A 115,343-nucleotide genomic window follows, 5' to 3' on the forward strand; every position below is an offset into this window, starting at 1 on the left:
GGGTCTGGGAGGCGGCGAGCAGGGAGACCGGAAGGTCTGCGTCGAGCAGTGCCGCCGGGCTGCACTCCTGGAACGGACGGAAGAGGTTGTTCTGATCCTGCTGGGCGGGGGTGGCCTGCGGGGAGATCTCAGGACTGAGCTGCGGGGAGAGCTGCGGATTGATCTGCGGGTTGACCTGCGGGGCGTCCTGCGGGGCGGCCTGCTGCGGATACGCATACGAGCCGGAAGCGGACGAAGTTGCCTGCGAACCGCTCCAGGCGCTGGCCTGGGGGTCCTGCTGCGGAACGGGGGGCGGGGCGGCACCGTACCCGACGGGAGTGGCGGAGCTGACGCCGGAACCGATGGTGGACAGACCGCCGGCCGCTGCGACGACGAGCGCGACCTGCTGAAGCTTGCGCATGGAACCCTCGGCCCTTCATTACCTGTGCATGGAAATCTGAATTACTTATTGGAGTCTTGTTCGCGCTAACAGTGGTAATCCTGGGGTTTCACGCTCTGCGTACCCCGTGTCGGATCGCAATGGAAGCCTCCGCAGCCCCGCGACGCCACCCGGCATCACAAGGAGCATCGGAGTATTTCCTCGGCAGCACCTGACGAGCCCATTCACTGTTCTCTCCCAGTGGGTAAAACGAGAATTCCCCTGGTCCGGTCACGGGAGCCGGAGCGCGGTCACCCGTTTGCCCGTCGGCGCACATCATCTGGGGTGGGCGTTCTCGTTCTTGTAGGAGCAGCGGTGTGGCGTGGATGCGAGGGGCAGCTGTGGGAGGTGCTCAAAGCGCCTTGATCTTCGTGCAGTTGAGGCTGGTGGCCTCTCGGCGCTTGACAGCACCCATGAGTGTGGGGCCCGATGACTGACGGGCCCCACACTCATATATGACGGAGTGACAGCCCCGGACAGCCGCCGCTCTCCGCGGTCAGTTGCGGGCGGAGGCGCGGCGGCCCCGGCGGTAGAGCAGGAAGCCGCCGAGCATCAGCCCGGCGCTGGCCGGAATCGCCAGGCCGATCTTTTCCGCACCCGTCTTGGCGAGCTCGGGGGTGTCATGGTGCTCGATCGCGCGCTTGGTCTCCGGGGGCGCCGACGGGCGATGGTCCGGAGTATCCGCTGTGTGGTGGTGCGGCGACGGCTTGTGATCGCGCACCTCCGTCTTGGGATCCGCTGAGTCGTCGTGGTGCGGCCGCTTGACGTTGGCGCAGTCGTTGCCGAACGCGACGTTGAGCGCGCCGATCACATTGCCCGAGTTGCCACATGCATTCACGGGTACGTGCACCGGGAGCTGTCCGAGGTTCCCGGACAGAATCCCCGCGGACCCCTTGGCTGCGCCCTTGGCGCCGCCCTTGTCGTCGTCGCCACCCTTTCCGTGGCTGTGAGAATCTACGTTGATACAGGTGTTGTCGAGCGTGGGGTTGAGCAGTCCGGGGACGTTGACTGTGTTGCCGCAGAAGTTGGCCGGGATGTGGATCGGCACCTGAAGCAGGTTGCCGGACAGAACGCCGGGCGAGCCGGCGGCCTTTCCCTTGGCGCCGGTGTCGGCGACGGTCGTGCCCGCGCTCGCGAGCAGCAGGCCGCCGGCGGCAGCCGAAGCGGCGATGACCTTTGTGATCACGTTTCTCCTTCGTGGCAGTGCGGTCACGACCGCGGACCGCATGAGGCTCAACGAGAACCATGCGGGCAGGCCACGAATTCAGCACTGTGCTCACTCTTTCAGCCCGGCGAATGCACTCGTTCGGCCCCAGAATTAAAACCAATTCCTATTTAATGAAGGGATGTTGTCTGTCTGGTCACTTCCAACTGAGGGTGGGGAAGGCATAGCTCTGGTGCGGCGGTCCGGCCGCTGGTACGCGGCCGACGCGACAGCCGACGACCACTCTGGCGGCTACTCACTCACGGCACGGAAACGACTCGCCGGAACATCCGATGCCCTGCCATGAAGTGGTGAACTGGTGCTGTAAATAGGCAGTTCAGTCCTGTGTGGTCATGGGTAAACCGTCCGGCAGCCCGGCGGGCTGCCGGACGGTGGTGACCGTGGGCTGCAATCGGACGGTCAGCCGCGGCCGAGCAGCGGCAGTTCACCGAGGTGGAACGGGCCGATCTCGGAGGTGGCCTTCAGGGGTACGCCCAGGAGGCCGATGGCGCCGCCCGGCGCGGGCTGTTCGGCGTGGGCGGGGAGCGAGAGGGCCCCGGTGAGAGCGAAGGCTCCCAAAAGGGTGGCGAGTGTACGGCGCATAGCGACTCCTGCTTCATCTCGTTTTGCTGGCATGCTGGTTGCGCGGGCCACCCTTCCACCCGTGGGAAGCAGGTCCCGAAGCCCACGCCAAGTGATCGCCTGATCGCACTAGTGGGAGAAACACGCAGGAGGCGCCGGCTTGCCGCCGGCACGAATGCGTCAGGCAAACTGCCGTGTTCTCGCGGGTGCTGGGGCCGCGGGCCCGTCGCGCCTTTGCCGTCAGATCTCCACCAACTCCCCGGAAGATTTACGCCAGTCGGCAAACGGGTGACGGCGCCTCGGCTCCCGTGACCGGACCTGGTGAAATCTCGTTCCCTGCTGGGAGAGAACAGCGAATGGGCCTTGGAGAACAGTGATTGAGCCCGTGGCGACCACGCCGGCAGTGTTGTCCGACGCGAATCAGAGGAGAGGTGATGGGATCCGCCGTCGGCTTCGATGGGCGTTGGAGGGCGGCACGCAGCGGGTGCCGCCGCGGGCCGGCGAGAGGCCTCCACCGTGGTCCGACACGGGGGTACGCAGAGTGTGAAACCCCAGGATTACCACTGTTAGCGCGAACAAGACTCCGATAAGTAATTCAGATTTCCATGCACAGGTAATGAAGGGCCGAGGGTTCCATGCGCAAGCTTCACCAGGCCATGCTCGTCGTCGCAGCGGCCGGTGGTTTCTCTGCCATCGGTGTCGGCGTCAGTCATGCCGACGCCCCCGTCGGGTACAGCGGTGCCGCTCCGGCTCCTGCTCCGCAGCAGTACGCTCCGCCGGCTCCCCCTCCGCAGTACGCTCCGCCGGCTCCCCCTCCGCAGTACGCTCCGCCGGCTCCCCCTCCGCAGTACGCTCCGCCGGCTCCGGCTCCTGCTCCCCGGCAGTACGCCCCGCGGCAGTACGCCCCGCGGCAGTACGCTCCGCAGCAGTACGCTCCGCCGGCTCCCGCACCGGCCCCCGTTCAGCGGCGGCAGCCTGCTCCACGGCCGCCTGCTCCGCGGCAGTACGCCCCGCCGGCTCCCGCACCGGCCCCCGTTCAGCAGCGGCGGCCGGCCCCGCGGCCGCCTGCTCCGGCCCCCGCTCCGCGGCAGTACGCTGCACCGGCTCCTGTTCAGCACTCCGCTCCGCACCGGCCCACCCATCATCACGCCACCGCATCGGCCACTTCGCTCGGTGAGTCGCTGGCTACCGCCTCGCACCATGCTCCGCACCACCAGGCCCCGCAGCAGTCGGCGTCGCCGATCGTTCCGCAGGTGAAGCCGGAGTCCAACCCGCAGGTCGCCCCGCAGGTTCGCCCGCAGGTCGATGTCCCGGAGGTCTTCCGTCCGCGCAACCTCCCGAACGCCGCCCCGCAGGTGAACCCGCAGATCAACCCGCAGGTCAACCCGCTGGTCAGGCCGCTGCTGTCGCCGGGCATCCCGCAGGTCAACCCGATGGGGCTCGGGCGGCTCGCGGCGCCTCCGGTGGGGGATGTCGAGCTTCCCCGGCTTGCCTGACCGTTCAAGGGCGGTTCGGAAGGGGCCCCGTCCCCGGAACTGATCGCTCGTCATCCCCGCGGCAGGGGGCGCCATCCGGCCCCGGCCGGGGGGTGTCCCGCTCGTTTCGGTCTGGTGACGCCGTGCGAGCGGTGCGGGGCATGTCCCGTCGACCTCCCGTCACTGTAAGAAGTCGATCTGCTGCAGATCGCACCCGCTCAATCTCAACGGAGAAGAAATGCGCAAGCTTCAGAAGGCTGCCTTCGTGGGCGCCGTCCTCGGCAGCGTCGGCTCCCTCGGCGCCGGTACGGCTCTTGCCCACGGCGAGGCGGGTGCCCACGACACCGACATCGGTCAGAGCACCCACTGCAGGACGCACGACATGAACATCGACATCCTCGGGGCGGTCGGGGCGCTCAACGGCACGCTGGGCAACGCGGCCAACGGCGAGGGCTCCCCGGGTGCGCAGCCCGCCAACATGGGCTCCAAGATGAGCTGTGACAACAACGCTCACTGAGCGCTGGTAGGCGGAAGGCCCGGTGACGAGCCTCAGGTTCGGCGCCGGGCCGTTTTGTTGACTCTCCCTCAGTTCCGCATGGGCAGGGCCGCCGGTGGATGCCGGCGGCCCCTACGCATGGTGCCCGTTGTCGGTCAGCGTTCCATCGGTCAGCGTTCCATGAGGGCGAACAGGCCCTCCCAGCGGGCGACGATCTCCTCGGTGGAGAACCGCTGGATGTTCTCGCGAGCGGCCTCGCCCATCGTGTCCCGAAGGTCCTTGTCGGAGATCAGGGTTTCCAGGTGCCGGGCGAACTCGGTGGTGTTGCCCGGGGGCGCCAGAAGGCCGTCCACGCCGTCCGTGATGATCTCGCGGACGCCCGGCGCCACATCGAAGGCCACGCAGGGAACGGCAGTCGCCATCGCCTCCATAGGGGCCAGCGGGAAACCTTCGCCGCGTGAACTCAGCGCGAAGACCGAGCCGTCCCGCAGTGCGCCGGTCACATCGCCGGTGCGCCCCATCCACTCGACGCTCGTGGCGACCCCCAGCTCGGCGGCCTGCTTGCGCAGCGCCTCCGCTTCCTCGCCGGAGCCGTAGATCCGCAGCGTCCAGTCCGGGTGCCGCGGCGCGACCTGCGCCCAGGACTCCAGGAGCAGGTCCACGCCCTTCTCCTCGTGCAGCCGGCCGATGCTGACCACGCACTGGCGGGACCGGTCGGAGGGCACGTCGGGGAAGAACGGCAGCGGGTTCGGCATGAAACCGACGTTGTCGAGCCGTTGGCGGATCCATTGGTCGGCGTCCTCACGGGTGAGCGGCAGCATCCGGTCGACGTCCGCGTAGAACCGCTTCACCCGCTGGAAGCGGGACGACTTGCGGCAGGTCGCGAAGGACTCATGGCTCATGCCGACGACCTTCAGCCCGGCGGTGTCGGCCAGCGCGACCCACTCCATGGCCCACACCTGGGTGACGATCACCACCCCGCCCGGACGGGCCGCCCGGAACAGCGTGCTCATCTTGGCGGCCTGTTCGCGCATCCCGGCCTCACGGGCGGTGCGGCGGCGCTGCTCGACGATGTTGAGCCGGTCCTTGAGGCCGCGCACGGGGCTGACGTTCGGCGGATGTTCGTCGTAGAGGGTGGTGGTCTTGTAGGGCAGGTTTTCGGCCAGCTCGTGGACCCGGCCTTCGGGAGGCGGGACCACGCCGATGACATGCACCCGGTGGCCGCGCTCGCAGAACAGGCGGGCCATCTGGTGCGACCAACTGGTGATGCCCCCCAGCTCGTTGACGCTGTTGGAGACGAAGAAGATGTCCCGCGGCTGGGCGGCGTTCGGCTTGCTCATCAACGGCTCCACTGTGCGAAGAACTGATCGACGATGCTCTGTGCGGCGTCGCCCCGGTCGTATTCTCCGAACTTGGCGACGAATTCCTTGCGGGCCGTCGCGTATTCCAGGGCCTGGGTTTCGAAGGACTTGATGGTCTCGTGGAATTCCTCTTCGGTACGGACCACCGGGCCGGGCGCGTCTTCCAGCAGGTCGAAGTAGGTGCCCCGGCCCTCGTGGACGTATGCGTCGTAGTCGTAGGTGAAGAACACCAACGGCCGGTCGAGCAGGGCGTAGTCGAACATCACGGAGGAGTAGTCCGTGATGAGGCCGTCGGCCAGCTCCAGCACGGGTGTGATGTCGTGGTGGGCCGATACGTCGATCACCCGGCCCTGTACGGTCGGCGGCAGCACCACGTGATTGAGGTAGTGCGACCGTACGAGCAGGACATAGCGGTCACCGAACTGGTCGGCGAAGCGCTCCACGTCGAAAGGCAGCTCGAAGCGGCCGTGCCGGCCGCCCACCTTGCGGAATGTCGGCGCGTACAGCAGCACGGTCTTGTCGTCGGGAATTCCCAGCTCCGCGGCGAGCGGCCCGCGTTCCCTGCGGCCCCGCTCCGCTTCCCGCCGGCGGCATTGGACCAGTGCGTCATTGCGCGGGTAGCCCACCCGCAGCAGGGTCTTCTCCTTGAGCCGGAATGCCTTGGCCAGAGTGTGCACATCGTGCTCGGAGCGGACCAGGAAACGGTCGAAGCGGTCGAGGGAACGCTGCTGCGCCGACTGCTCCTGCCGGGTGGTGGCCTTGAGCGAGGGCTGGTCGAAGCCCATCTTCTTGAGGGCCGAACCGTGCCACGTCTGGATGTAGGTGGTCTCCGGACGCTTGGTCAGCTTGAGCGGATAACTCTGGTTGTCCACCCAGAACTCGGCCTGCGCGAGGGCCTTGAGATACGGCATGGACCACCGCCGCACGAGGGTGACGCCCTTCGGGAAGTCCTTCGGAGAGCCGCTGTAGGACCAGATCGCCTCGAAGTCCAGGCCCTGTCGGCGCATTTCCTCGTAGATGGCGCGCGGGCTGTCGCTGAACTGCTTGCCCAGATGGCTTTCGAAGACGACCGTGCGCTTCTTGATGGGCAGCCGGCTGAACACCTCGTGATACACGCGGAGTTTGTTGTCCCCGGAGGCCAGGGTCTTCCGCAGTGTCCTCGCTTTGCGATAGCCCGCCTTGGCGAGCGTCCCCGGCTTTCCCCGTACACCGCGGGCGATCAGTTCCTGGACGCGCTCGCTGCCGCGGCCCTCGCTCACCAGGCGGAAGGCGAGGTGGCCCCTGACGGAGATATGCGGCTCGATGTGATCGGCGACCATGCGGGTCAGCCGCGGCCGGACCGGCAGCGGCCCCCCGGTCAGCTCGGTGTCGGCGACGGTGAGCCGGGTCGTGGTGCGCGCCCCGTCGACGTCCAGGGCCAGGCGGACGTCCCAGATGGTGTCGACGATGCCCAGGGGGCGCAGCCGTGCGGTGAGGTCCGCCGTGGTCTCCCAGTGGATGGTGTCGCCTTCGTGGCGCAGTACGCGGACCGGGAAGGTGAAGGATTGCAGGCTGCGCCGGCGGGCGCTGAATTCCAGAGTGCCGGTCAGTTCCGCGTCCGCGGGGATGACGCCGAGCGGATTGGTGATCCGGCCGGCCAGCGACGCCGTCCCGCCGACCTCGGAGAAGGCGGTGAGCTGGTTGCGCAGGAACAGCTTGTTCACCGGCTTCTCGTGGTAGCCGCTGTCGGTGACGTCGAGGACGCGGCGTCCGAACACGTCGTCGAAATGGCCGTCGCACCAGTAGATCCGGCCGTCGTGCTCGGCGAGCGGCGACGAGACCTTGTCGCGGTTGGTGAGCGTGTCCACCGCCGGGATCAGATTCTCCCAGTCACCCTGTTGCAGCAGATACGCACAGATGGCCTGAATGGGCTGGACGCGTTCATACGCCTCGGGGTCGATGCTGCCGAGGTATTCCCGGGAGAGCTCGGCGAACTCCCGGCGGTACGACTCGCTGCGGAAGGGCAGATCCCGCAGATGCAGTACCAGGTCGTGCTTGAGGAACTTGACGTCCTTCGCGAGCTTCATCTCGGTCAGCCCGCGCTCGGCCAGCAGCGCGTCGATACGCCGGTGGATCTCCAGCCGGTGGGCGTAGTTGGTCATCTCGTGCCGCCGGTTCGTCACCGACTTCACGGCGGCCTTCTCGTAGACGTGCCAGAAGTAGACCTGATTGGGGATCAGGGTGATCCGCTTCGCCGCGAGATAGGCATCGGCAATAAACATCAGGTCTTCGTAGAACATCCCCTTGGGGAACCGGAGATTGTTCTCGATCAGGAAATCACGGCGATAGCACTTGTTGGTGGACAAGGTGTCCCATACGAACAGGTCCGGCAATTCCGTGACGGACTCCAGCGTACGGGTCGCGGAATAAAGCCACGCATACCACTCGTCGCGCTTCTGGTTCCGGGTGTCCTTGTGCAGCCGCACACACAGACCGGAAACAATGTCCGAGCCGGTTTCCTCGGCCGCCTCCAGCAGATTCCGGCACGCATTGTGTTCCAGGACGTCATCGCTGTCCAGGAACATGACGTACTGGCCTGTCGTGTGCTGGATGCCGACGTTGCGGGGCTCGCCTCCCGCGCCGCTGTTCTCCGGCAACTGGAAGGCCCTTACCCGCCCTGAATGAGCGGCGGCGAGGTGCTGCGCCACTTCGAAGGAACGGTCGGTGCTGCAATCGTCGACGATCACCACTTCGACGTCCCGGAGCGTTTGATCCAGTACGGACTGGACAGCGGTCGGCAACCGGTCGGCGTCGTTGTAGACGATGACGACTACTGAGACGTCAGGCACAGGCACCTCTACCCTCTTATCGCTGCTGTTTGCCGCCAGAATAGACCCATCTGCACCCCCGGTCGTCGGCTTTCCGTGCCCCGACCATTACGGGTGGTGACCGGCATGCGCGGTACGAATCGGTGCCCGGCCGACCGGATCATGACGTCGGGTCATCGGCGCGACATCGCCGCGGATCCACAGGGCAGGGCAGGTTCCGGCTACCTGACAAGACGCTGCCTTCCGCGTTCCGGTTGCCTGCCGGGCGCCCTACTGGTTGCCTGCCCGGCGCCCTACTATGGGCCCCTTATCCGATTCGATATGCGGAATAAGGCGTTCGGGCACCTCCGGGGCCTCCCGTACGTCCTCCTCCTGGCGGAGGCATCGGACGGCGTTCTGGGGGAAGATCCTGCTCAGGAACTAGGGACGTGCCTTTGCCAAGCCATTACGCTTATGCGTCAAGGCCGCGCTGGGCGGCCATGGAGGAGTGAGATGAGGAGCAGTAACCCGGTCTTCTCGCGGCGGCAGTTCAGCCGCGGCACCGGCTACGCGGGCTTCAACGCAGCGCCGCAGGCCGGGGCCCCCGCCGCGAACCCCTACGCCGGAGCGAACCCGTACGCGCAGGGCGGCAACCCCTACGCGCCGCAGGACGCCACCAACCCGTACGCCCAGGGCCAACAGGGCCTCACCCAGGCACCGCCGCAGCACACGCCGCAGACCCGCCCGATGACGATGGACGATGTCGTCGCGCGCACCGGCATGACGCTCGGCACGGTGATCGCGGGTGCGACCGTCGGCTGGCTCTTCCTGACCGAGAGCCTCGGCTTCGCGATCGGCGCCGGTCTCGTCGCGATGGTGCTGGCGTTCGTCCAGTCCTTCAAGCGCAAGCCCTCGCCCGCGCTGATCCTGTCGTACGCGGCGCTGGAGGGCCTGTTCCTCGGTGCGCTCAGCGGCTTCATCAACGACCTGCCCAAGCTGGACGGCGCCCCGATGCAGGCGGTGCTGGGCACGATGGCGGTGTTCGTCGCCATGCTGGTCGCCTACAAGACCCGGATCATCCGGGTCACGGCCCGTTTCACCCGCTTTGTGATGATCGCGGCCCTGGGCTTTGTCCTGCTGTCGATGGTCAACCTGCTGTTCATGGTCTTCGCCGGGGGTGAGGGTCTCGGCTTCCGCAGTGGCCCCCTGGGCATCATCTTCGGCGTCGTGGGCGTGGTCCTCGGCGCGCTGTTCCTGGCCCTGGACTTCAAGCAGGTCGAGGACGGCATCGCCTACGGCGCTCCGCGCGAGGAGTCCTGGCTGGCGGCGTTCGGCCTGACGCTGACGCTGGTGTGGATCTACATGGAGATGCTGCGCCTGATCTCGATCCTGCGCGGCGACTGACGCCGGGCGCGGTGCCGGGGCCCCGGCACCGCGGCGCGTACGAAGGGCCCGTGGGCAGCTGCCCACGGGCCCTTCGGCGTTGAGGTGCACTACGGCGCCGGATGAAGCTGGCATCCGGTATCAGCGCTTGCGGGCGGCGCGCCTGAGGTCGTATTCATGGACAATCGCCTTGGCGTGTCCGTAGGCGAGGTCGTGCTCGCCACGGAGCCAGCTGACCTTTTCGTCGAAACGGAAGAGGGACGGTCCTTCTTCAACGGTGCGGAGCCATTCGGAGATATCCCGGCCGGTGCAGTGAGGGATGCGCGCGAGCATGTTCCGGTGGGTCTCTTCAGAAAAGAGTTGAGACATCGGCGCCTCCGGACGCGGTCGATGCTGGTTCTTCAGCACACCGTGCCTGAGCGTTGGGCCGTTGGCAACCACCCGGGAGTGGCGCTTAGGCTCATGACGTGCTTGACGTGACCCCTTTGCAGAGCGCCGTGGACGCCTTCGCCGACCGCCTCAGGTCGCTTCCGCGGAGCACCCTCGCCCGCGGCGCGGCCGCCGAAGGGCTCGCGCTGGCCCGGGAATTGGCGCTGCGAGCGCAACGGATCGAGCGCCCCGGGGAGGAGCCGTACGACCTGCCGGACGCCGGGATGTTCGCGGTCGGCGACCAGCTGGCGGTGGCCGGCCACGATCTTGTCGAGGCGCTGCGGCGGGCGGCGGCAGCTCCGGCGGATGACGTGAAAGTGGCCCCCGCCGAGGATCTGGCGGAGGCCGTACGGCTGGTCCGGGACGCGGCGGGCCGCTGCTAGCCGCCGTCCGTCAATGTCGTCAGAGCGAGGCGATCACGCGGTCGGCCAGGATGTAGACGCTCTCCTGGTGGCGCTCGCCCCAGGCGAAGGTCAGGGCGTACGCGCCGGAGATGCCGGAGCCGCCCAGCAGCACCGGGCGCCGGCCCGCTTGCAGCGCGTCGGCGACGCTCTCCGCGGTCTCACGGTGCCCCGGGGTCAGGCAGAGCGTGGTGCCGTCGGTGAAGACATAGACGTCCAGGGTGCCCAGCGGGCCGGGGCGCACGTCCGCGAGCGGGGTGCCCAGCCGGGCCAGCTCCTCCAGGCGTGCGACGGTGCGCTCGTGATCGCCGATGACCGGGGTGGGGGAGAAGTCCGGGTGCGAGGGGTGGCGCCGGCGGGCGGCGGCCAGCTCGGCGGACTCGGTCTCCTCGGCGGGCTCGAACTCCGGCGAGTCCAGGACCTCCAGCGCTTCGAGCGCCTCCACGGACTCCAGTGTGTCCATCGGCTCCGGGGCGTCCGGTCCCAGCAGCGGCTCCAGACCGGCCAGATCCGCCTGGCGGGGCACGAACGGCTGGCCGTCGAACCGGTCCAGGTCGAGCCGCTCGCGCTGGTCCGCGCGGGCGTCCAGCGGGCCCTCCTCGCCCAGGCCGGCCAGCCCGCCCAGCAGGGACGGGGCGTCGGCGGCGTCCCTGGCCTCCTGGGCGGCCCAGAACGCACGGGCCTCCGCCAGCTCCCGCTCCCGCTCCTCGGCCAGCGCGTCCGCGACGGCGGCACGTATGTCCGCCAGCGGGGTCTCCTCGGCCGGGGTCGTACGGGCGGCCGGGACGGTCGCGGCGGTCGCCGTACGGGCGGCGACGAGCTCGGCGTGCAGCTCGGTGATCTGGCGACGCAGTCCCCGCACGGTGTGCAGCGCCGCGGCACCCAGCACCACGGCCACGGCCGCAGCTGTCGGCAGGACCAGGTTCGTGACGGTCATGCACCCTCCGCACTTCGCTCGGCGGCCCCGTATTCCCGGGGCGCGCGCCTGTTCATGGACTTCCCTCGGCCTCCGGCCGGCGGGACGCCCTTGATGCGCTCGCTCATCGGCGTGCTCCGATAACAGAACGTCCCCCGACTTCCTACCTCAGCCTGCCGGGGGTCGGCGACCGTTCCCAGGGTGCTATGCCCCGGAATGTGCGGTCTCTTGGGCCCGATACGTTCCGGTGCACCCCCGCTGACCTGCAAAAAAGCTTCTCCCCCAGGGCGTTGGTCACAATCCTGGGGGAGATTGGGTCGCGATCTCATCACTGGGTGATGCGGGTCACGCGGTGTCGCTGTGCGTGTCCGGACGGCGGCGAAGGGTGCGCGCGGGGCGGGAGTTGGCGGACGGGCCGGAGGGCAGGTGCCGGGCACTCGTATCTCGCACCCGACCCCTACCCTCCGCTGCAGCTCAGCTCAGCCGCTCGATGACCATCGCCATGCCCTGGCCGCCGCCCACGCACATCGTCTCCAGGCCGAGCTGCTTGTCGTGCCACTGGAGGGAGTTGATCAGGGTGGTGGTGATGCGGGCGCCGGTCATGCCGAAGGGGTGGCCGACGGCGATGGCTCCGCCGTTCACATTCAGCCGGTCCAGGTCGATGCCCAGGTCGCGGTAGGAGGGGATCACCTGGGCGGCGAACGCCTCGTTGATCTCGACCAGGTCGATGTCGGAGATCGAGAGGCCGGCGCGCCGGAGGGCCTGCTTGCTGGCCTCCACCGGGCCGTAGCCCATGATCTCGGGGGAGAGGGCGGAGACGCCGGTGGAGACGATCCGGGCCAGCGGGGTCAGGCCCAGCTCGCGCGCCTTGGTGTCGGACATGATGACCAGCGCCGCCGCGCCGTCGTTCAGCGGGCAGCAGTTGCCTGCCGTCACCAGGCCGTCGGGGCGGAAGACCGGCTTGAGGCCGGCGACGCCCTCCATCGTCACCCCGGCTCGCGGGCCGTCGTCCTTGGCGACCACGGTGCCGTCGGGGAGCGTGACGGGCGTGATCTCCCGCTCCCAGAAGCCGCCCTTGATCGCCTTCTCGGCGAGGTTCTGGGACCGTACGCCGAACTCGTCCATGTCCTGGCGGGTGATGCCCTTGAGGCGGGCGAGGTTCTCCGCGGTCTGGCCCATCGCGATATACGCGTCCGGGACCAGACCGTCCTCGCGCGGGTCGTGCCAGTCGGTGCCCTCCTGCTCGGCGCGGGTGGCGGTGCGCGCCTCCGCGTCGGCGAACAGCGGGTTGTGGGTGTCGGGCAGGCCGTCGGAGGTGCCCTTGACGGACCGTGAGACGGTCTCGACGCCCGCCGAGACGAAGACATCGCCCTCGCCGGCCTTGATGGCGTGCAGCGCCATACGGGTCGTCTGCAGCGACGAGGAACAGTAACGGGTGAGGGTGCAGCCGGGGAGGTGGTCCATCCCCATCTGGACGGCCACGATCCGGCCGAGGTTGTGGCCCTGCTCACCGCCGGGGAGGCCGCAGCCGAGCATCAGGTCGTCGATGTCCCTGGGGTCCAGCTCGGGGATCTTGGCGAGGGCGGTCTCGATGATCCTCGCGGTCAGGTCGTCCGGGCGCAGATCCTTGAGCGAGCCCTTGAAGGCGCGGCCGATCGGGGAGCGGGCGGCTGAGACGATCACGGCTTCGGGCATCACACGGCTCCAAGAGAGGAAAGGCTCCGGCGCGCAGCGCCTCGTTGAGGTGTGGCGGTTGGGCGACGGGTGGGCGGATTGGCGGACTGTGAGGGAAGTTACCCGCACGTACTGCTGAGGTCACGGCATGAACGCTGTGATGCGGACCTCTTTTCTAAGCGGGCGCTTATGTGTCGTGGCGAGCGCTTGTGCGTCAGGTGGCGATCGGCGGCACCTCCGGCGCGTCCGTCGCCTCCGGCTCGGGCAGCTGGCGGCGCCTGCGGTGCTTGAGCAGGGCCCAGGGGGCCCGACGGGAGGCGGTGACCTCCGTACCGCCCTCGGACGCGGCCTGCGCCGCGGCCTGCTCGACGGGCAGGATGCCCTCACGGCGGGCGGCCTCCGGCCGCTCCTCCTCCGGCCACAGGCCGAGCGCGGCACACAGCGTCGGCAGTACGGCCATCGCGGCGGTGGCATAGCCCTCCGCCGACGGGTGGTAGTTGTCCGGGCCGAACAGCTCCCGCGGCCGTGCCTCGAACTCGGGGCCCAGCAGATCGCCGAGCGAGACCGTACGGCCGCCGCTCTCGACGACCCCGATGGTCTGCGCCGCCGCCAGCTGGCGGGACAGCCGGCGGGCCACCCAGCGCAGCGGCTGGTACACCGGCTCGATGGTGCCCAGGTCGGGGCAGGTGCCGACGACGACCTCACAGCCCAGGTCGGACAGCCGACGCACCGCGTCGGCCAGATGGCGCACGGACTCCGCGAACGGCATCCGGTGGGTGACGTCGTTCGCGCCGATCATGATGACGCAGACGTCCGGGGGCTCCCCGTCCGCCAGCAGCAGCTCCACCTGGCGCGCCAGATCGTCGGACTGGGCGCCGGGCAGGGCCACATTGCGGAAGTCGACGGGCAGTTCGGAGAGCGCGGCCAGGCCGGAGGCGAGCAGCGCGCCCGGGGTCTGGCCGGCGCGGTGGACGCCCTGGCCGGCGGCTGTGGAATCGCCCAGGAACCCGAGCCGCAGGGGCGGCCGGTCCGTGCGGTGGCCGAACGCGGCGCCGTAGCGGCCGTCGGCGCACGGTGGGATGTCGCTGGAGCCGCCGACCGTACGCCGGGCCAGCCGGACCTCGGTCAGCAGCAGGCCGACGGTGGCGACGCCGAGCAGACCGATCCCGCCGCCACCGAACGCGGCGGCGGTCGCGATCCGCCTCGCCACCCTTGCCCTGGACATCGTCACCGTCGTCGCCATCGGCCGGGCACCTCCCCGTGCAGCGCGTGCGCGCCCGCTGGCCCGAGGGCCGGACGGGCTCCCTGAATCGTCAACAAACTCCTACAACGGTTTGTGCCCCGTCGCGCACGGAACGCAACGCGGCGGACCGCCGACGGGGACGGGCAATAGGCTGACTGCACGGGCGCAGGACAGCGTGCCCCCGACCGCGGAGACCACCGTGCAGTTTTACGATTCGATGATTGAGCTAGTCGGCAATACCCCGCTCGTGCGGCTCAACAACGTCACCCGAGGGATCCAGGCCACCGTCCTGGTGAAGGTCGAGTACTTCAACCCCGGCGGTTCGGTCAAGGACCGGATCGCGGTGCGGATGATCGAGGCCGCCGAGGAATCGGGTGAGTTGCAGCCCGGCGGCACCATCGTCGAGCCGACGTCCGGGAACACCGGCGTGGGCCTGGCGATCGTGGCCCAGCAGAAGGGCTACAAGTGCATCTTCGTCTGCCCCGACAAGGTGTCGACGGACAAGATCAATGTACTGCGGGCGTACGGGGCCGAGGTGGTGGTCTGCCCGACCGCGGTGGACCCGGACCACCCGGACTCGTACTACAACGTCTCGGACCGCCTGGTGCGCGAGACGCCCGGGGCGTGGAAGCCCGACCAGTACAGCAACCCCAACAACCCGCGCTCGCATTACGAGACGACCGGTCCCGAGCTGTGGGCGCAGACGGACGGGCGGATCACCCACTTCGTGGCGGGCGTCGGTACCGGCGGCACGATCAGCGGGACCGGCCGCTATCTGAAGGACGCCAGCGAGGGCCGGGTCGAGGTCGTCGGCGCCGACCCGGAGGGCTCGGTCTACAGCGGCGGCTCCGGGCGCCCGTATCTGATCGAGGGCGTGGGCGAGGACTTCTGGCCGGAGGCGTATGACCGTACCGTCGCGGACGAGATCGTCGCGGTCTCGGACAAGGACGCCTTCCAGATGACCCGGCGGCTGGCCAAGGAGGAGGGCCTGCTCGTCGGCGGCTCCTGCGGTATGGCGGTGGTGGCCGGACTGCGGGTCGCGGAGCGGCTCGGGCCGGACGAGGTCGTGGTGATCCTGCTGCCGGACAGCGGCCGCGGCTATCTCTCCAAGATCTTCAACGACGAGTGGATGGCGGACTACGGCTTCCTGGAGGAGAGCGGCACCTCGGCGCGGGTCGGCGAGGTCCTCCAGCACAAGGAGGGCGCGCTGCCCTCGCTGGTGCACATGCACCCGGAGGAGACCGTCGGCGAGGCGATCGACGTCCTGCGGGAGTACGGCGTCTCCCAGATGCCGATCGTCAAGCCGGGCGCCGGGCACCCCGACGTCATGGCCGCCGAGGTCATCGGCTCGGTCGTCGAACGCGAACTGCTCGACGCGCTGTTCGCCAAGCGCGCGTCGCTCAGCGACCCGCTGGAGAAGCACATGTCCCCGCCGCTGCCGCAGGTCGGCTCGGGCGAGCCGGTCGCCGACCTGATGGCGGTCCTGGAGAACGCCGATGCGGCGATCGTCCTCGTCGAGGGCAAGCCGACGGGTGTGGTGAGCCGGCAGGATCTGCTGGCCTATCTGGCACGCGGGGTCGCCAAGTAGCCGCCGGTAGGGACCGGTACCGGTCCTGCGGAGTGCGACGACACCCTGGCGGCGGCCGCCCGTTGGCCCGTTCCGCAATCGTCACAGCGTCAAGTGGACGTCAGGAAACGGGCTGTCGCCGCAAGGTGTACGTATGCGTCACGTGTCGGCAGCACGGGCTTAACACTCGTACGGCACATTGAGACGCATGGCGATACGGAACCTCCGGAGCGGCTCCCGGACCTCCATCGCCGAGGACGCGACGACCGGACATGCACCCGGACCGCGTCCCTTGCGGGGACCGCCGTCGTCCCGCCCCCGGCTTCGGCCGGGGGTGGCGGTCCCCGCAATACCCTCTCCCAGCCAGGGATCCCCAGCCTGAGTCGTGGGAGTTACTCCCGGTCTCCGTCGCGGCGGGGCTCGCGGGTGGGTATCAGAGAGCGGAACCCCGGGCTGTGTACGGCGTTGACGGCGACGATGCCGGCCCAGCAGACCGCCAGACCGATCAGCCCGGCGTTCACCGCGGCGATCACGGACAGCGGTACCGCCAGCACCAGCGAGACCGTGGCGAAACCGAACCGGTCGGCGAAGCCGTTGCCCGCACCGCCGTCCTCGCTCGCGCCACGGCGCGGCGGGTGCACACCCCGCGCCACCTGCATCTGCTGTTCGGCCAACTGCCGCCGGACCCGCCGGTCGACATTCTTGTCCAGCTTGTCGAGGAAGGCTTCCACCAGCTCCGACTCGTACTCCGACCCCAGCTCCTTGCGCGTCTGGAGGGTCGCGTCGAGTTCTTTCCTCAGCTCGGGGTCGTGTGTTGCCATGCTCCCGAGAGTACGGACGAAGGGGCGGGGCGCGGTAGGGCTAACCCCCCGATCCGACCGTGGTCCGTGCCCCTGTGTGCCTGCTCCCTTCTCCCTCTTCTCCCTGCTTCCTCTGTTGTTTCCCGGGGTGGTCAGACCGTCGAGTGCTCCCCCGGGTGGTCAGGCCGGCCGGGGCGTCCAGCGGCCGCAGCTCATCCGCGTACGAGACCGAGACCCGGCGCATCAGCCCGTCCTCGGTGATGTCGTACTGGCCGAGGCGCCACAGCGGCGGCGAATAGGCATGCACCGAGATCGCGTCGTCCGTGGCGCCGGTGAGGCGGTGGATATGGTCCGGGCCGAAGCAGAAGGAGCTGCCCGCGCCGACGGCGGTGGCCGGATGCTCGCCGCCGATCCGGGGATTGGACTCGGTCAGTACGCCCTGGACGACGCGGACGGCACCCGAGGAGATGTCGTGATCGTGCCAGCCGGTGTCGTTCCGCCGGGTCCAGCACAGCAGCCAGACATCGACGTGCTCATCGCGGTGCAGGGACGCGTAGTGGCGCTCGGTGTCGGAGAACGCGACGTCCTCGCGCCACAGGCAGGGGCGGGCGGCCAGCTCGTCGACCAGGGCCTGGAGCTCGCGCTTGTCGAGATTGCGCTCGGGCAGGGCGCGGAACGGATCGGCGGGTGCGGGGGCGGCGGCATCCGTGGCTGCGAGGACACCCGTGGCGGCGCGGGCGCCGGCGGTGACGTCGGTCAACTCGGCGAAAGGCTGAGCGCGTTCGCTCATGATCCGGCTCCTTTCATCGGGCCCAGCAGACGGGCCGGGTTGGCGGTACGCAGGGCGTGGACGGCGGCATCCGCGCCGAGGTCGGGGATCGCAGGGGCCGCGTAGGGCCGGTCGCTTCCGGTGACGACGACATCGATGCCGACGGCCCGTACGAGGGCGTCCACCGCGCGGGTCCCGTAGGAGGACGTCTCGTAGAACGCGTCGCAGTCGACCCGGCCGCGGTCCCGGCCGCCGCCGCGGGCCATCAGCCGCTCACCGTGCAGCGGCGCGAGACCGGCGAGCGCGGCGAAACAGACCCGCTGGCCCGGGTGACGCGGCCGGCCGAACGCGCGGAAAGCGAACCAGGAGGCATGCAGCTGCTGCACATACGGCACCAGCGCGGGCCACCAGACGGGCGCGCCCCCGGAGGCCGACGGGGCGGCCCCCGGATGCACGAACAGCGGCCGGTCCATCCGCGCGGCGACATCCAGGAGTGGTGCGCAGTGGGCCCGGCCTTCTGCGTCGAGCAGGGCGGTGGCCGGGAGTTGCAGCCCCACGCAGCCGCGCGTCAGCTCGCGCCGCAGCGCTTCGGGGTCCGGCTCGGGCGCGGAGAGGCAGGGGGAGGCCCAGACGCGGAAGGGGGCGGGCAGGGCGAGTACGCCGTCATGAAAGGCGGTGAGCAGGGGCGCTGCCTCCTCGGGCGGCAGATATTCGATCCCGAGGGGACTGGAGAGCGAGACCAGGGCCAGATCGAGCCCGTCGGCGCGGGCGAGTCGGACACGGGACGCGATGTCGTGGTCGGCGGGGTCGACGTCGTACGGGGGCTCGCCGGGCAGGTGCAGCGTCCAGCCGGCCAGCCGCGGTGGGGTGGCACGGGCCCGCAGCAGTGCGATGAACCCGGGCGGCCAGAGGTGCTGGTGGACGTCGGTGGGCACGGGGCGGCGCCTCCTCGACCGTATTCGCCGGTTCCAGGGACCGTGGTCAACTCCTTGGTTAACCGCTTAACTGATGCGGTTAAGTGAAGCGGTTAACGGGGTGAGATGTCAAGGCTGTCGGGGGTGTGCGCCGCATCGGAGCGCGGAGGCCCCCGCGCTCCTTGGGTAGGCTTTCGGCATGGCCAGGCCAGAGAAGCGCACCACCCTCCGCGAAGTGGCCGAGGCCACCGGACTCTCCACCGCGGCCGTCTCCTACGCGCTGCGCGGCAAGCAGGTCTCCAAAGAGACCGAGGAGCGGGTGCGCAAGGCCGCCGCCGACCTCGGTTACGAAGCCGACCCGATCGCCCGCGCCCTGGCCAGTGGCCGTACCAGCATGATCGGTGTGCTGGCCGGTGATCTGCAGGATCTGTGGCAGCAGCACCTGATGGCCGCGATAGGGCGCGAACTGCTGGCCGGTGACCGCTACGCCCTGATCCTCGACGCGGGCGGCGACCCGGCCCGCGAGCTGGCCCTCGCCAAACAGCTCCGCGACCAGCGCGTGGACGGCCTCCTGGTCTCGCCCGTCGATCCATCCGCGGAGGGCTGGTCGAAGATCGCCGACACGGTTCCCGTGGTGTCCATCGGGGACGCGCTGAGCCGGGCCCGTACGGCGGGCGAGGTGCTCTTCGACAACCGCGCCGGGATCGACGCCGTCCTCGACTACCTCCGTGGCCTGGGTCACCGCCGGGTCACGGTCCTCACTCCCACCGGGCCCTCCACCCCCGACCGCCCCGCCGACGTCTATGTGCGCGAGGCCGCCGACCGCCTGGGTATCGAGGTCGAAGTTCTGCCCTGCGCCCAGGAGTTGGGTGAGGCGACGGCGGTCGCCAGGCGGGTCCTGGCGGCTGGGGGAGGGGGTGCGGCCGGTGGCGACAGGGGTGCGGTCGGCGACGGGGGCCTGGCCGGCGGCGATGGGAGTGTGGCCGGTGGCGGCAGGCCGAACGCCGTCTTCTGCTTCTCCGACTCCATCGCCTACGGCGTCTACGCGGCCGCCGCCGAGGCTTCGCTGACCATCGGCCGCGATATCTCCGTCGTCGGCTTCGACGACCACCCGGTCTCCCGGGTCCTCACCCCGCCCCTCACCACCGTCGACTGGGGCCTCACCGACATCGCCAAGGAAGCCGCGCGCCTGGCGGTGGCTGCCATCGAGGGCCGCCGGGTCCGCCGCAAACGCATCCTGTGTGCGCCGCGACTGTCGGAGCGGGGGTCTGCGCTGCGGGTGCCGGAGTAGGGATCGCGCTGCGGTTGCCGGAGTGGGATGCGCGTTGCGTGTGCCGTTATAGGGGTGCGCGTTGCGGGTGCCGTTATAGGGGTGTGCTGCGGGTGCAGTAGTACGGGCGTGGCGGTGTTGACCGCTTGCCGCGGACCGTCACGAATTGTTACGGAGTCGGCCGCTTGCCGCCGTGCTTCCCCTGCGTGCCGCCCGCATCCGCGTTTCCGACCGGACGGGCGTCCTCCCAGAGCGCGGTGACGTGCGAGGCGAACCGGTCGTACAACCCGTCTTCGCCGAGCCGGCGGAGATGGAACATGGGGGACTCGTCGCCCAGCAGTCCGGCGATATGCGGTGTCACGAGCATCTGATCATCGAATATGAAGACACTCAAGGCGATATGCGCGTCGCTGAAACGCGCCTCGATGTGCGGTGTGCTCTCGATCTTCGAGAGTGCGTCAAGAGTGATACGGATGCGGGTACTGACGGTGAGCGGGACGTCTTCGACTTCCTCCCGTCGAGCCGTGACCGCTGAATCGGGGTCGCCCACCAGGAACCGGACGTGCGCGCCGGCGTCGGCCTTTGCCTTGAGGCGCGCGCCCAGCCGGGGGTGGTTCTGCCACAGGAAGTAGTTCGTGTAACCGGCGAGGGTCAGATCCTGTGAGGCGCTGTCAATGAGGCTGGCCCACAGGGACGTCGGTGCGGCGCTGCGATAGGGATACGCCGCGACGATCTCGCGGGCGTGCCCTGTCTTGACGGCGGATCGCACCGCCCTGGGCCACAGAGTCACTGCGTCCACTCCTAGCACGCGGGCCGTATCCTCCTGCGCCGCCGGATGAGGGGCGCGCAGTGGATTACCCAGCCACCGTTCCACGGTCTTTGCCGATACCCCGACCATACGGGCTAGCTGGCCGGGCTTCACGCCCGCGTCGGCCATAGCGTCTCTGAGCGCCGTGTTCAAGAGTCCTCCCGGGGACGTTTGGGCCGCTTCGGACCCTAGGCTCAACTTGGCCCAACAGTTACCGGGATGGGAGTAAATCCGCCCTCCTGAGCGACCGATATTCAGGGCATGGACAGCAACTCGGTGAACGTGCACCGGCCTTTAGCGTTGGACAGCCGCCCGGGGACGGTCGGCGAGATCATGGGGGAGGACGACGGTGACCCTCATCCGTCACCGGAACACCGGCAGGAGCCGCCGCTCCGGCCGTCCTCGTCCGGCGCCGTGGTGTTCATTCCCGCGGGCCGGGCGGTGCCTCCGTGCCGTACGGCCTGCGGGCTGTGCCAGGCGGCGGGGAGGCAGGGATGATGCGGGTCTTCCGGCTGTGCGCCTGGCATGGAGGGCTGGCCGAGGCGCCCGTGCTCATCCGCACGATGGTGGGCTTCAGCGGGGCGGTGCGTGCCATGTATGCCTGCTCGCGGTGTGTCGATGCCTACCAGCTGAAGGTGCCGGGGGATGAGGAGCGGTTCCCTCGGGTGAGGTCGTCGGTGGGGGTGCCCTCGGCGGGGATGCCTTCGGCTCGGGTGGCGTCGACGGGGAGGTCCTCGGGGTGGAGGCCGTCGGGGTGGAGGTCCTCGGCACGGGGTGCGTCGGCAGGGGGCGCTGAGCCGTAGGGCGGTGGATACGGGCTGAGCCGTAGTGCGGTGAGTCGTCGGGCGGGGGATACGGGGCGCTGGTCCGCCCCGTTCCCTGGGACGCTCGTTCGCTCGGCCCGTCCTGCCCTCGTCCACGCGGCTCTTCCTTCTCCCGTCCGCTCGGCCGCGCGTCCGCTCGGCCCGTTCTCCCCGGTCCGCTCATCCTGCGAACCCCCGCCGGGAGGAGCAGACTGGTGGCCGGCACTCCGGTAGCGTCTGCACGTGAATGCCGACGGCCGGCGGAATACGCGATGTAACAGCAGCGCGCAGCGCTTCCACTCGGGGCGGTGGCGGGCGACGGGCGGGCGGTCGGCGAACGGGTGGTCGGCGAACGGGCGGGTGCTTGATGAAGCGGTCTTCGGTGGTGGGTGACGTCGGCGTCGGGGTCGAGGACGGCGGTCGACGGGACGCGCAGCAGGGCGAGTTGGCAGACCTGCTCGAAGCGCATCGTACGGAGCTGACCGGCTACTGCTATCGCATGCTCGGGTCCGCGTTCGAGGCCGAGGACGCCGTGCAGGAGACGATGGTGCGGGCCTGGCGGAGTCACGGCCGCTTCGAGGGGCGGGCGTCGTTGCGGTCGTGGCTGTACCGGATCGCGACGAACGTGTGCCTGGATCTGCTCAAGGGCAGCCGGCGCCGGGCCCGGCCGATGGACCTCGCGTCCCCGTCGAGTGTCGAGACACCGGTGGGGACGGGGCTGCCCGAGGCGGCATGGATCGGACCGGTGCCGGACGGGCGGGTGCTGGCGGATTCCGGGGATCCGGCGGAGACGGCCGTCGCACGCGAGTCGGTCCGGCTCGCGTTCATCGCCGCGCTGCAGCGGCTGGCGCCCCGGCAGCGGGCGGTGCTGATCCTGCGGGAGGTGCTCAGCTGGTCGGCGAACGAGGTCGCGGAGCTGCTCGGGAGTTCGGTGGCCGCGGTCAACAGTGCGCTGCAGCGAGCGCGGGCCACGCTCGCCGAGAGCGGTGAAGCGGCGGAGCCGGAACCGGCTCCGCCGCTGGACCATGAGCAGAAGGCACTGCTCAAGCGGTATGTGGACGCGTTCGAGCGGTTCGACATGGACGCGCTGACGGCCCTGCTGCACGAGGATTCGACGCTGTCGATGCCGCCGTACGAGCTCTGGCTGCGCGGGCCCGAGGACATCGTGAAGTGGATGCTCGGACCGGGCATCGGCTGCCGTGGGTCGCATCTGGTGCCGGTGGTGGCGAACGGGCGGCCGGCGTTCGGGCAGTACCGCGCGGGCGGTGAGCCGTGGGCGATCCAGGTGATCGAGACGGCGGGGGGACGGATCACCGGGCTGAATCAGTTCCTGGACACCGAGCGGCTGTTTCCGTTGTTCGGGCTTCCGCTTCGGTATGACGGGCGGTAGGCGGTCGGGGGGGCGGCCGCTTGGGGTCCTCGTGGGAGCCGGACCGCTGGTCGTACTCGACGGCAGCGGGCTGGGCAGCGCCGATGTCGCCGCCCTCGCGGAGCGCACCGCTCGCCCCGCAGCCCCCGACCCCAAGGCCCTCGCCCGCGCCGAGGAGTCCTGGCGCACCGCCCGCCGCCTCGCCGCCACCGGCCGCGTCTACGGGCGCAGCACCGGGGTCGGCGCCAACCGTACGGAAGACGTCGTGGCCGCCGACGCCGAACACGGCCTGCGCCTGCTGCGCAGCCACGCCGGTGGGATCGGCGACCCGCTGCCGTCCCGCGAGGTCAGCGCCATGCTCGTCGTCCGAGCCAACCAGCTGCTCGCGGGCGGCGCCGGACTCAACCCGGCCGTCATCGCCTCCCTCCTCGCCGCGCTGGACGCCGGCGCCCATCCCGTCGTCCACGAATTCGGCGCCGTCGGCACCGGCGACCTCACCGCTCTCGCCCAAACCGGCCTGGCACTCGCCGGCGAACACTCCTGGCACCTCGAACCGGGCGCCCGGGCACCCGCCCCCATCCCCCTCGACAGCAATGACGCTCTGGCCCTGATCAGCAGCAATGCCCTCACCCTGGGCCAGTCCGCGCTCGCGCTGGACGAACTGCGCCGCCTCCTGGCCGCATCGCTCCCCGTCGCCGCACTGTCCCTCCTCGCGGTCGGCGGCTCGTACGAACCGTTCGCCGAACCCGTCATGCGCGCCCGGCCGCACCCCGGGTGCGCGGCCGCCGCGGCACGTATCCGCACCCTCTCCGGCGTCCCCGACCGCCCCTCGCCGCCCCTGGGCCGCATCCAGGACCCGTACGGATTCCGCTGCATCCCGCAGATCCACGGCCCGGCCCTGGACGCCGCCGACACACTCGAAACGGTCCTCGGGGTAGAGCTGAACGCCGCCGCCGAGAACCCGCTGATCGGCGCCGAGGACCAGGCCGCCTACCACCACGGGAACTTCTACGCCGCGCACACCGCACTCGCCCTGGACACCTTCCGACTGGCCGTCCTGCAGACCGCCCAGCTGTCCACCGCCCGCCTCTCCGCCCTCTCCGAACCCGACTTCACCCGACTGCGGCCGTTCCTCGGCGACGCGGCACCGGCCAGCTCCGGCGTGATGATCCTCGAATACGCGGCGGGCGCGGCGCTCGGCGAAATGCGCGCGGTCTCGCACCCGGCCTCGCTCGGGCACGCCGTCCTCTCCCGCGGCGTCGAGGAACAGGCCAGCTTCGCCTCCCTCGGCGCCCGCCAGACGCTCCGCGCCTGCACCCACTACCGTCACGTCCTCGCCTGCGAACTCGTCGCCTCCGTACGGGCGTTGCGGCTGCGCTCCCGCGCACCCGAACCGGGCCTCCCGCTCGCCACCGCCTACACCCTCGCCGCCGAGGCACTCGACCCGAGGATGGAGGACCGTCCGCTGACGGACGATGTCGCGGTGGCGGCGGGGGTGCTGGATGGGCTGGCGGGGTGTGAGGGGAGCGGGAGATGACGGGTGGGGAGGAAAGGTGGGGATGAGGAATTCCGTACTGTCGTCGATACCGACGGACGGGCCCACTGGATTTCGGCGTACGACGTGATGTTCGACGTAACGGCGTGATCTCGGCGTACGGCGTGAGGTCGATGCACGGCGTGACGTCGATGTACGGCGTGAGGTCGATGTACCACTGACGTCGATGGGCCGATGGGCGTTGGCACACCATAAGGCCCCACAAGGACAAGGCCCCCGACCGGGCCGGGAAGAAGAGGCGATGAGCGGGGACGGGGACAACGGCGGCAACGGCGCGGCCGGCGGGACACAGACGGGAACGGCCGGCCAGAGGGCCGGGAAGGCGGCAGCGACCACGGACACCGGCACCGCCGCCCGCCTCCAGAAGCTCTTCGAAGGCCACCGGCTGACGCCCACCCAGCGCCGGATCGCACACTGCATGGTGCGCCGCGCCGCCGACGCGCCCTTCCTCTCCAGCGTCGAACTGGCCGAACTGGCCGGCGTCAGCCAGCCCTCCGTCACCCGCTTCGCGGTCGCCCTGGGCTTCGACGGTTACCCGGCGCTCCGCCGCCATCTGCGCGAGGTCACGCCCGCCGAGAAACCCGCCGGCGCTGCCTCGTACAACGAGTACCAGCAGGCCGTCCAGGCCGAGATCGACAACCTCCGACACCTGGCCGCGGCGCTCGCCGATCCGTCCTCCGTCATCGAGGCCGGCCGCCTCCTCGCGGCCTCCCGCCCGCTGCCGGTCCTCGGCCTGCGCGCCGCCACCGCCCAGGCCGCCGGCTTCGCGTACTTCGCCCGCAAGGTCCACCCCGACGTCCGGCTGCTGGCCGAGGGCGGCACCATGCTCACCGACCGCATCGACGCCGCCGTACGGGCCGGCGCCACCGCCCTGCTCTGCTTCGCCCTGCCCCGCCACCCGCGCGAGGTCGTCGACGCCCTGGAGTACGCCCGCGCGGCCGGTCTCACCGTCGCCACCGTCGCCGACAGCGCCTTCGCCCCCGTGGCCCACCACACCGACCTGCTCCTCCCGGCCCCCGTAGGCACCGGCCTGGCCTTCGACACGGCCTGTGCCCCCATGCTCCTGGGCCGCGTCCTCCTGGAGGCGATGTGCGACGACCTCCCGGACGCCCAGGCCCGGCTGGAGGAGTTCGACGCGAGGGCGGCGGAGCGGGGACTGTTTGTGGAGTGACGGGGTGTTCGTGGAGTGAGGGGGTGTTCGTGGAGTGGCAGGGGCTGCTTCGGTCTTTGCTCTCGTTGCTCGCTCCCCGTTCTTGCCCCCGCCCCTTATCCCCGCCGTCGTCCCCCGTCCTCGCCCCCCGTTCTCGTCCCCCGTTCCCGTTCCCGTTCCTCGATCCCTGGTGTCGTCTCTCCCGCGCCATCTCCGTCTCTCCCGCGCCATCCATCTCCGTCTCTTCCGCGCCATCTCAGGGAATCCTCATCCAGGCTCGCTACGATCCGCCGCCGAAAAAGCCGATACAGGAGTGACGGCGGGACCGGGTGACGTGGTGACATGGTCGCCCGGTGTGCGGTCGTCTCGGTGTGAGGAGGTCTGTCGTGGAGCGCGGGGCGTATGCGCTGGCGCGAGTGGCTGTGGTGGTGCGGGCGCCGGCCGGGTGGCTGTGGTGGCCCGGTTTGCTGGCTGCGGCCATCGGTGCGCTGGTGCCGGGGCTGACCGGCCGGACGATCGGGGTGCTCGCGGGCGCGGCGCTGTTCGTGATCGCGGCGTTCACGGTGTTCGCGGTGCGGCGCGGGCGGTACACGGCACTGGCCGGCGGGGCACCCCGCGCGGGGAAGGCCGTCATCCTGCAGGACCGGGCGGTCACCATCCGCGTCTGGCGGCGTGCACACCGCTGGTGGCTGCTGCTCGCCTTCCTGGCCGCGGTCGCCTGGTCGTTCGTACTGCCCACGACCGGTGGACTCCTGATGGCCGGGGCCGCGGTCGGACTGTGGGCCAAGGCGCTGTGGCTGGGCCACTGGGAGCGGGAGCACAACGCGCTGCTGTGGGTCCGTACGGAGTCGGCGGCGCGGGGCGGCGCCGCGGGCAAGGACGTCCGTGGCTACCTGACGACAGGGGAAGCGGCCGGGGACGCGGCTCCGGGCGGAGGGCGCATCAGGACCGGTGCACGCGCGTCGTCGGGTGGCGGCGGGGGACGATGATGGGGCGGCGCCGGGATTCCGGAGCGGGTCGGTGACCCGGCGGCATGCGCCGTATGGCCCTGCCCGAGTTCCCGTCTTCCCGAGTGCGCGCCTATCCGAGTCCCTGCAGCGCGTCCACATGTGCCGAGCCGCTCTCCGTGGTCAGTTCCTCCAGGGTCTGCGGGGTGCGGACGGTCGCGAAGCGGACAGTGCCGTCGGGGGCGGCCGCATAGCCGTAAATCCCGGGGCGGGGGAGGGAGTTGTAGGCGAAGTGGGTGGAGAAATAGTAGGCGCCGGTGTCCAGAAGGGCGGCGTGGTCGCCGGACTGCAGCAGCGGTAGCCGACGGTTCTCGGCGACCAGGTCACCGGCGAAGCAGCACGGTCCGGCGATGTCCTGGGCGACCGGAGAACCGGTCTTGGGGCGCCCCTGGGAATCGTACGCCGCGACCCGGACCGGCCAGAAGTCCGGGACGAAGACCGTACGGGTGGCGACCTGCGCGCCGGCGTGAGTGATCGCGATGGGCCGGCCGCCGGCCGATTTCGCGTACTCGACGCGGGCGAGGATCGTGCCGTGCTTGGCCAGCAGTGACCGGCCGAACTCGGTGACCAGCCCATAGCGCCCCGAGAACAGGCCGGGGACGGCCGACCGGAGCGCCTCGGCGTACGCGCGGAAGGTCGGGCTGATCGCGTCCGAGGCGAAGTTGACGGGCAGTCCGCCGCCGATGTCGAGGGTGTCGATCTGGCGTCGGCCTGCCTTCTCGTTGATCTCCTCGGCGAGGCCGAACAGCGACCGTACTCCCTCGGCCATCAGCTCCAGCGGCATGCCCTGGGAGCCGACATGGGCATGCAGCCGCGTCAGCCACGGCCGTTCGAGACAGGACCGTACGATCCAGTCGCGGGCGCCCTCGTCCCGCAGCGCGATGCCGAACTTGGAGGTGTCGGTGGCGGTGCTCATCGCCCCGATGGCGCCGCCGCCGATCTGCGGATTGACCCGCAGGCCGACGGGGGCGGTGGTCGGCGCGGAGGCCATCAGGCCGTCGATACGGACCAGTTCCTCGGGGTTGTCGGCGTTGACGGCGATGCCGAGGGCCAGCGCCTCCCGCAGTTCGGCGGGGGTCTTGGCGGGGGAGTCCAGGACCGTACGGGCGGCCGGGACGCCGGCGGCACGGGCCAGCGCCAGCTCGCCGGGACTGGCCACCTCGCAGCCCAGCCCCTCCTGAGCGAGCAGTCGCAGCACGGGTACGAGCGAGGACGCCTTGACCGCGAAGGCGTGCAGCACCGGGGTGCCGGGTGCGGCGAACTCCTCGAAGACGGTGTGGAGTTCGCCCGCCGACCGCCGGATGCCGATGACGTCGAGCAGCCCGACGACGGGCGCACCCGGGCCGACCAGCCCGTCCGCGACCGCTGCCGCTACCGCCCGGTCACGGTCGGTGCGGGCCTCGAAGCCAGCGGTGGGGTCGTTGGCCGTACTGCCGGCGGGCTCGGGGGCGGGTCTGCTGGTGGGGTGGGTGGCGGGGGTATGGGCTGAGTTGCCGGCGGGGCCGGTGGTGGGGGCGTTGGCTGCTTTGTTGCTGGGGCCAGTCGTGGGGCCATTCATGGGGCAACTTCATCACTGGGTGGGGCGTGGCGCCATCGGGATACGGGGCGTTCCCGCCGTTCTCCCCCTGCCCTCTACGCGGGCATCGCCCCGTTCAGTGCCGCCTTGCGGTGGCGTGCCGTCAGTCGGGAGCCGGACTCGCGGCGGGCGGCACGGCGCAGGAGGGGTATCGCGAGGAGGAACCCGAGGACGGCCCAGGCGGTCAGTACCAGGGCGACCATCGGCAGCTCCCAGGACCCGGTCGGTTCGGCGGCTCGCGCGGCGTCCGGCAGCAGCGCCGAGCGCAGGCCCTGCGCCATCCACTTGAGGGGGAAGACCGATGCCATCTGCTGGACCAGCACGGGCAGTGCGGTGATCGGGAACACCGCTCCGGAGGTGGTCAGCAGACCCATCGTGGGCACCATGATCAACGCTAGCGCCTCGCGCGGGTTGGGCAGCACGGCGCCTATGGCCGCGCCCAGCGGTACGACGGCTAGCAGCCCGAGCGTGGTCACCCACAGCAGGGTCAGCCAGCCGCCCGGCCCCTGCGGCAGCGGCCCGTCCACCAGCAGCGCCGCGGCTCCCAGGAGCAGGGCCAGGGCGCCGACCGCCATCACGACCACCAGCAGGCACTTGGCGACGAGATAGGCCGGTATGCCGCCGGGGGTGGCGCGCAGCCGCAGCAGGGCGCCTTCTTCCCGTTCGGTCACGAGCCTCTGTGGGAGGTTGATCAAGCCGACCTGAAACAGCAGATAAGCGGCGAAGCCCGCGACCACCAGATGGGCCATCGGGATGTGGGTGCCGGGTACGTTCTTGCTGACGTAACCGGCGATCAGCAGCGCGACGACCACATTGATCAGGTGGCCGGACATCTCCCGGGGATTACGGAGGAGATGGCGCAGCTCGATGCCACCGCGCAGGAAGCCGGCGCGCCAGTAGTGGCGCCTGGGGTGACCGGACCGGGCCTGTTCGGTACGCCTCGTGCGGCGGCCGTCTTCGCCCCGTCCGCCGCTCCCGCCGTGTCTGCCGTGCCCGCTGCGTCCGCCGCACCCGCCATGTCTGCCGTGCTCGCCACGGGCGTCTCGCCCGCGACGTCTGCCGGGTCCGCTGCCCCTGCCGCGTCCGCCGTATGGACGTGCCACGCCACGTCGGCCTTACCCGTCCCACCGGCCTTGCCGGTCTGGTCCGTGTGCTCCGTCTGCTCTGTGTGCTGCGTGTGCTCTGTCAGGCGGCCGGACAGCAGGACGGTCCCGCCGGTCACCACCATCCCCGCGACGAACGTGGCGAAGGACCCCCAGTTGTAGCGCGACCGGTGCAGCCGCACCTGGCTCCTGCGGCTGTAGATCACGGCCAGCGTGCCCAGCAGCGCGACGTAGGCGGCGACCATCAGCCAGACGCCCCACTGCCCGGCGGGCAGGTCGGGGAGGCGTCGACGTCGGCGGGTTGGCGTGGATGTGATGTCGATTGGCTGGAAAGTGGTGTCTCGCACCCCGTGCCCCTCCGCGCCCTGTTGACTAGACGTATTCAGGGACTTCAAGATGTGAATAGCTCGATCCACTCGATGGCTGATCCATTCGACGTCAGGGAGGCACGGCCCATGTCGGGACCGCGACCCGTGAGGGCACCGCGCGGTACGGAGCTGAGTGCTCGGGGATGGCAGCAGGAAGCCGCGCTGCGCATGCTGCAGAACAACCTCGACCCGGAGGTGGCCGAGCATCCGGATCAGCTCGTCGTCTACGGCGGCACGGGCAAGGCCGCCCGTGACTGGCGCTCCTTCGACGCGATGGTGCGCACGCTCACCACGCTCAAGCAGGACGAGACGATGCTCGTCCAGTCCGGCAAGCCGGTCGGCGTGATGCAGACGCACGAATGGGCGCCGCGCGTCCTCATCGCCAACTCCAACCTGGTCGGCGACTGGGCCAACTGGGAGGAGTTCCGCCGCCTGGAGGCCCTCGGGCTGACCATGTACGGGCAGATGACCGCCGGTTCATGGATCTACATCGGGACACAGGGCATCCTCCAGGGGACGTACGAGACGTTCGCGGCCGTCGCGGCGAAACGGTTCGGCGGCACGCTGGCCGGGACGATCACGCTCACCGCCGGGCTCGGCGGCATGGGCGGCGCCCAGCCGCTCGCCGTCACGATGAATGACGGCGTCGCCCTCTGCATCGACTGCGACCCCCGGGCCATCGAGCGGCGGATCGAGCACCGCTATCTGGATGTGCGGGCGGACAGCCTTCAGCACGCGCTGCGGCTCGCCGTCGAGGCCCGCGACCAGCGCAAACCGCTCTCCATCGGGCTGCTCGGCAACGCCGCGGAGCTGCTGCCGCGGATGCTCGCCGAGGGCGCGCCGATCGACATCGTCACCGACCAGACCAGCGCCCACGACCCGCTGGCCTACCTCCCGATCGGTGTCGACTTCGACGACATGGCCGCCTACGCGGCGGAGAAACCCGCCGACTTCACCCAGCGGGCGCGGGAGTCGATGGCCCAGCACGTCGAGGCCATGGTCGGTTTCATGGACGCCGGCGCCGAGGTGTTCGACTACGGCAACTCGATTCGCGGCGAGGCCCAACTCGCCGGGTATCAGCGGGCGTTCGCCTTCCCCGGCTTCGTCCCCGCCTACATCCGGCCGCTGTTCGCCGAGGGCAAGGGCCCGTTCCGCTGGGCGGCGCTGTCCGGTGACGCACGGGACATCGCCGCCACCGACAAGGCGATCCTGGACCTCTTCCCGAAGAACGCGTCGCTGGCCCGCTGGATCAAGATGGCCGGCGAACGGGTCCACTTCCAGGGCCTGCCCGCCCGGATCTGCTGGCTCGGCTACGGCGAGCGCGACAAGGCCGGCGAGCGGTTCAACGACATGGTCGCCGACGGGACGCTGCGGGCACCGCTCGCCATCGGGCGCGACCACCTCGACTGCGGCTCGGTCGCTTCGCCCTATCGGGAGACCGAGGCCATGAAGGACGGCTCGGACGCCATCGCCGACTGGCCACTGCTCAACGCCATGGTCAATGTCGCCTCCGGTGCCTCCTGGGTCTCACTGCACCACGGCGGCGGCGTCGGCATGGGCCGCTCCCTCCACGCGGGTCAGGTCACCGTCGCCGACGGCACCCCGCCGGCCGGCGAGAAGATCCGCCGGGTGCTCACCAACGACCCGGGCATGGGCGTCATCCGGCATGTCGACGCGGGCTACGAGCGCGCCGAAGAGGTGGCCGCCGAGCGCGGCGTCCGCATCCCGATGCGCGAAGGCGAGGGCGCGTGACCTCCTCGTTCCACGAGATGTGGGAGGAGCTGCGGCCCATCGGCCGCGACTCCTCCTCCGGGGGCTACCGCCGCTTCGCCTGGACCGGCGCGGACACCGACTGCCGTGCGTGGTTCCGGGCGCAGGCCGAGGCCCGCGGACTCGCCTACGAGCCGGACCGCAACGGCAACCAATGGGCCTGGCTCGGCGCGGCGACCTACCAGGACGTGGCCGCGGGCGACGCCGTCGTCACCGGCTCGCACCTGGACTCCGTACCGGACGGCGGCGCCTTCGACGGGCCGCTGGGTGTCGTCTCCTCCTTCGCCGCGCTCGACGAACTCCGGCGGAGGGGGGCGGAGTTCGACAAGCCCCTGGCGATCGTCAACTTCGGCGACGAGGAGGGCGCCCGCTTCGGCCTCGCCTGCGTCGGCTCCCGGCTGGCCGCCGGGGCGCTCACCGCCGAAGCGGCGCGGCAGCTGCGGGACGCGGACGGCATCACCCTGCCGCAGGCCATGGAGCGCGCCGGATACGACTCCGGGGGCATCGGTCCGGACCCCGAACGGCTCGCCAAGGTGGGAGCGTTCGTGGAACTCCACGTCGAGCAGGGGCGCGCCCTGGCGCTGTGCGACAGCGGTTCCGCTGCGGGTTCCGGCGCCCCGGTCGGCATCGCCTCCGCCATCTGGCCGCACGGCCGCTGGCGGTTCGACTTCCACGGCGAGGCCAACCACGCCGGCACCACCCGCCTGGAGGACCGCCGCGACCCGATGCTCAGCTACGCCGCGACCGTGCTCGCCGCCCGTGAGCAGGCCCGGCTGGCCGGGGCCCTGGCCACCTTCGGGAAGATCAGCGTGGAGCCGAACGGCGTCAACGCGATCCCCTCGCTGGTGCGCGGCTGGCTGGACTCCCGCGCCGCCGACCAGGACACCCTGGACACCGTCATCACGGAGATCGAGCGGGCGGCCGCCGAGCGCGCCGCGCACGACGGCGTGGACCTGACCGTCGTCCGTGAATCCTTCACCCCCGTCGTGGAGTTCCAGCACGCTCTGCGGGACGAGCTGGGCGCGATCCTCGGCAAGGCCGGGCACGGGACGGTGCCCGTCCTCGGCACCGGGGCCGGACACGACGCCGGTATTCTGTCCGGAACCGTCCCCACCGCCATGCTGTTCGTACGCAATCCCACCGGCGTCTCGCACTCGCCCGCCGAAACGGCGGCCGAGGACGACTGCGTCGCCGGTGTCACCGCACTTGCCGACGTACTGGAGGGGCTGGCGTGCCGCTGACGCCGCAGGCAACACCGACGCGGGCCACATCCACGACGTACTGGCTCGAACACGCCTGGCTCGGCACGCACGTCGAGCCGGGCGTGGCCCTGGACGTGGCAAACGGGCGGATCGCGGCCGTGCGCACGGGGGTGCCCGCACCGCCGCCCGGTGCCGTGGCCTTGCGCGGCTTGACCATTCCGGGCATGTGCAATACGCACAGTCATGCCTTCCATCGCGCGCTGCGAGGCGTCGCGCAGGTCGGCTCCGGGACCTTCTGGACTTGGCGCGACGTCATGTACAGCGTCGCCGACAAACTCACCCCCGAGAGTTACTTCCAGCTCGCCCGTGCCGTCTACGCCGAGATGGCACTGGCCGGCATCACCTGCGTCGGCGAATTCCACTACCTCCACCACGCGCCCGGCGGCACCCGCTACGACGACCCCAACGCGATGGGCGAGGCCCTCATCGCGGCCGCCGCCGACGCCGGTATCCGCATCACCCTCCTCGACACCGCCTACCTCTCCGCCGGCTTCGGCGACCCGCCCAACCGGCACCAGCTGCGCTTCTCCGACGGCACCGCCGCCGCCTGGGTCCGCCGCGCCGACGCCCTCAAGGACGGCCGCGAGCACGCCCGCATCGGCGCCGCCGTCCACTCCGTACGCGCCGTCCCCGCCGGCCAGCTGAGCACCGTCGCCGACTGGGCCCGCGAGCGGCGGGCCCCGCTGCACGTCCACCTCTCCGAGCAGACCGCCGAGAACGACGCGTGCCGCGACGCCCACGGCCGCACCCCCACCCAGCTGCTCGCCGACCACGGCGCGCTGGGCCCGCGCACCACCGCCGTGCACGCCACCCATCTCACCCCCGAGGACATCGGCCTGCTCGGCGGCACCCGCACCGGCGTCTGCATGTGCCCGACCACCGAACGCGACCTCGCCGACGGTATCGGCCCCGCCGTCCAACTCCAGGCCCACGGCAGCCCGTTGTCCCTCGGCAGCGACAGCCACGCCGTCATCGACCTGCTCGAAGAGGCCCGCGCCATGGAGCTCGACGAACGGCTGCGCTCCCGCACCCGCGGACACTGGACCGCCGCCGCCCTGCTGCACGCCGCCACCGCCGACGGTCACGCCGCCCTGGGCTGGGACGACGCGGGCGCCCTCCGGGCCGGTGCGCTCGCCGATCTCACCACCCTCGCGCTGGACTCCGTACGCACCGCCGGAGCGCCGCCCCGACTGGGCGCCGAGATGGCCGTATTCGCCGCCTCCGCGGCGGATGTGCGGCACACGGTCGTCGGCGGTCGGCACATCGTCCGCGACGGCCGGCACACGCTGCTCGCGGACGTCCCCACCGCCCTCGCCGAGTCCATCGCCGCCGTACGCGGCTGACGAGCCCGACGTCCGCCACGCCCCCCACGCGTCCGACGCCGCCGAAGGAGAACACCCCCGCGATGACGACGACCTCCGCGCCGACCACCGCCATCACCCACATCACCCAGCTCGTCACCAACGACCCCTCCCTCGGCGCAGGCCCCCTCGGTCTGATCCAGGACGCGACCGTCGTCATCGACGGCGACCGCATCGCCTGGGTCGGTGAGACAAGCAAAGCACCCGCCACTGACAACGCCGTCGACGCGGCCGGCCGCGCGGGCCTCCCCGGCTTCGTCGACTCCCACTCCCACCTCGTCTTCAGCGGTGACCGCACCGCGGAGTTCAACGCCCGGATGTCCGGCCGTCCTTACTCCGCAGGCGGCATCCGCACCACCGTCGCCGCCACCCGCGCCGCCACCGACGAGGCCCTGCACACCAACGTCGCCCGCTACCTCGCGGAGGCCCTGCGCCAGGGCACCACCACCCAGGAGACCAAGTCCGGCTACGGCCTCACCGTCGAGGACGAGGCCCGCGCGCTGCGCATCGCCGCCGCGCACACCGACGAAGTCACCTTCCTCGGCGCCCACATCGTCTCGCCCGACTACGCCGACGATCCCGACGGCTACGTCGACCTGGTCACCGGCCCGATGCTGGACGCCTGCGCCCCGCACGCCCGCTGGGTCGACGTCTTCTGCGAAAGGGGCGCCTTCGACGGCGACCAGGCGCGCGCCGTCCTCACCGCGGGCAAGGCCAAGGGCCTGACGCCGCGCGTCCACGCCAACCAGCTCGGCCACGGCCCCGGCGTCCAGCTCGCCGTCGAACTCGACGCCGCGTCCGCCGACCACTGCACCCACCTCACCCCCGAGGACATCGACGCCCTCGCCCACTCCCGGACCGTCGCGACGCTCCTCCCGGGCGCCGAGTTCTCCACCCGGGCGGAGTGGCCCGACGCGCGCCGCCTCCTCGACGCGGGCGCCACCGTCGCCCTGTCCACCGACTGCAACCCCGGCTCGTCCTTCACCAGTTCCATGCCGTTCTGCATCGCGCTGGCCGTCCGCGACATGGGGATGACGCCCGACGAGGCGGTCTGGTCGGCGACCGAAGGCGGCGCCCGCGCTCTGCGCCGTACGGACGTCGGCCGGATCACCCCCGGCGCCCGCGCCGACCTCGCACTGCTGGACGCGCCGTCTCACGTCCACCTCGCCTACCGGCCGGGCGTCCCGCTCGTAACGGATGTGTGGCGCCAGGGTGTTCGCGTCGGAGTGCGCGGCTGAGAAGTCCGAGTGCACGACTGAGAGGTCGGAGTGCACGGCTGAGAAGTCGGGCCGGCCGCCCGTAGGCGGGCCGCGCCGAGCAGCGCGGCGCGGCTGATCCGACGCACCGGACCACTTCCGGTCACGGCACCGGACCACCTCCGGCCACGGCAGACCGGCCCCACCCAGCAGAGGAGGGCCCGTCCCGAGTCACCTCGGGGCAGGCCCTCCTCTGCGCGGGCGGCTGGCGGCCAACGGGCCGGCAGTGACCGCGGTCACCTCACTCCTCGATCATCAGCCCCTTGCGGAGCCTGACGAGCGTGCGGGAGAGCAGACGGGAGACATGCATCTGAGAGATGTTCAGCTCCTCGCCGATCTCGGACTGCGTCATATTGGCGACGAAGCGCAGCGAGAGGATCTTGCGGTCGCGCGGCGGGAGTTCGGCGATCAGCGGCTTGAGCGATTCGACGTACTCAATGCCTTCGAGACCGTTGTCCTCATAGCCGATGCGGTCCGCCAGCGCGCCTTCGGTGTCGTCCTCTTCGGGCTGTGCGTCCAGCGAGCTCGCGGTGTACGCGTTGCTCGCCGCCATCCCTTCGACGACCTCGTCGTTGGTGATGCCGAGACGGTCGGCGAGTTCCTTCACCGTGGGTGCGCGGTCCAGCTTCTGCGCCAGTTCGTCGCCGGCCTTGGCCAGATCCAGACGCAGCTCCTGCAGGCGCCTCGGTACCCGCACCGACCAGCTGGTGTCGCGGAAGAAGCGCTTGATCTCGCCGACGATGGTCGGCATCGCGAACGTCGGGAACTCGACGCCACGGCTGAGCTCGAAGCGGTCGATCGCCTTGATCAGGCCAATGGTGCCGACCTGGACGATGTCCTCCATGGGCTCACTGCGGGAGCGGAAGCGGGAGGCCGCGAACTTCACCAGGGCGAGATTGAGTTCGACCAGCGTGTTGCGGACGTACGCGAATTCGTGGGTGCCTTCCTCCAGCGTTTCCAGACGCTCGAAGAGGGTTTTGGACAAAGCCCTCGCGTCCACCGGACCCACCTCGTCGAACGGCGGGATGTCGGGCAGACCCTCGATCTCGGGCATTCCCACGAAATCGGATTCGGCGGGGATGATCTGGGAAGGGATGTGTCCGGTCGGGTCGGACGGGGGTGTCGACGATGCGTGCTGCCGGAAGTGTTCGGTGCGCAATTCGTCGAGCCGGGGTGACATGGTCTCCTCCATCGTTCTCGGCATATGGCTGCCGATGCCTCTACGCGAAGCTACGGTGTGCGGCGCCTCCGAAGCCGGCCGTTTCGAATGTGTCCTTCTACGCCTACCTGGGTTTGCCGGAAGATGGCAAGTGCGGGTTGTCCGTATTTCGTGCAATATACGGATTGTTCAGCTACCCGTGAGCGTCATGAAGGCGTAGGGTTTACCGAGCGCAGTCGTAAGCAAATCAGTCGCCGAGACAGCAAGAGGGGTGCGCGCGCATGGGCCGCGGGACGGTCGGCAGTGCAAGCCAGGGCCGGCTACACGTCGCGATCCGGCATCACGGCGCCAGTGCGATCGTGACCGCCGCGGGTGAGCTCGATCACCACACCGCCGATTTGTTGCGTGAATCACTTGAGGGGTGCGTGGACGAGGGGTATGCACGCCTCGTAGTGGATTGCTCACCCCTTGAGTTCATGGACTCCACCGGACTGAATGTGCTGCTCGGCGCACGCCTGAAAGCGGAGGCCGCGGGGGGCGGAGTCCATCTGGCCGGGATGCAGCCGGTGGTTGCCCGGGTCTTCGAGATCACTGGCGCGGAGGCGGTTTTCACGGTGCACGACTCGCTCACAGAGGCACTCGCCGACTGACGTGACAGCAGTATCCGGAAGTGTTCATTCCGGGCACGTAGTACGTGTCACAACTTCCGTACCCAAGAAGTGGGTGTTCTCACGGTCCGCTCGGGCAGGAGACACCTGAATCCGTTTGAATCAGTCAGTAATCCGTTTCCGTGAGCAGGTATCTGTCTCCGTGAACAGGCGAATCGGTGAGGTGAAGCGCTGATGAGCACCACCCGGCCGTACCCGCCGGGCGACCTCGGCCCGGACCCGGGCAACGCCGGTGCTTCCGCCGCCGCTCCGGCCACCGCCCCGTTGGGGCAGGTCCGCCGGCTGCGCCTGGCAGGCACCCGAGGCGCCGTCGCGCGCGCCCGCGACTTCGCCCGGCAGGCCCTGCACGACTGGGGCTGGCTGCCGGCCGTCGGCGGCGACCAGCGCGCCGCGGCCGAGGATGTGCTGCTCGTCGTCTCCGAACTGGTCACCAACGCCTGCCTGCACGCCGAAGGGCCGGAGGAACTGCGGCTGCGCTGTACCGCCAAGGTGCTGCGGCTGGAGGTCGGCGACCTCGGCGCGGGGGCGCCGGCGCCGCGCAGCCCGCACCGCCCCGGGCGTCCCGGCGGCCACGGCATGTTCATCGTTCAGCGCCTCTGCCTGGACTGGGGCGTCGTGCGCAACCCGGACGGCGCGGGGAAGACCGTCTGGGCGGAGCTCGCCGCACCGTCCTGAAGGGCGGGGAGCCGGCGGAACTCCGGCGCGGGCCTCCGGGCCCGCGCTGTGTCGTGCGCGCGCCCTGCCGTGTCGTCGTATGCGCGCCCTGCGGTCACAGCAGACCGGCCCCACCCACTGCCGTGTTGTCGTGTGCGCGCCCTGCCGTGCGCCGGCCGGTCTGGACATCGGGGCTGTTCTTTGCCTTCCCTCGGCAAGGCCCCGGGCGTACCTTGAGCGCCCAATCTGATGTGCCGTCAGCAACATCCGGCGGTGCGTCCCGGGAGAAGGAGAACTCAAGGTGGCCCGCTTCTGCGAACAGTACGGCAGGCGCGCGCGCCGGGCGGCCGGCCTGGCCGCCGCCGTGGCGATGACGGCGGGGTCCGCGGTGATGCTCACCGCACCGGCCGCGCACGCCGAGGTCGTCGACGTCGACTACCAGTGCAAGACGCCGATCGGCAGCAAGGGCGCGATATCGCCCATCGACATCAAGGGCACCCCCAGCGGGGGTGCGTACAAACTCGTCATGTCCTTCCAAAAGGGTGTCTCCTCCAGCCCTGTGGAACTGGGGAAAGGTGCGATGAAGCCCACCGCGCTGATCCGGCTGGGCGGCGCGGAGAACGGTACGGTGCCGGTCGCCGGGCCCGCCAACGACAAGGCGATACCGGCCAACACCCCCATCAAAATCAGCGACTTGAGCGGTACGTACACACCCAAGGCCAGCGGCAAGGTCACCTTCACGGCCGCCACGCTCACCATCAAGGCCCTGGGGACGACCACCACCTGCACCCCTCGCAACAACCCCAAACCCTCGCTCACCCTGGACGTCAAGGGATCCGGCAGCACGGGCGGTGCGGCCACGGGCGGCTCCTCCGGCGGACAGCTGCCGCAGACCGGACCCGCCGACTCCGCCATCGCGCTGGGCACGCTCGGTGGCACGGTGCTGCTGGCCGGTACGGCGGGCGTGCTCTGGCTGACCCGCCGCACCGGGCAGCAGCGGGCCTGACGCGGGGACGCCCCCAAGGAGCCGCCGATGCCGTTCCGTACGCGTGCAACGGTCCTGGGCACGGTCCTCGCGACCGCCGCGGTGCTGCTGTGCCCCGCCGCGGCCGTGGCCCTGGCCCGCCCCGACGCCGCTCCGGCCACCGCGTCGGCACCGGACTGGTCCCTCGCGCCCGCCCCAGGCGACGGGGCCCGGCCGGGGCCGCAGGACCGCCCGTACTTCTATCTGGAGGGCGCGCCCGGCACCGTCATGAACGACCGGCTGACCCTCAGCAATCCCTCCGGGCGGTCCGTCACCGTACGGCTGCGCGGCACGGACGCCGGTTCGTGGATCGTGCTCGCGGCGCAGCAGGTCAAGGTGCCCCCGCGGACGCGCGCGAGTGTGCCGTTCTCGGTGACCGTTCCGGGGGACGCGGTTCCCGGTGACCACCCCGGGGAGATCACCGCGACCGGTGAGAGCGGAGACGGCGGGCGGAACGGGCGGTCCCGGGTGCGGGTTCATCTGCGGGTGACCGGGCCGAAGCTGTCCGCGCTGACGGTCGAGCAGGTGACGGTGAGCGGGCGGGGGAGTGCAGCGGTGATCCGGTACGCGCTGGTCAACCGGGGCAACACGGTGCTCAGACCGCGCCTCGCGGTGCGCGCCGACGGCCTGTTCGGCCCGGTGCTGCGCCGTGCCGCCCGCACCCTGCCAGTCGAACTGCGGCCCGGGGAGCGCGTCGACCGCACCGAGACCTGGCCCGATCCGCCGGGGCTGGACGCGGTGGAGGTACGGCTCACGGCTACGGCGGAGGGCGGGGCGCAGGGAGCGGCCACGGCCAGCTACACCCCGGTTCCGTGGGGCGGGGTCGCGGGGATGGGGGTTGTTCTGGTGGTGGGCGGGGGTGGCTGGGTTGTCGTACGGCGGCGGGGGAGGGCAGGGGCCGCGGATGCGGTGGGGGCGGTCCCGGACGCGGTGGGTGCGGAGGCTGAGGACAGGGGCGGTGTCGGCGGGGGAGGCGACAGCGGGGGCAGTCGGCCCGTCGGCGGTGACATGGCCAATGGCGTACGGGAACTGGCGAACGCGAGGACGGGAACCGGGACAGGCACCAGGACGGGAACGGGGACAGGCGCCAGGGCCGGAACCAGGACAAGCGCCAGGACGGGAACCAAGAAGGGAACCAAGAAGGGAACCAAGAAGGGAACCAAGGCGGGGTCAGGGGGCGATCGTGAGCGGTGAGATGGATCTGTCGACGGTCCTCATCGGAGCCGCGGTCGCGGTGCTCCGCTGCAGGCGACGCGTCATGGCCGGGCTCGCCCTGTGCGCGGCCGTTGTGCTGGCCTTGGTGCCGGGGACAAGCGCGTCGGCAACCAACGTTTCCATGGCCGACGTCGCCGCAGCCAAGGTCTCCGTGACCGACGTCTCCGCGGCCGACGGGCCCTCCGTACACGTCTCCAAGAAGGAGGCGGGCAAGGGCGGCACCGTCACCGTGACCGGGCGCGGCTGGCGGCCCCGGACGCTGCTCACCCTGCTGATCTGCGGGCAGAACATGATCGGCGGCACCAACGCCTGCGCCAACGGTGACGGACGGGCCGTCACCACCGACGCGCACGGCGCCTTCCGCAAGAGCCTCCCGGTGGCCGAGCCGCCGAAGCCCTGTCCGTGTGTGGTGCATGTGGCGACCGTGACCGGCGCGCCCGACGCCGCGGACGCCGTGTTCAAGGTGGCGGGCCACCCCGTCGCGCCGCTGCCCAAGGAGCGCACCGGCGGACGGCTGGCGGTGGTCGCCCCACCGCGGCTTGAGGGCAGCAGCGGCCTGCTGACCTGGTTCGGCGCCCCGCCGCAGCGCGAGCTGGCGGTCATGGTCGGCAATCCCGGCCCGGCGCCGGCCAAGGACCCGGTCTTCCAGGTGGGCACCTCGCACGGTGTGTTCGCGCCCGAGTGGGAGGAGCAGCAGTGGCGGGGGACCGTACCCGCCGGGAAGAAGGCCGAGGTCAGGCTGCCGGTGGAGCTGGCGGCCGGTGCGCACGGGGACTATCTGGTCTCCCTCAAGTACGGCGGCAAGGTCCTGGTGGAGCAGCCGTGGGGGGTCGGCATGCCGTGGGGCGTGACGCTCTTCTGGCTGCTGCTGTGTGTGGTCGTTCCGACGGCGGTGTTCCGCATCGGGATGGCGCTCGTGAACCGCGTACGTCCACGTCGTACGACGGCCACCGCCCACAGCCGTACGAGGACCACCGGTGAGCCCGCCGTGCTGCCCTGGTTCACCCCGGACACCGCACCGTCCACCACCACATCAACCGAGCGACCGACGTCGAAAGGTTCTGCGTGATGACGCTGATGAGACTGATGAGGCTGATGAAGCCGATGACGTTGATGGGACAACGGAAGAGCGCGGGTCCGGCCTCGGTGGCCGCGCTCGCGCTCGCGGGTGCGGGCGTCATCGCCGTGGCGGGGCCCGCCCAGGCGGCGGAAACGGCGTACCGGACGGAGTGTCTGCCGCCGCCGATCTCGGGGCTGCCGCCGGTCCAGGGCACCACGAAGGTGGAGGTCAGCGCGCCCGCGACGGCGAAGGTCGGCGAGGAGATCGAGGTGGTGTGGAAGACCGTCGAGGCGGCCTCGAAGAACCCCGACATCCTCGACCTGGCGGAGGACACCGTCCAGCCGACCGGCACGATCAAGGTGGCCGGGGCGCAGGCCGGGGAGCTGGCGATGCGGGGAGCGCGGGAGAATCCGCCGATTCCGAAGAACAGCCCGATGAAACTGTCCGATATGAAGGGGAAGTTGAAGCTGGAGGAGCCGGGTGAGGTCACTCTGACGCCCGGCTTCTACAACATCAACGTCAACAAGCCGATCTCCACGGACACCAAGTGCTCGCCCAAGGAGGAGGTGCGGCCCGCGGTCACCATCACGGTGACCGACGGTGGCGGGGACACGGGCGGGTCGACCGGCGGCACCGACGGAGGCGCGACCTCCGGGGGCGGCACCACCGGAGGCCCGACAGGAGGCACCACCGGAGGCACCGACGGCGGCTCGACAACCGCCGGAACCGGTGGCTCCGGTGGTGACCCCGACGGCACCTCGTACCAGGGCAAGGAGGTGAAGGTCCCCTACGCCTGCAAGACCCCCATCGGCGACAAGAAGGCGACCTCGCCGGTCCGGATCAAAGCGGTGAAGAAGGGCGGCGGTTACGACCTGACGGTGAGGTTCGGCAAGTCCGTCATGGACAGCCCGGCGGACATCCCCGAGGACTCGGTCAAGCCGTCGATGGATGTCGAGGTGGGCGGCGCGGACAAGGGGACGGTCAAGGTCGAGGGACCGACGAACCCCGAGCCCATCAAGTCGGGCGATCCGATCGAGATCCCCGACCTCAAGGGCACGTACAAGCCAGGCGCCGACGGCAGGACGACGCTGACCCCGGGCGTGCTCACCGTCGACGCCCTCGGGACGACCACGACCTGCACTCCGGAGAAGGACCCGGGCGTCTCGCTCGCGCTGGACACCTCGGCCCAGCCGGGCGGCACGTCCGGCGGCACATCGGGCGGTTCGCCGGGCGGCGCGGCCTCCGGCGGCAGCGCGGCGGGACCGGCCAGCGCCTCGGGCGGCAGCGGCGGCGGCCTGGCCGAGACCGGGGCAACCGGCCACGGCGACCTGATCGCGCTCGGCCTGGTCGGCGGCACCGTCATCCTGCTCGGCGGCGCAGTCGTCACGTTCACCCCGTGGCGGAGGCTGCGCGGCTAGGACCGGCAAGGGCGCGGAGTACGAGCAAGGGCCCGCCACAAGCAGGGCCGGCACAAGCAAGGGCCCGGCACGCGCAACGTGCCGGGCCCTTCCGTGGAGACGGACGGTGCTCGCGTCAGCGGACGTCGCCCATAAGCGCGACGATCTTCTTGCGGGACAGGTAGATCGCGAAACCGGCCAGCACCGCCATCCCGGCCTCGGCGGCCAGCACCGGGGGACCGCTCAGGTCCGCGCCGGCGGTGGAGAGCAGGCTGGTGATGCAGTCGCCCGCGGTGACGGCCAGGAACCACACGCCCATCATCTGGCCGGCGTACTTCTGCGGCGCCATCTTGGTGGTCACCGACAGGCCGACCGGGGACAGGCACAGCTCGCCGATGGTCTGGATCAGATAGATGGACAGCAGCCACATCGGGCTGACCTTCGAACCGTCCTCGGCCATCATCATCGGGATGATGAAGACGAAGAACGAGACGCCGATGAAGAACATCGCCATCGAGAACTTCACCGTGGTGCTCGGCTCGCGGTCGCGGTCGCGGCGCGCCAGCCACAGCCACACCCAGGCGAACACCGGGGCGAGGGCCATGACCCACAGCGGGTTGACCGACTGGAACCACGAGGACGGGAAGCTCAGCCCGAAGACCTGGCCGTCCGTCTTCGTCTCGGCGAAGACGGACATCGTCGAGCCCGCCTGGTCGAAGATCATCCAGAACACCGCGGCGGCCACGAAGAACCAGATGTAGCCGCTGACCTTGGTCTGCTCGGTGTCGCTCAGCTCCCGGTCGCGCTTGATGCGTGCCAGGACCGTGATCGGAATGATCAGGCCGAGCAGGGCGAGCGGGATCAGCGCCCAGTTCAGGGTGAAGTGACCGGAGAAGCCGACGATGCCGTAGAACACCGCGGCGATGGCGGCCCAGATCAGGCCCTTGCGCAGCCACGAGGCGCGCTCCTCCGCCCGCAGCGGGGTCGGCACGACGCTGGACTGCGGGCTGAGGTGGCGGGTGCCGATCAGGAACTGCGTCAGGCCCAGCGCCATGCCGAGCGCCGCCAGCGCGAAGCCCAGGTGCCAGTTGACGCTCTGGCCGACGGTGCCGATGACCAGCGGCGCGGCGAAGGCACCGATGTTGATGCCCATGTAGAAGATGGTGAAGCCGCCGTCCCGGCGCGGGTCCTGGGGACCGTCGTAGAGGTGGCCGACCATCGTCGACATGTTGGACTTCAGCAGGCCCGAGCCCATCGCGACCAGCGCCAGACCCGCGAAGAACCCGGCCTGACCCGGTACGGCCAGCAACAGGTGGCCGGACATGATGACACCCGCCGAGATGGCGACGCTCTTCCGCGGTCCCCAGATGCGGTCGCCGATCCAGCCGCCGGGCATGGCCAGCAGGTAGACCATCGCCACATAGACGGAGTAGATGGCCGCGGCGGTGCCCTTGTCCATCGCCAGGCCGCCGCCCTGGGCGGCCTTGTCGGCGTCCGGGCCGCCGGAGATCAGATAGAGCACGAGCAGGGCGCGCATGCCGTAATAGCTGAAGCGCTCCCACATCTCGGTCATGAAGAGAGTGGCCAGTCCGCGTGGGTGGCCGAAGAAGGTTTTGCCGCCGTCTGCAGGGGTTCCCTGCTGGGCGGAGCCCTTCGTCAGGCTGGACGCCATGGAAGATTCCTTGGTCTGCTGGGGGCGCGTGCGCAAGGCGCGCCCGTGTGGGGGTGACCGGCACCGGTGTAGTCATGCCCGCCCCCCCACGTCCGGGGGTTCGGCACCACGCGAAGGCGGCGCCGGGCAGGGCGGTCGTACACAGGGATCCACGCCCCCCGTGCTGCGCGCGCGGCGGACCCGGTCGTCAGGTCAATCACTGTGCTCAGGCCCGGTGGTGCCGGCCCTGCACACAACAGGGACCGATGACGCCAGTTAAGAGTCACGGTCCCGGAGTTGTGCGGCGGACGTCGGGACACCATACGTCCCGTTAACGCGGCACAGGAACCGATGAGACAACGGTCACATTACGAGGGGGAACCGTTCGGCCACCCCGGCGCGGCACCCTTCGATACCGCCCGCCACACGGACCACAGAGGGACCGCAGCTCACGGCCGTGATCACGCCGAAACGGTCCGTCGTGCCCCATCCGCGCAGCGCCGCCCCTTGGGCCTGATACATCGGTCTACCATCGGGCCATGACCCGTGTACTGCTCGCCGAGGATGACGCGTCCATCTCGGAGCCGCTCGCCCGCGCTCTGCGCCGCGAGGGTTACGAGGTCGAGGTGCGCGAGGACGGCCCCGCGGCGCTCGGCGCCGGTCTCCAGGGCAATATCGACCTGCTCGTGCTCGACCTGGGCCTGCCCGATATGGACGGCCTGGAGGTCGCCCGCCGGCTGCGCAACGAAGGCCACTCCTTCCCCATCCTGGTGCTGACCGCCCGCGCCGACGAGGTGGACACCGTCGTCGGCCTGGACGCCGGAGCCGACGACTACGTCACCAAACCCTTCCGCCTCGCCGAACTCCTCGCCCGCGTACGGGCGCTGCTGCGCCGCGGTGCCGGTGCCGAGCCCCAGCAGCCGCCCGCCACCCACGGCGTACGGATCGACGTGGAGTCGCACCGCGCGTGGATGGGGGACGAGGAACTCCAGCTCACGGCAAAGGAGTTCGACCTGCTGCGGGTCCTGGTGCGGGACGCCGGCCGGGTCGTCACCCGGGACCAGCTGATGCGTGAGGTCTGGGACACCACCTGGTGGTCGTCCACGAAGACGCTGGACATGCACATCTCCTGGCTTCGCAAGAAGCTCGGCGACGATGCCGCCAACCCCCGCTTCATCGCCACCGTCCGCGGTGTCGGCTTCCGATTCGAGAAAAGCTGAAAGAGCCTGCAGCCTGTGCGCCGTCGCCTGATCAATTCCACCCTCGCCGTGGTGCTTGTGGTGATCGCCGTCTTCGGCCTCTCGCTGGTCGTCGTCGAGACCCGCACGATCCAGTCGGGCGCGCAGGAGAGTGTGGCGTCCGAGGCGGTCCGACTGGTGGGGACCGTGGAGAGCCGGCTGAGCAGCGGCGAGAAGATCACTCCGGACGTCCTCTCCGAGCAGATCACCGCGAACCGCTATGCCGAGATCAAGGTGCCGGGCAAGCCGCCGATCGAGATCGGGGAACGGCCGTCGGACGAGGTCATCGAGTCGCATGCCGACGGCGAGCGCGGCGAGTCGGTCACCGTCCAGGAGTCCCGCTCCACGGTCAGCGCGGAGATCGGCCGGACGCTGCTGGTCATCCTGGCCGTCGCACTGCTGGCGGTCGCCGCCGCGGTCATTCTGGCCGTCCGCCAGGCCCGCCGGCTGACCGCGCCGCTCACCGACCTCGCCGAGACCGCCGAGCGGCTGGGCTCCGGCGATCCCCGCCCGCGCCACCGCCGCTACGGCGTACAGGAGCTGGACCGGGTCGCGGATGTGCTGGACGCCAGCGCCGAGCGGATCGCCAGGATGCTGACGGCCGAGCGCCGGCTGGCCGCCGACGCCTCGCACCAGCTGCGGACGCCACTGACCGCGCTGTCCATGCGGCTGGAGGAGATCACCGTCACCCACGACCCGGAGACGGTCAAGGAGGAGGCGACGATCGCGCTGGGCCAGGTGGACCGGCTCAGCGATGTCGTCCAGCGGCTGCTCACCAACTCCCGCGACCCCCGTACCGGCTCGGCGGTGGCCTTCGACCTCGACGAGATCGTCAAGCAGCAGATCGAGGAGTGGCGTCCGGCCTACCGCAGCGCGGGGCGGGCCGTCGTCCGCTCCGGGACGGAGGATCTGCGGGCGGTCGGCACGCCCGGCGCGGTCGCCCAGGTGCTGGCCACCCTGATCGAGAACTCGCTGATGCACGGCGCCGGCACGGTCGCGCTGCGCACCCGCGTCACGGGAAATCAGGCGGTCGTCGAGGTCAGCGACGCCGGCCCCGGGGTGCCGCCGGACCTCGGCTCGCGGGTCTTCGAGCGGACGGTCTCCGGACGTAACTCCACGGGGCTGGGGCTCGCCGTCGCCCGCGATCTGGCGGAGGCGGACGGCGGGCGGCTGGAGCTGCTCCAGCAGTATCCGCCGGTCTTCGCGCTGTTCCTGGCCAGGGAGGCCGAACACAGCGAGGGCTGAACCGCGAACGCAGCGAGGGAGGGCTGAGCCGAACACAGTGGGCGCTGAGGCGCGTACGGCTCCCCGCGCAGCGGAACCGTGCCCCTACCACCGGGAGGTGCTGCGCGACCGCTCGGAGTCGTCGGCGAGGAAGGACTCGGCGCTCACCACGGCCTCCCGCGCGGGCAGCGTACGGAAGACCCAGGTGCGGTAGGACCAGAAGCGGAACAGCGTGGCGACGCCGATGCCGAGGAACTTGAAGAAATTGCTCTGCAGCGGGCTGTCCCAGTCGAACCCGTAGGTCGCCGTGTAGAGGATGCCGTTCTCGATGACCAGGCCGACCACGCTGAACAGCAGGAAGAGGGAGAGTTCCCGGGTGCGGCCCCGCTTGTCGCGCTCGCGGTAGGTGAAGTAGCGGTAGCCGAGGTAGTTGGTGCCGGTCGCGATGACCGTCGCGATGATGCTGGCCCGGACGACGGGGATCTCGGTCAGGTGCCGTACGAGGTTGAACACCACGAAGTTCACGACGACCCCGGCGCCGCCGACCGCACCGAACTTCACCACTTCCCGTGTGAGCGCCTCCAGCCTGGACCGCAGCGCGCTCCGTTCACTCATGGTGATGGTTCAGCTCCCCGACGTGGGCGAATTCGCGGCCGTCAACGCTGGTCCGCTCCCTCATGCTAACCAGCGGCGGAAGGCGCCGCCCGCCACCCGATGACTCCGGCCGGACGCCGCCCCGCAGGCCCTTCCGCGGCCCGGACCGGGGCCGGGTCAACGGACCGTGACGCGGAAGTTGAGGCTCTGCGCGCCGGCTTCCTCGGCGGCTCCGGCGGCGCACCGGCGGCAGCGCACCAGCCGCAGATCCGTACGCCCGGCGTGCACCGCCCGGAAGTCGAGATAGCGGGAGCCGCCCGATCCGGAGGGCGGCGGCTCGTCCGGGTCGGCACGCTGGCCGGCGGCCTTCAGGACGGCCGGGTCGGGGCGGGGGGCGGCGATGATCCAGCGGTAGCCGTCGGCGGAGTCGCCCGCGACCTGTACGGTGAAGCGGTCGCCGGCCTCGACGGAGATCTCGGTGTCGTCCGCGTCATAGACCTCCGGCCCGGACAGCTGACTGATCACCGAGTGCGCCGCGATCAGGAGTGTGGCGATCGCCACGGCGATCACCAGCAGCCTGGTGTTGATCCTCGGTATGCCGCTGCCACCCATGGGGCCTCCCCGCCCTTCGCCGAGCCCCCGCCGACCCTGACCCTAGCCACCCTTGCCGATCTTCAGCGGAAGGATGGGTGAACATCGGCACTTGGAGGTTCGTCCAAGTGCGAGGGTCGGGGCAGTTCCTCCGTGCGGCTACCCTGGGGGCGTGACGTTCCCGGTAGTCGGCATGGTCGGCGGCGGCCAGCTCGCCCGTATGACCCACGAGGCGGGTATCCCCCTCGGCATCAAGTTCAAGCTCCTCAGCGACACCCCGCAGGACTCGGCGGCCCAGGTGGTCAGCGACGTCGTCATCGGCGACTACCGCGACCTGGACACGCTGCGCGCCTTCGCCCGTGGCTGCGATGTGCTCACCTTCGATCATGAGCATGTGCCCACGGAACACCTGCGTGCGCTGGAGGCGGACGGGATTCCCATCCGCCCCGGCCCCGACGCGCTGGTGCACGCCCAGGACAAGGGGGTGATGCGGGCCAGGCTCGATGCGATCGGCGCTCCCTGCCCGCGGCACCGCATCGTCTCCGACCCGGAGGACGTCGAGCGCTTCGCGGCCGAGGGGGACGGCTTTCCGGTGGTCCTCAAGACCGTCCGCGGGGGCTATGACGGCAAGGGTGTATGGCTCGTGCGATCCTCCAAGGAGGCCGCGGAGCCGTTCCTCGCGGGAGTGCCCGTTCTCGCCGAGGAGAAGGTCTCCTTCGTCCGGGAACTGGCCGCCAATGTCGTCCGCTCGCCGCACGGCCAGGCCGTCGCGTATCCGGTCGTCGAGTCGATCCAGGTCAACGGCGTCTGCGACACGGTGATCGCCCCGGCGCCCGGACTGGCCCCGCGGCTGTCCGCCGAGGCGCAGCGGCTCGCCCTGCGGATCGCGGACGAGCTGGAGGTCGTCGGGCATCTCGCCGTCGAGCTGTTCGAGATCCGCGACGCGGACGGCGAGCCCGCGGTCCTCGTCAACGAGCTCGCCATGCGCCCGCACAACTCAGGCCACTGGACCCAGGACGGCGCGATCACCTCGCAGTTCGCCAACCACGTCCGCGCCGTCCTCGACCTCCCGCTCGGTGATCCGCGCCCGCGCGTCACCTGGACCGTGATGGCCAATGTGCTCGGCGGCGACTATCCGGACATGTATGCCGCGTACCTGCATTGCATGGCACGCGATCCGCAGTTGAAGATTCACATGTACGGCAAGGACGTGAAGCCGGGCCGCAAGGTCGGACACGTCAACACCTACGGCGACGACCTGGACGACGTGCGCGAGCGCGCCGCGCACGCCGCCGGCTATCTGCGAGGAACGATCACCGAATGACTTCCCCCGCGAACCCCGTCGTCGGCGTCGTCATGGGCTCCGACTCCGACTGGCCCGTCATGGAAGCCGCCGCCAAGGCCCTCGACGAGTTCGAGATCCCCTACGAGGTCGATGTCGTCTCCGCGCACCGCATGCCGCGCGAGATGATCACCTACGGCGAGGACGCCGCCGGCCGCGGCCTGAAGGCGATCATCGCGGGCGCCGGCGGAGCCGCCCACCTCCCCGGGATGCTCGCCTCCGTCACCCCGCTGCCGGTGATCGGCGTCCCCGTCCCGCTGAAGTACCTGGACGGTATGGACTCGCTGCTGTCCATCGTGCAGATGCCGGCCGGAGTGCCGGTCGCCACCGTCTCCGTCGCCGGGGCCCGTAACGCCGGGCTGCTCGCCGCCCGCATCCTCGCCGCCCATGACCCCGAACTCCTCGGCCGGATGCGGGAATTCCAGCAGGAGCTCAACGACCAGGCCACCGAGAAGGGCAAGCGGCTGCGCAACAAGGTCGCCACCCCCAACGGCTTCGGCTTCGGCGGCGGCAAGTGAATGCCTTCGAGGCGGCCGCGCGGGAGCTGCTCGCCCAGTGGCCCGTCGTCGACGGCCACAACGATCTGCCGTGGGCGCTGCGCGAACAGGTCCGCTACGACCTCGACCGCCGTGACATCGCCACCGACCAGTCCGCGCATCTGCACACCGACCTGCCCCGGCTGCGGGCCGGTGGCGTCGGCGCCCAGTTCTGGTCGGTGTACGTACGGTCCGACTTCGCGGGCGACACGGCGGTCAGTGCCACCCTCGAACAGATCGACGCGGTAGGGGAGTTGGTGGCCCGCTACCCCGACCAGCTGCGTCTCGCGCTCACCGCCGACGCCATGGAGGCGGCCCGCGCCGAGGGCCGGATCGCCTCCCTCATGGGCGCCGAGGGCGGCCACTCCATCAACAACTCACTGGCCACCCTGCGGACCCTGCACCGGCTCGGCGTCCGCTATCTGACGCTCACCCACAACGACACCATCGACTGGGCGGACTCCGCCACCGACGAGCCGCGCCACCAGGGCCTGACCGCCTTCGGCGAGGAGGTCGTCAGGGAGATGAACCGCTGCGGGATGCTGGTCGACCTCTCGCACACCTCGGCCGACACCATGCGCGACGCACTGGGCGTCAGCACCGCGCCGGTGATCTTCTCGCACTCCTCCGCCCGCGCCGTCTGCGACCATCCGCGCAATGTCCCCGACGACGTCCTGGAGCGGCTGGCCGCCAACGGCGGGCTCGCGATGGCCACGTTCGTGCCGAAGTTCGTGCTGCCCGAAGCGGTCGCGTGGACGCTGCGCGCGGACGAGAACATGCGCGCCCACGGCCTGCAACCCCTCGACACGACCGAGGCCGGCAGGAGGGTCCAGCGGGCCTTCGAGGCCGCCAACCCGCGGCCCAAGGCCACCGCGGCCACCGTCGCCGACCACCTCGACCATATGCGTGAGGTCGCCGGCGTCGACCACATCGGCATCGGCGGCGACTTCGACGGCACCGCCTTCACCCCGGACGGCCTGGCCGATGTCGCGGGCTACCCGAACCTGATCGCCGAATTGCAAGGCCGCAACTGGTCGACGGCCGATCTCGCCAAACTCACCTGGCAGAACGCGGTCCGTACGCTGCGCGACGCCGAGGACGTGGCCCGTGCGGAGCAGCGCCGGCGCGGCCCGTCGCACGCCACGATCGAGCAGCTGGACGGCTGATCCCGCGGCCCGATGGCGCACCGGCGGACCGCCGTAGCGAGCCGCCGCGGCGGGGGCGGTCCGCCACGCCGGGATACGAACACATGCGCTAACCCGGACGGATCGCTCACCGCGAACCGTGCGGACACCCGTGCCACGGTGGGCCGTACCACTGTCCCACCAGGGAGAGCACATGGCCGATCTCGTGCCCGAGCAGCAGGAAGAGGACAGCCCGGCTGCCCCCGGTGACAACGCGGCGGGCCGCCGGATACCGAGGCCCCCGCTGCTGCTCAACCAGCGCGGACCGCTGGCCCGCGCCCACGCCCTGCTCGCCGCCCACCCCGTCGTCGACGGCTGCAACGGCCTGCCCTGGGCACTGCGGCAGCGCACCGGCGAGGACCCGGCGCCCGGTGCGCCGCCGCGGCGCATCGGCGATGACCGGGGCGCCGGCCGCCCTGTCGACCTCGACCACGGCGACACCTCCGTCCGCACCGACATCCCCCGGCTGCGGGCCGGCCGCGTCGGCGGCCAGTTCTGGTCCCTCCAGGTGCCGTCCGACCTGCCCGGCGAACAGGCCGTCGGTGCCACGCTGGAGCAGATCGACCTCGTCCACACACTGGTCCGCACCCACCCCCGGGCGCTGCGCCTCGCGCTCACCGCCGACGACCTCACCGAGGCCCGCAACCACGGTCGGATCGCCTCACTGCTCGGCTCCGCCGGCGGTCACGCCATCGACAGCTCGCTGAGCGTGTTGCGCGCCTTCCACCGGCTCGGCGTACGGGCTCTGGCGCTCACCGCGGACCGCAACACCCCCTGGGCGGACTCCGCGACCGATCGGCCCAAGGCGGGCGGGCTGACGCCGTTCGGCGAGGAGGTGGTCCGCGAGATGAACCGCCTCGGCATGCTCATCGACCTCTCCGGCGCCTCCGCCGACACCATGCGGCACACCCTCGCGATCACCAAGTCCCCGGTGTTCCTGTGCTGTTCGGCGGCCCGCGCGGTCACCGGCCACGCCCGCAACGTCCCCGACGACGTGCTCTCGCAGCTGCCCCGCAACGGCGGGATCTGCATGGTCACCTTCACCCCCGAGCACATCGCCCGCGACGGCGGCCCGGCCTCCGTACAGGACGTCGCCGACCATCTGGACCATGCCCGGACGGTGGCCGGCCCGGACCATGTCGGCATCGGCGCCGGCTTCGACACGGACACGGCCACAGAAACAGCCACAGCCACAGACACGGACGCGGCCCCGGACATGGACGCAGACGCCGCGTACCGCGGCCCGCTGTCGGATGTCGCCGGCTATCCCCAGCTGATCGCCGAACTCATCGACCGGGGCTGGTCGTTCCGTGATCTGTCCGGCCTGACCTGGGGAAACGCGCTGCGGGCGGTACGCGGCGCGGAGTGCGCCGCCCGCGCGGTCCGGTGCCGCCGGGTCCCGTCGACGGCGACGATCGGGCGGCTGGACGGGGCCCGGGGCTGACCGCCCCGCACCCGCTGAGGCGGACTCAGCCGCCACCCATGCCCAGCCGTCCCCCACGCTCGGCAGCCACCCGTGCTCAGCCGTCACCCGTGCCCGCAGCCACCGGTGCTCGGCCGTCACACAGGCACAGACAGAAGGGGTGGCCCGCCGGATCGAGATAGACCCGGAAGTCCCGCCCGTCCGCATCGCTCTGGACGAGCTTCGCGCCCAGCCCGAGGACCTTGCGCTCGGCCTCGTCGATGTCCGCGCGCCGTACGTCGAAGTCGAGGTGGAGCTGCTGCGGGTGCTCCTGGCCGGGCCACCGCGGCGGCCGGTACTCGCCGTCCACCTGCTGGAAGGCGAGGGCCCGGCCGCCGGGGGTGGTGACCTCGTACCAGTCGTCCTCCCCCTCGGCCTGCCGGCCGAGCACCCCGGCGTAGAAATCGGCGAGGGCCCGGGGGTCGGGACAGTCCAGCACCGTGACGCCGAGCTCGACAAGAGCCATGGCGTTACCTCCTTAGAGCATCAACCGGTAACTTCATTTACTGCATCATGGCCCCTTGCCGGTAACGTGGCAAGGGTGGCAGACCGATCGGCTCCGGACGCCCTGCTCCTGGTGCAGGACCTGGTGAACACCCTCGACATCGAGACGGGCGAGGACGCGCTGACCGCCGACGGTGGCCTGGGCGCCTTCCTCCGCGACCACAGCCTGCCGGAAACCCCCTCAGGGCACAGCCGGTTGACGGCGCTGCGGGAACTCTGCGAACTCCGCGAGGCACTCCGCGCCGTCTGCCTCGCCCACACGGTCCGCGCCGCACTCCCCGAGGACGCCGCCCGGACGCTGGACCGGCTGCTGGCCCGCGCCCCCCTCGTTCTGGCCATCGGCCCCGAAGGCGACGCGGTGCTGCGCCCGGCCCCCGGCCTCCAGGGCGCGGACCGGCTCACTGCCCGTATCGCGGCCGGAATCGCCACGGCCGTCGCCGACGGCACCTGGACCCGGCTGAAGGCATGCGAGGCCCACGACTGCCGGTGGGCCTTCTACGACAAGAGCCCGGCCGGCCGCAGCCGCTGGTGCACCATGGCGGTCTGCGGCAGCCGGGCGAAGATGCGGACCTACCGCGCGCGACGCGCGGAGTCCGACCGGTAGGTCGGCAGGCCGTACGGGCTGCCTACAGGTTGTACGGGCACCCACAGGCTGTACGGGTTACGCGCGCGGGCGGCCCAGCGCCCGGTACGTCCAGCCGGCCTTCCGCCACAGCTCCGGGGCGAGGGCGTTACGGCCGTCCAGGATGCGGCGCTCGGCGACGGCATCGCCGATCGTGGCCGGGTCCAGCTCGCGGAACTCGCGCCACTCCGTGAGGTGCAGTACGGCATGCGCGCCGCGCACCGCCTCCAGCGCGCTGTCCGCGTACCCCAGGGTCGGGAACAGCCGCCGGGCGTTCTCCATCCCCTTCGGGTCGTACACCGTGACCTGGCCGCCCTGGAGGTGGATCTGGCCGGCGACATTGAGCGCGGGGGAGTCGCGCACGTCGTCCGAGTCGGGCTTGAACGTCGCGCCCAGGACGGCGACCCGCTTGCCGAGGAATCCGCCGCCGACGGCGTCCCGCGCCATCTCGACCATATGGCCGCGGCGCCGCATATTGATCGAGTCGATCTCGCGCAGGAACGTCAGCGCCTGGTCGGCGCCCAGCTCACCGGCGCGCGCCATGAAGGCCCGCAGGTCCTTGGGCAGACAGCCGCCGCCGAAGCCGATCCCGGCCCGCAGGAACTTCTTGCCGATCCGGTCGTCGTGCCCGATCGCCTCGGCCAGCTTCACCACATCGCCGTCGGCCGCCTCGCACACCTCCGCCATCGCGTTGATGAAGGAGATCTTGGTCGCCAGGAAGGAATTGGCGGAGGCCTTCACCAGCTCGGACGTCGGATAGTCCGTGACGATGAACGGCGAGCCCTCGGCGATCGGCGACGCGTACACCTCGCGCAGCAGCTCCTCGGCCTGCTCGCTGGTGACCCCGACGACGATCCGGTCCGGGTGCAGGGTGTCCTCGACGGCGAAGCCCTCCCGCAGGAACTCCGGGTTCCAGGCCAGCTCGGCGGCCTCGCCCGCCGGGGCCTGCGCCGCCAGCTGCCCGGCGAGCCGGGCCGCGCTGCCCACCGGAACCGTCGACTTGCCGACGACCAGCGTGGGCCGGGTCAGATGCGGTGCCAGCGAGGCGAAGGCGCTGTCCACGTACGACATGTCGCACGCGTACTCCCCGTGCTTCTGCGGTGTGTTCACGCACACGAAGTGCACATCGCCGAACGCGCCGGCCTCCTCGTAGGAGGTGGTGAAGCGGAGCCGCCCGGTGGAGCCCTCGATCCCGGCGACATGGCGGCGCAGCAGCTCCTCCAGCCCCGGCTCGTACATCGGGACCCCGCCCCGCTGCAGCATCTCGATCTTCTCAGGAACCACGTCCAGGCCCAGCACCTCGAAACCCAGCTCGGCCATGGCGGCGGCATGGGTCGCGCCGAGGTAGCCGGTGCCGATCACGGTGATCTTGAGGGCCATGGATGCTCCAGACGCTTACAGGGAAAAGACCAGACGTTTCCCGGGAACGGACGCTTCCCGGGAAAAGGCGCTGACCGAGCATAGTCGCGCGCGGAACGGAACACTCAGCCGCTCGACCGCCCTCCTCGTACCTTGTTCTCCTACCCTGTCCCCGTCCCCATACCTTGTCGGCCTGGCTTGTCGGCAACCTCACGTACCCGGAACCCGGCCCGACGCCTAGAATCACGAGATGTAACGGGTTACTTAACGGTAGTTAGCACTTCAGTACAGCTCTCAGGGAGTGAGAAACGTTGGCGGGAACCGCTGATTTCGACCTGTACCGGCCGTCGGAGGAGCACGACATGCTCCGAGAGTCGGTGCGCTCGCTCGCCGAGGCGAAGATCGCGCCGTTCGCCGCCGCCGTCGACGAGGAGGCGCGTTTCCCGCAGGAGGCGCTGGAGGCACTGGTCGCCAACGACCTGCACGCCGTCCACGTACCGGAGTCCTACGGCGGCGCCGGCGCCGACGCGCTGGCCACCGTCATCGTGATCGAGGAAGTGGCCCGCGTCTGCTGTTCCTCCTCCCTCATCCCGGCGGTCAACAAGCTCGGCTCGCTGCCGGTGATCCTCTCCGGCTCCGAGGAGCTGAAGAAGAAGTACCTGGGCCCGCTGGCCAAGGGCGACGCGATGTTCTCGTACTGCCTGAGCGAGCCGGACGCAGGCTCCGACGCGGTCGGGATGAAGACCAAGGCCGTCCGCGACGGCGACCACTGGGTGCTGAACGGCGTCAAGCGCTGGATCACCAACGCCGGTGTCTCCGAGTACTACACGGTCATGGCCGTCACCGACCCCGAGAAGCGCTCGAAGGGCATCTCCGCCTTCGTCGTCGAGAAGTCCGACGAAGGCGTCTCCTTCGGCGCCCCGGAGAAGAAGCTCGGCATCAAGGGCTCCCCGACCCGCGAGGTCTACCTCGACAACGTCCGCATCCCCGCCGACCGCATGATCGGCGCCGAGGGCAGCGGCTTCGCCACCGCCATGAAGACCCTGGACCACACCCGCATCACCATCGCGGCCCAGGCGCTCGGCGTCGCCCAGGGCGCCCTGGACTACGCCAAGGGCTACGTCCAGGAGCGCAAGCAGTTCGGCAAGCCGATCGGTGACTTCCAGGGCGTCCAGTTCATGCTCGCCGACATGGCCATGAAGCTGGAGGCGGCCCGTCAGCTCACCTACGCCGCGGCCGCCAAGTCCGAACGCATCGCGGCCGGCGGCAAGGCCGAGGACCTGACCTTCTTCGGCGCCGCCGCCAAGTGCTACGCCTCGGACGCCGCCATGGAGATCACCACGGACGCGGTCCAGCTGCTCGGCGGCTATGGCTACACCCGCGACTACCCGCTGGAGCGGATGATGCGGGACGCCAAGATCACCCAGATTTATGAAGGTACGAATCAGGTGCAGCGCATCGTCATGGCGAGGAACCTGCCGCAGTAGGGTTTCCGCAGGTCAGCGGGCCATTTTCGGTGGCTCGCGGACGGTGATCGGCTTCCGGTCCGTTCGTGTCCGTTTCGGGCCGATCATGGGCGTCATGCTGGGGGGATCGACCCGCGAACGGGCAGAAGGTGGCGCAACGGACGCAACGCGTCAGGCGGCACCGTTGCGGCACTGCCGATCGACACCTCAGGGGCGTCACCGAAACCTTCGCGAAACTTTCGGTGACGCCCCTGGACGGCCCATCCAGATACTCCGCGAGACCGATCGCATCCACATAGCCGACCGGTTGCGAGAGAAGGCCACGGTGGATCCTGCCGGAAGCTATGGCCGTTTACGTGGAACGGACCGCAGAGCAGACGCTGAGGGGCGCGGCCTGCCTGGCCGCCTCCGAGCGCTCCGAGGCCGTCACACAAGAGATGCTGTCGGCCGCGTTCTCGCCCGTCCGCCGCTCCGTCCAGGATGCCGTTCGAGTCAGCAAGGGGGCGACGCCCCCAAGGTGAAGCGCCATCCGCTCAGCCTCGCGGAGAAGGTCCGCGCCCGCATCGACATGCACGGCGTTGGGCCACCTCTTCCCAGGTCCTCCCGTACGTCGGAGCGACCGCAGCGGAGGTCAAGTCACTGCCGGAGATCACGGTCACAGTGGAACGGTCAGGGAAGACCGGCCGACCAGCCACCGTTTTTACGCTCCGGGGTGACGATCCCGAAAGCGCAGAGCCGAGGGAAACCGTCACGGAGCCGATGCCGGCCGAACCCGAGCGTCACGTGAACCGGGCCACGGTCGTGCAGATGGACGCCTACCGCCCAGCGCCCACGCAGACTCCCGAGCCCGCGCCCCAACCGAAGCGCCCGGAACCGCTCGCGGACAACCCCTTCCGCGCGTTGCTCCGACCACTCGAAGGAACCAAAGAAACGCCCCTGCCCAGAAGGCAGGGGCGTTTCTTTGCTGGACGACTCATACGAGGCTGATTCCGGCCTGACCTTTGATCACGTCCACGGCATCACTGGTGAGCCACCTGAGCGGTACGACGGTCCAGCGATCACTGCCGGGCTTGCGCATCACGACGGCCTTACCGTCCTGTACCAGCTCGCAGCGCATGAACCCGTGATCCCGTTTGAGATCGTCCGCCAGGTGCTCGCCGTGGATCATCCCTGCCTACTCCCCTTCACGCTCCGCGTCGTCCGCCATGGACGTGTGCACGTCGCCGTTCTGAGAGACGCCGGTATCGGGATCTGTCGCCTGCCCTTGGTTGCCCTGCGCGTCCCAGGGTTCACCTGCGTTCTCGAAGTCCTTCCTACCCATTCTTGCGCTCCTTCCGGTACGGCGCTGTGGCGGCACAAGGACCGTCCCCGTGCCGTCGTGCAACCCCGTCCCCGACCGCTAGCCCTTCCTGTCGCTGAGCGATCGGGGGCGGGGGTTGGGGTGCCTCGGCTCCCCTGGGTCCGAAGCGGTTGCCCTCACTGCCCAGGGCAGCACCCCAGTTAAGGGGCGGACCAGGGCGAGAGTCTGAGCACGTCAACTCAGACGGGACACGACCTGTCCCTACCCTTGGCTTGTCCGGTCGGGGGACTTCCGGCTGTCCGCCACGGGGCAGCGGGCACGCCGGAGCTTGGGAAGGTCAGAAACTCTCAGCGGGGAGCCTGGGGCCATCGTCGGCTTTCTCCGGGCTGACTCGCGCCGGCGGCAGAGCTTCGAGGAGTTTGGCAGCCGCGCCGACTCGCAAGGCGCCCACGTCCACGAACGCGCGCCCGTTGCCAGTTACCCGGCCGCGCACTTGCGATACGTCATCCTCAGAGAGCCCGGCACGGATGAGGGCGGCCCGGACGAGCGCCGCAATGTGGTCCACCTCAGCACGTGCGCTCTTGTACTGCGCCATGGGGATCACGAGCACCGCCGCTTCACGAGCACCGCCGCTTCTTGTGAGGGTGACTCCGGATCTCTACGTTCACGTCCGAGACCTTGGACATGTCGCCGTTGGCCTGTGCCTCACTACGTTCCTCGCTCAACGCCATGCACACATCGCAGCCCGGTACCGGGGGCGGGTCGCTGTCGAGCCTCAGCGGCAGCTCAACGGGCGGAGCGGGATACGTCGTTGGGTTGGTCATGGGTGGACCCCTCGCGTCGTCCTGATGCCGACCACGCTAGGGAGAGCGGAACCTCAACTCATAGGCGATTGCATGAGGTTGCACGCCAATCACCCGAGGGCATCCAAGGCCGATGTGATCAGCGCGCGAGCGGGAGCCCCGTAGACCGCCAGTGCTGCCAGTTCCGCGAACGTCTCGGCGTACAGGGCTATCTCGCTTGGCTGCGTGATCGTGAGGTATCCAGAGATCAACTCGACGTTGACCTGCGCCGCGTCATAGATCCAGAACCCCTCGGCCGGCCAGCGCTCCCGATCCGGCGTCATGGGCACAACTCCCAAGCTGACATTGGGAAGTGAGGCAATCGAGACCAGGTGGCCAAGTTGTCCGGCCATGATCTCAGCGCCGCCGATCCCGGCTCGCAACACCGACTCCTCAACGAGGAACGCGAACTGCCGGTCACCCTCGTACAGGACCCGCTGACGCTCCATCCGGGCGGCGACCGCTTCGGCTACGTCGTCCACCAGGCCGCGCCGCTGCTGGATCGCTTGCAAAGCTGCCGTCGTGTACGGCTGCGTCTGGATCATGCCCGGCACGAGCCAGGAGGAGTAGGAGCGGAAACGGCGGGTCCGCTGGTACAGCGGCAGGCGGGCCTCCTGGGCCTGCTTGAGCCCTGCCCGCTCCATGCGTCGCCAGCCAACCCACATGCCCTCGGCCGTCCGAAGCATCGCAATCAGGTCTTCGGCCTGGCCCTCGGCCCCGCACGCTCGGCACCACGCCCGAATGTCGTCGGCGGACGGGGGTGTACGGCCGTTCATGATCCGGGACGACTTGGACCGGCTCCACTCGCAGCGATCAGCAAGTTCGGCCCCGGTCAGCCCGGCATCCCGGCAAAGCTCCCCGAGTCGATCCGCGAGAGCCTGCCGGGCCTCCTGGGCACTGGAAGAAGCAGAGACGGCCATGGTGTGCGATCAGCTCGGCCGGTACTCCGCGTGAGGAATCGCGCGCTCCCACGCCGCCTCGTACGCCGTGACGTACTGCGCGGCCAACGCCGGTTCGTGCAGAACCTCCATGCGCGGGCCGGTCCACTGACCCTCGCCGCTGAAGTGGTGCAGGATCACGGTTTCCTCGTCCATGACCCACCCGTCCAGCGCGGGGAGCAGCAGATCACGCGCCCGCGAGCGAGGCAGCCAACGCACGTCCTCACCTGCTGCGACGTTCGTAAACGTGCCGTCGTACTCGTACCGCACGTAGTCACTCAGTGGCTCGGAGACCACGCGCAGCCGCCGCATGACCACACCCCGGCCGGTCGTCTCGGCCACCACGTCCAGCCACGAGCGCCACCACGATTCACGGTCGGCCGGGTCGTACCGGTGCCCCTCCTGCCAGCGGATGAACTCGGGGTCATCCCGCATGTAGCTGTCCCGCATCTCAAGGTGCATCGCTGAGCGCTGCGCCTTCGCGAGAGCCTCACGAACCGCTGTTGCCACCGTTGTCCTCACTGTCCGGGCGGGGGATGAACTGGAGCATGTTTGCGGGCAGCCGGATCACGGTCTCGTGGTCCGGAACGTCCGTGGAGTGACCGGGCACCGAGCCGACTTCCTGCGCCTGCCGGACGGTCTCCTCGTCCGCCTTCCATGACTGGATGATCAGGTCGCCAGTTGTGTCTTCCAGCCAGATCGTGGGCGAGCCGTCATCGGGGGTGTTGGGCCAAATCCCCAAGAACTTTAGGGCCATTGGGCACTCCTCTACCGAGTCAGTTGCACGGATGTGCACGAGCCTCACTCTTCCGGCTGAGCAGCGTCAAGGGGGGCAGGCAGAGGGCCTTAGCCGCGAAAGATTCCATGCACGATCCTGAGCAGGGGGAACGCGGTGGCGATCCTGGGGGAATCCTGGGGGACCCCTTCAGGAGGGGGATCCATGCAGATCAGAGCCGTATGGCCTGTAAAGCACCCAGATTTATGAGGGAACGAACCAGGTGCAGCGGATCGTGATGGCGCGGAACCTGCCGTAAGTCAGCGAGCCGTATCCGGCGAGCGGACATCGCACAGGACGAGGGCCCTGTACCGCAACTGCGGTACAGGGCCCTGTGTCCTGGGCGCCCGCAGGCCATGCGTCAGTCGCCCGACACCGTGACCTTCTCGTCGTTCTTCAGCTGGCTGACCAGCTGCTGGAGCTTGTTCTTGTCCCAGACGAGGTTGCCGCCGTTGCTGCCGGAGACCGGCATGTTCATGGACTTGCCCTCGCCGCCCGTGACGCCCTTCATCGCGAAGAACATCTGGCCCAGGTCCCACAGGCTCATGTCCTTGTCGACGATGAGGGTCTCCAGGCCGGCGCCCATCGTCGGGTAGAGCTTGAACGGGTTGAGGATGGTGCCCGGCGTCGCGGCCTGGCTCGCCAGCGCGGCCAGGAACTTCTGCTGGTTCTTGGTGCGCTCCAGGTCCTGCGACGCGAAGGCGTGCCGGGTCCGGACGAAGGCGAGGGCCTGCTGGCCGTCGAGCGTCTGCTTGCCGGCCTGGAAGTCGGCGCCGGAGTCCTTGTCCTTGAACGCCTTGGGGATGTTCATCTCGACACCCCCGATGGCGTCGACGATGTTGGCGAAGCCGGCGAAGCCGATCTCGACGTAGTGGTCGATATGCAGCTTGGTGTTGTACTCGACGGTGCGCACCAGCAGCTCCGGGCCGTCCTCCGAGTAGGCCGCGTTGAGCTTGGTGTGCCGGCCGGTGCCCGGGTACTTCTTGCCGGAGTCGGAGCCGACGAAGGACGGAATCTCGACGTCCGAGTCGCGGGGCAGCGAGATCAGCGTCGGGCCGTTGCTGCCGTCGTGCAGGATCATCATCGAGTCGGTGCGCTTGCCCTCGGCGGAGCCGGTGTGCAGCTTCTTCTTCTCCTCGGCGGACATGCCCTCGCGGCTGTCGGAGCCGACGATCAGGTAGTTCGTGCCGTCGCCCGTCTCCGGACGGTCGATGACCTTGCTCAGGTCCACCTCGCGGCGCATCTTGCCGTCCGCCCAGAAGTAGGTGGCCACCGAGGTGATGAGGAGGAGTGCGACCAGCGTCAGCACGGTCAGCTTGATGCGGCGGCCCCAGCGGGGGCGCGGCCGGGCGCCATAGCCGTCGCCGGGATTGCGGTAGCCGTCCCCGCCACCGCCGCGGCCTCCGCCGCCGTAGACCTGGCCGGTGTTGTAGCCGCTGTCGTAGTCGTCGTAGCCCTGGGACTGCGGCGGCACGGTGCCCCGGCGCGGGGACATCCGCGGGGGCAGCGGCGGTTCGCTGCGCGGGTAGCCGGGGCCGGCGTCGCGCCGCACCGTCGGCATGGCGCGCGCGGCCTCCGGGTCGGCGCCGCTGCCGCGTCCGTACCGGTTGCCACTCTGCTCGCTGGGCCACTCGTTCATACGGGGAAGTGTGCATGCCACGGGCCTGCTCCAATAGGTCGGGTGCCGGATCGGGCCAGGGCTGTTGCAGAGCTGATGCAAAGCGACGGCGCTGTTCCGCCGCATATCGCGAAGGGCTGTGACCATCCCGACGCGGACGATGAGCCGTGACCATTCCGACGCGGACGATGAAGCATCCATTCCGGATGGTTTCCGGCGTGGCCGGTGCGACCGATGTCACGGGGCGGCGGCCCATGGGCGCGTCGGCGGCGAGAGGTACGTGACGGGCGGCTCATGGGCGCGCGAGCGGCGAGAGGTACGTCACGGGCGGCGGCCCATGGGAGCGTGGGCGGCGAGAGCTACGTCACGGGCGGTGTGGAGCGGGGCCGTCACAGCCCCCGCTTAGGCTGGCCGCATGACCGAACTCGTCACCAACAGCCCGGACGGCGAGCCGGCCGGCAAGCCGACCTCCGTCTCGCGCACCACGCTGTCGCACATCATGACCGCCGCCGACACCAACCTCCTCGGCACGGTGCACGGTGGCGTGATCATGAAACTGGTCGATGATGCGGCGGGCGCGGTCGCCGGACGGCACTCCGGCGGGCCCGCGGTGACCGCGTCCATGGACGAGATGGCGTTCCTGGAGCCGGTGCGGGTCGGCGACCTGGTGCATGTGAAGGCCCAGGTGAACTGGACCGGCCGGTCCTCGATGGAGGTCGGCGTCCGGGTCCTGGCCGAGCGCTGGAACGAATCCAGCCCGCCGCAGCAGGTCGGCTCGGCCTATCTCGTCTTCGCCGCCGTCGACGAGCAGGGCAAACCGCGCCGGGTACCGCCGGTGCTCCCCGAGACCGAGCGGGACAAACGCCGCTACCAGGAGGCGCAGATCCGCCGTACGCATCGCCTCGCCCGGCGGCGCGCGATCATGGAGCTGCGCGAACGACGGGCCGCGGAAGGGCTCGACGACACATGAGCGAGCGCAGCATGGGGGTCTCCCCGGCCGGAGGCTGGGGGAGGATCATGGAAAGGTGCGCGGCTCGCGGGTGCGAGGCCGAGCGGAGCGAGGCTTCGGCATGAGCGTCACCACCAGCTGAGCCAGCGCGGCGAGCGCCGCGCCGAGGGCGGTGCCGGCCGCCGCGCACAGCACATCGTCGATATCGGCGATCCGCCCGGCCCGCATCACCAGCTGTGCCGCCTCGATCACCACACACAGGCCCACACCCAGCAGGAACGCCGCGGCGGCCGGCCAGCGCGGCGCCGCGAATCGCAGCAACAGCGGCACCGGCAGGAACAGCGCGGCATTGGCGATCTGCTGCCGTACCAGCATCGCCAGCTCCGCGGGCTGCAGCTGGGCGCCCGGGTCGAACAGCCCCTCACCGGGCCGCCACCACACCGTCGCGTCCCCGGAGCCGATCGGCTGGCTGGGGGCGAGCGTCGCCACCAGGAGGAGCAGCAGCCAGCCGCCCAGCAGCGCCACGGCCGTGGCGCGCGGCGCGCTGCTGCCCGGGGCGCGGGCGGCCCACAGGGCGAGCGCCAGCGCCAGGGCCAGCGAGAGGGCGAGGAAGAGCGTCACCGTGGTGGGGGTGATGCCCAGTACGACCTGCCACACGATGCGCTCCTTGAGGGATCCGAGCCTGTCTTCCGTGCCCTGAACTGCTCATCCGCAGTTCCTTTTCGTGACGAGATTGCTCATCCGCAGCTCCATTTCGTGACGAACACCGTCTTGCCGTGCTTCATGACGCCCCGGATGCATTCGTCGGGGAGCATCTGGACACGGCCGCTCAGGCCCACGGCGCCGCGCAGCGTGCGCCGGCTGCCGAACCAGCCGGGAAATGCGGTGATCTTGGCGTTCTTGCGCTGATAGCCCAGCCGTACGGTGATCTCGTCGCGGACGCCGTCCCGCCGGTACGTCGCGGTGTACGTCCCGTCCGCTCCCACCGGGCCGCGCAGACACAGCCGACCGTGCACCAGAGTGCCGCAGCCGGTCGGGTCGGCGGGGGCCGGCGGCGCCGCGGCCGCGGTCGCCGCTACCAGGAGGAGTGCCGCGATGGCGACCCCGGACCGCCGCACACAGCGGCGCGCGTCCGGGCGGCGGTCCACGGGCGGCCGGAACCTGGATCGGGGAGACCGGAACTTGGAACGGGGCGAGGGGACGGTCATGCGCACACCGCCTCGTCACCCGTGATCGCCGAGAACCCGTCCCCCTGCTGTGGCGGTTCCTGCGCCCGCACCGGCCGCACCGCTGTGAAGTCCCGGCCGACCGTCACCCGCATCACCGGGCCCTGCCCCGCCACCGGGCGCAGCTCCGCGCCGGGCAGCGCGGTCGCCAGCGAACGGGCCGAGCGGTTCCAGCGCGGGTCGTGGGCGATGACGGTGCGTGGGGTGTCCATGGGGGAGGGGGAGGCCGAGGCCGGCGGGACGGTGGCGGTATCGGCGGCGGCATGGCCCGGCACACCGGCGGCATGTCCGGGCACTCCGGTGATGGTGAAGCCGGTGGCGCGCAGCTGCTCCGCGACCGTGGTGTCCAGGCCGGGCTTCGGCGTGCCGTTGTCGACCTGCACCTGGATCCGGGCCGGCGGCACCTCCACGAGCGTGGCCGGCTTCTTCTTCTTGGCCGGGTGTACGGCCAGCGCCTCGTCCCGGCGGATGGCGTCGAAGAGCTGCCGCGACCGCACCGGGTCCCAGCGCACGGTCGAGCCGACGCCCGGCACCGTGACGGCTCCCTTGAGCAGCGGTACGGAGGTGAATTCCGAGGAGGACGGGGTGAAGTCGCGCATCGCCTGTCCGAGGTCGGCCATGTCATTGGCGTCGAAGCCGCCGTCGGCCCGTACGGACTCCAGGATCGTGTCGGTGACGTCCTTGAAACGGATGGGGTTCATCAGCACTCCGGAGGAGGTGATCTTGTCGATGAGGGCGGCCAGGAAGCGCTGCTGACGCTGCATCCGGCCGAGGTCGGCGGAGCCGTCGAGATGGCGTGCGCGCACGTACTGCAGCGCCTGGCCGCCGTTGAGCACGGTCTTGCCGGCGGGCAGGTCCAGGCCCGAATAGCTGTCCTTCAGCGGCCGTACGGTACAGATCTCCACTCCGCCGACCGCGTCCACGCTCCGCATGAAGCTGGTGAAGTCGACCTCCAGATAGTGGTCGATATGCACCCCCGTCATGTGCTCCACGGTCCGCACGGTGAGGCTGGGGCCGCCCTCCGCGTACGCCGCGTTCAGCTTGACGGGGTGTTTGGGACGTGGTGTGCCGGTGGCGTCGTCGGTATGGGCGGGGACCTCGGCGTACGAGTCGCGCGGCAGGCTGACGACGCTGGCGCGGTCCCGGTCGGCGGAGAGGTGCACCAGCATCAGGGTGTCGGCGCAGTGACAGGGATCGCCGCCCAGGTGGTAGCGGTCCTTCTCCTCCTTGGAGAGCTTGTCGCGGCGGTCCGTGCCGACGATCAGGAAGTTCAGGCCGCTGCCGCCCCCGGGCCGGTCGTTCATGCCCTTGAAGGCGTCCACCCGGCCGATGCCGCTCTCGACGCCGGTGAACATGGCGTGGCCGACGCCGCTCGCGGCCAGTACGAGCACGGACGCGGCCGCGTACGTCCGCAGCCGCCAGCGCTTCCGCGGCGGTTGCCGGCGCCCGGCCGGGCTGCCCGGCACCGGGCGGTGGCGTGGGGAGCGGAACGGCGCGGTCACGGGGGGACACCTCCGCGGCGGACGGATGTGAGCGGTGGCCGGGCCCGGTCATGGAGGCCCCCGCGTGAGCCGGGAGGGGGAGCGGCCGGGACGGGGGGAGGGGCGGACGAATACGGTCAGCCCACCGTAGTCCCATAAGATCGGCTGCAAAGCGTCACACGCCGGGCGCCGGCCGCCCGGCCACCCGGCTGCCGTCCGTCCCCGTCCCCCGTTCGCGGTAACGTGAACCGCGATACCGCAGTCTCCCGGCGAGCGCTGCCGTCGATGGCGGCCGCCGCGGGCCGTACCCCCGAGGAACCATGCCCCAGCAGCAGCCCCCGGCCGTCTCCGTGATCATGCCGGTGCTCAATGAGGAACGTCATCTGCGCAACGCGGTCCGGCACATCCTGGAGCAGGAGTACGCCGGTGAGATGGAGGTGGTGATCGCCCTCGGCCCGTCCACGGACCGTACGGACGAGATCGCCGCCGAACTCGTCGCCGAGACCGCGTCGAACCCCCGGGCCCGGGTGCGGACCGTGCCCAACCCGACCGGACGCACCCCCGCCGCGCTGAACGCCGCGATCAAGGCGTCGCGCCACCCGATCGTGGTACGCGTCGACGGCCACGGCATGCTCTCGCCGGACTACATCGCCACCGCGGTACGCCTCCTGGAGGAGACCGGTGCGCAGAACGTCGGCGGCATCATGCACGCCGAGGGCGAGAACGCCTGGGAGGACGCGGTCGCCGCCGCGATGACGTCGAAGATCGGCGTGGGCAACGCGGCCTTCCACACCGGCGGCGCGGCGGGCCCCGCCGAGACCGTCTACCTGGGTGTCTTCCGGCGGGAGGCGCTGGAGCAGCAGGGCGGCTACAACGAGGAGTTCATCCGCGCCCAGGACTGGGAGCTGAACTTCCGCATCCGTGAGGCCGGTGGCCGGATCTGGTTCTCACCGGAGCTGAAGGTCCGGTACCGGCCCCGCCCGAGCATCAGGGCGCTGGCCAAGCAGTACAAGGACTACGGCAAGTGGCGGCACGTCGTCGCCCGTTACCACGCCGGCTCGATCAACCTCCGGTATCTGGCGCCGCCGACCGCGGTGTGCGCGATCGCGGCGGGCGTGGTCGTCGGCGCGGCCCTGACGCCGTGGGGGTTCGTCGTCCCGGCCGGCTATCTCGCGGCCATCACGGCGGGTTCGGTGCCGGCCGGCAAGGGGCTGTCCCTGAAGGCGCGCGCCCAGATCCCGGTGGCGCTGGCCACCATGCACATGTCGTGGGGTGTGGGCTTCCTGACCAGCCCGCGCTCCCTCGCCAGGAAGGTCATCGCCAGCCGCCGGCCGGCGGTGGTCGCCTCGTCGTCGGGTGCGGAGTAGGGGGTGCCTTCGGCCCCCCACCCCCCTGGAACGTGTACTGCGAATTCACCTTCATACACGCCTTGTCGTCCTCGCCGTTGAGCGCGTCCGCGCTGTCCGGGGCCTTGTCCGCCGGCTTGTCGTCACCCGCCTTCTTCGGGTACTCCGTCCCGGAGCGCCAGTCGTTGCCCACCACCAGCCGGAGCTCGGTGGCCGTACTGGACTCCCGTACCGCGCTCTTGGGCAGACCGAGGGCCTTGGCGAGCGCGAGCGCGTCGCCCCGCCGCTCCTTGCCCTTGTAGGTGAGCGTGGTGTCCGCCTGCCTGGTGAGACCGGTGTCGGTGCCGGCCGCCGTGTAGCCGAGGCCGGCCAGTCGCTGCTGGATGACGCCCGCACGGCCCGAGACCGGTCCCGAGAGGCTGCTGTTGGTGCCGTTCTGCACGACAACCTTCAGCTCGCTCTTGGGAGTTGACGGCTTGGGATCGGGCGACGGCTTCTTCTCGGCGTCCTTGCCGTCCAGCGCGATGTCGTTGCGCAGCAGCGCGAAGGTCTGCTCCGCCTCGCCGGGCTTGGGGATGACGTACTGCTCGCCGGCGCTGTACTGCCACGGCATGGTGGCCATCGTGATGCGCTTGGTCGGCACCCGCTGGAGGTCACCGCCCAGGTCGTAGAGTTTCTTGACGGTGTCGAGCTCTTCGTCGACGGTCAGCGCCTTGGTCGCGGCCTCCGCCAGATCGCGCAGCTCTCCGGGGTTGGTGAGCTTGGCGTCCTTCTTCAGCTGGCGGACCATCGAATTCATGTACATGTGCTGGGCCTTGGCCCGGCCGATGTCGGTGTTGTCCTCGAACCCGTAGCGGGTGCGCAGCCATTGGAGGGCCTGGACGCCCTTGACGGCGTGGGTGCCCTTCGTCAGCCGCAGTCCGCTGCCATGGCCCTTGCTGTCGTGCGAGTAGATATTGCGGTCGACGCACACCGGGACGCCGCCGATGGCGTCCGCCATGTCCACCACACCGGCGAAGTCGACCATCATGAAGTGGTCGATGTAAATGCCGGTCAGTTCCTGCCAGGTGGCCAGCGTGCAGCCCGGACCGCCGTGCTGGAGCGACTGGTTGATGGCACCGGTGGTCTGCGGATAGACCGTTCCGTCCTTGGGGTCGGTGCACTGGGGTATCCGTACACGGGTGTCCCGCGGGATGGACATCACCGACATGTTGCTGCGGTCGGCGGAGACATGCAGCAGCATCTGGACGTCGGCCAGCGGCTTGCGGTCGGCGTCCTGCCGGGCGCCGCCGAGCTCGATGTTCTCCTTCTTGTCCCGGCCGTCGGAACCCAGCAGCAGGATGTTGAGCGGGGTCTGCCCGAACGCGTTGGGGTCCGGCTTCTTCAGGCCGCCGCCGCCCAGGTTTCTCGGAGCCTTGCGCAGGTTGGAGTTGAGGTGCTCGTAGTAGAGATAACCGGCGGCCGCCCCGCAGACCAGCAGCAGGCAGAGACCCAGGGCCGTCCAGCGCAGCACTTTGCGGCCCTTGCCACGGCGCTCCCGCCGCGCTCTGCGGCGGCCGCCCCCGCCGGACGGGCCGTCACCCGCGTCGGCCGGTACGGCACCCTCCTCGGGCGGCTCCCAGCCCGGCGCGTCCGGTGGCAGGCCGCCGTCTTCGTAGGGACTGTCGTCCCAGCCCAGCGCCTGGGCACCCCCCGGGCCCCGACTCCCGTCACCACGCACACTGCTCTGCCGCATTCGGCCCTCTCCCCGTTGTCAGTTCTGTGGTGCGCTCGGCGCCCCTGGGAGGCGGCCGGTTCTCACTCTGTTCACTTGTGACGCAGATGTTCTTGTCTTCGTTCACTTGGCGCAGATGTTCTTGTCACCCGCGTTGACGTTCTGCACATCGTCAGGTGTTTCGGTAGGCGCCTCGATCGGCGTGCCCGGTGTCGTGAAGTCCTTGCCGAGAATGAGCTTCATCGGTACGCGGTCGCCGGCGTCCTGCGACGACTTCTTCAGCGCGCTCTTCGGCAGCCCCATCCACTCGGCGAGCGTGGCGGCCTGGTCGGCCTGGTTCGGGGCGTATTCGAGACGGGTGGTGGCCGCCTTCGACGGGGCGTTGCCGGCGTTGGTGGAGAGCTTGGCCGCCTTGACGTTCTGCAGCCAGTCCACGGTCTCCTGTGCCGCGCCGATCTGCCCGCTGCCGTTGCTGACATCGACCCGGACGAGCTCCGGCGGGGCCTTCTTGACCGGCGCGCCCTTCTTCTTGCCCTTGGACTTCTTGCCCTTGACCAGGGGGTGGTCCGCCTGCACCATCCGGAACAGCGGCTCCGCGCTGGCTTTGTTCAGTATGACGGTGGCCGGGTCCCTGGGGTTGTCCAGCACCGGCACCGTCGCGAAGGTGATCTTGTCGATGTCGACCTTCTTGAGGTCGTTGCCGAAGGCCAGCAGCTTCTTCGCGCTGCCGATACCGGTGTCGACGGTGAGTGCCTTGGTCGCCGCCTGGCTGACGCTGAGAAGCTTGCTGGGGCTGGAGAACGCGTCGGACTTCAGCTTGCGGATCAGCGAGCCGAGGAACTGTTGCTGCATCTTGATCCGGTCCAGGTCGCTGCCGAATCCGACGGCGTGCCGGGTACGGACGAACGCCAGCGCCTGCTCGCCCTTGACGATGTGCCGGCCGGCCGACAACTTCAGATGTGACTTGGGGTCGTTGATGGGTTTGGCCGTGCACACCTCGACGCCGTCGACCGCCTCGGACAGCTCCTTGACCGCGTTGAAATCGGCCATCATGAAGTGATTGATCTTCAGGCCGGTCAGCTTTTCGACGGTGCGCCAGGTGCAGCCCGGATCGCGGCCCTCCTGGCCGAGGCTGGTGTTGAAGCGCGCTCCCTGCTGGCCCGGGATGGTCTTCTCCGAGCCGTCCGCCTGCTTCGTCGGACAGTCCGGGATGTCGGTGATCAAGTCGCGCGGGATGCTCAACGCCGTCGCGTTGGACCGGTCTTCGGAGACATGCATCAGGATCGTGGTGTCCGCGTGCCCGACGCTGCCGGCATCGCCGTAGCCCTGGTTGCCCTTACCGGAGCGGGCGTCCGTGCCGATGATGAGGAGATTGACCGGGCCGTCGGTGACCGCGGGGTGCTCCTCGCCGACGTCGACCTTGCTGATATTGCCGTTCAGCTCCTGGTACAGGTAGAACACGCCGCCGCCGGCGGCGACGAGGACGAACCCCAGCGTCCCGGCCGTCCAGTACAGCGCCTTCTTCTTCCCGGACTTCTTCGGCTTGCGCTTACGGCGGCTCACCGGGCCCGCCGCTGATCCCATCGCCGCGCGCTCGGCGGCCCGTCGCGACGCCCGGCCGCCGGTGGGACGCTCGCCCGCCCCCTCTGCGACGGCCTCGCGACGGCGGCCGCGCTGGGTCGGCAGCGGGCGGGTGTCGGTGTCCCCGCCCGAGGAGGCCGAGGCCGTGCTCGTCGTGCGGCCGGTCGGCTGCGCCTGGGCACGTCTGGAGCGGGACCCGGTGCGGGGGGAGGGCCGAGCCACCGCCTGACCGGCAGGGTCAAGTCGCAGCTCGTAGTTCCCGGTGTCCGGATCGAACACCCACTGATCGGCGGGATCGACATTGTCGCCCGCACGCCCACGGCCTTGCGCGTCCACGGTGCCTTGAGTCCTCCGTCGGCGCCATCCCCTCAAGGCGCTCGGTCGGTCGATTGTGCGCTACACGGTTAACACGGTCACAGGTAACGGTCCGCCGAGTCCGGCAGACCGGAGCGCTCACACTATCCGCCCAGTTCAGCGTCGAGCGACGTCCGTGACAAATTCCACGTCCCTACAACTGGGCAATCCGCCCATTCCAATCGAGTCGTTGAGCGTACCTTTGCGTCGTCTTTATTCGCAGATCCCGCGTTCTGCGGTGGTTCCCGGAAAGGTCGGATCGGGACTTCCGGAGGGCGGGCGTGTTCCGGTGGCTTCGCCGTCCGGGGACGTGACTTCCCGGTCCTCCGCCGACCCCACCTTCACCGGAAGGTCCCTGCGCAGCTGCTCGAAGAGCTGCCCCGCGGCCGGCTGCACCAGCTCATCACGGCCGGGGTCGTAGCGGTAGGCCGTACGCGGCACGGTCAGGAACTGGATCCGTCCGGTGGGAATGCCACGCATGCTGCGGACCAATTCGTACAGCCCGGTGAGCGAAGCCAGATCCTCGTCCGTGGTGAGCGAACTCGTCGCGGCATCCAACAGCGGATACATCCGCGTCGGATTGAGGAGCACACCATTACTCTTCACTTTCTTCACGAGAGCGCCAAGGAACTCCTGTTGCCGTTCCATACGCTGGGTGTCGCTTCCGTTGCCCAAGCTCTTTCTGGCCCGGACATAGCCCAGTGCCGCCTCCCCGCGCAGTGTCTGGCGTCCCGCGGGCAGTACGAGATGTGCTTCCGGGTCGTTGATGGGCCGCGGCAGGCAGACCTCGACGCCGTCGATCGCGTCCACCATCTTCTTGAAACCGACGAAGTCGATGATCATGTGGTGGGTGATCCGGATACCGCTCATCTTCTCGACGGTACGGATCGTGCACGCGGCGCCCGCGAACTGGAAAGTCCAGTTGAACTGCACCGTTTGAGCGTCGACCTCCTTGCCGTCGGAGCGCCTGCAGTGCGGCGCCCGCACCATCAGGTCACGCGGGATGCTCACCGCGGTGGCGCTCTTCCGGTCCGCCGCGAGGTGCAGCAGGATCGTGGTGTCCGAGCGCTGGGTGCCGTTGTCCGTGCCGTACTCCCCGTTGCCGTCACCGCGCGTGTCGGAGCCGATCAGCAGGATGTTCTCGGCGTTCGGCGGGCCCGGGTCGGGCCGCTCCGCCTCGTACTTCTCCAGCTCGTTCTGGGTGTCGCGGTCGCTGCGGATATTGCCGTTGAGCTTGGTGAAGAGCGCCCAGCCGGTACCGGCCGCGAGCAGTACCAGCGCGGCGAAGCCGAGCGCGGTCCAGCGCATCCAGCCACGGCGGGAGCGCAGGGCAGGCGGCGGGGGGCCGTCGGACCCCCGCCGCCCCCCGGGGCGCTCGGGCCAGCCGCCGAATCTGGTCACGTGTGCGTCCCTCCCTCACGGAGTCGGCGGCGCGCCCGTATGCGGGGCCCGGTACTACAGGAGACGGGCGGACCCCGCGCAAGGTTGTACGCACTTGGGTGGTGGCACGTGCTCCAGGTTTGCCCTGTGCAGGGCTTTCCCCGCACAGGGTTTTCCCCGTGCTCACGGTTTTCCCGCACTCAAGGTTTTCCCGTATTCAAGGGTTTCCCGTACGCACGAGCATGGACCGAAAACGGCGGACCGGCCGGCCTTCGAGGGGCTCCGGTCCGCCGGACGGGGGAGCGACGGCCCCGGGTGGGCACCTCGTGTACCTCCCCACGCCCGAACGACGGCGCGGGGAACCCCCGCCGCTATGACCGGGAAGGCCCCGGAGCCTTGAACGTGATCTTCTCGCTGGTCTCGCGGGCTGCCGCCCCGTCAGCGTCCAGCAGCTCCGCATGGCGGCACAGCACCACCGAGCCGCCCGCCGCCAGCGGTGCGTACAGCCCGTACGACAGTCCCTGCCAGCTGTCGTACGGCAGCGCCGACAACACCCGCGGCGCCTGCGGCATCCCGGCCGCGGCGGCGTCGGCCAGGGCACGCGCCCCGATCCCGGCGCCGGTCAGCTCCGCCCCGTCGACGACCAGCGCCGGCGCGCCCGGGGCCACCGGAGCGAACGGGGCGAACCGGTCGCCCTGCGACGGCACCTCGACGGCGTAGTCCGCGAAGCCCGCCACGGGCTGCGGGAAGCGGCCGCCCAGTGGGCGCAGTGCCAGCGCCACCCGTTCACCTGAACAGGCGCGCGCCGCGTCGAGCGTGTCCGGGCCGCTGACGACGAGGTCCGCCGCGGCCGGATCGCCGCCGACGTCCGCGACCACGCCGACCGAGGAGCAGGCCAGCAGCCAGACGGCGGTCTGCCAGTGGGCGGGCAGCAGAAGCGCGAGCCGGTCGCCGGGCTCGGCGGCCAGATCACCCTGGAGAAGGTTGGCCGTCTTCGCCACCCAGTTGGCGAAGGTGGCGACGGACAGTTCCACGCGCTCACCGGTGGCGTCGTCGTAGAAGGTCACCAGGGGGCGGGCCGGGTCCGCGGCGAGGGCGGAATGCAGGAGGTCGGCAGGGGTGGGGTTGGCGTTCATCGCGCCTAGCGTACGCGGCGCTTGGTCCGGGCCGGCTGAGTGCTCCGCTGGGCTTTGCCTGGGCCGACGCTTTGGCTGTCCCGCCGTTGCGCCTGCGGCGGGCGTGGGTTTTTCGGGTGCGGTGACGGGCCTCCGGACTCCGTCCTGCGGCCCTCCCCCATAGCCTGAAGGGCAGGGGAGGTGCCCCCATCCTCCCGACGGTGGGTGGTAGGGGCCGGTGGGACACATGTCGTCTGTCGGGTGCCTGTGATCGCGACCACGGGGGGCACATGACCGACGACGTGTACCCCCACCGGTCTTCTTCCCACTCCCTCGGGAGGTGCTGGACCGCGGGACGGAGTCCGGAGGTCCGGCGCCGCTGCCGAACAGCCCCGCGCAGCGGCAACAGCCCACCGCAGGTGCAACGGCGGGACAGCCGAGGACGTCGGCTCGGGCACAGCGCAGCGGACGCCCACCGCAGGTGCAACGGCGGGACAGCCAAGAACGTGGGGCCAGGCACAGCGCAGCGGAAGCCCAGGCACAGCGCAGTGGACGGCGTCTGCCTAAACTGGTCCGCCGACCGACCGACCCCCGCAGGAAGCAGAGACGACAAGGTGACAGAAGCGATCCTCCTGGTCGGCGGCAAGGGCACCAGACTGCGCCCGCTGACGGTGCATACGCCCAAACCGATGGTCCCGGCGGCCGGAGTGCCGTTCCTCACCCACCAGTTGGCGCGTGCCCGTGCCGCGGGCATCGAGCACATCGTTCTCGCCACCTCGTACCTCGCCGAGGTCTTCGAGCCGTACTTCGGCGACGGGGCGGCCCTAGGGCTGCACTTGGAGTACGTGACCGAGAAGGAGCCGCTGGGCACCGGCGGCGCCATCCGCAATGTCGCCTCGCGGCTGCACTCCGCCCCCGGCGACCCGGTGCTGATCTTCAACGGCGACATCCTCACCGGCCTGGACATCCCGGCCCTGGTCGACACCCACCGCACCACGGGCGCGGATGTCTCCCTGCACCTCACCCGGGTCGAGGACCCGCGCGCCTTCGGTCTGGTACCTACCGACGACACCGGCCGGGTCACCGCCTTCCTGGAGAAGCCGCAGACGCCCGAGGAGATCGTCACCGACCAGGTCAACGCGGGCGCCTATGTCTTCAACCGGTCGGTCATCGACACCATCCCGGCCGGCCGCCCGGTCTCCGTCGAACGGGAGACCTTCCCGGGCCTGCTGGCCGACGGCGCCCACCTCCAGGGCATGGTCGACTCCACCTACTGGCTCGACCTCGGCACCCCGCAGGCGTTCGTCCGCGGCTCCGCCGACCTGGTCCTGGGCCGTGCCCCGTCCCCGGCGGTGCCCGGCGGCCGCGGCGACCGGCTGATTCTGGAGACCGCCGAGGTCGCCCCGGACGCGAAGCTCAGCGGCGGTACGGTCGTCGGCCGTGGCGCCACCGTCGGCGCCGGCGCGCGGATCGACGGCAGCGCCGTCCTCGACGGCGCGGTGATCGAACCGGGTGCGCAGATCCGCGACTCGCTGATCGGCGCCGGGGTGCGCATCGGGGCCCGTACGGTCCTGGACGGTGCGGTGATCGGCGACGGCGCACGGATCGGCGCCGACAACGAGCTGCGCGACGGCATCCGCGTCTGGTGTGGTGCCGGCATCCCGGACGGCGCGGTGCGCTTCTCATCCGACCAGTAGCCGCTCCGGCCGGTAGGCCGCTCAGACCAGTCGGCAGCAGAGAAGGCCGCCCGACCGGCAGGCGGATCTGCACGGGCCGGAACCGCCGTATCCCGCCCCGCCCCGCCGCGTCCCGAGTCATCCACAGCCCGAGTTGTCCACAGGCGGGCATCGCCCCGCACCCCATCGCTTAACCTGGCCGCATGCCCGCCCGCACCTGGGTGCCGCCCGGCCCCCTCGACCTGCACCGCACCCTGGGCGTGCTGCAACGCGGCCCCGGCGACCCCGCCTTCGCGGTGTGCGGTGACGCGGTGTGGCGGGCCTGCCGTACGCCCGAGGGCCCCGGCACGGTGTGTGTCACGGCCCGCCCGGCCGTCGGCCGCGTCGAGGCCGAGGCGTGGGGTCCCGGCGCCGACTGGCTGCTGGAGCGGCTGCCCGATCTGCTGGGGGAGTCCGACGACCCGGCGGCGCTGACCGCCCGGCACCGCATCGTGCACGAGGCGCGCCGCCGCCACCCCGGCGTCCGGCTCGCCAGGACCGGCCTGGTCCTGGAATCGCTGATCCCGTCGGTCCTGGAGCAGAAGGTCACCAGCGACGAGGCATACCGCGCCTGGCGGCTGCTGCTGCAGCGGCACGGTGCGCCCGCCCCCGGGCCGTGGCCGCGGATGCGGGTGATGCCGGACGCCCGCGGCTGGGCCCTGATCCCGTCCTGGGAGTGGCACCGCGCGGGCGTCGACGCCAAACGCTCCGCCGCGACCCTGCGCGCCGTACGCGTCGCCCACCGCATGGAAGAGGCCGCGCGGATGGACCTCGCCGACGCCACCCGCCGGCTGACGGCCATACCGGGCATCGGCCCGTGGACCGCCGCCGAGACCCTCCAGCGCGCCCTCGGCGCCCCGGACGCGATCACCGTCGGCGATCTGCATCTGCCGAAGATCATCGGCTATGCGCTCACCGGCCGCCGCGGCACCACCGACGAGCAGATGCTCGAACTCCTCGCCCCCTACGAGGGCCAGCGGCACCGCGCGGCCCGGCTGATCCTGCTCTCCGGACACACCCCACCGCGCCGCGCCCCCCGCTTCCCGGTCGGCGACATCGCCCGGCTGTGACCCCCTGTACCGGGAGGTGGGCCCGTGCGCCCCGGTGGGATCCCGTTCGTACGTCCGTCGGTGGGTCAGGGCATCGCGCTCCTGTGGACGTCCTGTGGGCGTCCGGCCGCGGGTCAGCGCATCACGACGAAGTCCGCACCGTCCCGGTCCGGCCGTTCCCGCGGCGGCGCCGCCGGGTGCCCGACGGCCACCGCGCCCATCGGATCCCACTCCGCGGGCAGCTCCAGGACCTCACGCACGACGTCCCGGCAGAACATCGTCGACGACACCCACGCCGAGCCCAGCCGCTCACCGGCCAGCGCCACCAGGAAGTTCTGGATCCCCGCTCCGCCCGCGACCACGAACATCTCCCGCTCGGCGGCGTTGCGCCGCGCGTCCGGGTAGGTGTGCGCGCCGTCCATGACCAGACACGGGACCACGAGATACGGCGCCTTCCGCAGCACATCGCCGCGCCGTATCCGCTTGGCGATGGACTCCTCGCGGAAACCGTCGCCCCGCAGATCCGCGATCCAGGCGTCCCGCATCGCGTCCAGCAGCCGGGTGCGCGACTCCCCGGACTCCAGCAGCACAAACCGCCACGGCGTGGTGTGGTGCGGGGCCGGCGCGGTCACCGCCGCCGCCACGGCCCGGCGCACCGCGCCACCGTCCACCGGGGCATCCGTGAACTCCCGGACGGTGCGCCGCAGCGTCACCGCCTGCCGTAGGGCCTCCGAGGTCCCCAGCCGGAACATATCGTTCGCCGCATCGCGCACCAGCGCCCGTGCCCCGTCGGCGTCGACGCCGTCCGCGACGACCTGGGGGAGCCCGCGCAGCACCGCGACCGGCAGCCCGGCGGCCTTGCCCTTCACCAGGTCGCCGGCGGCGGCCAGTTCATCGGCGGTGGCCACCACCGTGGCGCTGAGCGGATTGCCGTACGCGTCCACACCGCCCCGCAGATCGTCCAGTACCCGCACGCCGGCCGCCCCGATGGCGACATCGGTGAGCCCGGCGCGCCACGGCCGCCCGAAGGTGTCGCTGATGACCACGCCGACATCGACGCCGAGCGCCTCGCGCAGGCCCGCCCGGAGCGCGCGGGCCGAGGCGTCCGGGTCCTCCGGCAGCAACAGCACGGTTCCCGAAGGGGTGTTGGAGGCATCGACACCGGCCGCGGCCATCACCAGGCCCTGCCGGTTCTGCACGATCCGCAGCCCGCCGCGGCGCGCCACGACCCGTACCGTCTCCTGGTCGATGGCCGCCTCGCGGTCGCCGGCCTCGATCACCCGGCCCTCCGCCTTGCTGACGATCTTCGAGGTCACCAACAGGACGTCACCGTCGGCGAGTCCGGGCAGCCCGTCCCCGGCCGCCGCCGCGGCGATCAGCTTCACGAGGTCGTCGCCGGGCCGCACTTCCGGGATGCCCGGCAGCGCCCACACCCGGTAGCCGGGCACCTGCTTCACGCCGAAACCTCACTTCGCCCGGCCCCGCCTCCACAAGGCGCGCACCTTTTCCCGGATTCTCCGCTGCGGTCCATGGCCCTCCCTCTGGGGGCACCCCCACCCAGCGGTAGCTGGGGGACTCCGGCCGGGGGGACCCCCGTGCTCGGCTCACTCACGCCCGTACCTCCTCGGCCAGCGCCAGCGCCTCGCGCGCCATCGCGGCGGTGGCGTCCACATCCGTCATCATCAGCGGGACGGCACGGCAGCGGATCCCGGCCGCCTCGACCTCGGCCACCGCGGCCCGGTCCACGGAGTCGACCAGCCAGCCGTCCAGCAGCCCCGACCCGTAGTGCTGCGCCACCGCGGTGGCCGTGGCCTCGACGCCGACCGCCGCCAGTACCTTGTCGGCCATCCCGCGCACCGGGGCGTCCCCGACGATCGGCGACAGGCCGACCACCGGGACCCCGGCGTCCGCGATCGCCTCGCGGATGCCCGGCACCGCCAGGATCGTGCCGATGCTCACCACGGGGTTGGACGGCGGAAACAGCACCACATCCGCCTCGGCGATGGCGTCCAGCACGCCGGGGGCGGGCTTGGCCTGGTCGGCGCCGACCGGCACCACGGCGTGCGCGGGCAACGAGGCACGCAGCCGCACCCAGTACTCCTGGAAGTGGATCGCCTTGCGCTCGCCGTCCTCGTCGACGGCCACATGGGTCTCGATCCGGTCGTCGGACATCGGCAGCAGCCGTACGCCGGGCTTCCAGCGCGCGCACAGCGCCTCGGTGACGTCGCTCAGCGGATAGCCGGCGCTCAGCATCTGGGTCCGCACGATGTGCGTCGCGAAGTCCCGGTCGCCGAGCCCGAACCACTCGGGGCCGACACCGTAGGCCGCCAACTCCTCCTTCACCCGGAAGGTTTCGCCGCTACGGCCCCAGCCCTGTTCCTCGTTGATGCCGCCGCCGAGCGTATACATCACGGTGTCGAGGTCGGGACACACCTTCAGCCCGAACAGATGGATGTCGTCACCGGTGTTGCCGATCACGGTGATGTCCGCGTCCGGAGCCGCTGCCTTCAGTCCCCGCAGGAAGCGGGCGCCGCCGATACCGCCGGCCAGAACCACAATGCGCATGGAGGCAGTCTGTCAGGCGCATGAGGCAGTGGGGCAGTCGAAGGGCGACTCGGTGAGGCGGTCCGGCACCGGGGGACTTCAGCGCGTGGCGAGCTCCTCGGCCGACATCGCGTACCGGCCGCGGTAGATCGGCATCTCGGTCAGGCCGGGGAAGTAGATGTGCAGGCTGACGGCGGGCGTCAGGGCGTCATTGACGATCTCGTGGACGTAGCCCGGCGCGAAGACCTGTTCGGAGCCGGCCCGCAGTGTCCGGGGCCCGTCGGCGGTGTGCTCGGTCAACTCGCCTTCCAGGACGGTCAGTAGGCCGGAGGAGGGTCCGTGGTCGTGGCGGCCGGTGCCCTGGCCGGGGACCCAGCTCAGCAGCCAGACCTCGTAGCCGATCGGGGTCTCCCCTGCTCGGGCGGAGCCGAGAGCTTGGGGGACGGTGCGCAGCCGGTGGTACCAGCGGGTGGTGGCGTCGTAGCGGACGAGGGGGGCCCAGGAGTCGCGGTCCGCCGCGATCCGGCGTGCCAGGCCCGCGAAGCCGGCGACGGTGGCCGGGTGGGCGGGGACGGGCGGCAGCAGATGGGGGATGGCGAGCGGGTCGCCGGCGATCTGGACGTCGCTGTTCATGTGCTTCGGGTTCCTCGGCGGAAGAGCTGGGTGACGCGAGCGGGGCGGGCGGCGCGGCGCGGGCTCGTCCCGGTAGGGGGCGCGCGCTCAGGTCGCGGAGCGGGGGCGCTGCGGGGTGGTGCGAGCGGAAAAGCTGGAGCTCAGTGGCTTCGACAGCTGGAACAGCGACAGCGGGACTGCGCAGCGCAGAGCGACCCGTAGGCACGGGTCAGGCGGGGCGCGGGAGTCACTGGCATGCGCACAAGAAGACCGGAGTTCCCCGCGTGATGTCAACCTGATGCCGGTTTTACGGGGAATGATTCACCTCATCCGGTTACTGCGTTCGGTGAAAGGTTTGTGCATCCACCGGGCGGGAGAGGTCGCCCCCAGTCCGCGCTCCCCGACGCCGTTGCGTTCTTGTGATCTCTCTGTGATCTCCCCCGCTTCGGCGCGCGGGGTGCAACGTGAATGCCGTTCGGCCGCGTCTTGGGTGCTGAGAGGGGAGTGGCGGATGGTGAGCCATGGATGTGTCCTGGTTTTGGATGATTTGAACACTTTCCGCATATGCTTGGTTCCGCAGAGTGAATAAGAGGCCCAATAGCAGATCTCGGCTTGACTGGCCCGGATCAGCACACTTGTAATTTCACTCGTGTCGTTCAGCCGTTTTCGATCACGGCGAGATCACGGGGACGTAAAAGACAGACGAGGGGCGCACATGACCGAGCTGTTCCAGGAATTGCTGGTCGAGGAGGCGGAGGAGGAGCTCGGCTGGCAGGAGCGCGCGCTGTGCGCGCAGACCGACCCCGAATCCTTCTTCCCGGAGAAGGGTGGCTCCACCCGCGAGGCCAAGAAAGTGTGCCTCGCATGCGAAGTTCGCTCCGAGTGCCTTGAATACGCCCTCGCCAACGACGAGCGCTTCGGTATCTGGGGCGGCTTGTCCGAACGCGAGCGGCGCCGGCTCAAGAAGGCCGCCGTCTGACGATGACACGGCCGCCCGTCCCGCCAACGGCGCGAGGCCCCGCGGGCCCCACCGCCGTACCGCCCCAACTCCCCATATCCCCCTATAGCGAATATTCCGCCTCCAGCGCCCTGCCCGCCGGAGGCGGTTTGCCGTGTACGGAGCAGGCCGGTGCACCGACGCGAAGCATTAGTGTGGGGCCCCGTCCGAGATGCGCCAACGCCCCCACGGGCCGCAGCGTCCGCAGGACTCACCCGCCTCGTAGTCCGTCGCAGTGTCTTCCGGGGGCGGGGGCCCTCGGCGACTTCGCCGCGGGCCCCGAACTCCCGGGTCCGGAGGGCCCGTACCTCGATGTCCGTGCACAGCCAGTCGGCGGCCCAGTCCGCCCCATACGCAGCCGCCACCCCCGAGTTCCCCCGGCATGTCGTCACCGCCGTGATCGTCTCCCACGACGGCGCCCGCTGGCTGCCCGACGCGCTGGCCGGGCTGCTCGGCCAGGAGCGGCCGGTGCAGAACGTCATGGGCGCCGACACCGGCAGCGCGGACGACTCCGCCCGGCTGCTCGCCGAGGCCATCGGGGACCAGCGGGTGCTGCACCTCGCCCGCCGCTCCGGATTCGGCACCGCCGTCGACGAAGCCGTCCGCACGGCCGGGGTGCTGACCCCGGACGACCTGCCCTACCTGAAGCGGCCCAGCGGCTGGGACCCGGTCAGCCGCACCTGGCACGACGAGGCCTACGACATGCCGGAACTCCCGCACGGGGAGCCGGTCCAGTGGCTGTGGCTGCTGCACGACGACTGCGCGCCCGAACCGGACGCGCTCGCCGAGCTGCTGCGGGTCGCCGACGCCAGCCCCGCCACCGCCATCGTCGGCCCCAAGCTGCGCAGCTGGTACGACCGCCGCCAGCTGCTGGAGGCCGGCGTCAGTATCGCGCGCAGCGGCCGTCGTTGGACCGGCCTGGACCGCCGCGAGCAGGATCAGGGGCAGCACGACCAAGTACGACCTGTATTGTCCGTTTCCTCCGCCGGCATGCTCATCCGCCGTGACGTCTACGAGGAGTTGGGCGGCTTTGACCGCCGACTGCCACTGATGCGCGACGACGTGGACCTGTGCTGGCGCGCCCAGGCCGCCGGCCACCAGGTGCTCATCGCGCCGCACGCGATGCTGCGGCACGCAGAGGCGTCGGCCCGTGAACGCCGCCCCATCGACTGCGTCGGCCGGTCGGCGTCCCGCCCGTCGCCCGACCACCACCCCTCATCGAAGCGCTTCGCGCTGCGTGGTTCCACTCCGCACCGCGTCGACAAGGCAGGCGCCGTCTACACCCTGCTCGCCAACACCCGTGGCGCGCTGCTTCCTTACGTCCTGCTCCGGCTGCTGCTCGGCACCCTCCTGCGGGTCGTCGCCTACCTCCTCGGCAAGGTCCCCGGCCAGGCGCTGGACGAACTCGCCGGGCTCTTCGGCACCCTGCTGCGGCCCGGCAAGATCCTCGCCGCACGCAAGCGGAGAGGCCGGCCGGCGGTGGACGCGAGCGAGCTGCGACCGCTGTTCCCGCCGCCCGGCGCGACCGTACGCGCCACCGTCGAACAGGTCGCGGGCAACCTCGGCGGACGTGCCGCACCGGACGTCGCGTCGGCCGGACGGCACGGCGCCGTGGAATCCGGGCCCGGCGGTGACGACGCCGACTTCCTGGAGATCGAGCAGTTCGCCCGGCTCAAGCGGATCGCCCGCAAGCCCGCGCCGGTGCTCTTCCTCGTCCTGCTGCTGGTCTCCCTGATCGCCTGCCGCGGGCTGCTCGGCTCCGGCGCGCTGACCGGCGGCGCCATGCTGCCCGCGCCCGCGGACGTGTCCGACCTGTGGTCGTCCTATCTCGACAGCTGGCATGCCGTCGGCGTCGGCGACACCGCCCCCGCGCCCCCCTACCTGGCGATCCTCGCCCTGGTGTCGAGCATCTTCCTCGGCAGCACCGGCTTCACCGTCACCCTGCTGCTGGTCTGCTCCGTCCCGCTGGCCGGACTGACCGCCTACTTCGCCTCCCGCCCGCTGGTCGCCTCCCGGCTGCTGCGGGCCTGGGGCAGCATCGCGTACGCGTTCCTGCCCGCGACCGCCGGCGCGCTCGCCGGCGGCCGGCTGGGCACCACCGTGCTGGCCATCCTGCTGCCCCTGATGGCGCGTGCGGCCATCGCCGCGAGCGGGCTGCGCCTGCCGCACGGCGTACGCCCCGGCTGGCGCGCGGCCTGGGCGTACGCACTGCTGGTCGCCTTCACCACCGCGCTCACCCCGGTCGTCTGGCCGATCGCGGTCCTGCTCGGCACCGCCCTGCTGGTGCTGCGCTTCCTGGACGGGGGCCGGCACCTGCTTTTCGCGTACGTGCTGCGCTTCCTGGCCGTGGCGATCGCACCGCTCGTCGTGCTCGCCCCCTGGTCGCTGTCGCTGCTGACCCACCCCGGGCGGTTCTTCCAGGAAGCCGGGCTCGACTACGGCGCCGGCTCCGCCTCCGTACCGGATCTGATCGGGCTCAGCCCCGGCGGCCCCAAGGCCGTCGGGGGAGTGCTGCTGTTCGGCGTGGTGCTGGCCGCGCTCGCCGCCACGCTGCGCGGCGAGCGGCAGACCGCGATCCGTACCGCCTGGGCGGTGGCGGTGGCCGGGCTGCTGTGCGCGGCGCTCGGCAACGCCTCCGGCTGGACCGGGCCCGCGATGCTGGTCTACGGGCTGGCGCTGCTGTGCGCCGCGGTGATCGGTGCCGAGGGCATCCGCACCCGTATGGCCGCCCTGGGCTTCGGCTGGAAGCAGCCGGTCGCCGTGCTGATCGCGCTGGCCGCCGTGCTCGCCCCGCTCTACGCCGCGGTCAGCTGGATGATCACCGGCGCGGCCGGTCCCCTGGAGCGGCGCGACCCGGTGCAGGTCCCGGCGTTCGTCGCCGAGGAATCCGGCACCGCCGACCGCGCCCGCACCCTGGTCCTCGACGGCCGTCCCGGCCATGTCGACTACACCCTCGTCCGCGGCTCGGGCGCCCGGCTCGGCGACGCCGACCTGGCCGCCGAGGCCGGGGAGAACGCCCGGCTCGGCGGCATCGTCGCCAACCTCGTGGCCGGCTCCGGCGCCGACCAGACCAACCAGCTCGGCGGCTACGCGGTGCGCTACATCCTGGTGCGCGACGGGGCACCGCGCGAGATGGGCCGGGTGCTGGACGCGACGCCGGGGCTGACCCGGCTCAGCCAGCAGGACGGCAGCGCCCTGTGGCGGGTGGACCGGCGGGTCTCGCGGGTCTCGATCGTCGCCGGCGAGGCGAAAGACGGCACCCGGGCGGGCGAGGCGGCCCCGCCGATCGCCGTGGCGGCCGGGCCCGTCAAGGCGCACACCCGGGTGCCCGACGGCGACACCGGCCGGGTGCTGCGGATCGCGGACGCCGCCGACCCGGGCTGGCGGGCCACGCTCAACGGCACCCCGCTCAAGCCCGTGACCCTCGACGGCTGGGCGCAGGGCTTCCAGCTTCCCGCGGGCGGCGGCCGCCTCGACCTCACCCACGAGAACCCGCTCGGCCACACCCTCTGGCTCTGGGCCCAGGGCCTGCTCGCCGTCGTCCTGGTGGTGATGGCGCTGCCGGGCCGCCGCCGGGAGATCGACGACGACCTGCCCGAGGAGGCCGCGGCCGCCGTTGCACAGGCGGCCGGGGCATCGGGCGAAGGCCGCCGGGCGCGCCGGCTGCGGGCCGCGGCCGGCGCGGCCGGCGAGGGAGCCACTTCCCGACCCTCTCCCGCGTCGGGACCGCCCCCGGGGGACGGCCAGCCGATGCCGGCCCCTCCCACCGCCGATCCCATGACCGGGGGCATCCCCGGCCAGGACGCCGTACAGGGGGCTGACCCGTACGCGGCGGTGCCGCAGCAGCAGTCGTACGAGCAGTGGCAGGCCGCCCAGCAGCAGGGTCAGCCGGTCCAGCAGCCGGGCCACGGCGACCAGCAGCCCTACGCGCCCGCCGGCCCGTACGACACCCAGCAGCACACGTACGGGCAGCAGCCGTACCCGTCCACGGACCCCTACCAGGCCGACCCGTACGCCGCGGACCCCTACCAGGCGGGCCGGTACGACCTCTACGGCTACGGGCAGCAGCCCGGATACGACGGCCGGCAACAGCCCCAGCCCTACGACGACGGCACCGTGTACCCGGGGTACTCCGGCTCTTTCCCCGAGCCGCGCCGTGACGGGAGCGACCAGCAGTGAAGCGCACCATCATGTCCCTGACCGGCGCGGCCGTCGCGCTCGCCGCGGTCACCGGTGTCGCCGCCCTCGCGGCCCCGGGGGGCCAGACACCAGAGACGTCCGGTGGCGGCACCCGGCTGCCCGTCCAGCGCTCCGCGCTGCTCTGCCCGGCCCCGACCTCGTCGCAGGTCGGTGAGACGACGTACACCTCCTTCGCCCCCAAGGGCGCGGGCGCCGACGCGGCCGGGAAGGGCACCGCCAAGCTGCTCCCCGCCGGCACCGTCAAGGACACCGACGACGGGGACGGGAAGAGCAGCGACAAGGACGGGGACAAGGGCCGGGACAAGAAGGGGAAGGACGCGAAGGCCGAGGAGACCGGTGGGGATTCCGTCGGCCCCCAGGTCGTCTTGCCCCGCGACAGCAAGCCCGTCGCGCCCCTCCAGAAGGCCGGGAAGCCGGTCACCGCGACGGCCGACGGTGCCGACGCCCCCGCCCTGGTGGGCGCCGCCGACGGCGCGCTGGCGCCCGGCTGGACCGTCCAGCAGACCACCTCCGTCGCGGCCGGCACCGGGCGCGGACTGCTCGGCCTGACCTGCGCCGCGCCCGACACCACGTTCTGGTTCCCCGGAGTCAGCACCGACCGGGACCGCCGGGACTACGTCCACCTGACCAACCCCGACTCGTCCACCGCCGTCGTCGACCTCGAACTGCACGGCAAGGACGGGACGTTGACCGCGCCGGCCGGCGAGGACATCGCGGTACCGCCGCACACCACCGTCCCGGTGCTGCTCTCCACCCTCACCGGCACCCCGGTCACCAACGCGGCGCTGCACGTCAGCGCCCGCGAGGGCCGGGTCGGCGCGTCCGTCCAGGCCGGCGACAGCAAGCTCGGCAGCGACTGGCTGCCCGCCTCCGCCGACCCGTCCCCGAGCCTGGTCCTGCCCGGCATCCCGGCCGACGCCACCGCCGTCCGGCTGGTCGCCGTCGCGCCCGGCGAATCCGACGCCGACCTGAAGGTCCGGCTGGCCACCCCGACCGGTCTGATCACCCCGGCCGGTCTGGAAACACTGCACGTCAAAAGCGGCATGACCACGGCCGTCGACCTCAAGGACATCACCAAGGGCGAGGCCGGCTCGCTGGTGCTGACGCCCGCCGACGGCGACTCCAAGGCCCCGGTCGCGGCCGCGCTGCGGGTGATCCGCGGCAAGGGCGACAAACAGGAGATGGCGTTCATCCCGTCGTCCAGGCCGGTGCAGACCCGCGCCACGGTCGCCGACAACCGGGCCAAGGGCAGCACGCTCTCGCTGCTCGCGCCCGAGAAGGGCAAGGACGCCAAGGTCAAGGTCACCGCGTCCGCCGGAAGCGGCGGCGGCACCCCGGTCAGCAAGACGTACACCGTCAAGGGCGGCACCACGATGGCCGTGGAACCGCCGCGCCCCCAGGGCCTCAAGGGCTCCTACGCGCTGACCGTCGAGCCGGAGCGGGGCGGCGGACCGGTGTACGCGGCACGCACCCTGACGCTGCCGCAGGGTGGCATCCCGGCGTTCACGGTGCAGCTGCTGCCCGACGACCGGGGCACGGTGGTCGTGCCGACCGCGGGTCAGGATCTGTCGCTGCTGACGGACTGAGGCACTACGGGCGGCGGACGGGGGCACCCGGGCCGGGCGGACGGGACATCCCGCAACCGGGACCGGTGACGGGAGGGCAACCGGGACCAGTGACGGAAGCGCGACGGGCCTCGTGACGGAAACGGCAACCGGGACCCGTCAGAACGGCCACCGGGCCCCGCGACAGAAGGCCGTCCGCCGGCCGGCCTCACCGGTCCCGGCCGTCAGTCCTGCCCGTACCGCGGATCCACCGACTCCGGAGCCAGCCCCAGCAGCTCGGCGACCTGCTCGACCACCACCTCATGGACCAGCAGCGCCCGCTCGTCGCGGCTCTTCGTACGGATCTCCACCGGCCTCCGGTAGATCACGATCCGGTCGCGATGTCCGCCGGCGGCCGGCAGCACCCGGCCCAGCGGTACGGTCCCGTCGTCCGCCTCGGGCCCCGGCCCGTCGTGCCGGCCGAAACCGGGCACCTCGATAACCATGAAGTCGACCTCCGAGAGCTGCGGCCAGCGCCGCTCCAGCCGGTCCCGGGAGTCATACACAAGATCCACGAAGGCATCGGCACGGGTCACCGACAGCGGCACCTGAGGAGGCGCGATCGGGCCGCGCATGCCACGGCCATGGCGGTCGCGGCGGCGGATGCGCGGCTCCGTAGGTCGGGGCGGTACGGGGGTGTCCATCAGCATTGAGCGTAACCGTCAGGGCACGGCGCCGACCGGCGAGCGCGGCAAGACGCGCCATGTCGCCGAGTGACCGGACCGGTCCGCGTTGCGTTCGTTTGCCGCCCCGCATCGGATCGCGGATCTCCCGCGGAATGACATGAAATGCGCCTACTGGTGACGGCTGCATGACGGGATTCTTCGCCGCACGCCGGCCGCCGCCCCCGGCCCGACGCAGGTCAGGTCGAGCGGGTGCAGGTCAGACGCATCGGACGAAGCGGGACGACACGGTTGGGTGAGCCGGGGGAGAGTCGTCGCGGCCCGCTCAAGAGTGCGGTACCGTCCAACGTCGTGAGCCCTGTACGTCGCTGTTCGCGCACCGCGTGCGGCCGCCCCGCCGTCGCAACGCTGACGTACGTCTACGCGGACTCGACCGCCGTGCTCGGACCGCTTGCCACCTACGCCGAACCGCACTGCTACGACCTGTGCGCCGAGCACTCCGAGCGGCTGACCGCCCCGCGCGGCTGGGAGGTCGTCCGCCTCGCCCTGGACTCCGCCCCGGCGCGGCCGAGCAGCGACGATCTCGAAGCGCTCGCCAACGCGGTGCGGGAGGCGGCGCGGCCCCAGGAGCGCGCGGCGGGCGCGGGCGGTGGCGACGCCCAGCCGATGGAAGTGGCCCGCCGGGGACACCTCCGGGTGCTGCGGTCCCCGGACTCCTGAGCACACGGATCGCCGACCGGCGACGTTCCTCCCCACCGGCCTTCACACCACCCCCAAGGGAGGGGCCGGACCGCAGGACGGAGTCCGGAGGTCCGGCACCGCGGCCGAAAAGTCCCGCGCAGCGGAACACAGACCGCCGCCGGCGCAACGGTGGAGCAGCCAAAACGTCGGCTGAGGCACAGCGCAGCACATGCCCGCAGGCACAACGGCGAGCACCAGCCGGCTCAGGCAAAGCGCAGCGGACAGCCGACAACGGCGAGCACCAAGGCAGCCCAAGCCAAGCGCAGCACTCCCACCGCCCCAAGCCAAGCGCAGCGCACCCGCTACGTTTGGAACCCCACAAAACCCCCAGGAGGGCTGGCCCGTGACCGACCTGTCCCAGATCGTCAAGGCGTACGACGTGCGTGGTGTGGTCCCCGATCAGTGGGACGAGTCCCTGGCAGAGCTGTTCGGCGCCGCGTTCGCCGAGGTCACCGGCGCTTCCGCGATCGTGACCGGGCACGATATGCGGCCGTCGTCCCCCGGCCTCTCGGCCGCCTTCGCCCGCGGAGCCGCCGTCCGTGGCGTCGACGTCACCGAGATCGGCCTCTGCTCCACCGACGAGCTGTACTTCGCCAGCGGCGCGCTCGGTCTGCCCGGCGCGATGTTCACCGCCTCGCACAATCCGGCCCAGTACAACGGCATCAAGATGTGCCGGGCGGGCGCGGCCCCGGTCGGCCAGGACACCGGCCTCGCCGACATCCGCGCGCTGGTCGAGCGGTGGTCGGACGAGGGCGCCCAGGAGCCGGAGGCGAAGCCGGGCACCGTCTCACAGCGCGACGTTCTCGGCGACTACGCCGCCCACCTGCGCGGCCTGGTGGACCTCGGCGGCATCCGTCCGCTGAAGGTCGTGGTGGACGCGGGCAACGGCATGGGCGGGCACACCGTACCGACCGTCTTCGAGGGACTGCCGCTCGAACTCGACGCGATGTACTTCGAGTTGGACGGCTCCTTCCCCCACCACGAGGCCAACCCGCTGGATCCGAAGAACATCGTCGACCTCCAGGCGCGGGTCCGCGAGGTGGGTGCGGACCTCGGCCTCGCCTTCGACGGCGACGCGGACCGCTGCTTCGTCGTCGACGAGAACGGCGCCCCGGTCTCGCCGTCCGCGATCACCGCGCTGGTCGCCGCCCGTGAGCTGGCCAAGAACCCCGGCGGCACGGTCATCCACAACCTGATCACCTCCTGGTCCGTCCCCGAGGTCGTCAAGGAGCACGGCGGCACGCCGGTCCGCACCCGCGTCGGCCACTCCTTCATCAAGGAGGAGATGGCCAGGACCGGCGCGATCTTCGGCGGCGAGCACTCCGCGCACTACTACTTCCGCGACTTCTGGAACGCCGACACCGGCATGCTCGCCGCGATGCACGTCCTGGCGGCGCTCGGCGGGCAGGAGGGACCGCTGTCGGAGCTGGTCGGCCGGTACGACCGGTACGCGGCCTCCGGCGAGATCAACAGCACCGTCGACGACCAGACGGGGCGGCTGGGCGCGATCAAGGCCGCGTACGAGGGCCGCGAGGGCATCGCCATCGACGAGCTGGACGGGCTGACGGTCACCGGCCACGACTGGTGGTTCAACGTGCGCGCCTCGAACACGGAGCCGCTGCTGCGGCTGAACGTGGAGGCCCGGGACGCCGCCACCGCCGACCGGGTCCGGGACGAGGCGCTGGCGATCATCCGCGGCTGAGGGCGTGCTGCGGCTGAGGTGGACGTGGCTCAGGGCGTGGCGTGCTGACGCCTGCGCGGTGTCCCGCTGACGCCCGCGCGGTGCCCCGCTGATGGACAGGGCGGGGCGGGGCCGGGGCGGCACCAAGTGGCCGGGGGCGGCCCGGGACTGGAGTGGCTCCGGGCCGGCCCGGAGCATCCATGCCGCACCCGGCTCGCCCGGTCCGCCCGGTCCCGGCCCCCCGGCCTTGCACGAACCCGCCCCCGCACCCCGCCCACCACGCGTAAGGTGCCGCTGAGCAGGCCCCCTCACCCCGTGCGGCGGTACGCTGGCCACGCCGCAACCACCCCGAAGGAGCAGCCGCCATGCCGGTCGAAGCCAGCCTGATCGAGATCCTCGCCTGCCCGGCGTGCCACGCCCCGCTGGAGGACCGCACCGCAGCTGACCCCGCCGAGCTCGTCTGCACCTCCGAGGACTGCGGTCTCGCCTACCCCGTCCGGGACGGCATCCCCGTACTCCTCGTTGACGAGGCGATCCCCCATAGCCCTGACGGCATGGGAGGTGCCCCCACCCCCGCCTGACCGGGCGCCGCCGGGCCCGCCCCGGCACCGCCCGGCATGTCCCCCGCCCGTACCGGCGATCGGAGGCCGCGCCCCATGCTCGACGAGTCACTCCTCGACACCCCTGACGCGCTGTCCGGCGCCGACCGCTTCGGGCTGCTGCGCGGCGTCGCCGAATCCGGCGCCCGGGTCCGTACCGCCGCCCGCAGCGCCGCCGAGGCCGGTATCCCCGGTCTGGTGCCCGAAGGACGGCCCCGCTCCCTCCTCGTCGCCGGACCGGGCCCCGCCGCCCCCGCCGTCGCCGAACTCGTCGGCGCGCTCAGCGGCGGCAGCTGCCCGGTCACCCTCATCCCGCCCACCGGCGTCGCCCCGCTCCCCGGAGCACTGCGCTGGTCGCTGCCCGGCTGGACGGGCCCCGCGGACCTGCTGCTGGTCGCCGGCCCGGACGCCTCCGACCCCGGCCTGGCCAAGCTGGTCGAGCAGGCGTACCGCCGCGGCTGCTCCGTCGTCGCCGTCACCCCCGGCGGCGGCCCGCTCGCCGAGGCTGTCGTCCAGGCCCGCGGCCTCGCCGTCCCGCTGGCGACGACCCCGTACGACGCCGAATTCGACGTCGAGGGCGCGCCTCCGGCAGCCCCCGGCACCCTCTGGTCACTGCTCGTCCCGATCCTCGCGGTCGCCGACCGGATCGGCCTGCTCACCGCACCACCCGACGCGCTCAGCCATCTCGCCGACCGCCTCGACCAGCTCGCCGAGAGCTGCGGCCCGGCGGCCGCCACCTACACCAATCCCGCCAAGGCGCTGGCCGCAGACCTCGCCGAAGTGCTGCCGCTGATCTGGACGGAAGGCGCCGTCGCCGGAGCCGTCGGCCGGCACTTCGCGACCGTGCTCGCCGGACTGGCCGGCATTCCCGCGCTCGTCGCCGAGCTGCCCGAGGCGCTCACCACCCACCGCCCGCTGCTGTCCGGCTCGCTGGCCGCCGGCGCCGACCCGGACGACTTCTTCCGCGACCGCGTCGAGCAACCCGCCGCCCTGCACGCCAGGATCCTGCTGCTGCGCGACCGGCGGGAGTCGGGGCCGCTGTCCGCCACCCGCGCCGCCAACGCCCTCGCCAACGAGTGCGAAACCGCGCTCAGCGAGCTCGAACCGGAGAGCGGCAGCGCTTTGGAGAGTGCCACGGAACTGCTCGCCATCACAGATTTCGCCGCCGTTTACCTGGCGCTCGCCAACACCGAGTGATCATGGGGCCCGGCCCCGCGGCAGCACCCGGAAACACACCCGGCCGTGCGGGGCGGCGCGGCCGTACCGCCGGACACGACGGTTACGCGGAAGCCCGCCGCACGCGATGCTGGGCAGTAGCCGGCCGCACACGACGGCAGGCAGAAGTCCGCCGCACGTGACGGTCCCGGCAGCCGGCCGCACACGACGCACAGCCGCATACGACACCTCAGGAAGCAGCACCCCATGGACCGCCTCGCCAACACCGTGCGCCCCTACGCCTGGGGCTCCACCACCGCCATCCCGGAGCTCCTCGGAGTCGAGCCGACCGGCGCACCGCAGGCCGAGATGTGGATGGGCGCCCACCCCGCGGCCCCCTCCCGCATCGACCGCGGCGCGGGCCCCGTCTCGCTGGCCGACGTGATCGACGCCGCCCCGGAGACGGAACTGGGTGCCGACGCCGTCCGCGCCTTCGGCCCCCGGCTGCCCTTCCTCCTCAAGCTGCTCGCCGCCGCCTCACCGCTGTCCCTCCAGGTCCACCCCGACCTGGCCCAGGCCCGGGCGGGCTTCGCCGACGAGGAGCGGCGCGGCGTCCCGATCGACGCCCCACACCGCAACTACAAGGACGCCAACCACAAGCCCGAGCTGCTCTGCGCCCTCACCCCCTTCGACGGCCTCTGCGGCTTCCGGCACCCCGCACAGACCGCGGACCTCCTGGAGGACCTGGACGTCGACGGCCTCAAGCCGTACGTCGACATCCTGCGCGCCAGCCCCGAGGAGTCCGCGCTGCGCGAGGTCCTCACCGCCGTGCTCACCGCCGACCGCGACGCGATGGCCGAGACCGTCGAGCAGGCCGCCGCCGGGGCCGGGCGCCTCGGCGCCGAGGAGGGACCGCACACCGACTCCTACGCCGCGTACGCCGCCATCGCCCACCACTACCCCGGCGACCCCGGCGTCATCGCCGCCATGCTGCTCAACTACGTACGGCTGCAGCCCGGCGAGGCACTCTTCCTCGGCGCCGGCATCCCGCACGCCTACCTCAACGGCCTCGGCGTCGAGCTGATGGCCAACTCCGACAACGTGCTGCGCTGCGGCCTGACCCCCAAGCATGTCGACGTCCCCGAGCTGCTGCGGATCGTCCGCTTCGCCTCCGGCGACCCCGGCATCCTGCGCCCCGAGGCGGACGGCACCGAAGAGGTCTACGAGACCCCCATCGACGAATTCCGGCTCTCCCGTTACGTCCTGGCGCCCGGCGGCGCCCCCCTCCCCCTCGACGCCCGCACGCCGCAGGTGCTGCTGTGCACGGCCGGTACGGTCCGCCTGCGGGCCCGCGCGGGCACGGCCGTGAACGGCAGCGTGGAGGTCGACGACACGGGGATCGCGACCGAACTGACCCTCGCCCCCGGAGAGTCGGCCTTCGTACGGGCCGGCGAGCACCTCACGGTCTCCGGGAACGGCACGCTTTTCCGGGCGACGGTCGTCGTCTAGCTGCCGTCTTGTCGTCGTCCGGGGGCAAGCGGGGAGCATGGGGCCTTCGGCCACCCGCCCCTTCGGCCACCCGCCGGAGAAGACCGATGGACGGCCTCATAGCGGTGTCCGGCCCACCGGCTGCAACAATGACCGCCGCACAGCATTAAAGCGGCGGTAAAACCCGGACGACGGTATGACGGGACGACGGAAGGACATGCGGCACCTATGAGCGCATCAGGCGGGACAAAGGCGATCGTCGCGGCGCTGGGCGCCAACCTGGCGATCGCCGCGGCGAAGTTCGTGGCCTTCGCCTTCAGCGGTTCGTCCTCGATGCTGGCCGAAGGCGTGCACTCCATCGCGGACTCCGGCAACCAGGGCCTGCTGCTGCTCGGCGGCAAGAAGGCCAAGCGCGCCGCGACCGAGGAACACCCCTTCGGCTACGGCCGCGAGCGGTACGTCTACGGCTTCCTGGTCTCCATCGTCCTGTTCACCATCGGTGGCGTCTTCGCCCTCTACGAGGGCTACGAGAAGATCGTCCACCCGCACGAACTGGACAACTGGTACTGGCCCATCGGCGTCCTGATCTTCGCGATCATCGCCGAGGCGTTCTCCTTCCGTACGGCCATCAAGGAGTCCAACGAGCTGCGCGGCAAGCAGACCTGGGCCCAGTTCGTCCGCCGTGCCAAGGCCCCCGAGCTGCCGGTCGTGCTGCTGGAGGACCTCGGCGCGCTGGTCGGTCTGGTCCTCGCGCTCGGCGGAGTCGGCCTCACCCTCGTCACCGGTAACGCCGTCTGGGACGGCATCGGCACCATGTGCATCGGCGCGCTGCTCGTGCTGATCGCGCTCGTCCTCGCCGCCGAGACCAAGTCGCTGCTGCTGGGCGAGGCGGCGGGCGCCGACCAGGTCGCCAAGATCCGCGCCGCTGCCGTCGACGGCGAGTGCGTCACCGCCCTGATCCACATGCGCACCCTCCACCTCGGCCCCGAGGAACTGCTGGTCGCCGCGAAGATCGCGGTCCAGCACGACGCCACGGCCGCCCAGGTCGCGGACGCGATCAACGCCGCAGAATCCCGCATCCGCGAGGCCGTACCGATCGCCCGGGTCATCTACTTGGAGCCCGATATCTACAGCGGCTCCAAGGCAGACGCAGGCAACAACCCGAAGAAGACCCCCGGCGGTCACTGACCGGCACCCTGACAGCGACCAGCCGCGAACCAGCCGCGGCCGACTACGACCGGCCGCAACCAGCGACCGAAGGCCCCGCACTCTTGACTGGTGCGGGAGCCTTCGTCTGTGCGGTGGTGCTGGGGTCGTGCTGATCCGGTGGTGCTGGGGATCTTGACGTGCGGGGCCTTGGCCGGGCGCAGACACCATGCGACACGCTGTGACCCTGGGAATACACCCAGCAACCTACGCGTTGTGGCCTGCAAGGGGCCCACGCACCCCCTAGGGGATCCGTTCGAACACCCCCTACGGGATCCCCCCTAGATTTCCCCGATGACGCGCAGCACCTCCGCCTCATCCGCGGCCTCCTGCAGCCGCGCCCGGAAGTCCGCATCCATCAGTTTCCGCGAGAGCAACGCCAGGATGCGCAGATGCTCGTCCCCGGCCGCCGCCTCGGGCACGGAGATCATGAACACCAGCTTGGCGAGCGTCCCGTCCAGCGAGCCCCAGTCGATGCCGTCCGCAGAGCGGGCGAAGGCGACCACCGGAGCGGTCACCGCGTCCGTCTTGGCGTGCGGAATGGCGATCTCCTCGCCCAGCCCGGTGGTGCCCTGCGCTTCACGGGCCAGCGCCACCCGGACCAGCTCGTCGACGTCCGCCACCCTGCCGGTACCGGCCGCCAGTTCGGCCATCTCGCGGATGGCTGCCCCCTTGTCGCGGGAGACGAGCCGCGTCTTCACCGTCTGCTCGGTGAGGTAGCCGGAGAGGACGTCGGCGTCATCGGCATCGGCGCCGTCCCTGTCCGTGTCGCCGCCGGCCGTGTCCACATCGGCCGTGGCGACGGGAGCGGCCGCCGGTTCCGTCGTCCCCCTTCCCGCCCCGGCACCGACACCCGCCAGCGCCAACGCCGGTTCGGCCGCGGGCTCCGGCTCCGGGGACGTCACCAAGTCGGCCCCGCCCTTCCGCCGCTCCGCGACATCCACCAGCGTCACCGTGGCGAGCGCCGTCACCACCGACCCGATGGCGACGGCGAGGAAGAACGCCGGCACTCCGCCGACCGCACCGAGCACCGCCACGATCGGCCCTCCGTGCGGCACCGCGTCCGTCAGCCCCGCCATGCCCGCGACGGCACCGGCCACCGCGCCACCGAGCATGTTCGCCGGAATCACCTGTGCGGGCCGCGCCGCGGCGAACGGAATGGCGCCCTCCGAGATCCCGAAGCACCCCATGAACAGCGCCGCCATCCCCGTCTCCCGCTCTTGTTCGGAGTAGAGACGCCTACGGATCAGCGTGGCCAGTCCCTGCCCGAGCGGCATGACCGGGATCGCCGCGGCACACATGCCCATCACGGTCTGGTTGCCGGACGCGATCAGCCCCGCACCGAAGAGGAATGCGGTCTTGTTGACCGGACCGCCCATGTCGAACGCGATCATCAGGCCGAGGACCGCGCCCAGCAGGATGGCGCTGGACCCGGTCATCCCGCCGAGCAGCTCGGTGAGATGCGTGAACACCCACGAGATCGGCCGCCCGATGACGTAGATGAAGAACAGCCCGAGCACGGTCGTCGCCACGATCGGGATCACGATGATCGGCATGATCGGCCGGACGAACTTCGGGACCCCGACCTTCTTGATCCACTGCACCAGATACCCGGCCAGGAAGCCGGTGACGATGGCGCCGATGAAGCCCGCGCCCGCCTCGGAGTCGTACAGCGAGCCGGTGTTGGCGATCCAGCCACCGATCATGCCCGGGACCAGCGCCGGACGGTCCCCGATCGCATACGCGATATAGCCCGACAGGATCGGCACCATCAGGGTGAAGCCGATGACACCGATGTCGTTCACATGCTTCCAGAACGACCCGTCGGGGATGACCAGACCGCCCTCGGGGTCGGTGTGACCGCCCAGTGCCAGCGATATCGCGATCAGCAGACCGCCCACCACGACGAACGGGATCATGTAACTGACACCGTTCATCAGCGCCTTGTACGCGACGCTGCGCTCCTTGCCACCCACACCCCCGCCGGGAGCCCCCGCGCCCCCTCCAGGAGACGTGGCCGCGCCGGTCCCTGGACCGCCCCCGTCGTACACGGACGCGCTCCGTACCCTCTCGATCAGCCGCTCGGGGTGGTGGATGCCCTCGGCGACCCCGACAGCCAAGACCTTCTTACCGACGAACCGGCCGCGGTCGACGTCCTTGTCCGCGGCGATGATGATGCCGTCGGCGTCCTTGACATCGTTGTCAGACAGTATGTTCTCAGCCCCGATCGAGCCTTGGGTCTCCACCTTGATCTCATGACCGAGGGACTCGGCGGCCTGGGCCAGCTTCTCCGCTGCCATGTACGTGTGGGCGATGCCGGTCGGGCAGGCGGTCACTGCGAGCAGCTTGAGCCCCTGCCCGCTCTTCCCCGCGCCCTTGGGGGGATCGGCTGGACTGGTGGTCACGTGTTCTCCTAACGCGCGTGCGCGGATCGTGCGGGTGTCCGCGCGCTCCCCGCATCCTGCAGTACGCGGTACCGGGAACCAACGGGTGTGACGGGGAACGCAGCTCCCAAGGCGCTCCGGCGCCCCGTCCAGCGCGCCGGAGACCGGGACACTGGGGCCGGGTGTCCTGCCGCGTCCGACCGTGAGCGCACGGGCAGCGCGGGGACAGCGCATGGATCAAGCCGATGCGGACTGGGGCCGCTGGGCCGATCGGTGTAGATTCGTGCCCAGTGCCAGACGTCGCTGCTGATGGCGGTCGGGCGGCCCGCACCGCGGACCGGCCGAGGGAGAGAGGGCCTCCGACGGACTGCGCTGCGGCCGGGGGTAGAGGTGCGTCCGCTTCCGCGTACGCTGCTTGCCCAGCCAACCGCTGGGCAACGGACCCCAGCCCGCGCCGCAGACTGCCCGAATCCACCTCGACCATCGAGGAGCAGCCCGTATGACGACCGCAGCCACCGGCCAGGACTTCAAGGTCGCTGACCTCTCCCTTGCCGCTTTCGGCCGTAAGGAGATCACTCTCGCCGAGCATGAGATGCCCGGCCTGATGGCGATCCGCAAGGAGTACGCCGCCACGCAGCCGCTGGCCGGTGCCCGTATCACCGGTTCCCTGCACATGACCGTGCAGACCGCCGTTCTGATCGAGACCCTGGTCGCCCTCGGTGCCGAGGTGCGCTGGGCCTCCTGCAACATCTTCTCCACCCAGGACCACGCCGCCGCGGCGATCGCCGTCGGCCCCAACGGCACCCCGGACAACCCGCAGGGTGTGCCGGTCTTCGCGTGGAAGGGCGAGAGCCTGGAGGAGTACTGGTGGTGCACCGAGCAGGCCCTGACCTGGCCCGGCTCGCCGACCGGCGGCCCGAACATGATCCTGGACGACGGCGGTGACGCCACCCTCCTCGTCCACAAGGGCGTCGAATACGAAAAGGTCGGCAAGGTCCCGTCGGTGGAGACCGCCGAGAGCGACGAGCACCGCGCCGTCCTCGAACTCCTCACCCGCGCGCTGGCCGAGAACCCGCAGAAGTGGACGAAGCTGTCCTCCGAGATCCGCGGTGTCACCGAGGAGACCACCACCGGCGTTCACCGTCTGTACGAGATGCAGCGCGACGGCGAGCTCCTCTTCCCGGCGATCAATGTGAACGACGCCGTGACGAAGTCGAAGTTCGACAACAAGTACGGCTGCCGCCACTCGCTGGTCGACGGCATCAACCGCGCCACCGACGTCCTCATCGGCGGCAAGACCGCCGTGATCTGCGGCTACGGCGACGTCGGCAAGGGCTGCGCGGAGTCGCTGCGCGGCCAGGGCGCCCGCGTGATCATCACCGAGATCGACCCGATCTGTGCGCTGCAGGCGGCGATGGACGGCTATCAGGTGACCACCCTCGAAGACGTCGTCGAGACCGCCGACATCTTCATCACCACCACCGGCAACAAGGACATCATCCTCGCCTCGCACATGGCGCGGATGAAGCACCAGGCCATCGTGGGCAACATCGGCCACTTCGACAACGAGATCGACATGGCCGGCCTGGCCAAGATCGAGGGCATCGTCAAGGAAGAGGTCAAGCCCCAGGTACACACCTGGACCCACCCGGACGGCAAGGTCCTGATCGTGCTGTCCGAAGGCCGTCTGCTCAACCTCGGCAACGCCACCGGACACCCCTCCTTCGTGATGTCCAACTCGTTCGCGGACCAGACCCTGGCCCAGATCGAACTGTTCACCAAGCCGGAGGAATACCCCACCGACGTCTACGTCCTGCCCAAGCACCTCGACGAGAAGGTCGCCCGCCTCCACCTCGACTCCCTCGGCGTCAAACTCACCACGCTGCGCCCGGAGCAGGCCGCTTACATCGGTGTCGAGGTCGAGGGGCCGTACAAGCCCGACCACTACCGCTACTGATCCCACCGATCCGCGCCGGTCACGACCGACCAGCGACTGATCACCACCAGCAGCCGGTGAACCCAGGCCCTCGCCGCTCGCGGCGGGGGCCTGGCCCGTAACGGCCCCGCGACAGGTCCGCGCGGCCGTCCGGCCGATCCCCCCACCGGCCCGCCCGAAGGACTGCATCCCCCATGCCCCGCGGCCACTACTCCCTGCACGACCCGCACGATCACACCCCCCTCGGCGAAGAGCACTTCCACTGCGCCACCGGCCCCTCCGGCTGGCGCTACGTCTCCCAGATCACCACCCCCTCCGGCGACCACGCGGGATCCGTCGACCTCACCCTCGACGACCTCGGCCGCCCCATCCGCCTGGAACTCCACGCCTCCGCCTGGCAGGTCCGCGGCGCCGCCCTGGACGGCGTCACCTGGGTACGCACCGACCCGACCGGTGAACACGCCACCGAAGGCAACGCCCCCGCCCACGCCTTCACCGGCGCGTCCCCCGCGTTCCTCATCGCCACCGCCCGCCTGCTGCGGCCCGCCCTCGGCGCCGGAGCCGTCCGCACCCGGCTGGTGGCCTTCACACCCCCCGTCCTCGCCCCCCGCACTCTCGATCAGTCCTGGGCCCTGGTGAAAAGCACACCACACGCCACTGACAACGCTCCCCTCATCGCCGACGAATACCAGGTCAACGACCTTGAGACGGGCGAACAGCACACCCTCCACATCGCCGGCGACGTGGTCCTGGCGGCCCCCGGCATCGAGCTCGAATCCCTGGAATCCCCACCGTCGACCTTCACCTGACGCCCACCCCGGACGTCCACGTCACCGCACACCGATGTCGGCCGACACCCACGCCACCGGGCATTCACGGCGCTGGGCATCCACGTCACCGGGCATCGACGGCCGTCACACGCCCGAGCCCGTACGTCCGACGGCCCCATACCTCGACAAAGGCCCCGGGCCCGCACCTCGACGCGGCCCCAGCCCCGCACCTCACACCGGCGGCGCGAACCCCGTCCGAGGCTTCCCCTCGCCGCCACGCTCGCCATCCGCCTGCACCGGCACCATCCCCGCCGGCCCCGAACCGCCACCGGCCCCCGGCACGCCCCCCGGCGGTGACCACGCCCCAACGGACACCCCCTGCCCCGCGGACGTCACACCTCCCATCCCCGACCTCTGCGCCGTCTCCCGCATCGCGCCCATCTCCCCCGTCGCCATCGCCGGCGCTCCCGAATACGCCCCGAAAGCCCGCTGCGACTCCCGGGTCTGCCGCTCACAGACCACAGCGGCCAGATACGCCACCGGGTACACCCCCGCCGGCCCCGCCGTCCCGGTGAACCTCCGCAAGTCCTCCGCCAGCCTCCCCGCCATCGCCGCGCCGACCTGCGCATCCAGCTGACCCACTCGCGACAGGTACTGCCGCACCGTCAGCCACCATCCGTCCGGCACCCGCGACAGATCCAACGCCCCGAGCTCCGCCACCAGCCACGGCGGAGGCGGCGGCAGTGCCACCCCCGCTTCCGCCACGGGAATCCGCTCCCGTACGACCAGGGTCCCCGCGAACACATCCCCGATCCGCCGGCCCCGTGCCGAGACCAGTGACGCGATGGACGCCACCACCCCCATCGTCAGCACGATCTCGATCACCCCGATCGCCCCGCGCACCAACGCATGCCGGAACCGGATCGGCCCGCCGTCCTCCCGCAGCACCCGAAGCCCGCACATCAGCTTTCCCAGCGACCGGCCGTGGCTCAGCGTCTCGACCACGATCGGTATCCCGACCTGCACCAGGACGAACGTCGCCACCGCGATGGCAGCCTCGGCGGCACTGTCCAACGACGACGTCGCCGACACCAGCAACAGCGACACCCCGATATAAAGCCCCCAGGCCACGGCAAGATCGACCATCACCGCCAGTGCCCGGCTCGCCAACCTGGCCGGCCGCAGCCCCAGCACCACCGCTTCACCCGTTACGAGCTCACTCACCCGTGCCCCATTCCCTCTCGTTCCCGGATACGCCGCCCACCCCACGCGGGGCACGGCCAGTCTGCCAAGCTGATCCGACACCCACCCACGGCGCTGCGAGGAGCGACCCCGTATGGACCTCGATGTCTTCATCACGGCACATGGCGCCGAATGGGACCGCCTCGAAGCACTCCTGCGCCGCAAACGCCACCTCACGGGTGCCGAGGCCGACGAACTGGTCACCCTCTACCAACGCGTCACCACCCACCTCTCCCTGCTTCGCTCCAGCGCCCCCGACCCCGCGCTGACCGGACGCCTCACCTCGCTCGTGGCGCGCGCCCGCAGCGCGGTCACCGGGGCCCGCAAGGCTTCCTGGCGCGACGCCGCGCGCTTCTTCACCACGAGCTTCCCCGCCGCGGTCTACCGTCTGCGCCACTGGTGGATGCCCACCGCGATCCTCTCCACCGCGATAGCCGCCCTCCTGGGCTGGTGGATCGCTGCCCACCCCGAGGTCCAGGCGGCCATCGGCGCCCCACAGGAGCTCCGCGCCATGACCCGCCCCGGTGGACAGTACGAGACGTATTACTCCAGCCACCCCGCCACGTCCTTCGCCGCCCAGGTATGGACGAACAACGCCCAGGCCGTCGCCCTCTGCCTCGTCCTCGGCGCCTTCGCCGGCCTCCCCGTCCTCTGGGTTCTCTACACGAACATGCTCAACCTCGGCGTCGGGATCGGCCTGATGTCCTCGGCAGGCCGTCTCGACACCTTCCTCGGCCTGATCCTTCCGCACGGCCTTCTCGAACTGACCGCCGTGTTCATCGCGGCCGGCATCGGCCTGCGCCTGGGCTGGACGCTGATCGACCCGGGCCCCCGCAGCCGCCGCACGGCCCTGGCGGAGGAGGGCCGCTCCGCCCTCGGCGTCGCCGTCGGACTCGCCGCCGTGCTCTTCGTCTCCGGCGCCCTTGAAGGCTTCGTCACCCCTTCCGGCCTGCCCACCTGGGCCCGCATCGGCATCGGCATCGCCGCCGAGCTAGCCTTTCTTGTGTACGTCTACGTCCTGGGAGGCCGCGCCGAACGGGCAGGCGAGACCGGCGACGTCGAGACGTCCGACCGTGAGGCCGCGCTCCCAACGGCCGCCTGATGTGCGTCAAGCGGCGCTGACCTGCTAATATCCTCTCGACCCGCGGAACCCGTTGACACGGGCGACAGGGGGAGGTAGATTTAAACGGTTGTGACGGACGCACAGGTTCGGCAGCAATGGTTAGCTCATATCTCCGCTTCGACTGGAAAACTCATTCAGCGAAGCGCACCGACCACTTACCGGAAGCCCCGGTCGATCAATTCGGCCGCCGCCTTCTGATAAAGTCGGAAAAGCCGCAAGGCGAAAATCCCCTCCGCGGGTAAATCGGAAACAAATCCGAGCCGGAAACGGCACGGACTGAATCTGATAAAGTCGGAAAGACCGAAAGGCGAAAGCCGGACGGTCGACCCCGCTCCAACAGGGGCCGGATACGGAAACGGATCTGGTAGGTTGGAAACCGCGAGGAAGCCGAGAGGCGGAATCGCACCGGCGGAAAACAGGACCGCGAGGATCTGGTAGAGTCGGAAACGCAAGACCGAAGGGAAGCGCCCGGAGGGCCTGGTGAAACAGGCGCGAAGGAAGCGTCCGTTCCTTGAGAACTCAACAGCGTGCCAAAAGTCAACGCCAGATATGTTGATACCCCGTCTCCTCTTGTGGAGATGAGGTTCCTTTGAAAGCCCACTCCGCTTTTGTCGGGGTGGCACACACAGCGAGGATGCTGTGAACCACCGGATTATTCCTCTGGTGGTTCCGCTCAACGCGAGTGTTCGACCGGATATCCGGTACACATTCACGGAGAGTTTGATCCTGGCTCAGGACGAACGCTGGCGGCGTGCTTAACACATGCAAGTCGAACGATGAAGCCGCTTCGGTGGTGGATTAGTGGCGAACGGGTGAGTAACACGTGGGCAATCTGCCCTTCACTCTGGGACAAGCCCTGGAAACGGGGTCTAATACCGGATATGACACACGGCCGCATGGTCTGTGTGTGGAAAGCTCCGGCGGTGAAGGATGAGCCCGCGGCCTATCAGCTTGTTGGTGGGGTGATGGCCTACCAAGGCGACGACGGGTAGCCGGCCTGAGAGGGCGACCGGCCACACTGGGACTGAGACACGGCCCAGACTCCTACGGGAGGCAGCAGTGGGGAATATTGCACAATGGGCGCAAGCCTGATGCAGCGACGCCGCGTGAGGGATGACGGCCTTCGGGTTGTAAACCTCTTTCAGCAGGGAAGAAGCGCAAGTGACGGTACCTGCAGAAGAAGCGCCGGCTAACTACGTGCCAGCAGCCGCGGTAATACGTAGGGCGCAAGCGTTGTCCGGAATTATTGGGCGTAAAGAGCTCGTAGGCGGCTTGTCGCGTCGGATGTGAAAGCCCGGGGCTTAACTCCGGGTCTGCATTCGATACGGGCAGGCTAGAGTTCGGTAGGGGAGATCGGAATTCCTGGTGTAGCGGTGAAATGCGCAGATATCAGGAGGAACACCGGTGGCGAAGGCGGATCTCTGGGCCGATACTGACGCTGAGGAGCGAAAGCGTGGGGAGCGAACAGGATTAGATACCCTGGTAGTCCACGCCGTAAACGTTGGGAACTAGGTGTGGGCGACATTCCACGTCGTCCGTGCCGCAGCTAACGCATTAAGTTCCCCGCCTGGGGAGTACGGCCGCAAGGCTAAAACTCAAAGGAATTGACGGGGGCCCGCACAAGCAGCGGAGCATGTGGCTTAATTCGACGCAACGCGAAGAACCTTACCAAGGCTTGACATACACCGGAAAACCCTGGAGACAGGGTCCCCCTTGTGGTCGGTGTACAGGTGGTGCATGGCTGTCGTCAGCTCGTGTCGTGAGATGTTGGGTTAAGTCCCGCAACGAGCGCAACCCTTGTTCTGTGTTGCCAGCATGCCTTTCGGGGTGATGGGGACTCACAGGAGACTGCCGGGGTCAACTCGGAGGAAGGTGGGGACGACGTCAAGTCATCATGCCCCTTATGTCTTGGGCTGCACACGTGCTACAATGGCCGGTACAATGAGCTGCGATGCCGTGAGGTGGAGCGAATCTCAAAAAGCCGGTCTCAGTTCGGATTGGGGTCTGCAACTCGACCCCATGAAGTCGGAGTTGCTAGTAATCGCAGATCAGCATTGCTGCGGTGAATACGTTCCCGGGCCTTGTACACACCGCCCGTCACGTCACGAAAGTCGGTAACACCCGAAGCCGGTGGCCCAACCCCTTGTGGGAGGGAATCGTCGAAGGTGGGACTGGCGATTGGGACGAAGTCGTAACAAGGTAGCCGTACCGGAAGGTGCGGCTGGATCACCTCCTTTCTAAGGAGCACTTCTACCGGGTCTTTCGGGGCTTGGTCAGAGGCCAGTGCATCAGCGAGTGTCTGATGCTGGTTGCTCATGGGTGGAACGTTGACTATTCGGCGCACTTGGTTGGTTGTCACTAGTACTGCTTCGGCGTGGAACGTGGGGATTGATGAGGTGGGTCGGGCACGCTGTTGGGTGTCTGAGGGTGCGGACTTGATGTCTGGCCTTCGGGATGCCGGCCCCAGTGAACTCGTCTTGTGTGGCGGGGTGGTGGGTGGCTGGTCGTTGCTTGAGAACTGCACAGTGGACGCGAGCATCTGTGGCCAAGTTTTTAAGGGCGCACGGTGGATGCCTTGGTACCAGGAACCGATGAAGGACGTGGGAGGCCGCGATAGGCCCCGGGGAGCTGTCAACCGAGCTGTGATCCGGGGGTGTCCGAATGGGGAAACCCGGCAGTCGTCATGGGCTGTCACCCGCTGCTGAACACATAGGCAGTGTGGAGGGAACGCGGGGAAGTGAAACATCTCAGTACCCGCAGGAAGAGAAAACAATTGTGATTCCGGGAGTAGTGGCGAGCGAAACCGGATGAGGCCAAACCATGTGCGTGTGATACCCGGCAGGGGTTGCGCATGTGGGGTTGTGGGAGTTTTCTTGATCGGTCTGCCGGCCGGTCGGCGAGTCAGAAACCGTATGGGTAGGCGAAGGACATGCGAAAGGTCCGGCGTAGAGGGTAAGACCCCCGTAGCTGAAATCTGTAAGGCTCGTTTGAGAATCACCCAAGTAGCACGGGGCCCGTGAAATCCCGTGTGAATCTGGCGGGACCACCCGTTAAGCCTAAATATTCCCTGGTGACCGATAGCGGATAGTACCGTGAGGGAATGGTGAAAAGTACCGCGGGAGCGGAGTGAAATAGTACCTGAAACCGTGTGCCTACAAGCCGTGGGAGCGTCGCACAGGGACTTGTTCCTTGTGTCGTGACTGCGTGCCTTTTGAAGAATGAGCCTGCGAGTTTGCGGTATGTTGCGAGGTTAACCCGTGTGGGGGAGCCGTAGCGAAAGCGAGTCCTAAGAGGGCGTTGAGTAGCGTGCCCAAGACCCGAAGCGGAGTGATCTAGCCATGGGCAGGCTGAAGCGCGGGTAAGACCGTGTGGAGGGCCGAACCCACCAGGGTTGAAAACCTGGGGGATGACCTGTGGTTAGGGGTGAAAGGCCAATCAAACTCCGTGATAGCTGGTTCTCCCCGAAATGCATTTAGGTGCAGCGTCGTGTGTTTCTTGCCGGAGGTAGAGCACTGGATAGGCGATGGGCCCTACCGGGTTACTGACCTTAGCCAAACTCCGAATGCCGGTAAGTGAGAGCGCGGCAGTGAGACTGTGGGGGATAAGCTCCATGGTCGAGAGGGAAACAGCCCAGAGCATCGACTAAGGCCCCTAAGCGTGTGCTAAGTGGGAAAGGATGTGGAGTCGCAGAGACAACCAGGAGGTTGGCTTAGAAGCAGCCATCCTTGAAAGAGTGCGTAATAGCTCACTGGTCAAGTGATTCCGCGCCGACAATGTAGCGGGGCTCAAGTACACCGCCGAAGTCGTGTCATTCATACAGGAGCCCTAACGGGTGTGTGGATGGGTAGGGGAGCGTCGTGTGCCGGGTGAAGCAGCCGTGGAAGCGAGTTGTGGACGGTTCGCGAGTGAGAATGCAGGCATGAGTAGCGATACAAGAGTGGGAAACTCTTGCGCCGATTGACTAAGGGTTCCTGGGTCAAGCTGATCTGCCCAGGGTAAGTCGGGACCTAAGGCGAGGCCGACAGGCGTAGTCGATGGATAACCGGTTGATATTCCGGTACCCGCTATGAAGCGTCAGCGCTGAGGCTGGTGATGCTAAGCCCGTGAAGCCGCCGTGGATCCTTCGGGTGAAGCGGAGTGGTGGAGCCGGTGAACCGAGCCAGTAGTAGGTGAGTGATGGGGTGACGCAGGAAGGTAGTCCATCCCGGGCGGTGGTTGTCCCGGGGTAAGGGTGTAGGTCGTGTGGTAGGTAAATCCGCTGCACATTTATGGCTGAGACCTGATGCCGAGCCGATTGTGGTGAAGTGGATGATCCTATGCTGTCGAGAAAAGCCTCTAGCGAGTTTTGTGGCGGCCCGTACCCTAAACCGACTCAGGTGGTCAGGTAGAGAATACCGAGGCGTTCGGGTGAACTATGGTTAAGGAACTCGGCAAAATGCCCCCGTAACTTCGGGAGAAGGGGGGCCATTTCTGGTGATGAGTTTTGCGCTCTGAGCTGGGGGTGGCCGCAGAGACCAGCGAGAAGCGACTGTTTACTAAAAACACAGGTCCGTGCGAAGCCGTAAGGCGATGTATACGGACTGACGCCTGCCCGGTGCTGGAACGTTAAGGGGACCGGTTAGTCAATCTTCGGGTTGGCGAAGCTGAGAACTTAAGCGCCAGTAAACGGCGGTGGTAACTATAACCATCCTAAGGTAGCGAAATTCCTTGTCGGGTAAGTTCCGACCTGCACGAATGGCGTAACGACTTCTCGACTGTCTCAACCATAGGCCCGGTGAAATTGCATTACGAGTAAAGATGCTCGTTTCGCGCAGCAGGACGGAAAGACCCCGGGACCTTTACTATAGCTTGATATTGGTGTTCGGTTCGGCTTGTGTAGGATAGGTGGGAGACTGTGATCTCTGGACGCCAGTTCAGGGGGAGTCATTGTTGAAATACCACTCTGGTCGTGCTGGATGTCTAACCTGGGTCCGTGATCCGGATCAGGGACAGTGTCTGGTGGGTAGTTTAACTGGGGCGGTTGCCTCCTAAAGGGTAACGGAGGCGCCCAAAGGTTCCCTCAGCCTGGTTGGTAATCAGGTGTTGAGTGTAAGTGCACAAGGGAGCTTGACTGTGAGACTGACGGGTCGAGCAGGTACGAAAGTAGGGACTAGTGATCCGGCGGTGGCTTGTGGAAGCGCCGTCGCTCAACGGATAAAAGGTACCCCGGGGATAACAGGCTGATCTTCCCCAAGAGTCCATATCGACGGGATGGTTTGGCACCTCGATGTCGGCTCGTCGCATCCTGGGGCTGGAGTCGGTCCCAAGGGTTGGGCTGTTCGCCCATTAAAGCGGTACGCGAGCTGGGTTTAGAACGTCGTGAGACAGTTCGGTCCCTATCCGCTGTGCGCGTAGGAGTCTTGAGAAGGGCTGTCCCTAGTACGAGAGGACCGGGACGGACGAACCTCTGGTGTGCCAGTTGTTCTGCCAAGGGCATGGCTGGTTGGCTACGTTCGGGAGGGATAACCGCTGAAAGCATCTAAGCGGGAAGCCTGCTTCGAGATGAGGGCTCCCACCCACTTGATGGGTTAAGGCTCCCAGTAGATGACTGGGTTGATAGGCCAGATATGGAAGCATCGTAAGGTGTGGAGTTGACTGGTACTAATAGGCCGAGGGCTTGTCCTCAGTTGCTCGCGTCCACTGTGTTGGTTCTGAAGTAATGAACTCGCCGTTGCCGGCTGGAGTTGTTATTTTCATAGTGTTTCGGTGGTTATTGCGTTAGGGAAACGCCCGGTTACATTTCGAACCCGGAAGCTAAGCCTTTCAGCGCCGATGGTACTGCAGGGGGGACCCTGTGGGAGAGTAGGACGCCGCCGAACTATTTTTGGGCTCCGGTTCCTGAATCCTTTGTGGTTCAGGAACCGGAGCTTTTTTGCGTTTCCAGAAGTTCTCGTGCCCGGTCGCTTCGGGCGCCGCGATGCTGAGCCGACGGCTGTGGGTACATGAGCAGAATGCGCGGTCGAGCGGGGACGAGATGACGGCCTTCCACTCACGCGTGCTGGCGGTGGCCGTCACCCTGACCGGGATCCATCCCGGAGAAGACCGATAGCCAGGCCGCCCGCCTGCGCAGAGGTACACATGGCGGGCGCCCACCGGGGTGCGACGAAGAGCGGTACGAGAAGCGCAACACTGTCGAGCGGGCGATGAACCGGCTCAAGCACGCACGAGCCGCAGCGACCCGTTATGACAAGCGCGGCTACATCTTCCTCGGCACGGCTACCGCAGCAGCCTTGGCCATTTGGCTTCGAACGTGATCGTCCGGACAAGTCCTAGAGGCGGCCGGCGGACTTCAGGGTGAGGTAGGTGTCGGCCAGGTCGGGGGCCAGGCGGGCGGGGGTGGAGTCGACGACGGTGATGCCGTGGTGACGGAGGCGGTCTGCGGTACGGCGGCGTGCGGCGCGGGTCTGTTCCGCGGCGGCTGCCGCGTAGACGGCCTGGGGAGTGTGGCGGCCGGTGGCCATTTCCTCGATGCGGGGGTCGGCGACGGACGCGACGATGAGTTCGTTGCGCTGGGTGAGGCTGGGCAGGACAGGGAGCAGGGCTTCTTCCACGGGGGCCGCGTCGAGGCCGGTGAAGAGCACGATCAGGGAGCGGTGCGGCGTACTGCGGTGGATGGTGGCGGCCAGGCCGCGGGCGTCCGCCTCGACGAGTTCGGATTCGAGGGGGGCGAGGGCGTCGGTCAGGGCCGGGAGGAGGTCGCGGGCGGAGCGGCCTTGCACGGAGGCCCGTACCCGACGGTCGTAGGCGAGCAGGTCCACGCGGTCGCCGGCGCGGGCGGCGAGGGCGCCGAGGAGGAGGGCTGCGTCCATGGAGGCGTCGAGGCGGGGGATGTCACCGACGCGGCCGGCGGAGGTGCGTCCGGTTTCCAGGACCAGCAGGATGCGGCGGTCGCGTTCGGGGCGCCAGGTGCGGACGGCGAGGGTTTGCCGGCGGGCGGTGGCGCGCCAATCGATGGAGCGGGTGTCGTCGCCGGGGGTGTAGTCGCGGAGGCTGTCGAATTCGGTGCCTTCGCCGCGGGTGAGGATGCTGGTGCGGCCGTCGAGTTCACGGAGGCGGGCGAGCTTGGCGGGGAGGTGCTTGCGGCTGGTGAAGGGGGGCAGCACGCGCAGGGTCCAGGGGGCTCGGTGGCTGCCTTGGCGGGCGGCGAGGCCGAGCGGGCCGTATGAGCGGACCGTGACGCGGACGGCGTGGTGGTCGCCGCGTCGGGTCGGCTGGAGCGTGGTGGTCAGGTGTCGGCGTTCGGAGCCTGGGATGCGCACTGTGTGGCGGGAGGCGGCGACGTCGGAACCGGGGTGGAACGAGCTGGGGGGCCAGGCGTCGCGGATCTGGGCGCGCAGGGTGCGACGGTCCGGGTTGGTGATGGTGAGGTGCGTGTGGGCTTGGCCCGTTAGTCGAACATTTGTGTCACCGATTCGGGTGAACTGGAGCTTTCGCACTGGCGCGGCGAGCGCCAGATCGCACAAAATTGCTATCAGCAAGGTGAGTTGGACGGTGAGGATGCCGATCCAGCTGGGTAGCACGAAGCCGACGAAGAGGGCTCCGAGTGCGGCGATAAGGGCGGTGCGTCCGGTGAGGGCCACGGCGTCGCCTCAGCGGGGGACGGGGAGGTGGGCGAGTACGGCGTTGATCACGGAGTCTGCGGTGACTCCCTCCATCTCCGCTTCGGGGCGGAGCTGGACGCGGTGCCGGAGTGTGGGGAGGGCGAGGGCCTTGACGTCGTCAGGGATGACGTAATCGCGGCCGGTGAGCCAGGCCCAGGCTCGGGAAGTGGAGAGCAAGGCGGTGGCGCCTCGGGGGGAGACGCCGAGGGAGAGTGAGGGGGATTCGCGGGTGGCACGGCAGATATCGACGATATAGCCGGTGACTTCGTGGGAGACCGAGGTCTTGGCGACCGCGGCGCGGGCCGCTTCGAGGTCGGCGGCGGAGGCTACGGGGCGGAGTCCTGCGGCGTTGAGGTCGCGTGGGCTGAAGCCGTCCGCGTGGCGGGCGAGGATGTCGATCTCGTCCTGTCGGGCGGGCAGTGGCACCGTGAGCTTCAGCAGGAAACGGTCCAGCTGGGCTTCGGGGAGCGGATAAGTGCCCTCGTATTCCACGGGATTCTGTGTGGCGGCGACGAGGAACGGTTCGGGCAGCGGCCGGGCTATGCCGTCGACGGTCACCTGGCGCTCTTCCATCGCTTCGAGCAGTGACGCCTGGGTCTTCGGGGGCGTGCGGTTGATTTCGTCGGCGAGCAGGAGGTTGGTGAAGACGGGGCCCGGCTGGAACGAGAACTCGGCGTTGCGTGCGTCGTAGACGAGCGATCCGGTGACGTCGCTCGGCATCAGGTCGGGGGTGAACTGGACGCGTTTGGTGTCGAGTTCGAGGGTGGCCGACAGGGCGCGTACGAGCAGCGTCTTGGCGACTCCGGGGACGCCTTCGAGGAGCACGTGACCGCGGCACAGCAGGGCGACGACCAGGCTGGTGACGGCGGGGTCCTGGCCGACGACGGCCTTGGCGATCTCGGTGCGCAGGGCCTCCAGGGAGGCGCGGGCGCTGTCGGCGGTCGGCTCAGCGGTCGGGGTGCTCACGGGGGGGATGCCTCTCTTGGGAAACGATCGAGGTTTCAAGTTCGTCGAGTTGGTCGGCCAGACGCACCAGGGCCTTGTCGTCCGCGGGGGGCGGGCCGAAGAGCAGAGCGTGCAGATCGGTGCCGGACGCGGCGCTCAGGCGGGTGTGGACGGCCGGAAGAAGGTTGTCGGGGGTGTGGGCGTGCGCGGGGAGCACGCCGACGAGGGGGGCGAGCCGGGTGCGGGTCGCGGAGCGCAGGACGGATGATGCCCGGTCGCGGGCGTTGGCCTGTTCGTAGAGGCGTGCGTGGCCCTCGGTGGTCTCGGCGGCCGGGACGGTGACCGGGAGCCGTTCGGGCACGAGGGGGCCGAGCCGGCGAGCGCGCCAGAGGGCCGCGATCACGGCGGCGAAGGCGAGTTGGAGCAGACCCCAGGTCCAGCCGGAGGGGATCAGGTCGAAGAAGTCGCGCTGGTCGTCCTGGGTGGCGGACGGGTCGCTGATGGAGGGGAGGTACCAGACCAGGTGTTTGTGGGCGCCGAGGAGTTGAAGGGCCAGCGAGGCGTTGCCGTGCTCGGCGAGGCGGTAGTTGTAGAGGAGGTCGGGGGAGCCGAGGAGCACGGTGTCGCGGCCGGCGTCGCGGGCCGGGAGGCGCAGCAGGGAGGGCAGGCCACCGCTGAGGTAGCAGCCGTCGGCCGTGGGGCGGGCCGTGGCGTAACGCAGGCCGCCCAGGAGGGCGTTGCCGGCGCGGCGGGCCTCGGGCAGGGAGCAGGCGGGGCGGCGGGCGGCGACATCGACCGGCTCTTTCGCCTCGACCCCCAGGGGAAGAGCGGCGAGGGAGGTCGGTCCAGGGGTGAGGAGGACGGTGCGGCCCGGGGTGTGCGCGGTGGCGGTGCGCAGGTCGGTGAGCTGACGGGGGGTGAGCAGATCCGGTTCGGTGACGAGGAGGGTGGTGTCGGGGCCCGCCGCGGCGGCGGCCGCCTCGGAGGTGGTCACGACCTGGGTGGTGACGCCGTGGGCGGCGAGCAGCCGGGCGAGTGCCTGGCTGCCGGGGCGGTCCGGCGAGCGGGGGTCGAGCCGGCCGTACTGTCCGCCCGACTGGAGGGCCGCGAGGACCACCCCGCTGATGACGAGCAGAAGGAGGGTCAGGAGCAGCCCGCGGGACCGGAGCCACAGGTGGCGGGCGGTGGGGGAGAGCGAGCTGGTGTCGGTCGTGGCCGTGGTCATCCGCGGCTCCTGGTCGAGGTGGCCAGGTGGGGCTTGGCGCGCTGCAACTCGGTGTCGAGGGCGCTCACTTGGGCGTACTCCCGTTCCGTGCCGGTGCGGCCGCCGTATGTGACGTCGTCGAAGGCGCGGGCCGCGGCGCGCAGCCGCTCGGCGTGCGAGGGGAGTGCCCGTCCGGCTTCGGCTGCTGCCTCGTCCGCGGTCCGGCCGGGCCCCGGGGTGAGCAGGGCTCGCTCTTCGAGAGAAAGGACGATGGCGCGCATGCGGTCCTGGATGGCCTGGCTCCAGTGGCCCGCGGCGGCGTGCGCCTCGGCGGCCGCACGGTGTTGGGTGGCGGTGAGGGGGGTGTCGGCGAAGAGCGCGCCGCTGGTGGTCGTCGGAGTGCGGCGAGCTGCGCCGAGCCGCAGCCGGAGGGCGACGATGAGCAGCACGACGACGGCGAGGATGGCTATGAGCCCGATCCAGCCGCCCGGTGTCGCGCCGGCGGCCGTGCTGAAGAGGTCGTCGACGCGTTCCCAGAACCAATTCAGGACCCGCTGGAACGGGTTGGGGTCGTGCTGGTGGTACCGCGGATCGGTCAGCTCGCGCTCCGCCGCCTCACGGGCGGGGACGCGTGGTGTCCTCACGGGTATGTCGTCGCCGGAGCTCGCTATGAGCCGTCCAAGCGCGCCGGTGCCCCCCTCAGCGGTCATCGCCTCAGCTTCCCGGTGGGGTGTCGGTGGAGCGCTGCCCGGTGCCGTCCGCGTCGGCCGACGCGGACGGCACCGGGGCCTGGTGGGGGACGGACGCCTCCGTGCCGTAGGCGGGGAGGCCGGCGGCGCGGGCGAGTTCGAGGTCGAGTGCCTCGCGACGGATGCGCTGGTCCATGTAGATCAGCGCGGTGACGCCGGCGCTGATCGGGAAGCTGAGGGTGGAGCTGATGACGGCGCCGACACCCAGCACGGTCAGGAACGTCCAGCCGGTGGTGCTGCCGGTGCCGTCCGCCCAGTTCATGAGGCTCTCGCCGTCGGCGAGGAAGGCGATGAGGGTGGTGGGGATCTGGACGGCGAACTCGACGACGAGAAGCAGGAGGTAGGCCAGGAGCTGGACGCCGAACACCCGCCACCAGGAGCCGCGTACGAGCTTGGCGGAGCGGCGCAGTGCGGCCATGACGCCCTGCTTCTCCAGCATCAGAGCAGGGGAGGCGAGACTGTAGCGGACCCACAGCCAGACGGTTACCACGGTGGCGGCCAGTCCGCCGAAGAGGGTGAGCACCAGGCCGAGATCCAGCGTGCCCGTGGCGGCGAGAAGGACGCCGGGGGCCAGGCCGAGGGCCACGATGGCCAGGAGGATCAGCGGAAGCAGCACGAGCAGGCCGAGGAGGCGCGGGAGTTGGGCCCGTGCGTCGTGCCAGGCTTCCGCGGCGGTCACCGAGCGGCCGAGGACGGCACGGCTGACGACCATGGTGAGCATCCCGGTCGCGACGAGGGTGGCGAGCAGCCCGATCAGCGAGGTGATGCCGGTGCCGGCGAGGGTGTTGGCCATGTCGCGCATGAGGTCGCGCAGCGGCGGACCGGAACCGTCGTCCAGGGACGACGCGGGACCGTCCTGGAACCACAGTCCGGTGACGAGCGTGACGGCGGTCTGCGAGATGACCGCGACGATCAGCGAGAGGCCGAGCACGGTGCGCCAGTGGGCGCGCATGGTGGCGATCGCGCCGTCGAGGATCTCGCCGATACCGAGCGGGCGCAGCGGGATGACGCCGGGCTTGACGGCCTGCGGTGCCGGGGCCCAGCCGGTGCCCCGTCCGGGGCCGCCGCCCCACCCTGCCTGGTGGCCGGAGCCCGCTCCGGCGCGGGTGCGGCCGCCGGTGCCGCTCTGGCCCGGAATGCCGGTGGGGGCCGACCACTGGCCGGCGGGCGGCTGCTGCTTGGACCAGTTCGGTGGCGACGGCTGCTCGGCGGGGCCGGGCCGGTCGTCCGTGGTCGGGGGCTGGGCGGGCTGCTCCTGGGTGCCGCGGTCCGGCTCGTCGGAGGGGGTGGATCCGGGCGAGGCCCAGCCCGGAGAGTTGTTCATCGTCGCTCCTTCTTGCTGCCCGTCCGCCGGGGCGGCGGGGATCCGGGGTCCGCGGTGGCAGTCATCGTTTCATGGCGGATGGCGCCGTGTACCCGTGCCCTCGGGGAGAAGGGACCTTCTGTTCGAGGGGTGGTCGGCGGCAGACTGAGCGGATGGGTGATCAGCAGGAGGTTTCCGAGGCGGGCGCGGCGGCGCTCCCCGTACCGTCGTTGCGTTGGGAGGAAAGACCCGAGGGGCCCGTTGTGGTCCTCCTCGACCAGACTCGGCTGCCGGCGGAGGAGGTCGAGCTGGTCTGCACGGACGTGCCGGCGCTGGTGGAGGCGATCCGGACGCTGGCGGTGCGCGGTGCGCCGCTGCTGGGCATCGCCGGTGCGTACGGTGTCGCGCTGGCCGCGGCGCGCGGGTTCGATGTGGACGAGGCGGCGCAGGCGCTGGCGCATGCCCGGCCCACCGCCGTCAATCTGGCGTACGGGGTGCGGCGGGCAACCGCCGCCTATCGTGCGGCGGTCCGGGACCGGGCCGGTGCCGGGGAGGCCGCCGCGGCCGCGCTGGCCGAGGCGCGCACCGTGCATGCGGAGGATGTCGAGGCCAGCAGGCGGATGGCGGAGCACGGCCTGGCGCTGCTCCGCGAGTTGCTGCCGGGTGGCGGCCACCGGATTCTCACGCACTGCAATACGGGTGCGCTGGTGTCCGGGGGCGAGGGGACCGCCCTGGCGGTGGCGCTGGCGGCGCATCGTGCGGGTGAGCTCCGCCAGCTGTGGGTCGACGAGACCCGGCCGTTGCTGCAGGGGACGCGGCTGACCGCGTACGAAGCGGCGCGTACGGGGATGCCGTACACGGTGCTGGCGGACGGGGCCGCGGGGTCGCTGTTCGCCGCGGGCGAGGTGGACGCGGTACTGATCGGCGCGGACCGGATCGCGGCGGACGGGGCGGTCGCCAACAAGGTCGGCAGCTATCCGCTGGCCGTCCTGGCCCGGTATCACCACGTTCCCTTCGTGGTGGTGGCGCCGGTCAGCACGGTGGATCTGGAGACCGAGGAGGGGGCGGACATAGAGGTCGAGCAGCGGCCGGGACATGAGGTGACGGAGCTCTCGTTGCCGTACGCGAGGGGTGCCGGGGCGGAGCGGAGCGGCGGGTTCGGGCTGGCGCCATGGGGTGCACAGGCCCACAACCCGGCCTTTGACGTCACTCCGCCGGAGTTGGTGACGGCGATGGTGACGGAGGCCGGAGTGGTCTCGCCGGTCACCCGGGGCGGGCTGGCGGATATGTGTTCCATGTCACGTTGGAGTAAGTCACGATCAGGTAATGGGATGATGGCCGAATGAAGGGACGCGTCCTGGTCGTCGACGACGACACCGCACTGGCAGAGATGCTCGGCATTGTGCTGCGCGGCGAAGGCTTTGAACCGTCGTTCGTGTCGGACGGCGACAAGGCGATTGCCGCCTTCCGCGAGGCCAAGCCCGATCTTGTCCTGCTCGACCTGATGCTGCCCGGACGGGACGGTATCGAGGTGTGCCGGCTGATCCGGGCCGAGTCCGGGGTGCCGATCGTCATGCTGACCGCCAAGAGCGACACCGTGGATGTGGTGGTCGGGCTCGAATCGGGCGCGGACGACTACATCGTCAAGCCGTTCAAGCCCAAGGAGCTGGTGGCCCGGATCCGGGCCCGGCTGCGGCGCTCGGAGGAGCCGGCGCCCGAGCAGCTGGCCATCGGTGATCTGGTCATCGATGTGGCGGGTCACTCGGTGAAGCGGGACGGGCAGTCGATCGCGCTGACCCCGCTGGAGTTCGATCTGCTGGTGGCGCTGGCGCGCAAGCCGTGGCAGGTGTTCACCCGTGAGGTGCTGCTGGAGCAGGTGTGGGGTTATCGGCACGCCGCCGACACCCGGCTGGTCAATGTCCATGTGCAGCGGCTCCGTTCCAAGGTCGAGAGGGATCCGGAGCGGCCGGAGATCGTGGTGACCGTGCGTGGGGTCGGCTACAAGGCCGGGCCCAGCTGAGATGACCCGGGACGGTTCGGCCCCGGAGGCACAACGGGGGCGCACCGTCGACCCGGCGAGTGAAATGTCCCTTTCGGGGAGATTGTTCGCTTGGTTGCTGCGCGGTGGGCAGTTGCTGCCCGACGGCGCGGTGAGCGGCCCGGTCCACCCGCTGCTGCGGCTCTTCAGCCGCTGGGTACGGCGCCCGCTGCTGCCCGCGCTGCGGCTGTGGCGGCGCAATATCCAGTTGCGCGTGGTCGCGACCACGCTGCTGATGTCGCTGGCCGTGGTGCTGCTGCTCGGCGTCGTGGTCGTCGGGCAGGTGCGCAACGGCCTGCTCACGGCCAAGGCCCAGGCCGCGCAGAGCCAGGCCGTGGGCGGCTTCGGCGTCGCCCAGAAACTGGCCGACGGCGGTGGCGGCGATGTCCTGCCCGACGATCACACCCGGACCGGCAATCGCGGCACCCAGGACTCCGCGACCTGGCTGACCAGTCTGGTCGAGCAGCTCGCCAGCGGCGGGCAGGGCGTCTTCTCCGTCGTGGCGCTCAGCTCGGACTCCGAGGAACCGTTCGGCGACTCCAGCCGGGGCACCCGCGGGCCGCGTGCCTCCGGGGACGTCGACCCCGAGCGCAGCGTGCCCGTCGAACTGCGCCGGAAGCTGGACGCCAAGGCGGGAACGTTCCGTCAGTACACCCAGATCAAGCGCATCGGGTCCGATGAGGGCACGCCGGCGCTCATCATCGGCAAGCGGCTCAACGATGTGAACAGCAACCAGTACCAGCTGTACTACCTCTTCCCGTTCAGCCAGGAAGAGGAGTCGCTGAAGCTGGTGACGGGCACCCTCGCGACCGCCGGGGTGTTCGTCGTGATCCTGCTCGGCGCGATCGCCTGGCTGGTCGTCCGGCAGGTCGTCACGCCCGTACGGATGGCCGCGGGGATCTCCGAACGGCTGGCCGCGGGACTCCTCCAGGAGCGGATGAAGGTCACCGGCGAGGACGACATCGCGCGGCTCGGAGAGTCCTTCAACAAGATGGCGCAGAACCTCCAGATCAAGATCCAGCAGCTGGAGGAGCTCTCCCGGATGCAACGGCGTTTCGTCTCGGACGTCTCGCACGAGCTGCGGACGCCGCTGACGACCGTACGGATGGCGGCCGATGTCATCCATGAGGCACGGGAGGACTTCGACCCC

96 protein-coding genes and 3 rRNA genes (2 of these 99 cut by a window edge) are annotated in these 115,343 nt (G+C 70.2%); 51 read left to right on the plus strand and 48 right to left on the minus strand.

All coding sequences use genetic code 11. The features are described from left to right. From K9S39_RS26990 to K9S39_RS27000, 3 genes are all read right to left on the minus strand, one after another. Nucleotides 1-400, minus strand: the 5' portion of a protein-coding gene (locus K9S39_RS26990; RefSeq protein WP_248865893.1) for a hypothetical protein. 65 nt of this gene lie to the left of the window's left edge; 400 of the gene's 465 nt are visible here — the first part of the coding sequence; the start codon lies at nt 398-400; its stop codon lies off the left edge, out of view. Between the two features lie 514 nt (nt 401-914). Next, entirely contained in the window at nt 915-1,604 is a 690-nt protein-coding gene (locus tag K9S39_RS26995; RefSeq protein WP_248865894.1) for a chaplin, read from the minus strand. A 438-nt stretch (nt 1,605-2,042) separates the two neighbouring features. Beyond that, on the minus strand, nt 2,043-2,225 hold the full coding sequence (locus K9S39_RS27000; protein WP_248865895.1) for a hypothetical protein: 183 nt from the start codon (nt 2,223-2,225) through the stop codon (nt 2,043-2,045). 1,232 nt (nt 2,226-3,457) lie between these two features. On the opposite strand from K9S39_RS27000, the gene K9S39_RS27005 reads away from it, so the two are divergent. Next, the gene (locus K9S39_RS27005) at nt 3,458-3,700 is read left to right on the plus strand and encodes a hypothetical protein (RefSeq protein WP_248865896.1); all 243 of its coding nucleotides are present in this window, start codon (nt 3,458-3,460) and stop codon (nt 3,698-3,700) included. Nucleotides 3,701-3,917: 217 nt separating this feature from the next. Beyond that, the gene (locus tag K9S39_RS27010; protein WP_248865897.1) at nt 3,918-4,196 is read left to right on the plus strand and encodes a hypothetical protein; all 279 of its coding nucleotides are present in this window, start codon (nt 3,918-3,920) and stop codon (nt 4,194-4,196) included. Between the two features lie 149 nt (nt 4,197-4,345). Here the strand turns inward: K9S39_RS27010 and K9S39_RS27015 are convergent, their stop codons facing one another. After that, nucleotides 4,346-5,515: a glycosyltransferase gene (locus K9S39_RS27015; RefSeq protein WP_248865898.1), complete on the minus strand. Its 1,170-nt coding sequence runs from the start codon at nt 5,513-5,515 to the stop codon at nt 4,346-4,348. Continuing rightward, entirely contained in the window at nt 5,515-8,364 is a 2,850-nt protein-coding gene (locus tag K9S39_RS27020; RefSeq protein ID WP_248865899.1) for a bifunctional glycosyltransferase/CDP-glycerol:glycerophosphate glycerophosphotransferase, read from the minus strand. Before K9S39_RS27020 ends, K9S39_RS27015 begins: the two co-directional genes overlap by 1 nt. A gap of 471 nt (nt 8,365-8,835) precedes the next feature. Here K9S39_RS27020 and K9S39_RS27025 point away from each other — a divergent pair, with 471 nt between their 5' ends. Then, nucleotides 8,836-9,726 carry a Bax inhibitor-1/YccA family protein gene (locus K9S39_RS27025; protein WP_248865900.1) on the plus strand — a complete coding sequence of 297 codons (891 nt, stop codon included), beginning with the start codon at nt 8,836-8,838 and terminating at the stop codon, nt 9,724-9,726. Nucleotides 9,727-9,846: 120 nt separating this feature from the next. Here K9S39_RS27025 and K9S39_RS27030 read toward each other — a convergent pair whose 3' ends face one another. Next, entirely contained in the window at nt 9,847-10,074 is a 228-nt protein-coding gene (locus K9S39_RS27030; protein ID WP_248868981.1) for a DUF4287 domain-containing protein, read from the minus strand. 98 nt (nt 10,075-10,172) lie between these two features. On the opposite strand from K9S39_RS27030, the gene K9S39_RS27035 reads away from it, so the two are divergent. Then, the gene (locus K9S39_RS27035) at nt 10,173-10,517 is read left to right on the plus strand and encodes a hypothetical protein (RefSeq protein WP_248865901.1); all 345 of its coding nucleotides are present in this window, start codon (nt 10,173-10,175) and stop codon (nt 10,515-10,517) included. A 19-nt stretch (nt 10,518-10,536) separates the two neighbouring features. Here the strand turns inward: K9S39_RS27035 and K9S39_RS27040 are convergent, their stop codons facing one another. From K9S39_RS27040 to K9S39_RS27050, 3 genes are all read right to left on the minus strand, one after another. Beyond that, nucleotides 10,537-11,472 carry a hypothetical protein gene (locus K9S39_RS27040; RefSeq protein WP_248865902.1) on the minus strand — a complete coding sequence of 312 codons (936 nt, stop codon included), beginning with the start codon at nt 11,470-11,472 and terminating at the stop codon, nt 10,537-10,539. Nucleotides 11,473-11,925: 453 nt separating this feature from the next. After that, on the minus strand, nt 11,926-13,146 hold the full coding sequence (locus K9S39_RS27045; protein WP_248865903.1) for an acetyl-CoA C-acetyltransferase: 1,221 nt from the start codon (nt 13,144-13,146) through the stop codon (nt 11,926-11,928). Between the two features lie 193 nt (nt 13,147-13,339). Next, nucleotides 13,340-14,368, minus strand: a complete 1,029-nt coding sequence (locus K9S39_RS27050; protein WP_248865904.1) for an SGNH/GDSL hydrolase family protein — start codon at nt 14,366-14,368, stop codon at nt 13,340-13,342. 199 nt (nt 14,369-14,567) lie between these two features. Here K9S39_RS27050 and K9S39_RS27055 point away from each other — a divergent pair, with 199 nt between their 5' ends. Further along, on the plus strand, nt 14,568-15,956 hold the full coding sequence (locus K9S39_RS27055; RefSeq protein WP_248865905.1) for a cystathionine beta-synthase: 1,389 nt from the start codon (nt 14,568-14,570) through the stop codon (nt 15,954-15,956). Between the two features lie 371 nt (nt 15,957-16,327). Here K9S39_RS27055 and K9S39_RS27060 read toward each other — a convergent pair whose 3' ends face one another. The 3 genes from K9S39_RS27060 to K9S39_RS27070 are packed head-to-tail and all read right to left on the minus strand — an operon-like array spanning nt 16,328 to nt 18,439. Beyond that, nucleotides 16,328-16,756 carry a hypothetical protein gene (locus K9S39_RS27060; RefSeq protein WP_248865906.1) on the minus strand — a complete coding sequence of 143 codons (429 nt, stop codon included), beginning with the start codon at nt 16,754-16,756 and terminating at the stop codon, nt 16,328-16,330. Nucleotides 16,757-16,796: 40 nt separating this feature from the next. Next, nucleotides 16,797-17,525: a cysteine dioxygenase gene (locus K9S39_RS27065; RefSeq protein WP_248865907.1), complete on the minus strand. Its 729-nt coding sequence runs from the start codon at nt 17,523-17,525 to the stop codon at nt 16,797-16,799. Then, on the minus strand, nt 17,522-18,439 hold the full coding sequence (locus K9S39_RS27070; protein WP_248865908.1) for an amidohydrolase family protein: 918 nt from the start codon (nt 18,437-18,439) through the stop codon (nt 17,522-17,524). The genes K9S39_RS27065 and K9S39_RS27070 overlap by 4 nt, the downstream gene beginning before the upstream one ends. 178 nt (nt 18,440-18,617) lie before the next feature. On the opposite strand from K9S39_RS27070, the gene K9S39_RS27075 reads away from it, so the two are divergent. After that, on the plus strand, nt 18,618-19,709 hold the full coding sequence (locus K9S39_RS27075) for a LacI family DNA-binding transcriptional regulator (RefSeq protein WP_248865909.1): 1,092 nt from the start codon (nt 18,618-18,620) through the stop codon (nt 19,707-19,709). 148 nt (nt 19,710-19,857) lie between these two features. Here the strand turns inward: K9S39_RS27075 and K9S39_RS27080 are convergent, their stop codons facing one another. Next, nucleotides 19,858-20,478, minus strand: coding sequence for a hypothetical protein (locus K9S39_RS27080; protein ID WP_248865910.1), 621 nt, complete (start codon nt 20,476-20,478; stop codon nt 19,858-19,860). A 1,188-nt stretch (nt 20,479-21,666) separates the two neighbouring features. Here K9S39_RS27080 and K9S39_RS27085 point away from each other — a divergent pair. The 4 genes from K9S39_RS27085 (at nt 21,667) to K9S39_RS27100 (ending at nt 26,362) form a co-directional block, all read left to right on the plus strand. Beyond that, on the plus strand, nt 21,667-22,689 hold the full coding sequence (locus K9S39_RS27085; RefSeq protein WP_248865911.1) for a sigma-70 family RNA polymerase sigma factor: 1,023 nt from the start codon (nt 21,667-21,669) through the stop codon (nt 22,687-22,689). Then, nucleotides 22,676-24,205 carry an aromatic amino acid ammonia-lyase gene (locus K9S39_RS27090; RefSeq protein ID WP_248865912.1) on the plus strand — a complete coding sequence of 510 codons (1,530 nt, stop codon included), beginning with the start codon at nt 22,676-22,678 and terminating at the stop codon, nt 24,203-24,205. The genes K9S39_RS27085 and K9S39_RS27090 overlap by 14 nt, the downstream gene beginning before the upstream one ends. A 259-nt stretch (nt 24,206-24,464) precedes the next feature. Further along, a complete protein-coding gene (locus tag K9S39_RS27095; RefSeq protein WP_248865913.1) occupies nt 24,465-25,394 on the plus strand; it encodes a MurR/RpiR family transcriptional regulator in 930 nt (309 codons plus the stop codon). Nucleotides 25,395-25,759: 365 nt separating this feature from the next. Beyond that, the gene (locus K9S39_RS27100; RefSeq protein WP_248865914.1) at nt 25,760-26,362 is read left to right on the plus strand and encodes a hypothetical protein; all 603 of its coding nucleotides are present in this window, start codon (nt 25,760-25,762) and stop codon (nt 26,360-26,362) included. A 91-nt stretch (nt 26,363-26,453) separates the two neighbouring features. Here K9S39_RS27100 and K9S39_RS27105 read toward each other — a convergent pair whose 3' ends face one another. The 3 genes from K9S39_RS27105 to K9S39_RS27115 all read right to left on the minus strand — a co-directional run bounded on the left by K9S39_RS27105 (nt 26,454) and on the right by K9S39_RS27115 (nt 29,406). Then, nucleotides 26,454-27,938: a type III PLP-dependent enzyme domain-containing protein gene (locus K9S39_RS27105; protein WP_248865915.1), complete on the minus strand. Its 1,485-nt coding sequence runs from the start codon at nt 27,936-27,938 to the stop codon at nt 26,454-26,456. A gap of 74 nt (nt 27,939-28,012) precedes the next feature. After that, complete coding sequence (locus K9S39_RS27110) at nt 28,013-28,837, minus strand: ABC transporter permease (protein WP_248868982.1); 825 nt, start codon at nt 28,835-28,837, stop codon at nt 28,013-28,015. Next, complete coding sequence (locus K9S39_RS27115) at nt 28,774-29,406, minus strand: hypothetical protein (RefSeq protein ID WP_248869245.1); 633 nt, start codon at nt 29,404-29,406, stop codon at nt 28,774-28,776. The genes K9S39_RS27110 and K9S39_RS27115 overlap by 64 nt, the downstream gene beginning before the upstream one ends. A 108-nt stretch (nt 29,407-29,514) precedes the next feature. Between K9S39_RS27115 and hutU the strand changes: the two genes are divergently transcribed. The 4 genes from hutU (at nt 29,515) to hutI (ending at nt 35,058) form a co-directional block, all read left to right on the plus strand. After that, a complete protein-coding gene (hutU, locus tag K9S39_RS27120) occupies nt 29,515-31,179 on the plus strand; it encodes a urocanate hydratase (RefSeq protein WP_248865916.1) in 1,665 nt (554 codons plus the stop codon). Nucleotides 31,180-31,196: 17 nt separating this feature from the next. Beyond that, on the plus strand, nt 31,197-32,438 hold the full coding sequence (locus K9S39_RS27125; RefSeq protein WP_248868983.1) for an allantoate amidohydrolase: 1,242 nt from the start codon (nt 31,197-31,199) through the stop codon (nt 32,436-32,438). Then, the gene (locus K9S39_RS27130) at nt 32,429-33,802 is read left to right on the plus strand and encodes a formimidoylglutamate deiminase (protein ID WP_248865917.1); all 1,374 of its coding nucleotides are present in this window, start codon (nt 32,429-32,431) and stop codon (nt 33,800-33,802) included. Before K9S39_RS27125 ends, K9S39_RS27130 begins: the two co-directional genes overlap by 10 nt. A gap of 62 nt (nt 33,803-33,864) precedes the next feature. Further along, nucleotides 33,865-35,058, plus strand: a complete 1,194-nt coding sequence (hutI, locus tag K9S39_RS27135; protein WP_248865918.1) for an imidazolonepropionase — start codon at nt 33,865-33,867, stop codon at nt 35,056-35,058. Between the two features lie 259 nt (nt 35,059-35,317). Here the strand turns inward: hutI and K9S39_RS27140 are convergent, their stop codons facing one another. Beyond that, a complete protein-coding gene (locus tag K9S39_RS27140) occupies nt 35,318-36,130 on the minus strand; it encodes an RNA polymerase sigma factor SigF (protein WP_406708163.1) in 813 nt (270 codons plus the stop codon). 386 nt (nt 36,131-36,516) lie between these two features. Between K9S39_RS27140 and K9S39_RS27145 the strand changes: the two genes are divergently transcribed. The 6 genes from K9S39_RS27145 (at nt 36,517) to K9S39_RS27170 (ending at nt 42,274) form a co-directional block, all read left to right on the plus strand. Then, the gene (locus K9S39_RS27145) at nt 36,517-36,885 is read left to right on the plus strand and encodes an STAS domain-containing protein (protein WP_248865919.1); all 369 of its coding nucleotides are present in this window, start codon (nt 36,517-36,519) and stop codon (nt 36,883-36,885) included. Between the two features lie 192 nt (nt 36,886-37,077). Next, a complete protein-coding gene (locus K9S39_RS27150) occupies nt 37,078-37,578 on the plus strand; it encodes an ATP-binding protein (protein ID WP_248865920.1) in 501 nt (166 codons plus the stop codon). Between the two features lie 280 nt (nt 37,579-37,858). Further along, nucleotides 37,859-38,563 (plus strand): LPXTG cell wall anchor domain-containing protein, encoded by a 705-nt coding sequence (locus tag K9S39_RS27155; RefSeq protein ID WP_248865921.1) that lies wholly within the window; start codon nt 37,859-37,861, stop codon nt 38,561-38,563. 27 nt (nt 38,564-38,590) lie between these two features. Next, nucleotides 38,591-39,775: a COG1470 family protein gene (locus tag K9S39_RS27160; protein ID WP_248865922.1), complete on the plus strand. Its 1,185-nt coding sequence runs from the start codon at nt 38,591-38,593 to the stop codon at nt 39,773-39,775. Between the two features lie 64 nt (nt 39,776-39,839). Beyond that, nucleotides 39,840-40,865, plus strand: a complete 1,026-nt coding sequence (locus tag K9S39_RS27165) for a hypothetical protein (RefSeq protein WP_406708164.1) — start codon at nt 39,840-39,842, stop codon at nt 40,863-40,865. A 44-nt stretch (nt 40,866-40,909) separates the two neighbouring features. Next, nucleotides 40,910-42,274, plus strand: a complete 1,365-nt coding sequence (locus K9S39_RS27170) for a hypothetical protein (protein ID WP_248868986.1) — start codon at nt 40,910-40,912, stop codon at nt 42,272-42,274. A gap of 115 nt (nt 42,275-42,389) precedes the next feature. Here K9S39_RS27170 and K9S39_RS27175 read toward each other — a convergent pair whose 3' ends face one another. Then, nucleotides 42,390-43,925 (minus strand): peptide MFS transporter, encoded by a 1,536-nt coding sequence (locus K9S39_RS27175; protein ID WP_248865923.1) that lies wholly within the window; start codon nt 43,923-43,925, stop codon nt 42,390-42,392. Between the two features lie 518 nt (nt 43,926-44,443). Between K9S39_RS27175 and K9S39_RS27180 the strand changes: the two genes are divergently transcribed. Continuing rightward, nucleotides 44,444-45,124, plus strand: a complete 681-nt coding sequence (locus K9S39_RS27180) for a response regulator transcription factor (protein ID WP_248865924.1) — start codon at nt 44,444-44,446, stop codon at nt 45,122-45,124. 15 nt (nt 45,125-45,139) lie between these two features. Continuing rightward, nucleotides 45,140-46,387, plus strand: a complete 1,248-nt coding sequence (locus K9S39_RS27185; protein WP_248865925.1) for an ATP-binding protein — start codon at nt 45,140-45,142, stop codon at nt 46,385-46,387. Nucleotides 46,388-46,471: 84 nt separating this feature from the next. Here the strand turns inward: K9S39_RS27185 and K9S39_RS27190 are convergent, their stop codons facing one another. Further along, nucleotides 46,472-46,981: a GtrA family protein gene (locus K9S39_RS27190; RefSeq protein WP_248865927.1), complete on the minus strand. Its 510-nt coding sequence runs from the start codon at nt 46,979-46,981 to the stop codon at nt 46,472-46,474. Between the two features lie 156 nt (nt 46,982-47,137). Then, nucleotides 47,138-47,572 carry a protease inhibitor I42 family protein gene (locus K9S39_RS27195; protein WP_248865928.1) on the minus strand — a complete coding sequence of 145 codons (435 nt, stop codon included), beginning with the start codon at nt 47,570-47,572 and terminating at the stop codon, nt 47,138-47,140. Between the two features lie 151 nt (nt 47,573-47,723). On the opposite strand from K9S39_RS27195, the gene K9S39_RS27200 reads away from it, so the two are divergent. The 4 genes from K9S39_RS27200 to K9S39_RS27215 all read left to right on the plus strand — a co-directional run bounded on the left by K9S39_RS27200 (nt 47,724) and on the right by K9S39_RS27215 (nt 52,057). Beyond that, nucleotides 47,724-48,875: a 5-(carboxyamino)imidazole ribonucleotide synthase gene (locus K9S39_RS27200; protein ID WP_406708022.1), complete on the plus strand. Its 1,152-nt coding sequence runs from the start codon at nt 47,724-47,726 to the stop codon at nt 48,873-48,875. Continuing rightward, nucleotides 48,872-49,411 (plus strand): 5-(carboxyamino)imidazole ribonucleotide mutase, encoded by a 540-nt coding sequence (gene purE, locus K9S39_RS27205; RefSeq protein WP_248865929.1) that lies wholly within the window; start codon nt 48,872-48,874, stop codon nt 49,409-49,411. Before K9S39_RS27200 ends, purE begins: the two co-directional genes overlap by 4 nt. After that, complete coding sequence (locus K9S39_RS27210; RefSeq protein ID WP_248865930.1) at nt 49,408-50,595, plus strand: dipeptidase; 1,188 nt, start codon at nt 49,408-49,410, stop codon at nt 50,593-50,595. The genes purE and K9S39_RS27210 overlap by 4 nt, the downstream gene beginning before the upstream one ends. Nucleotides 50,596-50,767: 172 nt before the next feature. Then, complete coding sequence (locus tag K9S39_RS27215) at nt 50,768-52,057, plus strand: dipeptidase (RefSeq protein WP_248865931.1); 1,290 nt, start codon at nt 50,768-50,770, stop codon at nt 52,055-52,057. A 76-nt stretch (nt 52,058-52,133) separates the two neighbouring features. On the opposite strand, the gene K9S39_RS27220 is transcribed toward K9S39_RS27215, so the two are convergent. Further along, a complete protein-coding gene (locus K9S39_RS27220; protein ID WP_248865932.1) occupies nt 52,134-52,541 on the minus strand; it encodes a VOC family protein in 408 nt (135 codons plus the stop codon). 75 nt (nt 52,542-52,616) lie between these two features. Here K9S39_RS27220 and K9S39_RS27225 point away from each other — a divergent pair, with 75 nt between their 5' ends. Continuing rightward, nucleotides 52,617-53,183 (plus strand): CGNR zinc finger domain-containing protein, encoded by a 567-nt coding sequence (locus tag K9S39_RS27225; RefSeq protein ID WP_248865933.1) that lies wholly within the window; start codon nt 52,617-52,619, stop codon nt 53,181-53,183. Nucleotides 53,184-53,240: 57 nt separating this feature from the next. On the opposite strand, the gene K9S39_RS27230 is transcribed toward K9S39_RS27225, so the two are convergent. Then, on the minus strand, nt 53,241-54,581 hold the full coding sequence (locus K9S39_RS27230) for a UDP-glucose dehydrogenase family protein (protein WP_248865934.1): 1,341 nt from the start codon (nt 54,579-54,581) through the stop codon (nt 53,241-53,243). 290 nt (nt 54,582-54,871) lie between these two features. Between K9S39_RS27230 and K9S39_RS27235 the strand changes: the two genes are divergently transcribed. Further along, nucleotides 54,872-56,047 (plus strand): acyl-CoA dehydrogenase family protein, encoded by a 1,176-nt coding sequence (locus K9S39_RS27235; RefSeq protein WP_248865935.1) that lies wholly within the window; start codon nt 54,872-54,874, stop codon nt 56,045-56,047. A 335-nt stretch (nt 56,048-56,382) separates the two neighbouring features. Continuing rightward, entirely contained in the window at nt 56,383-56,547 is a 165-nt protein-coding gene (locus K9S39_RS27240; RefSeq protein WP_248865936.1) for a hypothetical protein, read from the plus strand. A 452-nt stretch (nt 56,548-56,999) separates the two neighbouring features. Here K9S39_RS27240 and K9S39_RS27245 read toward each other — a convergent pair whose 3' ends face one another. The 8 genes from K9S39_RS27245 to K9S39_RS27280 form a co-directional block, all read right to left on the minus strand. After that, nucleotides 57,000-57,194, minus strand: a complete 195-nt coding sequence (locus tag K9S39_RS27245) for a hypothetical protein (protein WP_248865937.1) — start codon at nt 57,192-57,194, stop codon at nt 57,000-57,002. 6 nt (nt 57,195-57,200) lie between these two features. Continuing rightward, nucleotides 57,201-57,347 (minus strand): hypothetical protein, encoded by a 147-nt coding sequence (locus tag K9S39_RS27250; RefSeq protein WP_181690217.1) that lies wholly within the window; start codon nt 57,345-57,347, stop codon nt 57,201-57,203. A 316-nt stretch (nt 57,348-57,663) separates the two neighbouring features. Continuing rightward, complete coding sequence (locus tag K9S39_RS27255; protein ID WP_248865938.1) at nt 57,664-57,921, minus strand: hypothetical protein; 258 nt, start codon at nt 57,919-57,921, stop codon at nt 57,664-57,666. A gap of 22 nt (nt 57,922-57,943) precedes the next feature. Further along, nucleotides 57,944-58,150, minus strand: a complete 207-nt coding sequence (locus K9S39_RS27260; protein ID WP_248865939.1) for a hypothetical protein — start codon at nt 58,148-58,150, stop codon at nt 57,944-57,946. An 89-nt stretch (nt 58,151-58,239) separates the two neighbouring features. After that, entirely contained in the window at nt 58,240-59,088 is an 849-nt protein-coding gene (locus tag K9S39_RS27265) for a helix-turn-helix domain-containing protein (RefSeq protein WP_248865940.1), read from the minus strand. A 9-nt stretch (nt 59,089-59,097) separates the two neighbouring features. Further along, entirely contained in the window at nt 59,098-59,616 is a 519-nt protein-coding gene (locus tag K9S39_RS27270) for a DUF6879 family protein (protein ID WP_406708023.1), read from the minus strand. After that, nucleotides 59,597-59,863, minus strand: coding sequence for a hypothetical protein (locus K9S39_RS27275; RefSeq protein ID WP_248865942.1), 267 nt, complete (start codon nt 59,861-59,863; stop codon nt 59,597-59,599). Before K9S39_RS27275 ends, K9S39_RS27270 begins: the two co-directional genes overlap by 20 nt. Before the next feature lie 379 nt (nt 59,864-60,242). Continuing rightward, nucleotides 60,243-61,520 carry an LCP family protein gene (locus K9S39_RS27280; RefSeq protein WP_248865943.1) on the minus strand — a complete coding sequence of 426 codons (1,278 nt, stop codon included), beginning with the start codon at nt 61,518-61,520 and terminating at the stop codon, nt 60,243-60,245. 394 nt (nt 61,521-61,914) lie between these two features. On the opposite strand from K9S39_RS27280, the gene K9S39_RS27285 reads away from it, so the two are divergent. Continuing rightward, nucleotides 61,915-62,469 (plus strand): acyl-CoA thioesterase, encoded by a 555-nt coding sequence (locus K9S39_RS27285; RefSeq protein ID WP_248865944.1) that lies wholly within the window; start codon nt 61,915-61,917, stop codon nt 62,467-62,469. A gap of 45 nt (nt 62,470-62,514) precedes the next feature. Here K9S39_RS27285 and K9S39_RS27290 read toward each other — a convergent pair whose 3' ends face one another. The 3 genes from K9S39_RS27290 to K9S39_RS27300 form a co-directional block, all read right to left on the minus strand. Further along, on the minus strand, nt 62,515-63,105 hold the full coding sequence (locus K9S39_RS27290; protein WP_248865945.1) for a VanZ family protein: 591 nt from the start codon (nt 63,103-63,105) through the stop codon (nt 62,515-62,517). A gap of 80 nt (nt 63,106-63,185) precedes the next feature. Beyond that, a complete protein-coding gene (locus tag K9S39_RS27295) occupies nt 63,186-63,596 on the minus strand; it encodes a hypothetical protein (RefSeq protein WP_248865946.1) in 411 nt (136 codons plus the stop codon). 56 nt (nt 63,597-63,652) lie between these two features. After that, nucleotides 63,653-65,176, minus strand: a complete 1,524-nt coding sequence (locus K9S39_RS27300; RefSeq protein ID WP_248865947.1) for an LCP family protein — start codon at nt 65,174-65,176, stop codon at nt 63,653-63,655. A 299-nt stretch (nt 65,177-65,475) separates the two neighbouring features. Here K9S39_RS27300 and K9S39_RS27305 point away from each other — a divergent pair, with 299 nt between their 5' ends. Beyond that, nucleotides 65,476-66,522: a glycosyltransferase family 2 protein gene (locus tag K9S39_RS27305; protein ID WP_248865948.1), complete on the plus strand. Its 1,047-nt coding sequence runs from the start codon at nt 65,476-65,478 to the stop codon at nt 66,520-66,522. Here K9S39_RS27305 and K9S39_RS27310 read toward each other — a convergent pair. From K9S39_RS27310 to K9S39_RS27325, 4 genes are all read right to left on the minus strand, one after another. Beyond that, nucleotides 66,470-68,236, minus strand: a complete 1,767-nt coding sequence (locus K9S39_RS27310) for an LCP family protein (protein ID WP_248865949.1) — start codon at nt 68,234-68,236, stop codon at nt 66,470-66,472. The two genes, K9S39_RS27305 and K9S39_RS27310, sit on opposite strands and share 53 nt — an antisense overlap. 102 nt (nt 68,237-68,338) lie before the next feature. Continuing rightward, a complete protein-coding gene (locus tag K9S39_RS27315) occupies nt 68,339-70,132 on the minus strand; it encodes an LCP family protein (protein WP_248865950.1) in 1,794 nt (597 codons plus the stop codon). 231 nt (nt 70,133-70,363) lie between these two features. Then, nucleotides 70,364-71,551 (minus strand): LCP family protein, encoded by a 1,188-nt coding sequence (locus K9S39_RS27320; protein ID WP_248865951.1) that lies wholly within the window; start codon nt 71,549-71,551, stop codon nt 70,364-70,366. Between the two features lie 350 nt (nt 71,552-71,901). Continuing rightward, nucleotides 71,902-72,666, minus strand: coding sequence for a TIGR03089 family protein (locus K9S39_RS27325; RefSeq protein WP_248865952.1), 765 nt, complete (start codon nt 72,664-72,666; stop codon nt 71,902-71,904). A gap of 593 nt (nt 72,667-73,259) precedes the next feature. Between K9S39_RS27325 and K9S39_RS27330 the strand changes: the two genes are divergently transcribed. Both K9S39_RS27330 and K9S39_RS27335 read left to right on the plus strand, forming a co-directional pair. After that, on the plus strand, nt 73,260-74,342 hold the full coding sequence (locus tag K9S39_RS27330) for a mannose-1-phosphate guanylyltransferase (RefSeq protein WP_248865953.1): 1,083 nt from the start codon (nt 73,260-73,262) through the stop codon (nt 74,340-74,342). A gap of 182 nt (nt 74,343-74,524) precedes the next feature. Next, nucleotides 74,525-75,430, plus strand: a complete 906-nt coding sequence (locus K9S39_RS27335; protein WP_248865954.1) for a DNA-3-methyladenine glycosylase family protein — start codon at nt 74,525-74,527, stop codon at nt 75,428-75,430. A 113-nt stretch (nt 75,431-75,543) separates the two neighbouring features. On the opposite strand, the gene K9S39_RS27340 is transcribed toward K9S39_RS27335, so the two are convergent. The 3 genes from K9S39_RS27340 to K9S39_RS27350 form a co-directional block, all read right to left on the minus strand. Then, nucleotides 75,544-76,866, minus strand: a complete 1,323-nt coding sequence (locus tag K9S39_RS27340) for a coenzyme F420-0:L-glutamate ligase (protein ID WP_248865955.1) — start codon at nt 76,864-76,866, stop codon at nt 75,544-75,546. Nucleotides 76,867-77,017: 151 nt separating this feature from the next. Continuing rightward, a complete protein-coding gene (gene cofD, locus K9S39_RS27345) occupies nt 77,018-77,974 on the minus strand; it encodes a 2-phospho-L-lactate transferase (protein WP_248865956.1) in 957 nt (318 codons plus the stop codon). 78 nt (nt 77,975-78,052) lie between these two features. Continuing rightward, nucleotides 78,053-78,586: a cysteine dioxygenase gene (locus K9S39_RS27350; protein WP_248865957.1), complete on the minus strand. Its 534-nt coding sequence runs from the start codon at nt 78,584-78,586 to the stop codon at nt 78,053-78,055. 694 nt (nt 78,587-79,280) lie between these two features. On the opposite strand from K9S39_RS27350, the gene K9S39_RS27355 reads away from it, so the two are divergent. From K9S39_RS27355 to K9S39_RS27365, 3 genes are all read left to right on the plus strand, one after another. Continuing rightward, nucleotides 79,281-79,544, plus strand: coding sequence for a WhiB family transcriptional regulator (locus K9S39_RS27355; protein ID WP_136744116.1), 264 nt, complete (start codon nt 79,281-79,283; stop codon nt 79,542-79,544). A gap of 330 nt (nt 79,545-79,874) precedes the next feature. After that, nucleotides 79,875-83,741, plus strand: coding sequence for a glycosyltransferase family 2 protein (locus K9S39_RS27360; protein WP_248865958.1), 3,867 nt, complete (start codon nt 79,875-79,877; stop codon nt 83,739-83,741). Then, complete coding sequence (locus tag K9S39_RS27365) at nt 83,738-85,348, plus strand: DUF5719 family protein (protein WP_248865959.1); 1,611 nt, start codon at nt 83,738-83,740, stop codon at nt 85,346-85,348. The genes K9S39_RS27360 and K9S39_RS27365 overlap by 4 nt, the downstream gene beginning before the upstream one ends. A 203-nt stretch (nt 85,349-85,551) precedes the next feature. On the opposite strand, the gene K9S39_RS27370 is transcribed toward K9S39_RS27365, so the two are convergent. Further along, entirely contained in the window at nt 85,552-86,010 is a 459-nt protein-coding gene (locus K9S39_RS27370; RefSeq protein ID WP_248865960.1) for a metallopeptidase family protein, read from the minus strand. A 270-nt stretch (nt 86,011-86,280) separates the two neighbouring features. On the opposite strand from K9S39_RS27370, the gene K9S39_RS27375 reads away from it, so the two are divergent. The 6 genes from K9S39_RS27375 (at nt 86,281) to K9S39_RS27400 (ending at nt 92,841) form a co-directional block, all read left to right on the plus strand. Continuing rightward, nucleotides 86,281-86,709: a DUF3499 domain-containing protein gene (locus tag K9S39_RS27375; RefSeq protein WP_248865961.1), complete on the plus strand. Its 429-nt coding sequence runs from the start codon at nt 86,281-86,283 to the stop codon at nt 86,707-86,709. 364 nt (nt 86,710-87,073) lie between these two features. Continuing rightward, nucleotides 87,074-88,432 (plus strand): phosphomannomutase/phosphoglucomutase, encoded by a 1,359-nt coding sequence (locus K9S39_RS27380; protein WP_248865962.1) that lies wholly within the window; start codon nt 87,074-87,076, stop codon nt 88,430-88,432. 344 nt (nt 88,433-88,776) lie between these two features. Further along, a complete protein-coding gene (locus K9S39_RS27385) occupies nt 88,777-88,992 on the plus strand; it encodes a Trm112 family protein (RefSeq protein WP_248865963.1) in 216 nt (71 codons plus the stop codon). A 75-nt stretch (nt 88,993-89,067) separates the two neighbouring features. Beyond that, nucleotides 89,068-90,207 (plus strand): SIS domain-containing protein, encoded by a 1,140-nt coding sequence (locus K9S39_RS27390; RefSeq protein WP_248865964.1) that lies wholly within the window; start codon nt 89,068-89,070, stop codon nt 90,205-90,207. 225 nt (nt 90,208-90,432) lie between these two features. Next, nucleotides 90,433-91,674: a mannose-6-phosphate isomerase, class I gene (manA, locus tag K9S39_RS27395; protein ID WP_248865965.1), complete on the plus strand. Its 1,242-nt coding sequence runs from the start codon at nt 90,433-90,435 to the stop codon at nt 91,672-91,674. Between the two features lie 207 nt (nt 91,675-91,881). Then, entirely contained in the window at nt 91,882-92,841 is a 960-nt protein-coding gene (locus K9S39_RS27400; protein WP_248865966.1) for a cation diffusion facilitator family transporter, read from the plus strand. A gap of 299 nt (nt 92,842-93,140) precedes the next feature. Here the strand turns inward: K9S39_RS27400 and K9S39_RS27405 are convergent, their stop codons facing one another. Beyond that, nucleotides 93,141-95,195 (minus strand): fructose-specific PTS transporter subunit EIIC, encoded by a 2,055-nt coding sequence (locus K9S39_RS27405; RefSeq protein WP_406708165.1) that lies wholly within the window; start codon nt 95,193-95,195, stop codon nt 93,141-93,143. Nucleotides 95,196-95,742: 547 nt separating this feature from the next. On the opposite strand from K9S39_RS27405, the gene ahcY reads away from it, so the two are divergent. Together ahcY and K9S39_RS27415 are read left to right on the plus strand one after the other, a co-directional pair. Further along, on the plus strand, nt 95,743-97,200 hold the full coding sequence (ahcY, locus tag K9S39_RS27410) for an adenosylhomocysteinase (RefSeq protein WP_248865968.1): 1,458 nt from the start codon (nt 95,743-95,745) through the stop codon (nt 97,198-97,200). A gap of 173 nt (nt 97,201-97,373) precedes the next feature. Next, nucleotides 97,374-97,988 carry a hypothetical protein gene (locus K9S39_RS27415; protein WP_248865969.1) on the plus strand — a complete coding sequence of 205 codons (615 nt, stop codon included), beginning with the start codon at nt 97,374-97,376 and terminating at the stop codon, nt 97,986-97,988. A 192-nt stretch (nt 97,989-98,180) separates the two neighbouring features. Here K9S39_RS27415 and K9S39_RS27420 read toward each other — a convergent pair whose 3' ends face one another. After that, on the minus strand, nt 98,181-99,173 hold the full coding sequence (locus tag K9S39_RS27420; RefSeq protein ID WP_248865970.1) for an RDD family protein: 993 nt from the start codon (nt 99,171-99,173) through the stop codon (nt 98,181-98,183). A 112-nt stretch (nt 99,174-99,285) separates the two neighbouring features. On the opposite strand from K9S39_RS27420, the gene K9S39_RS27425 reads away from it, so the two are divergent. From K9S39_RS27425 to rrf, 4 genes are all read left to right on the plus strand, one after another. Beyond that, a complete protein-coding gene (locus K9S39_RS27425; RefSeq protein WP_248865971.1) occupies nt 99,286-100,293 on the plus strand; it encodes a stage II sporulation protein M in 1,008 nt (335 codons plus the stop codon). 729 nt (nt 100,294-101,022) lie between these two features. Beyond that, a 16S ribosomal RNA gene (locus K9S39_RS27430) occupies nt 101,023-102,551 on the plus strand. Between the two features lie 306 nt (nt 102,552-102,857). Next, nucleotides 102,858-105,978, plus strand: a 23S ribosomal RNA gene (locus K9S39_RS27435). Nucleotides 105,979-106,055: 77 nt separating this feature from the next. Further along, a 5S ribosomal RNA gene (gene rrf, locus K9S39_RS27440) occupies nt 106,056-106,172 on the plus strand. Together the 16S, 23S and 5S rRNA genes form the textbook arrangement of a ribosomal RNA operon. Nucleotides 106,173-106,622: 450 nt before the next feature. Here rrf and K9S39_RS27450 read toward each other — a convergent pair. The 5 genes from K9S39_RS27450 to K9S39_RS27470 are packed head-to-tail and all read right to left on the minus strand — an operon-like array spanning nt 106,623 to nt 112,176. Continuing rightward, on the minus strand, nt 106,623-107,933 hold the full coding sequence (locus tag K9S39_RS27450; RefSeq protein WP_248865973.1) for a DUF58 domain-containing protein: 1,311 nt from the start codon (nt 107,931-107,933) through the stop codon (nt 106,623-106,625). A 9-nt stretch (nt 107,934-107,942) separates the two neighbouring features. Further along, nucleotides 107,943-108,929: an AAA family ATPase gene (locus tag K9S39_RS27455; RefSeq protein ID WP_248868989.1), complete on the minus strand. Its 987-nt coding sequence runs from the start codon at nt 108,927-108,929 to the stop codon at nt 107,943-107,945. Then, a complete protein-coding gene (locus tag K9S39_RS27460; protein ID WP_248865974.1) occupies nt 108,901-110,124 on the minus strand; it encodes a DUF4350 domain-containing protein in 1,224 nt (407 codons plus the stop codon). The genes K9S39_RS27455 and K9S39_RS27460 overlap by 29 nt, the downstream gene beginning before the upstream one ends. Continuing rightward, a complete protein-coding gene (locus K9S39_RS27465; protein WP_248865975.1) occupies nt 110,121-110,813 on the minus strand; it encodes a DUF4129 domain-containing protein in 693 nt (230 codons plus the stop codon). Before K9S39_RS27465 ends, K9S39_RS27460 begins: the two co-directional genes overlap by 4 nt. Nucleotides 110,814-110,817: 4 nt before the next feature. Beyond that, the gene (locus tag K9S39_RS27470; protein WP_248865976.1) at nt 110,818-112,176 is read right to left on the minus strand and encodes a DUF7544 domain-containing protein; all 1,359 of its coding nucleotides are present in this window, start codon (nt 112,174-112,176) and stop codon (nt 110,818-110,820) included. Nucleotides 112,177-112,328: 152 nt separating this feature from the next. Between K9S39_RS27470 and mtnA the strand changes: the two genes are divergently transcribed. The 3 genes in view from mtnA to mtrB are tightly spaced (at most 1 nt apart) and all read left to right on the plus strand, a layout consistent with a single transcriptional unit that may run on beyond the window. Beyond that, nucleotides 112,329-113,501 carry an S-methyl-5-thioribose-1-phosphate isomerase gene (mtnA, locus tag K9S39_RS27475; RefSeq protein WP_248865977.1) on the plus strand — a complete coding sequence of 391 codons (1,173 nt, stop codon included), beginning with the start codon at nt 112,329-112,331 and terminating at the stop codon, nt 113,499-113,501. Further along, nucleotides 113,498-114,175: a two-component system response regulator MtrA gene (gene mtrA / locus K9S39_RS27480; RefSeq protein WP_248865978.1), complete on the plus strand. Its 678-nt coding sequence runs from the start codon at nt 113,498-113,500 to the stop codon at nt 114,173-114,175. Before mtnA ends, mtrA begins: the two co-directional genes overlap by 4 nt. Before the next feature lies 1 nt (nt 114,176). After that, nucleotides 114,177-115,343, plus strand: partial view of an MtrAB system histidine kinase MtrB gene (gene mtrB, locus K9S39_RS27485; protein ID WP_406708024.1) — the 5' portion only. 981 nt of this gene lie beyond the right edge of the window; 1,167 of the gene's 2,148 nt are visible here — the first part of the coding sequence; it begins with the start codon at nt 114,177-114,179; its stop codon lies off the right edge, out of view.

The organism is Streptomyces halobius, assembly GCF_023277745.1.
Lineage (GTDB): Bacteria > Actinomycetota > Actinomycetes > Streptomycetales > Streptomycetaceae > Streptomyces > Streptomyces halobius.

Coding starts and splice junctions, on each gene's coding strand:
- K9S39_RS27400 (WP_248865966.1), top strand. CDS start 91,882: ATGAGCGCATCAGGCGGGACAAAGGCGATCGTCGCGGCGCTGGGCGCC.
- K9S39_RS27250 (WP_181690217.1), bottom strand. CDS start 57,347: ATGGGTAGGAAGGACTTCGAGAACGCAGGTGAACCCTGGGACGCGCAG.
- K9S39_RS27415 (WP_248865969.1), top strand. CDS start 97,374: ATGCCCCGCGGCCACTACTCCCTGCACGACCCGCACGATCACACCCCC.
- K9S39_RS27470 (WP_248865976.1), bottom strand. CDS start 112,176: ATGAACAACTCTCCGGGCTGGGCCTCGCCCGGATCCACCCCCTCCGAC.
- K9S39_RS27025 (WP_248865900.1), top strand. CDS start 8,836: ATGAGGAGCAGTAACCCGGTCTTCTCGCGGCGGCAGTTCAGCCGCGGC.
- K9S39_RS27465 (WP_248865975.1), bottom strand. CDS start 110,813: ATGACCGCTGAGGGGGGCACCGGCGCGCTTGGACGGCTCATAGCGAGC.
- K9S39_RS27370 (WP_248865960.1), bottom strand. CDS start 86,010: ATGGACACCCCCGTACCGCCCCGACCTACGGAGCCGCGCATCCGCCGC.
- K9S39_RS27165 (WP_406708164.1), top strand. CDS start 39,840: ATGGCCGGGCTCGCCCTGTGCGCGGCCGTTGTGCTGGCCTTGGTGCCG.
- cofD (WP_248865956.1), bottom strand. CDS start 77,974: ATGCGCATTGTGGTTCTGGCCGGCGGTATCGGCGGCGCCCGCTTCCTG.
- K9S39_RS27030 (WP_248868981.1), bottom strand. CDS start 10,074: ATGTCTCAACTCTTTTCTGAAGAGACCCACCGGAACATGCTCGCGCGC.
- K9S39_RS27050 (WP_248865904.1), bottom strand. CDS start 14,368: ATGGCGACGACGGTGACGATGTCCAGGGCAAGGGTGGCGAGGCGGATC.
- K9S39_RS27230 (WP_248865934.1), bottom strand. CDS start 54,581: ATGGCCCTCAAGATCACCGTGATCGGCACCGGCTACCTCGGCGCGACC.
- K9S39_RS27260 (WP_248865939.1), bottom strand. CDS start 58,150: ATGACCAACCCAACGACGTATCCCGCTCCGCCCGTTGAGCTGCCGCTG.
- K9S39_RS27325 (WP_248865952.1), bottom strand. CDS start 72,666: ATGAACGCCAACCCCACCCCTGCCGACCTCCTGCATTCCGCCCTCGCC.
- K9S39_RS27000 (WP_248865895.1), bottom strand. CDS start 2,225: ATGCGCCGTACACTCGCCACCCTTTTGGGAGCCTTCGCTCTCACCGGG.
- K9S39_RS27460 (WP_248865974.1), bottom strand. CDS start 110,124: ATGACCACGGCCACGACCGACACCAGCTCGCTCTCCCCCACCGCCCGC.
- K9S39_RS27150 (WP_248865920.1), top strand. CDS start 37,078: ATGAGCACCACCCGGCCGTACCCGCCGGGCGACCTCGGCCCGGACCCG.
- manA (WP_248865965.1), top strand. CDS start 90,433: ATGGACCGCCTCGCCAACACCGTGCGCCCCTACGCCTGGGGCTCCACC.
- K9S39_RS27180 (WP_248865924.1), top strand. CDS start 44,444: ATGACCCGTGTACTGCTCGCCGAGGATGACGCGTCCATCTCGGAGCCG.
- K9S39_RS27175 (WP_248865923.1), bottom strand. CDS start 43,925: ATGGCGTCCAGCCTGACGAAGGGCTCCGCCCAGCAGGGAACCCCTGCA.
- K9S39_RS27255 (WP_248865938.1), bottom strand. CDS start 57,921: ATGGCGCAGTACAAGAGCGCACGTGCTGAGGTGGACCACATTGCGGCG.
- purE (WP_248865929.1), top strand. CDS start 48,872: ATGACTTCCCCCGCGAACCCCGTCGTCGGCGTCGTCATGGGCTCCGAC.
- K9S39_RS27310 (WP_248865949.1), bottom strand. CDS start 68,236: ATGCGGCAGAGCAGTGTGCGTGGTGACGGGAGTCGGGGCCCGGGGGGT.
- K9S39_RS27355 (WP_136744116.1), top strand. CDS start 79,281: ATGACCGAGCTGTTCCAGGAATTGCTGGTCGAGGAGGCGGAGGAGGAG.
- K9S39_RS27280 (WP_248865943.1), bottom strand. CDS start 61,520: ATGAACGAGTGGCCCAGCGAGCAGAGTGGCAACCGGTACGGACGCGGC.
- K9S39_RS27220 (WP_248865932.1), bottom strand. CDS start 52,541: ATGGCTCTTGTCGAGCTCGGCGTCACGGTGCTGGACTGTCCCGACCCC.
- K9S39_RS27125 (WP_248868983.1), top strand. CDS start 31,197: ATGTGGGAGGAGCTGCGGCCCATCGGCCGCGACTCCTCCTCCGGGGGC.
- mtnA (WP_248865977.1), top strand. CDS start 112,329: ATGGGTGATCAGCAGGAGGTTTCCGAGGCGGGCGCGGCGGCGCTCCCC.
- K9S39_RS27140 (WP_406708163.1), bottom strand. CDS start 36,130: ATGCCCGAGATCGAGGGTCTGCCCGACATCCCGCCGTTCGACGAGGTG.
- K9S39_RS27350 (WP_248865957.1), bottom strand. CDS start 78,586: ATGAACAGCGACGTCCAGATCGCCGGCGACCCGCTCGCCATCCCCCAT.
- K9S39_RS27015 (WP_248865898.1), bottom strand. CDS start 5,515: ATGAGCAAGCCGAACGCCGCCCAGCCGCGGGACATCTTCTTCGTCTCC.
- K9S39_RS27285 (WP_248865944.1), top strand. CDS start 61,915: ATGACCGAACTCGTCACCAACAGCCCGGACGGCGAGCCGGCCGGCAAG.
- K9S39_RS27145 (WP_248865919.1), top strand. CDS start 36,517: ATGGGCCGCGGGACGGTCGGCAGTGCAAGCCAGGGCCGGCTACACGTC.
- K9S39_RS27065 (WP_248865907.1), bottom strand. CDS start 17,525: ATGAGCGAACGCGCTCAGCCTTTCGCCGAGTTGACCGACGTCACCGCC.
- K9S39_RS27195 (WP_248865928.1), bottom strand. CDS start 47,572: ATGGGTGGCAGCGGCATACCGAGGATCAACACCAGGCTGCTGGTGATC.
- K9S39_RS27190 (WP_248865927.1), bottom strand. CDS start 46,981: ATGAGTGAACGGAGCGCGCTGCGGTCCAGGCTGGAGGCGCTCACACGG.
- K9S39_RS27305 (WP_248865948.1), top strand. CDS start 65,476: ATGCCCCAGCAGCAGCCCCCGGCCGTCTCCGTGATCATGCCGGTGCTC.
- K9S39_RS27085 (WP_248865911.1), top strand. CDS start 21,667: ATGAAGCGGTCTTCGGTGGTGGGTGACGTCGGCGTCGGGGTCGAGGAC.
- K9S39_RS27045 (WP_248865903.1), bottom strand. CDS start 13,146: ATGCCCGAAGCCGTGATCGTCTCAGCCGCCCGCTCCCCGATCGGCCGC.
- K9S39_RS27335 (WP_248865954.1), top strand. CDS start 74,525: ATGCCCGCCCGCACCTGGGTGCCGCCCGGCCCCCTCGACCTGCACCGC.
- K9S39_RS27385 (WP_248865963.1), top strand. CDS start 88,777: ATGCCGGTCGAAGCCAGCCTGATCGAGATCCTCGCCTGCCCGGCGTGC.
- K9S39_RS27090 (WP_248865912.1), top strand. CDS start 22,676: ATGACGGGCGGTAGGCGGTCGGGGGGGCGGCCGCTTGGGGTCCTCGTG.
- K9S39_RS27265 (WP_248865940.1), bottom strand. CDS start 59,088: ATGGCCGTCTCTGCTTCTTCCAGTGCCCAGGAGGCCCGGCAGGCTCTC.
- K9S39_RS27390 (WP_248865964.1), top strand. CDS start 89,068: ATGCTCGACGAGTCACTCCTCGACACCCCTGACGCGCTGTCCGGCGCC.
- K9S39_RS27010 (WP_248865897.1), top strand. CDS start 3,918: ATGCGCAAGCTTCAGAAGGCTGCCTTCGTGGGCGCCGTCCTCGGCAGC.
- K9S39_RS27060 (WP_248865906.1), bottom strand. CDS start 16,756: ATGGCAACACACGACCCCGAGCTGAGGAAAGAACTCGACGCGACCCTC.
- hutU (WP_248865916.1), top strand. CDS start 29,515: ATGTCGGGACCGCGACCCGTGAGGGCACCGCGCGGTACGGAGCTGAGT.
- K9S39_RS27360 (WP_248865958.1), top strand. CDS start 79,875: ATGTCCGTGCACAGCCAGTCGGCGGCCCAGTCCGCCCCATACGCAGCC.
- K9S39_RS27040 (WP_248865902.1), bottom strand. CDS start 11,472: ATGACCGTCACGAACCTGGTCCTGCCGACAGCTGCGGCCGTGGCCGTG.
- K9S39_RS27160 (WP_248865922.1), top strand. CDS start 38,591: ATGCCGTTCCGTACGCGTGCAACGGTCCTGGGCACGGTCCTCGCGACC.
- K9S39_RS27095 (WP_248865913.1), top strand. CDS start 24,465: ATGAGCGGGGACGGGGACAACGGCGGCAACGGCGCGGCCGGCGGGACA.
- K9S39_RS27170 (WP_248868986.1), top strand. CDS start 40,910: ATGGGACAACGGAAGAGCGCGGGTCCGGCCTCGGTGGCCGCGCTCGCG.
- K9S39_RS27075 (WP_248865909.1), top strand. CDS start 18,618: ATGGCCAGGCCAGAGAAGCGCACCACCCTCCGCGAAGTGGCCGAGGCC.
- K9S39_RS27245 (WP_248865937.1), bottom strand. CDS start 57,194: ATGATCCACGGCGAGCACCTGGCGGACGATCTCAAACGGGATCACGGG.
- hutI (WP_248865918.1), top strand. CDS start 33,865: ATGACGACGACCTCCGCGCCGACCACCGCCATCACCCACATCACCCAG.
- mtrA (WP_248865978.1), top strand. CDS start 113,498: ATGAAGGGACGCGTCCTGGTCGTCGACGACGACACCGCACTGGCAGAG.
- K9S39_RS27105 (WP_248865915.1), bottom strand. CDS start 27,938: ATGAATGGCCCCACGACTGGCCCCAGCAACAAAGCAGCCAACGCCCCC.
- K9S39_RS27215 (WP_248865931.1), top strand. CDS start 50,768: ATGGCCGATCTCGTGCCCGAGCAGCAGGAAGAGGACAGCCCGGCTGCC.
- K9S39_RS27425 (WP_248865971.1), top strand. CDS start 99,286: ATGGACCTCGATGTCTTCATCACGGCACATGGCGCCGAATGGGACCGC.
- ahcY (WP_248865968.1), top strand. CDS start 95,743: ATGACGACCGCAGCCACCGGCCAGGACTTCAAGGTCGCTGACCTCTCC.
- K9S39_RS27275 (WP_248865942.1), bottom strand. CDS start 59,863: ATGGCCCTAAAGTTCTTGGGGATTTGGCCCAACACCCCCGATGACGGC.